Consider the following 115,343-nt stretch of genomic DNA (forward strand, 5'->3'; position numbering starts at 1 on the left):
CTTTTTGAAGTATATAATTATTAACTGCATTATTACTACCTGTTATTTGAGCAGTTGAATCTTTCTTTTTTGAATCGTATGTAATATTTAATTCAGATCCATTTGGAAGATACAATTCACTCATATTATTGTTTTCTCTTAGGACATATAAATCTGTTCCTAAAGCTAATGTATCTGCAAAAGAACCATCTTCAGATAAGGTAATTTCTTTTTTATTTCCCCAATTTAATTGACTGTGGACAGTCAATTTTTTTGCTGTAGTATTTTCGATTTTTCCAGAAATAAGAGCATAATCTACTTTCTTCTCAGGTTCACAAGAAACCATTGTTATAATCGCTAATAAAAGGACAAATTTTTTCATAAGATTTTGGTATTTTAAATTGAAGAGATAAAGATACAAAAACCTTTCTTGCTAAGAGTTTAGAATGCTAATATTGATGATTTTTGGCATATTCTTAACATAGAATCTACGATCTTGTCTTTTACCAATCACCCAAATAATATCGTTATTATTGTTGCAAAGCAACCAAGTTTGGTTTTTTTCTAAAAGCGACATTTTCTCGTCTTTAAAATATTTACTCAACTTCTTTTTACCTTGCATTCCTTTTGGGTAAAAATAATCGCCATTTTCCCATTTTCTTATGATTAATGGGAATTCTAAAGCATTTTCATTCACAAAAATGTTATTTTTAGTTTCTTCGGAAATTTCTGTTACTTTTTTAATGCTAAGAAGAAATGGTTCTGTAATTTTTGAAATGTTTTTCTCAATAAAGTAAGAAGTTGCAGTATTTTTTTCTTCAATTCTAGAAAGGATTAAAAAATCTCTATCTTTTAATAAAACATGCGTTTTCGAAAATAATTGTTTCCCAGTTTGAGCACTCAATAACTGAAAAACATCATTCCATTCCATGAAATTATATTCTTTTAAAAGTTGATATAAATACGCCTTTGGATTTGATAATTGCTGAAGTTTAGAAACATCAAACTTTAAAAAACCTTCTTTCTTTGAAATAATTTCTCTAGAAATATCACCAATTTTATCATCAATAATTTGCTGACTTTCCTTTAAGTTTTTAATGGTATTTGAAAATGTTTCTAATAAACTTGGGTTTATTTCTTTTAGAACAGGAATTACGTTGTGTCTTATTTTATTTCGTGTGTATTTTGTAGAAGCGTTGCTTTTATCTTCTCGCCAATCGATATTATTTTTTGTTGCAAAATTGACAATTTCTTCACGAGAAAAAGCCAAAAGCGGACGCACAATATTTCCATTAATTTCTGGAATTCCAGTAAAACCCTCTAAACCTGTTCCACGTGTTAAATTGATTAGAAAAGTTTCTAAATTATCGTCTGAATGATGTGCAGTTAAAACAACATCGAAACTGTTTTCTTCTATTAATTTTTGAAACAATTCATAGCGCAAATTTCTTGCAGTTATTTGAGTAGATTCTTTGTTTTCCTTTGAAATTTCTTTGGTTTGGAATGATGTTGTAAAACAATCAATATCTAGTTTTTTTGATAAATTATTTACAAAATTTTCATCTAAATCGCTTTCTTTTTCTCGTAAATTGAAGTTGCAATGAGCCAAAGAAATATCAAAATTTAATTTTTTTAAAAGATGTGTTAAAACCACAGAATCTACACCACCAGAAATAGCGATTAAGATTTTTTGCTCCTTTAAAAAAGGAAACTTTTTGTTGATATGTTCTTTGAATTTTTGAAGCATTTATGGTCTCAAAAGTAATGATTTATTAAAGATAATGTTTCAACAACTTCGAAAGGCTGTAAATCAAACTCATACTTTTAGATTAACTAGATTTTTAAAAAATTAATGTTCATCAATTTTTATAATCTACTGTAAAGAAAAATTCGTGAATTCGTGGCAAACCTTTAATTCGTAAATTAAATTTGAGAATTCAACCAATTTACAATATCAGTAAGCATTTCTTCTTTGCATAAATCGTTATGCAATTCATGATATCCATTTTCGAACAATTTTAAAGTAGCGTTTTTAGTGTTTTTAGAAAAGTCTATGCTTCCTTTATGATCGATAATTTTATCTTCTTTTCCATGTAAAATAAACATTGGAACTTTTAGTTGATGCGCATTTTCAATCGCCCATTTTCCAGTTTCAATAAATTTTATAGAAAAATTAGGACTTATTTTAGCATGAATTAAAGGGTCTTCTATATATTTTTCGACCTCTCTTTTTTCTCTAGAAATTGCATTGACATCCAGTTCATTGCCCATTGTTAAAGAAGGAATAATGTTTTGAAGTATTTTACCAACAAATAATTTTATTGCTGGTGGTTTAAATGCCAGTTTTAAAAACGGACTTGTAGCAACAACTCCTTTTAAAGAATGTTGTTTTTTTAAGGTATAGTTAATCACTGCATTTCCACCCATGGAATGTCCATACAAGAAAATAGGTTTGTTTGGAAACAGTTCTTTTGCCTTTTCTATGGTTTTAGAAATACTTTCTAAAACAGCTTCAAAATTGGGGTTATGCCCACGTTTTCCTTCGGTTTTTCCATGACCAAAATGATCGAAAGCAACCACAGAATAGTTGTTTGATGTAAGTTTTTTTGCAACATGAACATATCGAGTGGAATGTTCTCCCATTCCATGTACTAAAACTACTACAGCTTTTGTTTCTTTTGCTTTCCAATATTGTCCAAAAAATTTGGTCTTGTAAATACTAAAATTGAATGTATCGTGTGTCATGAGTTTTGTTTTTTTAACCAAACTCGAATTTCTTTTCGCAAAGAAACTTCTGGTTTTGGTAAGGGAATTGTTTTGCCAAATTGTTTACTTCTGTTGAATTTAGAATACAAAATTTTTCGCTCTTTCCATTCTTCTGGAAATAACGCTAAATAACCATTAAACATATTTTGTTCTGTTGGTTTGTCTTCTAATTTATCGAATATTTTTTTGAATTTTTCGTCTTGGTTCGTAATCATAAAGTAAAGATAAGTAAAGAAAATGTTTTTATAAGTTTGTGGTTCTTAAAAGCTAAAAGTTGGCAAAAATGCTTAGCCCAGATTGAGTGGCCTGTTTGAGCTCTTTTATCTCTTGGAAAGAGATAAAAAGCGAGTAACGAAAGCTGGAAATAGCTCCAAAAAAAACATTGAAAATTCACTAAGAATTCAACAAAGCGAAACGCATTGCTTTTGCCTTTAATAAACACTCTTCATATTCCTTTTCAGGGCTAGATTTTGCAGTAATTGCGCCACCAACTGAATAGGAAATATACTTTTTTTCTTCGTTATATAATATGCTTCGAATGATTACATTAAAGTCGAAATCGCCTTCTGGCGTGAAATAACCAACAGTCCCAGAATAGAGTCCACGTTTGGTTTCTTCCAAGTTTTCGATAATTTTCATCGAAGAAACTTTTGGAGCGCCAGTCATACTTCCCATTGGAAAAGTACTTCTTAAAACTTCTACAGGATGCATGTTTTTTTCGATTTCGGAAACCACAGTAGAAATCATTTGATGCACTTGTTTAAAAGAATATACTTTGCACAATTCTTCGACTTTTACGCTTCCTTTTTTGGCGGTTTTAGATAGGTCATTTCTTACTAAATCGACAATCATTACATTTTCTGCACGTTCTTTAATATCTCTCGATAAATCGGATGCAATTTTGGCATCGTCAATTGCACTTATTAATCTTTTTGCAGTTCCTTTTATTGGTTGCGAAATAATTTTTTCGCCTTCTTTTCGAATGTATCTCTCAGGAGAAGCGCACAATGCATATTGATGCTCAATTTTTAAAAAAGTAGCAAAAGGTGGTTCTGAAATTTGGTTTAAATGTTTGTAAACTTCTATGGGATTTATGGTTGAATTTTCTGCATAAAATTCCTGACAAAAATTGGCTTCGTAAATATCTCCTCTGTGAATATGCTCTAAAACTTTGGTGACTTTTTGGTGGTATTCGTCTTTGTGAATTCTTAGTTTTATTTTAATGTCGGTTTTAGAAGAAGCTTCGACAAGCTCAGTTTGATAAATAGTTTCAAAATCGCTTTCAATCTCATCATCTACCATTTTTAAATAATGAAATTCAATGGTATTTCCTTTGATAAATAGGAGTTTTTGAGGCTGAAAAAAAAACAAATCAGCAAAGTCTAAACCGTCGAAATTTTTCGAAGAAAGTTGTTCTACGTCGTTTTTTACATCGTAAGAGATATATCCGAAAATATAATCTTTGGTAATGGTTTGGTATTCTTTTAATTTATCGAAAGCTTGATGATAATCCGTTTTTATGGAAGTAAATTCTTCTACAGCCAATGCACCATCGAAACTAGAATATTGTTGTTCGTAATTGTTGGAGTCTAACCAAATTGCGGTTTCAAATTGCTGACTCCAAGACAAAAGGTTTTGTTTGAAATTAGAAATATTCTCAACAGAAAAAGTACGAATGGTTCTTTGCATATTCTCGGTAAAAATACAAATCTTATTTGTTAGAAATAGGAATTTTTAAACTGATTCCTGTTTGAATATCAGGAGAATTATTTAAAGATAAATCTTCTTTTAAATAGATGGAAAAACTGTAATTTTCTCTTCCATATGTGTAAATCCAACTCCAAGCAGATTGATAGTCGTACAATTTCTCGAATCCATTTTGCCAGCCAGAATGTATTTCTTGCCATTTACCAACCAATTGATAGTAGTTGGCTTCGTCTCTTCTGCTAAAACTAGATTGAATTTGATAATTTGCAGAAATAGAATGGTAATTCCCTTTTCGAGTGTATTTTGTATACTCTAACATTCCTTCGAAACTCAATAAATAGTTGTTGTTTCCAAGTTGAACATTTTCTTTAAAATCGACAATATTTCTTCTTAAAATTGCAGAACCGAAAGAAGTTCTAATTTCATTTGTATTTTTTAAACTCCATTTTTTTATAATATTTCCAGAAAAACCAAAATCTAAAGAAGGATTATCTTTGGAAGTATTAATACCAAAATGCGAGCCAAAATTCACTGAGATATTTCTTTTTTTCAAGGAGATAAAATCTGGATAATAAAAATGATTTACCTCAATTCCTGCAAAAATAAATTGTCCGTCTTTTAGTGCCAATTTTCTTCCATTTCTATCTTGATAACGAACATTCACTTGATTTAATCCATAATATTTTCGTCCAAAAGGATCTTCTCCACCAGCAATATTGCTATGAAACCATTCTATAGTTTCATCACTTGTAAAAAAAGAAAACGGATATTTTCCTTTGGTTATTAAATAGGAGCGAAGTGAAATACCCAATTCATGGCTTTTGCCAATTTTTGTATTAAAATCGATTCTAAAATTTTTAAAAACAGCGTCTACAATAATGTTTTCATATTCTGAAGGTGTTGTTTGTTGGTCTCTGTAAAAATTTCTGTTAAACCAAGTTTGTTCACGAAGTTGATTTCTTGTGGCTTCATCTTTTGGTAAATACATTTCCACAAAAGGATGAAACGTATTTGCACTTGCCAACGAGAAATTCAATGTCATTTTTTGTGGTGGACGTACTTTAAAATTCTGATTTATTCTTGCAGAAAACAACCCAAAATGATGAATTGGCAACATACTCGGTTTGTCTATCCCGTTTTTTAATTGAATAGAATCTTTCTTTTGCCCAAAAGAGGAAATAGAAATCACTAAAAATAAAAAAGAGAAAATTATTTTCTGCATTTTGTAAAAATAAGCAAAGTTTGTGTTCTGAAAAGAGTTCAAAATTTAAAATTCAGAGTTTAAGGTTCAATATTAAAAAGAGTTTAGTGAAAATTATTTACATCTAAATCTGTGAAATCTGTGTCTAAAAACATCACAATAAACCACAAAAAAACCAAATAAAAAGACCTTTTAAGTTACAAACTCAAAAGGTCTCATATATGAATTTAAATATTTAAAAAAAGAAATATTTAAAAATTATGCATTTAAAGGTTTTCCATCCCAAGCCGCTTTTGCAGCTTCTTTTACAGCTTCAGAATAGGTTGGGTGACCATGACAAATTCTTGCCAAATCTTCTGCAGATGCTCTGTATTCCATTGCAACTGCAGCTTCCATAATTAAATCTGCAACACGTGCACCAACCATGTGAACTCCTAAAATTTCATCTGTATTTTTATCTGCTAAAACCTTTACAAAACCATCTAAATCTCCACTAGCTCTAGATCTTCCTAAAGCTCTCATAGAAAATTTACCAGCCTTGTAAACTACTCCAGCATCTTTTAGTTCTTGTTCTGTTTTACCAACAGCGGCAACTTCTGGCCATGTGTAAATAATACCAGGAATTAAATTGTAATCTATATGCGGTTTTTCGCCAGCTAAATATTCTGCAACGACTACACCTTCTTCTTCAGCTTTGTGTGCTAACATTGCACCTTTAACAACATCTCCAATTGCGTATATATTAGAAACATTGGTTTGTAAATGATCGTTTACAGAAACTTGCCCACGTTCATTAACTTCTACACCCACTTTTTCTAAACCTAAACCAGTAGTATATGCTTTTCTACCAACAGCAACTAAACAATAATCTCCGGTAAATGTAACTTCTTCGCCTTTTTTATTATTTGCTTTTACAGTAACTTCATTTCCATTTCTTTCTACAGCTGTAACACCATGACTAACTGCAAATTTAACTCCTTGCTTCTTTAAAACTTTTTGAAGTTCTTTGGAAACATCAGCATCCATAGTAGGTGTAATTTTTGCGGCATATTCTACAACTGTAACATCTGCACCTAAACGTTTGTAAACAGAACCTAACTCTAAACCAATTACACCACCACCAATTACAACTAAATGTTTTGGTACTTCTGGTAATTTTAATGCTTCTGTAGAAGTTATTATTCTTTCTTTATCTAAAGTAATAAAAGGTAAAGTAGAAGGTTTAGAACCTGTAGCTATAATAATATTAGTTCCTTCAATTACTTCAGAAGAACCATCGTTTTTTGTTACTTTTACGTGTGTAGCATCTTCAAAAGAACCTAAACCTTCAAAAACATCAATATTGTTTTTGTCCATTAAGTATTTAATACCACCAGTAGTTGTTTCTACAATTTTAGCTTTTCTGTCAACCATTTTACCAAAGTCGAAAGTTGGTTTTTCAACAGAAATACCATGATCTTCGAAATGATTTACGGCATCATAATAATGGTGAGAAGAGTCTAATAAAGCTTTAGAAGGAATACAACCTACGTTGGTACAGGTTCCTCCTAAAGTTGAATATTTTTCTATAATTGCTACTTTTTTACCTAATTGAGAAGCTCTAATTCCAGCAATATATCCTCCAGGACCAGAACCAATTACAATAATATCGTATTTCATAAGTAAGTTTATTTGCGTTTTTTGTAACCTTTTGGTTTAATTTCTAATAATAATTCACAAAAATACGCATATTTTCATAAAATAAAGTAAGAATTTATTAGTTTTACAACATAAATTATTCTTAATTTCTAGATATGAAGATTCTAAAAAAAGTACTTGTTTTCTTGTTAATTGTTCTTGTAATTTCTCAGTTTTTTGGGCCGGAAAAAAATGATGGCGATTTAGCTTCTGTATCTACTTTTCTACAAGAAACAAATCCGCCAGAAGATGTAAAGAAAATATTAGAAACTACTTGTTTCGATTGTCATAGCAACAAAACAACTTATCCATGGTACAATAATATTACACCTGTAAATTATTGGTTAGAAGACCATATTAAAAATGGTAAAAAACATTTAAACTTTTCTAAATGGAGCGAATATTCTCTAAAAAGAAAAGAGCATAAAATGGATGAGTTACATGAAGAAGTAGAAAAAGGAGAAATGCCTTTAGAGTCTTATACATACACACATTCAGATGCGGATTTAACACCAGAACAAATTGCAACAGTTGTTGCTTGGGGTAAAAAAGTACAGGCAGATTATAAACTTCAAATGCAAGCTAAATAATTGCAAAAAAAATCGCTTTTAATAATTGGTTACGTTTGGGTAGAACCCAATTCTTCTGCAGCAGGAAAGAGAATGTTGCAGTTAATCAATCAATTTTTAGAACGAGATTATAAAATTACCTTTGCTTCACCCTCTATAAAAAGTGAAAAAGCAATCGATTTAAAATCTTTGGGAATTGATGAAATTTCTATTGAATTAAATAATGTTTCTTTCGACATTTTTATAAGAGAATTGCAACCAGAAATTGTGTTGTTCGATCGATTTATGATGGAAGAACAATTTGGTTGGCGAGTTGCAGAAAACTGTGCAAAAGCAATCCGAATTTTAGATACAGAAGATTTACATTGTCTGCGAAAAACAAGAGAAATCTACTTAAAAAAGGGTGTAGATTTTTCTATTGACGAACTACTAAAACAAGACATCACAAAAAGAGAAATTGCGGCTATTTTAAGATGCGATTTGTCTTTAATTATTTCCACTTTCGAAATGGAATTGTTGAAAAACACTTTCAAAATAGATGCTTCAATTTTAATGTATTTGCCTTTTTTGTTTGATGAAATTGATGAAAATCATCAAAATAAATGGAAAAATTTTGAAGAAAGAGAACACTTTATTTTTATAGGAAATTTCTTCCACAAGCCAAATGTAGATGCTGTTTTAACTTTAAAAAATGAAGTTTGGGCAGAAATTAGAAAACAATTACCAAAATCGGAATTGCATATTTATGGTGCTTATATAAATCAGCAAATAGAGCAACTTCACAATAAAAAAGAAGGTTTTATAATTAAAGGTTTTGCAGAAAATGCAAATGAAGTTGTTGGAAATGCAAAAGTAGTTTTAGCACCTATTAATTTTGGAGCAGGAATTAAAGGGAAATTAACAGAAGCAATGCTTTGTGGAACGCCAAGTGTAACGACTTCAATTGGAGTAGAAGGGATGGCTGAAGATTTGTATTGGAATGGTTTTGTTGAAGATAATTTTACTGAGTTTTCTAAAAAAGCCATTATATTATATTTAGAGAAAGAAACTTGGAAAATTGCTCAAAATAATGGAGTAAACATCATCAACAATATTTACACCAAAGAAAAAAACGGACAATTATTTTTCAATAAAGTTGAAGAAATTCAACATTATTTAGAAAACCATAGAACAAATAATTTTATAGGAAGTTTGTTGCAACATCAAACTTTGCAGGCTACAAAATATATGAGTAAATGGATTGAGGCGAAAAATGCGTAGCATTTTAGTATTCAGTAAAACAGTCTTTAGTTAGAAGTGAATAACTGACTGATTACTGCAAATTGAAGACTGCATACTTATTTTCCACGTTCATAATCCAAAGGCAAAGAATTTGCAAATTTTTCATAAGACCAATAACCTTCGTAATAAACATTTAGTGGGTTTACCATAAGTCCATTTCTGTCTATTTCAATAGGTCTTTCTAAAGGAATTACAGAAGAGGTTTGTGGCAATGCTTTTCTAGGTTTGCTAAAAGCTTTTCTTAAAATATAGGCTTTTTCTTCTAATTCTTTTGTGTAAACAACACTAATATTATTCTCGAAACTCAAAAAATAAGCTCCATTTTCTTTGGTAATTATTTCGTTTACTGGAACTTTAGATTTGTATAAATAATCTTTAGATTTTGGTAATCTGGCTTTTCTTAAAACCACTAAAGCAGTATCTAAACTAGTTTTTGGTTCTTCGATTTTCTTAGAAAAATTGATTCGAGAACGATTTAATTTTACCAATTCTCTTGCGTTTTTAATTTGTTTTTCAGTTGGTCTTTCTGGGTTTAAGACTCTTTTAAATTGATGCACAATAAAACCATCTTTGTACGTCGTATTTTTTATTAAAGATTGATAAAAATGTGTAAAAGAACCATTGTACGCTTTTAATCTGTTTTCTTTCCATTTGCGCTGTTTCCTTTTACTGCCTTTTAAATTTTCGTATCGAGAATAGCCTAAATAGGTTACATAATTTTTATTAATGATAAAACTTTCTAAATCGAACGTTATTTTATAGCCTAATTTTTTATGTTTAATTTCTAAAGGTTCTCTAGCAATAGCCGTAAGAATATTGTTTTTTGCATCATACTCAAAATGCAACACTTTCGGATTTAAGATTTTGCAATCTTCAGCCAATTCTGTTTGTCCAATAAATTCTTGTTTAAAACGAATAAGGCTGTGTTTCCATTCATCATCATAAACCGTTTTACGAATTACAATTTCACTCAGCATATTTTCATCTTCCAACAAAGTAAACTTTAAAGGGTTTTTATATGTTGATGTTTTTAAAGGATAATTTATGGTTTTATAGCCCAAATAAGAAACAATTAATTCATATTGTCCTTCCTTAGCTTTTATAGAAAATTCACCATTTTCATTTGTAGTTGTGCCAACCATTGTATTGTTAAAATACACTGCAGTTCCTTCTAAAGGCCCGTTTTTATCATACACAGTTCCTGTAATTGTAATTTGTGCGAACATACAATTGGAGATGAATATGAATAAAAGTAGGATTTTATGTTTCATGATTTTTTTTAAAGTCTTCAGTCTTCAGTTTTTAGTCAGTTTTTGACTGCCTGCTGAAGACTGTTTTACTGCTTACTGAAAAATTACTATAATAAACCCGCTCTTTTCAAAAGCGCATCTGGTTTTGGCTCTTTTCCTCTGAAGCGTTTGTATAAAATCATTGGTTTTTCTGTACCACCTTTAGAAAGTACATTTTCTTTGAATTTAGTTGCTACTTCTTTGTTGAATATTCCTTCTTCTAAGAAATATTCGAATGCATCTGCATCTAAAACTTCTGCCCATTTATAGGAATAATATCCTGCAGAATATCCTCCTTGAAAAATATGAGAAAAAGCAGTGCTCATAACATTTTCTGGAACATCAGGATATAATTTTGTGTTTGCAAAAGCTTCATTTTCAAAGTCCTTTACCGTTTTTATTTCTGATGGGTTTTGAGAATGCCAGCTCATGTCTAATAATCCAAAACTTAATTGTCTTAACGTTTGCATTCCTTCATGAAAACTGGCAGATTCTTTTATTTTTTCGACATATTTCATTGGAATAACTTCTCCAGTTTCATAATGTTTTGCGAACAATTCTAATGCTTCTTTTTCGTAACACCAGTTTTCCAAAACCTGACTAGGTAATTCCACAAAATCCCAAGAAACCGAAGTTCCAGACAAACTATTGTAAGTTGTATTTGCTAACATTCCATGTAAAGCATGGCCAAATTCATGAAACAAAGTAGTAACTTCATTAAAAGTTAATAATGATGGTTTTGTAGGAGTTGGTTTTGTGAAATTACAAACAATAGAAACGTGAGGTCTTTCGTTTACTCCGTTTTTAACTTGTTGGCTTTTATAAGAAGTCATCCAAGCACCATTTCGTTTTCCTTTTCTTGGATGAAAATCGGCATAAAAAACGGATATAAAATTACCATCAGTATCTGTTACATTGTAGGTTTTTACGTCTTCGTGATATTTATCGATTGTAGAAACTTCGTCAAACTTTAAATCATATAAACGACTTGCAATTTCAAAAACACCATCAATTACATTTTCTAACTTAAAATAAGGTTTTAAGAGTTCTTGGTCTAAATCAAAAATTTCCTTTTTTAGTTTTTCTGAATAATATGCGCCATCCCATTTTTGAAGTTGGTCTATTCCATCTAGTTTTTTAGCGTATTTCTCTAAATTTTCAAATTCTTTTGTAGCAGCAGGTTTTGCTTTTTCTAACAATTCATTCGAAAAATCGATTACTTTTTCAGGAGTTTCTGCCATTCTTTCTTCCAATACAAAATGAGCATGTGTTTTATAACCTAATAAATTGGCTCTTTTATGACGAAGGTTCACGATATCTAAAACAACTTGTTCGTTATTGTTTTTATTATCTTGAAATCCCTTTTTACCAGCTACAATTGCCAACTTTTTTCTTAATTCTCTATTATCTGCATAGGTCATAAAGGGAATGTAACTTGGGTAATCTAAAGTGAAAATCCAACCTTCTTTTTCCTTTTCGTTTGCCAGTTGTTTTGCAGCTTCTTTTGTAGAATCAGGCAAACCAGCAAGATCGTTTTCATCAGTTAAATGCATTTCAAAAGCATTGGTTTCAGCCAATACATTTTCACCAAACTTTAAAGATAATTTAGATAATTGAGTATCTATTTTTCTTAACTCGGTTTTATCACTTTCGTTTAAGTTCGCACCATTTCTTGCAAAACTTTTATATTGTTTATCCAACAACATTTCTTGCTCTGGAGTCAAATTTAAACTCTCTTTAGTATCAAAAACTTCTTTTACCTTTTTAAATAAAGCTTCATTTAGAGTTATGTCGTTTCTAAATTCGCTTAACCAAGGAGAAACTTCTTGTGCTATTTTCTGAATTTCGTCATTTGTTTCTGCAGAATTCAAATTAAAAAAAATACTGGTAATTCTGTTTAATTTTTCACCAGTAAAATCTAAAGCAACTGTTGTATTTTCAAACGTTGGTTTTTCTGTATTTTCTACAATTTTATGTATTTCTTCTTTAGCAATTTCTATTGCTTTTTTTATAGCTGGTTTGTAGTGTTTGTTTGCGATTTTAGAAAAAGGAGCTGTATTAAAATCTTGTAAAAGTGGATTCATTAACTTATTTTTTTTGAATATCAAAGATAGAGAATCTAATAATTTTATCATTTATTTATTTAAAAATTCATTTCAACGATAAAAAATTGACTTTCAACGAAGTTTTTTATATGTTTAGAACATTTGGCCTTATTTTTGTTTAACTATGATTGGATTAATCTCCACAGTAAAATTTTTTAAAAAAAAGAAAATGATAAAATCTATAACTAAACTTTTTCTAGTATTTACACTATTTGCATTTGTAGAACCTGTAACTGAGGGTATGTATTTCGATGGTGTAAATGACTATATAATAATTCCAAATACTACCAACATTAATAGTACTACAACTAATAATAGAACTTACGAAACATATTTTAAAACTGTAGATCCTTCTGGAGGTAAGCAAATTATAATGAAAGAAGGTGGTGGTACAAGAGCTGTAATTGTATATATTGAAAACGGATTTTTGGTTATGGGAGCTTATAATAGAACAGACTATACCCCTACTTGGCAAGGAACCTTTTATAGAACACCAATCACTGCTGATACTTGGTATCATTTTGCACTTATTTTCGATAATGCACAGCCAGGAGATGCAACTACCAATCCAATGACTGTTGGAGCAAATAATGCATTAAAATTTTATTTAGATGGTACTTTAGTAGCTAATTTATCTGGGTATCAATTGGGAGGACATAATTCATTTAGATTGGGTTATAAAAATGAGACTTTACGTTTTCCTAATTGCGCAACTTGGACTGCTACAGGACCTGCAAGTGTAGAATACTGTTTCGGTTCTGTGGCTAATGATACTGGAGGAAATGAGTATTATTTTAACGGAAATCTTTGGGGTTTTAGAATTTGGAATGATGTTAGAACTGAAACTGAAATTAATGATAATATGGAAATTATTATTACAACTTTGGGCACAGATAGTTTAGTTGCAGCGTTAGATGGCGATACTTTTAATTATTTAAACAGTAGTAATAATCCACAAGAAAAGGTAAACCCAAATAATGATATTATTACTTGGAGTGCTACTGCAACAACTACAAATTGGAACACTGGTTCTAATTGGGTGGGAGGTAGTGTTCCTACAGAACACCAAGATGCTATTATTCCAAGTTCTACAAATTACCCTTTAATTACTTCGCATGTAATTGTTGGCGATGTTACTATTGAAACATCTGCAGAAATAAATGTTAGTAGTAGTGGTACTTTTGATGTGAAATATGATTTAGAAAATAATGGAACTTTAACAGTAAATGACAATGGTTCTTTACTAATTAGAAAAAGTGACGAAGTAGTAGGAACTGGAGATTATAATATTCAAAAAAATTCCCCTACTTATACAGGTGCTTATTTTTATTCATATTGGTCATCGCCTACAATAAATACAAATCCTGGAACTACTTTTCCAAGTAATCCTGTTGTTTATTATTTTAATTCAGCAGTAAATAATTCAGATTGGGCATATAATACAGGTAATTTTACACCAGGAATTGGTTACGCAATAAGGCACGAAAGTGCTGGAGGTTATTCCACTACTTTTACAGGAAAACCAAACACAGGAAATGTTGTTGTAAATGTTTATGATACTACTAATTTAGAAGGAGAAGGAAGCGATGAAATAGCATGGTCTACTTCTGGAGATAATTTAGTTGGTAATCCTTATGCATCTGCAATAGATTGGGGTTTAGTGGCAACAGATTTAGACAATGCTAATATAGAAGGAACAATTTATTTGTGGAACCAAGCTTCTGCTGAAGTTGGAGAAAATAATGTTGGAGATTATGTGGCATATAATGGGACTGGAGGTTCTACACCTGGTATTGATGGAAAAATAGCATCAGGACAAGGTTTTTTTGTAAAAACAAATGGTAATGGAACTTTAACTTTTAGACCTACGCATCAAATTGTTTCTAATAACTCTCAATTTTTTAAATCAAGTAAAAAAGTAGTAGATCCAAAAAAACAAGGTAGATCTTGGTTTAAACTTAAAAGAGGAAATTTAACAAATACAATTTTAGTTGGTTTTTTAAAAGAAGCTACTAATAGATATGATAGATTATACGACGCTACTTTCGATTCGAGCCAACAATCTTTAGGGTTTTATTCGGTTGTAAGAGGCGATATTAAAGCATCCATTCAAGGTTTTCCAGAGCTAAAAAGAGCTAAAAAAGTAGTTAAAATTGGTTTTATTGTTGATGAATTAGGTGACTATACAATAGAATTGCAACAAGAATTTATTAATGAAGATTACTATATTTATTTAAGAGATACAGAGTTAAAGAAAACGATCGATTTAAGAAAAAACGCCTATAATTTTACGGTAGATACTGTTGGAGAAAATAATACTAGATTCAAAATTATTTACACTAAAAAGAAAAGAAAAGAATCTAAAGGTTTAAGTAAATCAAATGGAGTAGAAGAAATAGATTCTAAAGATTTTTCGGTGTATGTAGATGAAGCAAAAGAATTAATTGTTGAATATGATTTTGATGTCGATAAAGTAAACGAAGTAATTGTTTTTGATATTCAAGGTAGAAAAGTAGCTAATTTTACAAAAAACCAACAAAAGATAATTTCTAATTTATCTGAAGGTGTTTATATTGTAAAAGCGTTTTTAGAAAACAAAAAAATAAAATCCAAAAAAATAGTGATTGCAAATTAGCAACCACTATTTGGTAATATTTCGAAAACTCAGAATTTTTTTAATTCTGAGTTTTTTTATTTTCTAACTCTTTCAGAAGCTTGTTCAACTTTTAGTTTTAAACCTTCTTTGTAAGCGATAATTTTATCTAAAACACATTTGTCTGCTGCTCCAATAATTTGTGCGGCTAAAATACCTGCATTTTTTGCGCCATCTAAAGCAACAGTAGCAACAGGAACGCCTCCAGGCATTTGTAAAATAGATAAAACAGAATCCCAACCATCTATAGAATTTCTACTTTTTACAGGAACACCAATAATAGGCAAAGGACTCATAGAAGCAACCATTCCTGGTAAATGTGCTGCGCCTCCAGCACCAGCTATTATTACTTTTATTCCTCTTAAATGTGCATTTTTAGAATATTCTACCAATTTCTCTGGAGTTCTGTGAGCAGATACAATATCTACTTCAATTTGAATATCGAAACTCTCTAAAATATCTATTGCTTCTTGCATTATTGGAAGATCTGAATCGCTTCCCATTATTATTCCTACCATAATTTATTTTTATTCTGAACTTGTTTCAGAATCTGTTTATTTAATTTAAGTAATTATTTCGAAATCACGCGAATCGTTTCTTTAACTTTTTGGGCAATTTCCCTCGCTTTTTCTATATTTTTATCTACGATAGTTACATGACCCATTTTACGGAAAGGGCGTGTTTCTTTCTTTCCATAAATGTGTGGTGTAACTCCATCAATTTTTAAAATAGCTTCTATGTTTTCGTAAACAACATCTCCAGAAAAGCCTTCTTCGCCAACTAAATTTACCATAATTCCAGCAACTTTACTTTCTGTATTTCCTAAAGGAAGATTTAAAATGCTTCTTAAATGTTGCTCAAATTGATTTGTATAACTCGCCTCAATAGAATAATGACCAGAATTATGTGGTCTTGGAGCCACTTCGTTTACTAAAATTTTATTATCTATAGTTTGAAACATTTCCACAGCCAATAAACCAACAAAGTCTAATTTACTAACTACTTTTAAAGCAGTTTCTCTTGCTTTTTCAGCAACATTAGTATCTATTCTTGCAGGGCAAATAACATATTCTACTTGGTTTGCTTCTGGATGAAATTCCATTTCTACAACAGGATATGTTGTGGTTTCTCCATTGGCATTTCTTGCAACAATTACTGCCAATTCATTTTTAAAAGGAATTAGTTTTTCTGTAATACATTCTACATTTGGTAAACTTTCTAAATCAGCAATGTTTCTTACGATTTTAACTCCATTTCCATCATAGCCAAAACGTGCGGCTTTCCAAACAAAAGGAAAATCGATAATATTGTTCTCAAAAGAATGTTTTAATTCTTCTAAATAAGCATAATGAGAAAATTCTGCAGTCGGTATTTCATGATCTACATAAAAGTTTTTCTGTCTTGCTTTACTTTGGATAATTCTTAAATCTTTCGGTTTCGGATAAATCGTTAAACCTTCATCTTCTAACTTATCTAACGCATCTAAATTTACATTTTCAATTTCTATGGTTAGTAAATCTACTGTTTTTCCGAAGTTGTAAACAGCATCAAAATCTAATAAATCTCCAAAGACAAACCTGTTGCAAATTTCTGCACAAGGTGCATTTTTATTACTTTCTAAAATGGAAGTATAAATGTCGAATTTTTGTGTTTCTGCGAGTAGCATTCTTCCTAGTTGACCACCACCAAGAACGCCTAATTTAAAATCTGAAGAAAAATAATTTTTCACTGTAAGAATTGTTGTGTTTCAGCAAAAATACACAACTCAAATCATTTTCACTAAAAATTACTGATACGAATTACAGAACCATTTTTTGTAACACGATATTCTCTTGCAGGACATGGAGAACCATCTGTTTGTGGAGCACCGCCAAAATGCACACTATATTCGCTATTATCGCAACTACATTTTAAAACCAAACCTCTTTCGAAACTCATTGGAGTACTACAATCTGTATTTGGGCAAATTCTATCGTAAGCAACAAATGTGTTACCATTTATATTAAATAATAAAATTCCTTTTGCACCACCAGAAAGTTCTGCAAAACCTCCAGGAGTTTGAGCATTAATTAATTGCGGATTGTTTAAATCTGTGGTAACATTTACAGGAAAATTTAGTAAACAGTTTTCTAATGGAGTGTTATTAGAGCAACTCCAAAGAGATAAAAACGAGATAAAAAATACTATTTTCTTAAACATATAAATTTGTTGGTACTATAAAAACGTTCGCAAGTTACAAATATTTTGTACATTTGTAATCTAATCTCATTCCTGTGAAGGTAATGGGATTTTTAAATTTAAACTCCCAAAAGGTACCATTAAACGAATATCTTTTTATTTTTTCTATAAATTTAGTTTATTAGAAGAATAATAGAATATAAATAAATTATTATGAGCGAAATATCTTATTACTCAGCAGAAGGATTAAAGAAGTTGAAAGACGAATTGGTTCAATTAGAACAAATAGAAAGACCAAGAGTAACTACAGAAATTGCAGATGCAAGAGATAAAGGAGATTTAAGTGAAAATGCAGAATATCATGCCGCAAAGGAAGAACAATCTCATTTAGAATTTAAGATTGCAAAGTTAAAAAATGTAATCTCTAATGCACGAATTTTAGATGAATCTCAATTAGATACTTCAAAAATATTAATTCACTCGAACGTAGTTATTAAAAATACTACAAACGGAATGGAAATGAAATATAGATTGGTAGCAGATTCCGAAACCGATGTTAGAAATGGAAAATTATCTGTAAATTCTCCTATTGGAAAAGGTTTGTTAGGTAAAAAAGTCGGAGAAATCGCGGAAATTCAGGTTCCAAACGGAATTATGAAGTTTGAAATTGTTGAGATTTCGAGATAATTTTTTTAAAAAAAAGAGACAAGATTCATGATTAAATGGATCCAGGACTGCTACTGAAAACTGATTACTGAATACTGAAAAATTATGAGCATATTCACAAAAATAATTACAGGAGAAATTCCAAGTTATAAAGTTGCAGAAAACAACGATTTTATTGCTTTTTTAGATATCAATCCAAATGCAAAAGGGCACACTTTAGTAGTTCCAAAAAAGGAAGAAAATAAACTTTTCGATTTATCGAAAGAAGATTATAAAAGTCTTATGGATTTCTCTTACGATGTTGCAAAAGCAATCGAAAAAACAATTCCCTGCAAAAGAGTTGGAATGAGTGTTATTGGTTTGGAAGTACCTCATGTACATGTGCATTTAATTCCTTTAAATGAAATGGCAGATATTCAATTTGCTAAAAAAGTAAAGTTAACAAATGATGAGTTTGTTGCTTTGGCTGGTGAGATTGCTGGTAATTTCGAGTAGATTTTTTTGAAGCTATTTCCTGCTTTCACTACTCGCTTTATTTATTAAGAAAAAAGAATAAAAAAGAGCTCAAAACAATTAGCCTATCTTGAGCACAGTCGAAAGATTCAATCTGGGCTAAACTAGTTTAGTTTTTTCTGTTATTTTTAAAACAACAATATTTTTATAAAAACCTATCTTGGATTCTTGTCTACGCAGGAATTACCAATAAACTAAGCCTTATTCAATAAAATCTGAAAAGTAGTCCCTTTTCCAATTTCCGATTTCTGTACGAAAATTTTTCCTTTGTGATAATCTTCTACAATACGTTTAGAAAGCGATAAACCCAAGCCCCAACCACGTTTTTTTGTTGTAAAACCAGGTTTAAAGATTTGTTTAAATAATTTTTTTGGCATTCCTTTTCCAGTATCTGTAATTATAATTTTTACTTTCTGTTGTTTGGTTTCTATGGCTAATTTTAGTTCACCTTTTCCCAACATTGCATCAATGGCGTTTTTAATTAAGTTTTCTATAACCCAACCAAATAATTCGGTATTTATGTTTGCGAATAATTCTTTTTCTGAAGATGAAAAAGAAAAAGTTATTTGTTTCGAACTTCGAGATTCTAAATAATCGTACGCAGTTTTTGTAATTTCTACAATATCCTGTTTTTTTAATTCTGGTACAGAACCAATTTTAGAAAAACGATTGGCAATGGTATTTAATCTATGGACATCTTTTTCTATTTCTTCCACATATTTGTCATCTACTTTTTCCATTTTTAAAATGGCAATCCAACCCAATAAAGAAGACAAAGGTGTACCTATTTGATGTGCAGTTTCCTTCGCCATTCCTGTCCATAATTTATTAGTTTCAGCAATTTTATTAGAATTATAAAATAAATAAATAACACTTAAAAAAAGAAACAAAATTAAAATAAGAGCAAGAGGATAATAAGTTAATCTGTTTAATAAATCGGAATCTCTGTAGTAAACTTTATTTGTTTTATCATTGGAAAGGTTAATAACTATGGGGTTATTTTCATTCTTCATTTTCTCTAATTGCGCTTTTAAATATTCAGGTTCTTTGGCTTTAATAGAGTCTAAATTTTGCCAAGAAGAAATTTTTCCATTTTCGTCCACTAAAATAGATGGAATATTTATGTTGTTTTCAATAATCATTCCTTCAATATAAAAGCTATCATCTAAATTTTGGTTTGTTGCGAATTCCTTTATTGCTGCTCCAAAAATTTCCATTTTAGAACGTTCTTCTTGTTTAAAATTTTGAAAGAACATATAGGTATTCCAAAGAATTAAAGAAACAATTGCAAGAGAAATAATAATAGCAATTCTTTTAAAGAAAATGGTGTTAGTTGTAAATTTCATTAAAACAAATATAAAGGTTTCCACTATATAACTCATTTGCAATTTTGATAGTATCTTTACAAGTGAAATTATTGTCTTTTTTTAGTTTTCAGGATTTTATATAGGTTTTTAGTTCCATTGATTACGTCCAAAAAAGATATTCAAAAATTTAATATAATATGTTAAGTATAGATCCAAAAGAAATTTCGACAGGCCAATTACATGGCTATTTATTAGGTGCAGTTGCACCAAGACCAATTGCTTTTGCAAGTACAATAGACGAAGATGGAAATGCAAATTTATCGCCATTTAGTTTTTTTAATGTATTTGGTTCGAATCCGCCAATTATGATTTTTTCTCCAGCCAGAAGAGTTCGAGATAATACCATTAAACATACTTTAGAAAATGCTATGGCAACCAAAGAAGTGGTTATAAATATAGTAAATTATAACATTGTACAACAAATGTCTTTGAGTTCTACAGAATATCCAAAAGGAGTTAACGAGTTCGAAAAAGCAGGTTTTACCATGTTAAAATCCGACAAAATTAAACCTTTTAGAGTTGCAGAATCTCCAGTACAATTCGAATGTAAGGTAAATGATGTTATTTTTACGGGAGATGAGGGTGGAGCAGGAAACTTAATTGTTTGCGAGGTTGTTAAAATTCATATTTCTGAAGATGTTTTAGATGAAAATGGAGCTATAGATCAATATAAAATAGATTTAGTTGCAAGAGCAGGAGGAAGTTATTATTCCAGAGCCAGAGATGGTTTTTTCGAAATTCCGAAACCAATTTCTACGTTGGGAATTGGTGTAGATGCAATCTCATTAGAAATTAGAAACAGCACTGTTTTAACAGGAAATAATTTAGGAATGTTAGGGAATGTAGAAGAACTGCCAAATGAAAAAAATGTTGATAACTTTGCAAAAGAACATCCGCAGTTTATTGGGTTAGAAACCACAAAAAAACATACATTTGCGCAAGAGTTTTTAATAAAGAATGATGTAGAAAGTGCTTGGAAAGTGCTTTTAATTAAATAGTTAAGGTTTATATTATGGAAGTTATTGGTAAAGTAAAGTTAATTGGAGAAGTTCAGACATTTGGTTCTAACGGTTTTAGAAAAAGAGAATTAGTAGTTACTACAGATGAGCAATATCCACAAATGATAATGGTCGAATTTGTACAAGATAAATGCGATTTATTAAATAGTTATGCTGTTGGACAAGACGTAAAAGTTTCTATTAATTTAAGAGGTAGAGAATGGATTAACCCACAAGGAGAGGCTAAATATTTTAATTCTATCCAAGGATGGAGAATCGAGAACTTATCTCAAGCGGCTCCAAATCAAGGAAATTTACCTCCAGTAGATCAATTTAAAGAAGCATCTAATGTTTCTGATGCAGAACCAGACGATTTACCATTTTAAAAAAAAAGAAACAAGAAGCAAGATTTTCTTGAAACAAGATAAAAAAAGAGTGTAAATTAAATTTTACACTCTTTTTTTACGTTTTATTTTTAATCTTTATTCTTGCGTCTCTTTTCTTTTTTCTAAAAAAAAAATCTACTTTTTCTCTCCCTTTTTCGGCATTGGTCCACGTAAGTGAATAATTAATCCGTTTAAGAAATTACGTAAAATTTGGTCGCCACATTCTACATATTTATCATGATCTTCGCTTCTGAAAAGCGCACCTAATTCTGCCTTAGAAACTTTAAAATCTACCAAAGCACAAATTTCTACAATATCTGTATCACGCAATTTATGCGCAACACGTAATTTTTTTAAAATATCATTATTTGTTAATCCCATATTGCAAATATACTTTTTTAAGTAACTACTTTAAAAATTGCCCATCCATAAATTGCAAATCTTAAAAAACGAAATAATCCAAAAAACACTACATTTTTAAACGGATATTTAATCATACCAGCGGCTAAACACGCAATAGAAAAAGGTAGTGGTAATAATGCACCTACTAAAATTAAAAAACCTCCCCATTTACGGGTGTTTTTTAAATTTGCTGCCATTTTAACTTCCAAATAGATTCTTACAGAATCTATTTTTAATGTTAATCTTCCTAAAAAGTAAGAAATTAAACCTCCTGAATAAGAAAGTAATGCTAAAAGAGATAAATTTAAAATAGGTTCACTTGTCTTTTTTGTCCAAGCAATAAATATTTCTGGTGGAATTAATCCTAAAAGTGTTTCAGAAATAAAAAAGGTTATTAAAATACCAAGTCTAGAAAATGTTTCTGTTATAGTTTCTAAACCTTCATTAATGTCATACACATATTTATTGAAAAGGAATAAGCCCAAAACAACGAAAACAATAGGAATAAATGCTTTTTTAACACTTTCCCAAACGAATATATAGAAACCAGTTCTTCCATAATAATTATGAAGCCTTTTTCCTATAAATGCCGTTTTTTTCTTTCTTCTTTTTCGCTTTTTTTCCAAGAAACATTTGTTTTTGTGAAGCTACAAAAATAGAAACAAATTCTAAATAAAAGTTTGTAGAATTTTACATTAACTATTTTTTAAGATTTCTTTAAATTCGCTTAACTTTTAAAGCATATTAAATTGATTTGGCTCACAGATAAAATAATTTTTCCTCCTTACGAACTCACTTCCAAAGAAGGTATTATAGCTTTGGGTGGCGATTTAAGTGCAGAAAGATTAATTTATGCCTACAAAAACGGAATTTTCCCTTGGTTCTCGGAAGACGATCCAATTGTTTGGTATTGTCCGTTTGAAAGAATGGTTTTGTTTCCAGAAGAAATAAAAATTTCTAAATCGATGCGAAAAATAATTAACAATGGTGCTTTTACAATTACAGAAAATAAAGCTTTTGAAGAAGTAATTTATAATTGTAAAAATATCGAAAGAAAAGATGGTTTTGGCACTTGGATTACAGATGATATGGAGCAAGCATACATTAATTTACATAAAAAAGGAGTTGCAAAATCAATTGAAGTTTGGCTTGATGATAAATTGGTTGGTGGTTTATATGGTTTAGAAGTAAACAATATTTTCTGCGGAGAAAGTATGTTTAGTAAATTTTCCAATGCTTCTAAATTAGCATTTATATATTTGGCTACAAGTAAAAAATATAAATTAATAGATTGCCAAATTTATAACGAACATTTGGCAAGTTTAGGCGCGAAAGAAATAGATAGAAATTTATTTTTAGAGATTTTGAAGAATAATCCTTAATAAAATACAATTCTAAATTAAACAATAAAAGGTTCAAAATGTGAACTTGAACCTTTTATTGTTTTTATAAATATTAACTTTATCCTTTGTAGAACTAATAGTTAAAATATATTACTTCATAGAATGCAAACCAATTGCATTTCCATCAATATCCATTAAAATAGATACGAAACCAAATTCACCAATAAACATTTTTGGTCTTATTATTTTTCCGCCAGCTTTTTCTACTTTTGCTTCTTCGATTGTACAATCTTCCGATTCGAAATAAACAACTGTATTGTTATTACCTGCAATAAAATTTTCTTTTTCTACTAAAGCTCCAGTAATATTTCCACTTTTTGGGTCGAAAGGAAACCCAGCTTGTTTACCAGCTTCAATCGGGAAATCTACCAATTTAATATTAAAAATAGCTTCGTAGAATTCTTTAGCATTATTTAAGTTAGATACATTAATGTCGAACCAATTTACAGGATTTACATTTTTCATTTTATTATGTTTTATAGTTATTGCGTTATTGCACTACAAAGATGCAATGACTTTGAAATATAAAATTGTAAAAATGGGACAAGGCTATTTTTCGCTGTCGAAAATCAATGACATTTTTAAATCATCGCCATAAAATTCTTTTGGTGTAACGCCTGTAAATTCTTTAAAATCTTTTATAAAATGAGCTTGGTCGAAATATTCGTTTTCATACGCTAAATCTGTAAGGCTTTTTACTTTGTTATTTAATAATGTTTTTAAAGTAGTTTGAATTCTAATTGTTTTAGAAAGTTGTTTAGGACTTAAACCAATGGTGGAAGAAAATTTACGGGTTAATTGCCTGCGATTAATATTATTTTGTTGTGAAAGTTCATTTACAGAAAATTGTCCATTGGCATTCAAAATTGTTTCAACTGTAGATTTTACGATGGTATCAATTGTTTTTTTATGAACTAATTTGTTAAGTAAAAAGTTTTCGATTAATGTTATTCTTTCAATCGTAGAGTTTGCGTTTAAGATTTTTTCTCCAATTTCTTTTCCGTCTTTCCCAAAAACATTTTCGATTGGTACAGCTGTATTCTGAATTTCCTTAATAGTTAAAGTAGAAAAAGGTAAAAAACCATTTGGTTGAAATCGAACAACAAAAGAGCCAGTAATACCAAGAGGTTCTACAATATATGGTTTTGTTAATTGACCAATTAAAAAACATTTTGGTAGAATTATACTTTCTTTTTCGTTTTTGTGATGTTTGTAAGTTTCTCCATAATGAAAGATTAATTTCATTGTTCCATCAGGAATTATGGTGTTTTTTATTGGTGTATTCTCTAAATCTCCTTCTAGAGTCCAATAACATTTAACCCATTCTTCTAAATCTTTTTGTGGCTGAAATATTTTATGATCCATTAAGAATTATTTGCTTTACAAATTACATTTTTTAATGTTTAGAAACAAGTGAAACAAAAAACAACCATTCTCGAAAGAAAATGGCTGTTACTAATTAATTAAAAATATAGTTTTTAAATCTTTCGAAGAAAAATATCTCCACTAATGGTGTTTAGTTTTAAAGAAGAAGTTCCTTTGTTAATAGTTGCTATAATTTTAGAGCCATAACCTCTTTTTTTGTTTTTATCAAAATCGATATCTAAATCAGAATATACAGAACCTGATAAGGTTTTTGCTTCGAATTTTGCGTCAGAAACATAAATATCTATGTCTCCACTTATTGTTTTTAGATGCATGTTTTTAGAGTGTTTTTTAATGGTAATATTTCCACTTATTAAATCTAAATTCAACTCGCCAATATACTTTTCTGCTTCTACACTTCCAGAAATACTTTTTATTTTTAATTCCATGTTTATTGGAACGTAAATCACATAATTTACAATGTTAGAATGTTGGTTTTTACAACAATCTTCATCATCTTTAGTATCTTCTCCTTCTTTGTGGGAATGAGAAAAATAACTTCTGTATTTTTTGAAATACTCACCATAATCTGAACTTATTTTATAAGTCCCGCCAATTTTATCTGTTTTAAAATTGAAATAATCGTTGTGTTTATTATCATCGATATTTACAGTCGCTTCAACAGAAATTTCGTTTTTATTCCAATTTTTAATAATGATATTGCTCGCAAATTTTAGGTTTACGTAAACGTCTTCAATACCATTTGCTTTGGTGTTTTCTATTACTTTTTTTTGTGCTGTTAGGTTGTTAAAAGTCAATAACAATCCTATGAATAAGAGTAAACTTTTCATTTTTAATGTTTTAAATTGTGTGAATTATTTTTTTATGATGTCATTTTGAGTGAAACGCAGTGAAATCGAAAAATCTTATATTATTACGTTTATATTCAGATTTCTCCACAAGGTCGAAATGACATTCTTTTGTCATTTTGAGTGAAACGTAGTGGAATCGAAAAATCTTAAGATATTAAACTTCTATTGATATTTCTCTACAAGATCGGAATGACATTTTGGTATTACTTTTTTCTCAAGTAAATATTACCCATAGAAGATTTAATGTAGATTTTTACACCACCATTATTCAGTTTGCTGTTAATACTTTTGTTACCACTAACATTTGGCAAACCTTTCTTTTTTGGAGTATCGAAATCGAAATTCGTGTACACAGTTCCTTGGGTTCTTAATTCTAAATCTGCTTTTGTGTTTGCTGGAATTGCCACATCAATTTCCGAAACAGAAGAACTAATTGTTATTGGAGATGTTTGGCTTACTTTATCGAAATCGATATCAATTTTACCAACACTTGTATTTGCAGTAATTGGGCCAGTTACGTTTTTCATTTCTATCTTGCCAACATTGGTTGCAACTTCTACTTCGCCAGTAAAACCTTCTAAGGAAACAGAGCCTAAATTACCCGCATTTACAGAAATATTCATGGTTTTTGGTAATGTTAAGTTGATGCCATTTCTTTGATACATTGATTTTAAATCGGTAACATATAAAACTGAACCTTCTTTTGTAATAGAAAATCCAAAACCATCTGAATTGTCTTTTCCATTTGGATATACAGCTGTTAAGCCTTTTCTTTTTTCTGCTTTTTCTTTTTGATGATCTTCATGCCCAGAATGATTGTTGCGTACTTTTTTATTATCTGTAAGTACCAATTCTGATGTATTTTCAGCCGTTAAAACAATTTTTGTTCCACTTGCTAAAACGACTTTTTTAATGCCAGACAAAGAGTATTTAAATTCCTTTTCCTGTGCAGATAAAATACTTGTAACAAATAATAATAGGATTAATATTTTTTTCATGATTTCTTAATTTTTTATAATAAACTTGGTAAATTTAGTTCGACTTGTTGTTTTACATATAGAGGAGTTTCCTCGTTTTTTAATAATTTTTGCATAGATTCAATCGCTCTTTTTTCTTGAATTTTTGCTAAAATTTGAATCAACTCTATTTGTACAGAAGAGTTTTCATCGGTTTCTAGAGATTTTATTAAAGCATCTCTTACAATAATTTCTGACGAAAATTTAGACAACGTTTCTGCTGCAGCTAAACGTACATTTGCATTTTTATCAAAAAATAATCTATTAATTAAAGCTTCAATAATTTTGGTGTCTTTTTTAGTAAATTCTTCTGCATCTGAGACTCCTAGAATTCTCTTGCTTGCAGAACTGTTTTCTAATAAAGCCAAAACTTGTTTTTGGTTTTCATTTTTTACACTTGCAATTTGGGTGATGTTAGATTGATGTTTTCCAAAAAGAAATGCGCCAATAATAATTACAATACTCGCAGCAACTTTTAGGTATGATATCCAATCTTGTTGTGGTTTTAATTGAATTACTTTTGGTGTTGCAGTTTCTATTTCTTGAGCTAACATCTTATTAAAATTGTCACGCAAATTAGCAGAAGGGGTTTCCATTTCTTGGCTGTCTAGAACTGCTAAAAAAGATTTCATTTCTTCTAATTCTTTGTTACAATTTGTACAAGATTTTAAATGCTCTTTTACTTCAGAATTTGCAACTTCTGATAAAGATTTGTTTAAAAACCCTGTAAATTTATGTTGAATGTCGGTACATTTCATAATCTTATATTTGAAAATATATTTCTTTTAATTTTTTTAATGCTCTGTGTGTTTTCACTTTTACAGCATTTTCGCTACTGCCAATAATCTGGGCAATTTGATCGTATTTTATTTCCTGAAAACGATGCATTACAATTAATTCTCTTTCGGAACTTTTTAACTTTAACAAAGCTCTTTGTAAATGGTCTAATTCTTCTTGTTTACTTTCGGAAACTGCTGTTTCGTTAGAACCTAATAAATCGTCATCAATTTCATTTGTTCTTTCTTTTTTTGTTTTTTGGTAATATGTGGAAAAAATGTTTCTTGCAATTGTAAAAATCCAAGCTGCAAAATTTCCGTTTTTATAAGATGCTTTGTATTTAATTACTTTTAAAAAAACATCTTGTGTTAAATCTTCACTTACCATTTTATTATGTACCATTTTATTAAAAAAATTATATATACGTACATGATATCTATCAAATAGAATGGTTAACAAATCTAATTTGCCATCTGCAATCTCTAACATTATTTCCTCGTCAGTTAAATGTTTCAATGGTTGGTGTGGTTGGTTTCTATTCTTAAAACCTTCAATTTACAAAAAGGTTACATTTTTATTTAAAAAATATGAAAGCAAAAAAAAAATCCTGAGTGTTAACTCAGGATTTTAAATATTTTAAGAAAATAAGTTCTTATTTTTTAGCTAATAAATCTCTAATTTCAGCTAATAAATCTTCTTGACTTGGTCCTTTTGGAGCTTCAGGAGCTGCTTCTTCTTTCTTTTTCATTTTATTGTATGCTTTTATCATCATAAACATAACAAAACCAACAATAATTAAATTGATAATTGTATCAATCCAAGCACCATATAAAATTGCATTTTCTGGAGTTGCTACTTTTCCAGCGGCATCTACAACTGCTTCAGATAAAACATATTTTTTATCTGCTAAACTAACACCACCTGTAAACATACCAACAATAGGCATAACAATATTACTAACAAAACCTTTAACAACTGCGCCAATTGCGCCAGCCATAATTACTGCAACTGCGAATTCAATTACATTCCCACCAGTAATAAATTCTTTAAATTCTTTTAACATTATATTCTATTTAAATGGTTAATTAAGTTGCTAAAGTAATAAAAATTATTATTTTTTTAACACTTTTTTAACTCTTTGCGAAATTGCAGTTAAAGTTTCGTAGACAATTGTTTCAGAAACATTTGCAATATGCTGTATCATATTCTGGTGATTAAAAAGAACAACTTCATCTCCTTCTTTACAATCTATTTTAGAAACGTTTACCATAATCATGTCCATACAAACATTTCCAATTATAGGTGCTTTTTGGTTATTGATTAAAACATACCCTTTTTTATTCCCCAATTTTCTAGACAAACCATCTGCATGACCAATAGGAATTGTTGCCGTTTTTGTAGGTCTTTTTGCAACGAAAGCTCTATTATAACCTACACTTTCGCCTAATTTAATTATATGAATTTGAGAAATAATAGATTTTAAATTGTGTGTATTCTTAAGTTGAGAAGTTTCTTTTTCGTCATTTCCAAAACCATACAAACCAATTCCAATTCTAACCATATCAAATTGAGCTTTTGCATAATTAACTACTCCAGAAGTATTTAAAATATGCAACATAGGTTCATAACCTAAATGTTTATAAAACTCTTGTGCTATGTAAGCAAAATTATTAATCTGGTTGATGGTAAAATCTTGTTCTTCTAAATCTTCACTTGCGGCTAAATGAGAAAATAAAGATTGTACTTTTACGTGATTTGTTTCTTTTAAATCAGAGATGATTTTTGGAATATCTGTATGCCAAAAACCTAATCTATTTAAACCTGTATTAAATTTTATATGAATAGGATAATTCATTAAAGGAGCATCGTCTGCTAATTTTAAAAAAGCATCAAATATTTGAAAATTATATAAATTAGGTTCCAATCTATAATCTACAATGTCTTGTAAATTTTGAATATGAGGATGTAAAACTAAAATAGGAGTTTTAACACCTGCTTCACGAAGTGCAATTCCTTCATGAGCATAAGCAACCGCAAAATAATTTACTTTATCTTCTAAATATTGGGCAACTTGCACGCCATCACTTCCATAACCAAAAGCTTTTACAACTGCTAAAACTTTGGTTTCTGGTTGTAATTTATTTTTGAAATAATTTAGGTTATGGTCTAAAGCATTTCCATCAATTTCTAAAACTGTAACGTGATTATTCATCTGTAGAATTTTCTTTTTTAGAGACAATTTCTTCCTTTTGTTTTTTTAACGCTTTATAGTATGCAGCTCTACTTAAAGGCTCATATTCTTGCATTTCACCCAACATTACAATCTTATCATTTTGGGCTTTTCTAAAACTATAATGCGCTAAATTTCCTGTGTGTGTACAAACTGCATGTACTTTGGTGACGTATTCTGCAGTTGCCATTAAAGCTGGCATTGGTCCAAAAGGATTTCCTTTAAAATCCATATCTAAACCAGCAACAATTACACGAACGCCTCTATTTGCCAAGTCGTTACAAACTGCTACAATTTCATCATCAAAAAACTGGGCTTCATCTATACCAACAACATCTACATCTGTAGCTAAAAGTCTAATATTAGAAGAAACAGGAACAGGTGTTGATCGAATTCTATTGTCATTATGAGATACAACTTCCTCCTCATCATAACGTGTATCTACAGCAGGTTTAAAGATTTCTACGCGCTGTTTTGCAAATTGTGCACGTTTTAAACGCCTAATTAATTCTTCTGTTTTACCAGAAAACATAGAACCACAAATTACTTCTATCCAACCAAATTGTTCTGTGTGATTTACTGTATTTTCAAGAAACATTTTGTAATTTTAAGCGTTATATTTTTGTAACTTTACGTTACTTTGAGTTTCAACAAATTTATGAATATTTACGAGTAAAAATTAAATTCAACTTACAACTTATGCACAAAAAATTAGAAGCCGATTTAATAAGTTTAGCACACAGCATCTTACAGATGAAAAATAAAGACAATGTGTTTTTATTGAAACAAAAATCGAAAGAGATTTACGAAAAACTATCTGTTTTAGCATTTGTTGAAGAATATGTAAACTCTACAGTGAATATAAAAGAATCCAAAGAAGAGTTGTTGGATAAAGTTGAAAAAGCATTCGAAAAGAAAGATATTGCTTTAGAAGAAATTGTTGAAGAAAATTCAGAAGAAACTGTTATACATAATTTAGAAGACGAATATTTAGAAGTAGATAAAACAGAAATTTTAGAGCAACCTTTTGATGAATTAGAAGAAATTTTAGCATCGGAACCTATCGAAAATGAAGAAACAAGCGAGTATTTAGAAGTAGAAAGTGAAAATAAAATAGATGAAAAGGTTGATTTCACAAAAGAAGAAGCTCCTTTTACTTTAGAGGAAGTTAAAAAGATTCATGAAGAAAATAGCGCTTCTCCAACCAGTTTTAAAGACGATCCAAAAGATGTTGGCGAACGTAATTCTTTAACATTAGAAGAAGAATTACAGGATACAATTCCTGTAGATGTTATGGCAAATTTATTTGAGCCAGCAAAACCAAAATCTTTAAATGATAGATTATCTGGCAATATTCAAATTGGTTTAAATGACAGAATTACTTTTGTAAAGAATTTGTTTGAAGGAAGTCAAGAAGATTTTAATAGAGTTGTTTCTCAATTAAACACAACCAAGACAGAAAAAGAAGCCAAAAAGTTTATCAATAAAATGGTGAAACCAGATTATAATTGGACAAAACACGAAGAATTAGAAGCGCGTTTTATGGAAATAATAGAACGTAAATTCGCTTAAAAAGATTGAAAATTTTGAGTTTAAAATTCAAAGTTGAACAAGCTTATCATTTCGACTTTATAGAGAAATCTTTTATACAATTATACATCTAAACAATTACACAGAAACTTGAAACCTGTTTTAATTCATACACATTTTCACAAACGCAGAACTGGAGTTACCAGAAGTATCGAAAATGTTTTTCCTTTTTTTTCTGATGAATATGAGGCTTATATTTATGGAAATACTGCAAAAGGCAAAAATATTTCTTTTACGGAATTAAAGAAAATATTGTTTTCAAAGAGAGAAGTTGTGGTGCATTGTCATAGAAATAACGAAATTATTCGAATGCTTATTTTCAGGGCTTTGGGTGCAAAATTTAAGTTGATTGCTACACGTCATGCAGAATCTAAACCATCTAATCTTACTCTAAAATTATTAAAAAGTGCAGACAAAGTTGTTACGCTTATAAAATCGATGAGCGATAATTTAGGTATTAAAAACACTATTGTTGGTCATGGAGTAAATGTTTCTGAATTTATTCCGAAGGAAAACGTTTCGTTAGATAATATTCAACAAGAAAATATCATTTTGTGCGCAGGAAGAGTTAGAAAAGCAAAAGGACAAGTTGTTTTATTAGAAGCTTCCAAAATTTTAAAAGAACACAAAAATTGGGCATTGGTAATTGTTGGTAAAGTTGATAAACCAGATTTTTTATCAGAATTAAAAGCAATTGCAAAAAAACATTCCGTAGAAAATCAAGTTTATTTTATTGATGAAACTTCGGATATTGTTTCTTATTATCAGGCATCAAAAATTGTGGTTGTACCCAGTTTTTCTGAAGGATTTTCTTTAGTTACAGCAGAAGCCATGTCTTGTGGATGTTCTGTAATTGCTACTAAAAATGTAGGTGTGCATTCCCAATTAATTCAAGATAAAAAAGATGGTTATTTATTTGAAGCTGGAAATATAGCTGAATTAGAAACTATTTTGCAACAAAAAATAAGAGCAGAATTACCACTTTTAGGAAACGAAGCAAGAGAAACGATTCTTAAAAATTGGAGTGCTAAAAAAGAGGCAGAAAATTTAATGGAGGTTTATAAAAGTTAAATAGAATGCCATTCCTGCGAAGGCAGGAATTTAAACTACCTCAAATAAATGAGCTTTAAAAAAAATAAAAATTAATGAAATATTAAACCCTAATTACTTTTTTGGACAATTTGTATGGATTCCTGCCTTCGCAGGAATGACAAAAAGAGTTTTTATTTGTGAATTAGTGGAAAATTCTACCCAATTTTATTCTTCAATTCTGCCACAACTTTCTTACTATTTCCAATAAAAATTTCATTATCAACAATAAAAACAGGTCTTTTTAAGAATGTGTATTCATCTAAAATAAACTGTCTGTAATCTGCTTCCGATAAAGTTTGGTTTTTCAAATCCATAGATTTGTACAATTTTGCACGTTTGTTAAACAAGTCTTCATAACTTCCAGAAAGTTTGTACATTTCTTCCAATTGAGCAACGTTTACTGGGTTTGCTTTTATTTCTTGACGTTCAAAACCATCTGTATTTACTTCTTTTAGAATTCTTCTACAGGTATCACAAGTTTGCAAAAAATAGACTTTCTTCATTATTTATATCATTATATTTACAGTCCAAAATTAACAATAAAAATGAAGAAACAATTCCATATTTTAAGAAAATCGAGAGCTTTAACTTTAAAAACAATTGAAGGCTTAACGTTAGAGCAATTAAATAAAATACCTGAAGGTTTTAAAAATAACATTGCTTGGAATATTGCACATTTAGTAGTTACACAACAATTATTACATTACAAATTATCTGGCTTAAACTGTTTATGTCCAGATGAATTAATTGAAACACATAGAAAAGGAACTTTTCCAACAAAAGATTTTACACAAGAAGAATTTGATGAGGTTTTAGACCTTTTTGCAGGTTTACCAGATACGTTAGAAGAAGATTATGAAGCTGGAATTTTTAAGGAATATCGAGAATATCCTACAAGTACAGGTGTAGATTTAGATTCTATGGACATGGCTATTCCTTTTAATAATTTTCATGAAGGTTTACATGTTGGAATTATTTTTTCAATTAAAAAGTTTATATAATTTTCTATGGATTATTTTCTAATTGCCACTGTTTTAATAGTGCTTTCTGCAGTTTTCGGTTATATAAATACCAAATTTTTAAAGCTACCAACCACAATTGGTTTAATGCTGATAACCATTGTTTTTACACTGGCTGTTTTTGTGTTAAGCTATTTTGATGATACTTTATTAATCAAAGAAAGAGAATTGATTACAAGTATCGATTTTAAAACAGTTTTATTAGATGTAATGTTGAGTTTTCTATTGTTTGCAGGTGCTTTACATACTAATTTTCAGCAATTAAAAATTCAAAGAAAACCAGTTTTAATTTTCGCGACTCTTGGAACTTTAATTTCTACTTTTTTAGCAGGATTTTTCGTTTTTTATGTATTAAAAATGATTCATTTAGATGTCGACTTTATCTATTGCCTATTATTTGGGGCATTAATTTCGCCAACAGATCCAATAGCCGTTTTAGGAATTATGAAAAAAGTAGGCGCTCCCAAAAATTTGGAAACCAAAATTGTTGGAGAATCGCTTTTTAATGATGGAGTTGGAGTTGTTATTTTTTTAACAATCTATCAAATTGCAAAAGGAGGAACAGAAATTTCTGCAGGTCATATAGCAGAATTATTTTTTGTTGAAGTTGCAGGAGGAATTATTTTAGGGTTGTTAATTGGTTGGATAACTTATAGATTATTAAAAAGTATAGACGAATATGATACTGAAGTAATTATAACATTAGCTGCAGTTATGGGTGGAACTTTAATTGCACAAAAATTACATGTTTCTGCACCTTTAGCAATGGTAACAGCTGGTTTAATTGTAGGTACAGATACTGTAAGGAAATCTTCTATGAGCGTTATTACAGAACAATATGTAGATAAGTTTTGGGAGTTGTTAGACGTACTTTTAAACACCATTCTTTTTGTAATGATTGGAATGGAAATTTTAGTTTTAACTTTTGATGCAACCTACATTTTAGCAGGTTTTATTATAATTCCTGTGTTGCTTTTAGCAAGATATATTTCTTTGTTATTGCCGATAAAAATCTACGCAAAGAAATTAGATTTTGTTCCAAAAACGAATTTAATTATGACTTGGGGAGGTTTACGTGGTGGAATTTCAATTGCATTAGCGTTAAGTCTTACAAGTGATATGGAACGAGATTTGTTTTTAGTAATTACTTATATTGTTGTTGTGTTTTCAATTTTAATACAAGGATTAACAGTAGGTAAATTAATAAAGAAGTACGCAAAAGAAACAGAGATAATAGAAGTAACTTCACATTAAATAATTTCTATAGAATGAAGTTTAATACCAAAACAATTCACGGAGGTCAAAAACCAGAAGAAAAAACTGGGGCTGTTGTGCCACCTATATTTCAAACTTCTACGTTTTCACAATTTAGTGCTGGAGAAAATCAAGAATATAGTTATTCCAGAGGTTCAAACCCTACAAGAACTGCGTTGGAAAAAAGTTTGGCTTCTTTAGAAAACGGAACACATGGTTTTGCTTTTTCCTCTGGTTTAGCTGCAATAGATTGTGTTTTAAGAACATTAAAACCCGGTGACGAAATTATAGCAGGAAACGATTTGTATGGAGGAACTTACAGGTTATTTACAAAATTATTCGAAAAATACGGATTGGAATTTACATACGTAAATATGGATTCTGATAAGGATATTTTAAATGCAATTTCTGAAAATACAAAATTAGTTTGGTTAGAAACACCAACAAACCCCACATTAAAAATAGTAGATATTGAAGCAATTTGTGTTGCAGTAAAAAATGTGAATACAGATATTTTAATTGGAGTAGATAATACATTTGCAACGCCATATTTACAACAACCTTTAAATTTAGGAGCAGATATTGTAATGCATTCTGCAACAAAATATTTAGGAGGGCATTCCGATTTAATAATGGGAGCTTTAGTTGTAAAAGATGCAAAATTAGCAGAAGAAATTCATTTTATACAATTTGCAGCAGGTGCAATTGCAGGGCCAATGGATTCTTTTTTAGCATTAAGAGGCATAAAAACTTTGCATATTAGAATGCAGCGTCATTGTGAAAATGCTATTGAAGTTGCTCAGTTTTTAAAAAATCATCCGAAAGTTGGTGCTGTTTATTTTCCGGGTTTAAATGACCATCCAAATCATGAGATTGCTAAAAAACAAATGAAGAATTTTGGTGGTGTTGTTTCATTTACTCTAAAGGATGAAAGCAAAGATGCCACTTTTAAATTTTTAGAAAATATAAAACTTTTTACCTTGGCAGAATCTTTAGGAGGTGTGGAAAGTATGGTAAATCATTCAGCAACAATGTCTCATGCATCAGTTACAAAAGAAGCGCGTTTAAAAATGGGAATAACAGATTCTTTAATGCGTTTAAGTGTTGGAATTGAAGATATAGAGGATTTGTTAGCAGATTTAGAGAAGGCTTTAAAGTTAAAATAATAATTGATTTAGTTTTTTTAAGGGATTGAGTAAGTGCGTTAGGGATTGAAATGACATCCTTTTTGCTTTTTTGCAAAAAGATACAATGGAAAGCCCGCTCGAACGCCCAAAAAAAATAAAAATTTATGGATTTTATTTTACTAAAACAATCCGTTAATTTGAGAATCGATTCTGTCTATAATATAGCCTAAATCTTCTTGATTGTCTACAAAATCTAAATTATCGACATCTATTACTAATAATTTTCCTTTTTTGTAAGTAGAAATCCAAGCTTCGTAACGTTCGTTTAATCGGCTTAAATAATCGATAGAAATAGAGTTTTCGTATTCTCTACCTCGTTTGTGAATTTGCCCTACCAAAGTAGAAATATCCGCACGTAAATAAATGAGTAAATCTGGTGGAGAAACTAAGTTTTCCATCAATTCGAATAGAGAGCTGTAATTGCTGTAATCTCTATTGGTCATTAGCCCCATTGCATGTAAATTGGGTGCGAAAATATGGGCATCTTCGTAAATTGTTCTATCTTGGATAATGTTATTCCCAGATTCTCTTAACTCTAAAATTTGACGAAAACGACTGTTTAAAAAATATACTTGCAAGTTAAAAGACCAACGTTCCATTTCTCCATAAAAATCGTCTAAATATGGGTTTTCATCTACAGATTCGTAATGAGGTTTCCATTTGTAATGTTTGGCTAAAAGTTTGGTTAGCGTAGTTTTACCAGCGCCAATATTTCCTGCAATTGCAACGTGCATATTTAAAGTATATAAGATTAAAAAGGGATGCTAAAGTACGCATTTTTTGCAATTTTAACAGAATTAACAGAGCAATTTATATCCGAAACCACGTACATTAATAATTTGCACGTTTTCATCTTTTTTTAATTTCTTACGAAGTTTAGAGATAAAAACGTCCATACTTCTTGCGTTAAAGAAATCGTCATTTCCCCATAATTTATTCAAGATAAAAGTTCGGTCTAAAATTTCGTTTTTCTTTTCTATTAAATAAAACAATAGTTGCGCTTCTCTGTGTGTAAGATTTACTTCTTCCTGGTTGAAGGTTAAAATCTGTTTTGTGTGATTAAAAGTGTAGTTTCCAATTTTTAAACTTTCTACATTTTGTTTTAATTCCACACGATTTAGTAATGCTTTTATGCGAACAATTAATTCTTCCATGGAAAATGGCTTTTTTAAATAATCGTTTCCTCCATGATTAAAACCCTCTAAAACATCGCTTGTTTGCGATTTTGCCGTTAAAAATATTATAGGAATTTGTTTATTTTCTTCTCGAATTTCTTTTGCTAAAGTGAAGCCATCTTTTTTTGGCATCATAACATCTAAAACCAAAATATCTGGTTTTTCTTGCTGATAAATTTGCAATGCTTCTTCGCCATCAACTGCATGAAAAACCGTAAAATCTCTCGATTCTAAGCTTTCTGTAACAATCATTCCTAAACTGGCTTCGTCTTCTGCTAAGAGTACTTTTATCTTATTCATTAGGCAAGTTTATTTTAAAAATGGTGTTGTTTTTTGTGGTATTTAAATGCAAATTTCCTTCGTGTTTTTCGATGATTTTTTTGCAATAATACAACCCGATTCCAAAACCTTTTACATTATGCGTATTTCCTTTTGGTACTCTATAAAATTTATCGAAAATTTTCTCTTGCTGGTTTTTCTCAATTCCATTTCCATTGTCTGCAATTGAAATTTCTGTGGTATTTAGTATTGAATTGATGGTTACTTCAATTTCATCTCCACCATATTTTACAGCATTGTCTATTAAGTTAGAAACTGCATTTTCGAAATGAAAAACATCTACGTTTGCATAAACTGGTTGCAAATTAGTTGAAAAAGAAATGGTTTTTGATGTTGATAGAAGTTGATGTTTAATCACCAATTTTTCTATAATCTCAGTAATATCTATAGTTTCTTTTTTCAATAATAATTGTTCGCTATCTAAAGTGGCTGTTTCTAACAATTTCTCCACCATTTGATGCAGTTTTTTTAACTGAACAGTAGACATGGCTAGATATTTTTTTGTTTTTTCTTTATCTTCTAAAACATTAAAATTTTCAATGGCTTCAATAGCTGTAGAAACTGTAGCAATTGGCGTTTTAAATTCGTGTGTAATATTGCTAATTAAATCGTTTTTTATACTCGCTAGTTCCTTTTGTTGATTGATAATTTTCAGCAAATAAAACAAAGAAGCAATAACTGCTAAAGACAAAAGTAATGATAGAAAAATACCAAAGAAACTTCTTTTTAAAGCCTCATAATTTGGGTTGTTGTAAAATAATTGAAAGCTTTCTCCTTTTCTAACATAGGTAGATTTAGAACTTACATAAAACTTTTCTGAAGTTAAAAGAGAATCTTTTGTTTGATGAAATAAAGTGTCTTTTTTAAGATGATGAAAACTCGTTTTTATATCAATTTGTTTTTGTTTTAATTGATTTTCTATAAGAGAATCAATTTTACTATATTCTACAGATTGGTCTAAAAAGGAAATAAAAATAGGTTCTAAACTAGTTAAGATTTTTAAACTATCTGCAGCTTTTTTTCCTCTAAAATACTTCACGTCAGTTGTAGATCCATCTTTATGCAAAGTAATTCCATTTTTATCATCCGTAAATTGGGTTATAAATTTAACAGAGTCTGTTTTTATTTGATGAAGTGAATCTGATTTCGAATTGAATTCAGTCATAAATTTTTTCATAGAATTCATCATCGAATCTCTTTTTTCTTTGGATAGATTCTCGTCTGATGTTATCTTTAAATTATTAATGGTTACTCTTGGTTTTTCATTTTTAGATGCTGTTTTTTTTATTTTTTTTAAAACCTCTCCTAAAGTTTTACTTTTATCTGAATTATCTTCAAACTTGTTAGATTTTATAATCGTTAGAAAATCGTTTTTTGCCAAAGAAGAATAATATTCTTCTATAGCATTGTCTAAACTCAACTGAATTTCATTGGTTACTAACCGCTTATTTTCTTCATAGTTCTTATAATTCCAATAACCTTGCACAGCAATTGTGGTAATTATTGTAATTACAATTAAATAGAGAATCCATCTGTATTTTTGTGTATTCATATTTCAAAGGTAGTTTCTTTTTTTAATAAAATTAAGGCGTTAACACTCGTTAACGTTCGTTAACTCTATAATCTCTTTTTCAGATGCATCTTTGTAGTGTTCAAATAAAAACTATATATCATGAAAAACTTTTCAGTATTACTATTTCTATTTTGTTCTTTAATTTCTTTTGCTCAAAAAGATAAAAGCATTACTTCTGAAATTAAAGTAACTTCAGTTTCTTATACTGTGGATACTATTGAGGAGTTGAAAACTATCGATTGGAAAAATATAAAAGAAGCGTTTGAAAACAACAAACCAGAAGAAATTATAGAATTGAATTTTGGAATCAATCTAAAAGAATCGAAATACAAAGTAAAAAGTTCCATTAAAATTTCTGGAGAAAGTAGAAATTTAGATTCTCTTTTTTTTAAGGCTAAAAAAGGAGTAAAATCACTAATAAAAATATCAAATAAATACAAAAACAAATAAATTATGAAATCAATTTTAACAATACTAACAATGGTGGTTGCATTTGGTTTAAATGCACAAAATTTTCAAGGAAAGGCTATTTATAAAACAAGTGTAAAAAGTAATTTTAAAATAAAAGATGACAAAGGTGTAGATGAAAAGTTGCAAGAAGATCTAAGAAAACGCATGGAAAAAATGAACCAAAAAACATACATTTTAAATTTCGATAAAAATGTTTCTACTTATAAAGAAGATGTAAAATTAGATGCCCCAAAACCACAGGTAGGAGGTGCAAGTCTTAGGGTTTTTTCTTTTGGAGGTTCTGGTGCATCAGATGTTTATTATAAAAATTTAAAAAAGAGTAGTTATTTAAACCAGACAGAAATTCAAGGAAAACGTTTTTTAATAAAAGACAAATTACCAAAACATGAATGGGAATTGTCTTCGGAAACGAAAAACATTGGAACTTATACTTGCTATAAAGCAACTTTTTCTAAAGAAGTAGAAAGCAAGAATATTACTATTAAAGATGGCGAATCTGTAGAAGATATTAAAAAAGAAATAATAACAACTACAGCTTGGTATACACCACAAATACCATTAAGTAATGGACCTGCTAACTACCAAGGTTTACCTGGTTTAATTTTGGAGATAAACGATGGAAAAAAAATAATTGTTTGTACAGAAATTATATTAAATCCAGAAGAAAAAATTACAATTCAAGAACCAGAAAAAGGAAAAGTAATTTCTCAAAAGAAATTTAATATAATTAGAAAAGAAAAAACAGATGAAATGATGGAGAAGATGAGGGGGAGAAATGGCTTGGATTTAGGGAATGGTGTTAACGTTAAATTTGGTGGATAAATTTTTATTTTAAAACAAATTAAACTTTTAAGTTTTTTTTAAGTCTTAAGGTTGTCCATTAACTTTAATTTTGGGCAAAAAATTAGATAAAAAAATTATGAAATCACTATTTACAGTATTAATTGCATTAGTTACAGTAACAACTTTTGCTCAGAAAAATTTCCAAGGAAAAGCAACTTACATGTCTAAAACAACAATGGATATGAGTAGTTTTGGAGATCGTTTTAACAAAATGTCGGAAGCTCAAAAGAAGCAAATAGCAACAAGAATGAAATCTTTTCTTGAAAAAACATACATTCTTACATTCGATAAATCTTCTTCAACTTATAAAGAAGATGAGAAATTAGCTGCACCAACTGCTGGTGGAGGTAGAGGCTGGGGAGGAATGTCTGGTGGAGGAGAAAAATACAAGAACACGAAAGACTTAGTGGCTTTAGAATCTATTGAGTTTTTTGGTAAAAAATTCTTAATTTCTGACGAAATGAAAAGACCAGAATGGGAATTAGGAAGCGAGACAAAAAAAATTGGAGAATATGTTTGTTATAAAGCTACACTTACAAAAGATGTAGATCCAACAGATTGGACGAACATGAGAAGAAGAGGAAGAAATGACGATGATAAAAAGAAAGATGCAGCAACAAAAGACACAGCGAATACTGTAAAAGTTTCTGATGAATTAGAAGTGCCAAAGCAAATTACAGTTACAGCATGGTATACTCCACAAATTCCAGTAAGTAATGGACCTGCAGAATATTGGGGGTTACCAGGTTTAATTTTAGAATTAAACTCAGGAAGAACAACAATTTTATGTACAGAAATAGTAATAAATCCAGAAGATAAAATAGATTTAGAAGCTCCAACAAAAGGTGATGAAGTAACGAGAGAAGAGTACAACAAAATTATCACTAAAAAAATGGAAGAGATGAGAGAGCAGTTTAGAGGTAGAGGTGGAAGAGGAAGAGGTAGAAACTAAAGATTTTTCAAATCATCAAACACAAATAGATACACACAATTTTACACAATGAAAAAAATACTACTATTAACCATATTTATGGTTTCATTTATAACAAGTGCTCAAGTAAAACTTACTGGAGTTGTTAAAGACAGTATTGGAGTTCCTTTAGAAATGGCAAACGTTTTAGCCATTAATAAAACAACTAAAAAAATGACTTCTTATGGTTTTACAGATATCAAAGGAAACTACAAATTAGATTTAGATAAGAACAGTACTTTCGATATTAAAATTAGTTATATTGGAATGAAAACATCGGAATTTGTTGTAACAACTACAACAGAAAATATTGTAAAAAATATTACAATGTTAGAAGATAATTCTTTGGATGAGATTACCATAGTTTCTAAAATGCCAGTAACCATCAAAGGAGATACGATTGTTTACAATGCAGATTCTTTTAAAAATGGTTCTGAAAGAAAGTTAGAAGATGTTTTAGAAAAATTACCTGGTGTAGAAATTAACGATGCTGGACAAATCGAAGTAGAAGGTAAAGTTGTTGAGAAAATTACAGTAGATGGGAAGGAGTTTTTTAGTGGAGATACAAAATTGGCATCAAAAAACATTCCATCGAATGCCGTTGATAAAATAGAAGTTTTAAGAAACTATGGAGATGTAGGTCAGTTAAGTGGTGTACAAAATAACCAAGATAGGGTTGCCATTAATATAAAATTAAAAGAAGGTAAAAAGAACTTCTGGTTTGGAGATGTTACTGCTGGAGCTGGTAGTGCACCAGACGAAACCTTGTATTTATTTCAGCCAAAATTATTTTATTATTCCCCAAAATATACGATAAATGTAATTGGAGACGTAAATAATTTAGGAGATGTTGTTTTAGATAGAGGAGATTTAAGAAGTTTTGGTTCTAACTTTAGAAGCCAAAGTCCATCTAATGGAACAAACATTAGTATTGCAAATGCAGGAATTGGTTTTTTAACAGCTGGAGCAAGAAATGCGAATAAAATAGAAACAAAATTATCTGCTTTAAATTTTAGTTATTCACCAAATAAAAAATTAGATTTAACTGGTTTTTTAATTTGGTCTAGCAACAGTAATGGGCAAAGAAATATTAGAGATATCGATTATATAGACCCTGCAACTCCAGACGATTTCGTAGATAATACTACCAATCAAACAAGTAACACAGGGTTGTTTCGTTTTAGTTCAATTTATAAGAAAAACATAAATAACCAATTAAATTATAATGTGTCTGGTCGTTTTTCTAATGAATTTAAAACAGAAAGTGTAGATTCTCGTGTTTTAAGTGATATTACAGAAAGAGAAAGAGCAACACCTTACACTATAAACCAAGATTTTAGTTATTTCTATACTGCAAACGAAAATAATATTTTTGCAATAGAGGTAAAACATTTATTACAAGACGAAGATCCTTTTTACATTGCTTCTTTAGAAAATGATCCAAATAATAACGACGATGTAAATAACGATGGTTTTGATGACGCAGCAGAAACATTAGGTCTAGATAGGTCTAATTCTTTCTATAACTTAGAACAAGATAGAAAAGTAAAATCGAACCAATTAGATGCGAAATTAGACTACTACCATATTTTAAATTCAAAGAGTAATTTAAATTTTGTGGCAGGAACTATTTTAAGCAAACAAAATTTTGACTCTCGTTTTTTCCAGATTTTAGATAATGGAACTGAGTTTACACCAAACCCTACAATAGATGGAATTACGGATCCGCAAACTACAAACGACACAGAATATAATTTTACAGATTTATATGCTGGAGTTCGTTATCGTTTAAAAGCCGGTATTTTTACATTTACTCCAGGTTTTACTGTGCATTCTTATAATTCTAATAATACACAATATGGTACAGAATATTTTCAAGATACATTTGTTGAGGTTTTACCAGAATTTGAAGCTTTAGCTCAATTTAAAAAAAGTGAAAGTTTAACTTTTTCATATAAAAAACAAGTTAATTTTACAGATGTAAATCAAATTGCCAGAGGTATTGTAGCAAATAGTTACAACTCTTATTTTGCTGGTAACGCAAATTTAATTAATGCGAGTACACATAACGCATCTTTATTTTATAGAAGTTTTAATCTATTTAATAATACAAATGTTTTTGCTAGAATTAATTATAATAAAACCGCAGATCAAGTAAACAGAAACACAATTTTCGAACCAGGTTCTGTTGTATCAAGTTCTACAAATCTAAACTCACCTTTCGATAACGAAAGCTTTTCTTCTTTTGTAAACGCAGGAAAAAGATTTGGTAAAATTCAAACATCTATTGGTGCTAATTATTCATTTAGTAAAACATATCAATTTATTAACGATTCGGAAAATACGAATGAGAGTTTAAATAGAGGATTAAATACAAGAATAGGTACTAATTTTAGAGAGGCTCCAAACGTAACTTTACGTTATAGAGTTAATTTTTCAGACCAAGATAACAGTGCAAGAACAGAAGTTATAAAATCTGTAACCCATGCACCTTCGATTGATTTCGATGCTTACATTTGGAATTCAGTAACATTAACTTCAGATTTCACATTTAACGAAGTTAGACAACGTGGAAGCAAACAAAGCTCATTTAATATTTGGAATGCAAAATTAGCTTACAGAAAAGATAAAGACGCAAAGTGGGAGTACGAATTGGTAGGTAATAACTTATTAGGTACAGGTTCAGAAACCTCTGTATCACAAGGTTTGTTTTCGTTTACTGTTAACGAAAGGTTTATCTTGCCAAGGTTTGTAAGTCTTAGAGTAAGATACCAATTGTAAAATTTAAAACGAAATACATATTAAAAATGGCTCAATTTATTGAGCCATTTTTTATTTACTTTCTCTATTTTTGCTGTATGAGTTTACTCGCTTCAAAATCTCCTTATTTTGCCACTGCTAAAAGTTTAGGCGCCTTATTTTTATTTATAGGATTTGGCCTTTTTTTAGATAGCTCTTATATGGTTTTGCAAACGGAAAACGCTCAGTTATATGCGAATATTAGCATGCTTATTGGTTTTGCAATTGTCTTTTGGCAGGTAAATAGAAGAGTGAAAGAGCAAATGGTTTCAGCTGTAATTATTGCAATTATTGGCGAATATCTTTTCTCTATTTTATTAGGAATGTACACCTATAGATTGGAGAATGTTCCACATTATGTACCTTTAGGACATGCTATTGTTTATGTCGCAGTTTTGTACTTTTCGAAAGCGTCTTCAATTCTTAAAAATAAAATTAAAATAGAAAAATTTCTTACAATTTTTATCCTTATTTATGCATCTGTTTTTCTAATTTTTAAAAATGATGTTTTTGGTTTTGTAATGACCATTGCAACGCTTTTAATTTTAAGAAACAAGCCAAGAGAGCGTCTGTTTTATTTAGCAATGTATATTACAGTTGCTTATTTAGAAATTATTGGAACAACTTACCAATGTTGGTGGTGGCCATCTACGGCTTGGAATGTTATTCCTTTTTTGCCAAGTCATAATCCTCCAAGTGGAATAAGTCTTTTTTACTTTTTATTGGATTTAGGAACTTTGTGGTTTTATAAGCAAAGACATAAAATAACTTGGTCTCGAATGAAAAATATTCGAAAAATTAGAACAAATACAATTGATTAAACTAAAAATAAGATAAATTCGTTATTAGAATACATCTAATTTATTAAATTGAATGTCAGGTTGAGCCTTTAGACTTTACTCAAGATGAACTAAAGTCGAAACCTCAAAACTTATAAAACCTTAAAATGTCTATAAAAGTTTCTTCAGTTTCCAAAATTTATAAAACTCAAAAAGCGTTAAATTCTATTTCTTTTTCTGCTGAAAAAGGACAAATAATCGGTTTTTTAGGGCCAAATGGGGCAGGGAAATCAACCATGATGAAAATTTTAACCGGTTTTATAAAACCTAATGAAGGAGAGGTTTTTGTGGATGAAATAGATGTTTTACAAAACCCACTAGAAGCACAAAAAACTATTGGGTATTTACCAGAACATAATCCTTTATATGCAGATATGTATGTGCGTGAATATTTGCAATTTCAAGCAAGTATTTTTAAAGTTGATAAAAGCGAAATAGAAATTTGTATAGAAAAAGTAGGTTTAACTACAGAGGCTCACAAGAAAATTAATCAGCTTTCTAAAGGATATCAGCAAAGAGTAGGTTTAGCAGCTGCTATTTTACACAACCCAAATGTTTTAATTTTAGACGAACCCACAACTGGTTTAGATCCAAATCAATTAGTAGAGATTAGAGAACTAATTAAAGAATTAGGGAAAGATAAAACTGTATTGTTTTCTACACATATTATGCAAGAAGTAGAAGCAGTTTGCGATCGAGTAATTATTATAAAAAACGGAAAACTTTTAGTTGATAAACCACTACAAGAACTTAAAAAAGACAATCTCCAAAATATAGAAGTTACGTTTGATTATAAGATAGAGGAACAGTTTATCCAAAAATTACCTAACATTGTTTCTTACAAAAACAATTACGATAATACTTGGTATATTACTTTTAAAAGCAAAGAAGATATGCGTCCGAAAATTTTTGATTTCGCTCAAGAAAACGGATTAAAAATCCTTGGATTAAATGGTTACAATAAAAATTTAGAAACTCTTTTTAGAGAGGTAACCTCTAATTAAGAGCATTCAAATATTTGTAAGCTTCTAACAAAGTAGGAAAAACCATTTTACTTCCAGCTTCTTTCAATTCTTCTTCAGAAAACTGCGTTAAAATTCCAACAGGAATCATTCCTGCTAATTTAGCTGCAGTTGTTCCTGCTAAACTATCCTCAAAAACCCAAATGTGTTTAAAATCATTTTCATTAAACCCTAAAGCATTTGCTAAAGTAATATATGCTTCAGGAGCAGGTTTTGGTTTTTCGTAATCCTGAACTCCAAAAACAATAGAAAAATTCAAATTTAATTTCTCTACACTATTCTTTAAAAATTGTTTGGTGGCGTTACTTGCAATTCCGTAATTGATGTTTTTTTTAGTTAAGAAATCTGTGCATTCATGAACACCAGGTAACAATTTCGGAGTTTTAAAATAAATATCTAAATGTTTGTCTTTTAAAAAAAATAAATCTTCAGTTTGAGCTTCTTTACCAATAACACTACAAAAATAATTAGCAATAATCATTGGCGATTTTCCTGCATAACTTGGAGGAAAAGGTGCAATTTGTTCATTAAACAACTCTCTAAATGCAGATTCCCAAGCAGCATTATGACTTTCCTTACTATCTACAACAACTCCATCAAAATCAAACAAAACACCTTTTGGTAACATAAAAAATTATTTTTTTTCGTTAAACAATTCAGTCAAATACGGATTTAAAAATTTATTGGTTGGATCCATTTCTTGTCTTAAAACTTTAAAATCTTCCCATTTGTCGTAAATTTTAGAAAATGCTGTATCTTTTGCTGTAAATCGTTTTCCCCAATGTGGTTTTCCACCATGTTTTAAGAAAATGATTTCAATGGTTTTAAAAGCTTCATACGTATCTGCAGTTGCAGCATTTCTGGAAACGCAACCAATTGTAACAATGTCTTTCTTGTAAGCGTAACTTAACCAAGATTTATCTTTGTACACAAAACGAATATCCATAGGAATATGAATAAATGATTTATTGCTCCACTTATTAATTTCGGTTTTTAGCTCTTCAAAAACTTCCGTAAATTTATCTAATCCGATAGTCCATTCTGCCAATTCTAAAGTAGAACCTCTCGATTTTGTAACAGTTGCTTGGTATAAAGAACCTTTGTATTCTTTTTTAGAACTGAAAAAACCTTTGTACAAAAGTTTGTTTGCAATGGAAGTAATCCAAGGAAAAATATGTGTGTATTTATATAAAATTTTTGAAGCTTTTCTTCGGTGTTTTAAATAATCAGGACCTAAATCTTCTTTAATTTCTGTTTCTGAATCAATTTTATCCCCTGTAATTACATACCCTTTATCTGTATGAGGCAACCATAGAATTCTTAAAAAATCGTGTTTTTTTAATCTTTCTTTAATTTTTGGCAACCATTCAGTATCATTTTCTGGCCCTTCTTTTACGTGTAACGTATAAATAGGTTCACATTTAAAAGTGATGGTAGACATAACACCTAAAGCACCCAAAGAAACACGAACAGCGTTTATTAATTCGTCTCCATCTTCAATTTTCTTCAAAGAACCATCAGCTAAAACCAATGTGCAAGAAGTCATGTATTCGCACAATAATTTTCCACTTGTGCCATGAGTTCCTGTGGCTAAAGCTCCACCAATTGTAATTGTATTAATATCTGGCAAACAAGGAATACACCAACCTTTTGCCTCTACAGCATCTATTAAATCACCTAAAATCAATCCAGATTGCACTGTAATTGTGTGTTCAGCATCATTATAAGATAAAATTTTATTGTAGGTAGTAATATCAATTAAGTTTTCTAAACCAGCAGCAATATCTGCAGACGATTGCTTGCTTCCAAAAAACCGGACTTTATCGCTTTTTGCAATAATTTCTTGCAATTCTTGCTCTGTAGTAACTTTATAAAGAGATTTGTATTTGTAGGTTAGATTTTCGTTCCAACTTGTCCAAACACCATTTTTTTCTTGTTTCATTATTTTAAATAGGCTACAAAAATAAGGCTTAATTGATATTTAGAAAACAATCTTTTTATTTATGGACTATTAAGAATGAATATAGTTTGAGATTATTTTAAAATCAAATAAAAAATTTTGCAATCAAAGTAAATTTCAATTAGCTCTTATATTTTTCTCTAAACCACACTTTTTTCCATACTCTTTTTAATATTAAAAAAGTTACATATTCAGAATGACTATCAACATCTATCGACTTATTTATTCTTAAGGCTTCTTCAGAAACATCAACTCTATATAAAAGAGCGTTATATGTATTAGAATCATATATCAATAAATCTTTTACAGCTTTGTTAAGAGTTGTTTTTAAATCTATAGGATTACTATCTTCAGAAAGATGAAAATTAAAATTTGCTAAATTGAAATCTTTATTCAACTGTTTTATGAGTTTGATATATAACTTGTGTTTATTAGAATACTCTAATAAATCTAAACTATTTTCATAATTAGTTAGCATTTTAATTCAACTTAAATTGAATTTGCTGACTCTCCAAAGTCGCCAACAATTCATTTGTTATATGAATTTTTGTATTCCTACTTGGCAAACTCACTTCTAATTTTTCTTTTTCGTCCCAAACTGTAAAATTTAAACCTTGTTTTCCTGGCGAATTTTTTAAAATGGATTCTAAATTTAGAATTGTTTTTGCATTGATTTCTTGTAACGGAATCTGTATGGTTACTTTTTTACAAAGCTCGTCCATAATATCGTGCAACAATTTCATTTCTGTAAACTTCAATCTTGGTTCTCCTGCAACTCCAGTTTCTTTATTCGTCCAACCTGGTTGAATTGTAGTACGCACAAACAAGAACGAATTTGGCACTAAAAAGTGCTTCATTCTTAAATAATCTTCGCCGAAAATTCTAAACTCATGGCTGTCTCCATAATCTTCCATCGTAAACATTGCCCATCCTTTACCAGCTTTAGAAACTCTGTGTTGTACATCTGTAATAATCGCAGCAAAAGCCAAATTCATATTTACAAATTTTGCTAAATCTGCCTTGAAATATTTTAATGAAGCGTTGCAAAATTTTAATTCATTTTTAAAATCATCTAACGGATGTGCAGAAATATAAATTCCAATTACTTCTTTTTCTTGTGATAAAAGTTCCATAGTTCCCCAAGTTTCACATTCAGGAATATCTGGTTCTGGAAATTGCACAGTAGAAGCTTCACCAAACATAGAAACTTGTGCAGAATTTTCGTTTTCTTGAAACTTATTTCCGAATTTCATAGAACGCTCTAAAAACGTAACTCCTTTTTCGTCAGTCGCAAAATATTGTGCTCTGTGTGTATCTGTAAAAGAATCAAAAGCACCAGCTTTTATTAAACTATCAAACGATTTTTTGTTTGCAGCTCTTAAATCTACACGTTTTGCCAAATCGAAAATGGAAGTGTAGTTTCCGTTTTCTTCTCGTTCTTTAATAATTGCTCTTACTGCAGCAGCACCCACACCTTTTACAGCTGCCATTCCAAAACGTACAGCACCTTCTTTATTTACAGAGAATTTTAGAAAAGATTCATTTAAATCTGGACCTAAAACTTCCAATCCCATTCGTTTACATTCTTCCATAAAAAATGAAACGGCTTTAATATCTTTCATGTTATTCGAAAGTACAGAAGCCATATATTCTGCAGGATAATGTGCTTTTAAATACGCAGTTTGGTAAGCAATCCAAGCATAACAGGTAGAGTGCGATTTGTTAAATGCGTAACTTGCGAATGCTTCCCAATCTTTCCAAATTTTTTCTAATTTTTCTGCATCATGTCCATTTGCAGCAGCTTGTTCCACAAATTTTGGTTTCATTTTATCTAAAACCGCAATTTGCTTTTTACCCATCGCTTTACGTAAAACATCGGCTTCACCTTTGGTGAAATCTGCCAATTTTTGCGAGAGTAACATTACTTGCTCTTGGTAAACTGTAATTCCGTAAGTTTCTGCCAAATATTCTTCCATGGCAGGTAAATCGTACTCAATATCTTCTGTTCCGTGTTTTCTATTAATAAAAGACGGAATATATTCCATTGGTCCAGGTCTGTACAAGGCATTCATTGCAATTAAATCTGCAAAAACTGTTGGTTTTAATGAACGCATGTGTTTTTGCATTCCTGGAGATTCATATTGAAAAATACCTACAGTTTCTCCTCTTTGGAACAACTCATAAGTGGGTTCATCATCTAAAGGAAACGTTTCTGGATCTAATATTACACCATGTTTTGCTTTTACAATTTTAACGGTGTCTTTAATTAAAGTCAGCGTTTTTAAACCTAAAAAGTCCATTTTTAACAAACCTGCATCTTCCACAACAGAGTTGTCAAATTGGGTAACATACATGTCTGAATCCTTTGCCAAAGCCACAGGAACATAATCTGTAATATCTCCAGGCGTAATAATTACACCACAAGCATGAATTCCTGTATTTCTAACAGAACCTTCTAAAATGGTTGCTTTATTAATGGTTTCAGAAACTAAATCGTTTCCAAAAGACATATGTTTTAATTCCTCTACTAACTGCTTTTCTTCTGCACGTAAAGCAGCGACTTTTCCTTTACTTTTGGCATCTTCACCAAAAATATTTTTAAGTTTAATTCCAGGAATTAATTTTGCAATTCTATCGGCTTCAAAAAGTGGTAAATCTAAAACTCTGGCAGTATCTCTAATAGAAGATTTAGCTGCCATGGTTCCATAGGTAATAATCTGCGCCACTTGATTTGCACCATATTTATCAATTACATAATCCATAACTCTGCTTCGACCTTCATCATCGAAATCAATATCGATATCTGGCATCGAAACACGTTCAGGATTTAAGAAACGCTCAAAAAGCAAATCGTATTTAATCGGATCAATATTTGTAATCCACAAACAAAAAGCTACTACAGAACCTGCTGCAGAACCACGTCCTGGACCAACAGCAACATCCATATTTCTTGCTTCTCGAATAAAATCTTCCACAATTAAGAAGTATCCAGGATACCCGGTTTTTTCAATTACGGAAAGTTCAAAATCTAGGCGTTCTTTAATGGATTCTGTAATTTCTCCATATCGTTTTTTTGCACCTACATACGTTAAATGAGCTAAAAATTTATTCTCTCCACGTTTTCCACCATCAAGTTTGTCTTCTTCAAATAAAAATTCTTCAGGAATGTCAAAAGCAGGTAATAAAACGTCTCTTGCTAATGTGAAAATTTCAATTTTATCTACAATTTCTTGAATGTTGATAATCGCTTCTGGTAAATCTGCAAATAAGGTTTTCATTTCATCCGAAGATTTAAAATAATATTCCTCATTGGGCAAACCATATCTATAACCACGACCTTTTCCTTTTGGAGTCGCTTGCTTTTCGCCATCTTTTACACACAGTAAAATATCGTGTGCATTTGCATCTTTTTTCTCTAAATAAAAAGTGTTATTAGTTGCAACAATTTTAACATCGTGCGCTTTAGAAAATTTTAATAAAGTTTCATTTACAATGGTTTCATCTTGTTGATTGTGGCGCATCAACTCAATGTATAAATCGTCTTTAAATTCCTCTTTCCACCAAAGTAAAGCTTCTTCTGCTTGTTTTTCTCCAAGATTTAGAATTTTACTTGGCACTTCACCATATAAATTTCCCGTTAAAACAATAATATCTTCTTTATATTTTTTGATGATTTCTCTATCAATCCTAGGAACGTAGTAAAAACCATCCACAAAAGCGATGGAAGACATTTTCGCTAAATTGTGATACCCTTTTTTGTTTTTCGCCAACAAGACAACCTGATAACCATTGTCTTTTACGGACTTATTTTTATGATCTCCACATACATTAAATTCACAACCAACAATCGGTTTTATTGGGTTGTCTGTGTTTTTATTATGATTTAAAATCGCACTTACAAAATGAAAAGACGCCATCATATTTGCAGTATCTGTCATTGCAATGGCTGGCATGTTATCTTTGGCAGCAGCTTTTACAATATTACCAATTTGCATGGTAGATTGTAACACAGAAAATTGCGTGTGATTGTGTAAATGTGCAAATTTTACATCTTTTAATTCCGCCAAACCAGCAGAAGTCGATTTTGTATCTGCAGTGTCTTTTAACTTCTCAAGACGTTGGCGAATTTGTTCGCTTTCTTTTTTAAGATTAATATGTTTTAAACCAATTACCTGAATAGGTTTTGGGTTTTCTTCCGAGAAATTTTTGAAGTAATCTTCATCTATATCTAATTGTTCTTTGGTAAATTCTCGTAAACGAATTAACTCTAAAAAACAACGTGTTGTTGCTTCAACATCAGCAGTTGCATTGTGTGCTTCACCAAAACCAACACCAAATAAATGATTGTGTAATTCTGTTAAAGTTGGTAATTTAAATTTTCCTCCACGACCTCCAGGAATCTGACACATTAATGCCGTTTTTTCGGTACAAGTATCTAAAACTGGGAGGGAAGTTAAGTTGTTTTCGACTCCTAATCTATGGAACTCACAACCCATAATATTAATATCGAATTGTAAATTTTGCCCAACAATAAATTTTGTTTTCCCTAAAGCTTCATTAAATAATTGCAAACCTTCGTCTAAATCGATTCCTTTTTCTTCTGCTAATTCTGTAGAAATTCCGTGAATTCTTTCAGCATCATAAGGAATATTATAACCTTCTGGTTTTACAAGAAAATCGTTGTGTTCTAATACATTTCCCATTTCGTCATGCAATTGCCAAGCAATTTGCACACACCTTGGCCAGTTGTCTGTATCCGTTATTGGAGCATTCCAACTTTTAGGTAAACCTGTGGTTTCTGTATCGAAAATTAAGTACATATTATCTTCTAATTACGTAATTGTTGAAATCTTTAATTGTACACTAAAATAATTATTTAGTACTGTTTTTTGGGAGGTTAAAAATACAAAAACATAAGAGATTTATGCCTGTTAATTTATGTGTACTTATCAACAAAAAAAAGTCAATCCAATTAAGGATTGACTTTCTTAAAGTAAAATAGTTCTAACTAATTTTTACTGAAATAATTTTTTAAATTATGATGCTAAATGCTCTTCTAACTTTAATGAGTTAATAGCAGCTTGAATTTTTAATTTTTGCTCATCTAACATTTTTCTTGTTGAAGGTGCAAAAGATTCTTCTTTTAAGATTTCTTCATACTCTTCGAAACTTGCTTTTTCTCCTCTTAAAGTTTCCTCTAAAATCGCTTCTTCGTCGTTAGAACTAAATAAAGATTTTAAAGTCATCCAATTTCTGTGCATTGTTCCTTTAAAAGAACCATCGTCTTCTGGAATTTGCCCATAAGACAAGATTTCTGTTCTTAAATCTTTCGCAAACATACTTCTTTCAGAAGCTCTGTTTTTAAAGAAAATTTTAAGTTTTGCACTTTCTACATTTTCAGCAGAATTTAAGTATCCTTTTTCTGCATCGTAGTTCTTTTCTAATAATTCGTTTAATTTGTTCGAAATTTTTTCTGTGTACTTCATAATATCATTTTCATTTTAAATTCCAATAAATTGTTTTGAGATGCGTATTGTCTCACATCTTATGATACTACAAATTTAGAGAAGATACAGAGTTTACATTAGTGCAAAAGATTTGATTCTTGACTCATTTGAATTTTAGTATTTTATTAAGTTGAGTGAGCGCGTTAGGGATTGAAATGACATCCTTTTTGTTTTTACAAAAAGATATAATGGAAAGCCCGTTAAAACGCCCAAAAAAATGTTGAAAATTAGGGTTTTAGTTTCAAAAGGTTTTTGTATTTTTGCGCCCACTTACTACGAGATGGTAAGATTTTTAATAATCGAGGTCGAGAACCTCAAAAAATTAACAAATTATGTCTGTAAAAATCAGATTACAAAGACACGGAAAAAAGGGGAAACCATTCTATTGGATAGTTGCTGCTGATGCTCGTGCAAAAAGAGATGGTAAATACCTTGAAAAAATTGGTACTTACAATCCAAACGTTAACCCTGCAATTATCGATTTAGATATTGATAAAGCTGTAGAATGGTTACAAAACGGTGCTCAACCAACTGATACTGCAAAAAACATTTTATCTTACAAAGGTGCAATGTTAAAGAATCATTTAGTTGGTGGTATTAGAAAAGGTGCTTTAACTCAAGAACAAGCAGATGCAAAGTTTGCAGCTTGGGTAGAGGAAAAAGCAGCTAAAATTGCTGATAAAGAAGCAGGTTTATCTAAAGCTGAATCTGAAGCTAAAGCGAAAGCATTAGCAGCAGAAAAAGCTGTAAACGAAGCTAGAATTGAAGCTGCAAAACCAGTTGTTGAAGAGGTTGCTGAACCAGCAGCAGAAACTGAAGTTGCTGAAGAAGCGGCTCCAGAAACAATTGATGAAGCACAAGAAAAAGCAGCAGAATAATTATAAATTAGTACGATTATGCGTAAAGAAGATTGTTTTTATTTAGGCAGAATTGTTACAAAATATAGTTTTAAAGGGGAAGTCGTTATCAAATTAGATACAGACGAACCTGAGTTGTACACAGAAATGGAATCAGTTTACGTCGAATTTGGCGCAAATTTGGTTCCATTTTTTATTGAAAAAAGTTCGCTTCATAAAGGGAATCAGTTACGTGTTCAGTTTGAAGATGTGTACTCTGAAGAAGAAGCAGATGCTATTTTAAAAAGTAGTGTTTATTTACCTTCTACAATGTTGCCAGAACTTACTGGAGATAAATTTTATTTCCATGAAGTTATCGGTTTTACTGTTGTAGATGCTAATTTTGGCGAAGTCGGGCAAATTGTTCATATTAACGACAAAGCTGCACAACCACTTTTTGAAATCGATAGAGAAGGAAGTGAAATTTTTATTCCTATGGTAGACGATTTTATTAAAAAAGTAGATAGAGAAAACAAAACAATAGAGGTCGAAACTCCAGATGGGTTGATTGAGCTTTATTTGTAAAAAGAGAGGTGTCTGAGTGGTCGAAAGAGCTACCCTGGAAAGGTAGTATATGGGTAACTGTATCGAGGGTTCGAATCCCTTCCTCTCTGCAAAATTTAAAATATTTTAAATAAAAAAAACATCCAATTCTTTTAGAATTGGATGTTTTTTTTGAGGTAATAATTCGAATTTTTTAAAAATTATTATCTTATTATTCCATTATAAAGCAGGTTTTTTTAACGGATAGAAATTGTTTTTTATCAATAATTATTTAAGAAAGGGTGAAATAATAAAAATACTTTTCTACATTTGGTTGTCTTCAATTAAAAATTAAGTTTTGAAAAAGCTCCTTTTTATTTTTTTAATTTCCCATAGCTTACTTTGGTCACAGCAGGAAACTCAGGAGACTTCTTCCATAACACAGAAAACTTTTTCTTCAAGAGAAGGTTATTTAATTTCAGATCCTTATAGTGCTATGTACGATAGCAATGGTTGGCTTTGGGTATTAGGCGAAGATTTGCAATCGAGCAAACATGTTATTGGAGAAAAAAAGGTAATTATACAACGTTTTGACGGTATTAATTTCTTTAAAGTAAAAATGCCAGACACTGGTGATAAAAAAATATATGCAGGAGATTTTTTTAAAAATAAAACGGAAGGACTTTATTTAAGGTTGCGTTATATTAATTTTCCTACTGCACAATTGTTTTATATAGATACAGAAACCCTAAAAATTACTAATGTAGAAGAATTTAATTCTCTGCCCAAAGAACTTACATTGGCAGAACCGTATTATGTAAATGGAGAAACACGTATGATTGTTACTTCCCAAGAAAAGTTTTACACTGCAGAGTTAAATGGATTAAAATTTAAGATTTTAGACTCTATTCCTTACAACAAAAGAACAAATGATCATTTTTTAGCATCTACAAGAGTTTTTGAAAATTTTTCTATTGTAAAGTTGAAATTTTATAAAGACTATTGTTTGGTAGATCATCAAGGAAAATTTATAAAAAAACTTACGAAAGAAGATTTTGTAGATTTAAAAGGAAACCATTTTTTGCCAGAAGATATTCTTAATGTTTTTAAAGATAATAATAAGTATTATCTGTGTCTTCAAAATTATAGCAATACTTTTAAGTATGATAAGAAAGAGCAGAAATTTAAAGAAGTACCTAATTCAAGTAAAGGACATCAATTAAATAAAGTTTTGACTTTAACTGCAGATTGTAAAAATGGTATTACAACTGAGGTTGTTTCTAGCCACTCAAAGCTTTCTCTTTATAATTTTAAGAACAAGCGAGCCCATTTAATTGCAGATATAAATATTAAAAACTTTTCTAAATATAGTTACAATGAAGTTGATAAGAATTTAGTTGTTTTAAATGGAAATTTTTTAGATGCGTATTACATTACAGAAAGTAAGATAAAAACGTTTTTAAAAGGAAAAAGTATAAGAGCAATAAATCAATTAAAAAACAATAAATACATTGTAGCAACAGATGCAGAAGGTTTGTTTGAAATTGATGTTGCTAATAATTTAGAAGAAGAGATACATGTTTTATTAGATGGTAAAGAAATTTCTGTAAATTATTCTAGAGATATTATAGTACAAGATAATGGTACAATAATTACAAACGACTCAGGATACTTATACACTTTAGATGCTACCTACAATGTTATAAAAGAGAAAAGCTTTGCTATTTTAAGTGAAGAAATTATAAAAATTGGAGACACCATTTTTAATAGGGAAAGAGATGGGCTTATACATAAGTATTCGTACACGAATAAAACAAACGAAACCATTAAAACTAATAGCGGTTTATTAGTTAAAGAATTTGCTACAGATGGTAAAAGTTTATATGCAACAACGAACAAAGGGTTTTTAGAATATAAAAAAGGAAAACATCAACTTTACGAATTTAATAATGAGGAAACTAGTAATTTACTTTCTGTAACTTATAATAAATTTTATGGTGTTTTAGTTGCAACAAAGTTGGGTAAAATCTATACCTTTAATACCAAAACAAAAAAACTGGAGCTCTTTTATACAGACGATCTAACAGTTTCTATTGTTGGTATGATTGCAGATAACAACAATAACTTATGGCTAAACACATATGCAGGTATTGTATCTATAGATGCGAAAACAAAAGAAGTTATTAGATATACCCAAAAAGATGGTATTTATGAATTAGAAGGTAATAGATATAGCACATATAAAGACAGAGAGGGAAATGTTTTTATTGGGAGTTTTAAAGGTTTAAGTTACTTTAATCCTAAAAATCTAATAAAAAAGAACGTAGATATTCAGCCAAGGTTTACATCTATTTCTTTTTTTAATGTTAAAGAAGATCAGTGGAAAATAAATAATGAGCCCACTTTCCTAAAAAACACAAAAGAAATTACGTTACCCTCTATGTATCAACGATTTTCTGCTACTGTTTCTTTAAAAGGAAAAATGAACCCAAGTGACGTTAGATATAGATATCGTTTAATTGATGAAGAAAACCAGTCGGAATGGTTTGTAAATCAATTTGGAAACGAAATTCTGTTTGCAAATTTAGCTGCTGGAAAATATATTTTAGAAATTGAAGCTTTAAATATTACCAATGAAAAAATAGGGGAAACAATATCCTTAAATATTATTTCAGAAGAATTTTTTTATAAAACTTGGTGGTTTTTAGGAACGATTCTTTTATTGGTTTTAATAACTGTTGCTTACATAGTATATCAATATATAACAAAACAAAAACTATTTGCAAAAAACGAAATCGCTTTAAACGACGCCAAAGTAAAAAGTGAAATGATGTTAGAAACACATCATCGAATTAAAAATAACTTGCAAATTATTTCTGGCTTGTTAGGTTTACAAATGCTTAAAAGTAAAGATGAAAAATTAAAATCGAATTTACAAGAAAGCCAAAGTAGAATAGAGTCTATTGCTGGGATTCATAATGTTTTATACAACCCAGATATGTTGGATGTTATTTCTATAAAAGAACATATTAAAAATATTATAAATTATTACAAAAGATTATTTCCTACAAAAATTATTTATAAATTAACGATAGACGATTCTATTTTACGGATGGATAAAGCAACACCTTTTGCACTTTTATTAAACGAATTAATTAACAATTCTAATAAACACGCTTTTGCAAAAGTAGAAAACCCAGAAATACAAATTTTGTTTAAGAAAATGGGCGAAGAATACCTGTTTGAATATACAGATAATGGGAATTTTAAAAATGAAACCAGTAGTAACGAATCTTTAGGAATGAAAATTATTGACATGATGGGTAATCAATTAAAAGGAAACATGATTATAAAAAAAACGAATGGCTTTAACCTAATTTTACGATTTTAATACATGAGTAACCATATAAAAATTTACATCTTAGAAGACGAAATAATTACCCAAGAATTATTAAAAGAAACTTTAGAAAGCTTTCAATATAAAGTTTGTGGTACAGCAACAGATGCAGTAACAGCATTAAAAGAAATTGAATTGCTAAAACCAGATATTGCTATTTTAGATATTCGAGTAGAAGGAGATAAAACAGGTATTTGGTTAGGCAACCAAATAGAAATTCCTTTTATTTATTTAACAGCTTTTAACGATATAAACACAATTAAAAAAGCAATTGTTACACAGCCAGTTAGTTATTTAGTAAAACCTTTTAACGATAAAGATTTATTTATTGCAGTAGAATTGGCAATTAGTAAAATAGAAAATACAAAACATATTGTTGTAAAAGATCGTGGGCAAAGTGTTAAAGTTTTTGTAGAAGATATTTTATACGCTAAGAAAGAAGATAAATACATAAGTATTCACTTAAAAGATTCTAAACGTTTAATTCGTTCTAGTATTAATGAATTTTTAGAAACAGTAGATTGCGACTCATTTCTACAAGTGCATCGTTCTTACGTTGTAAACAAAAAACATATTGCTGGTTTCGATTCGAAAGAAATTCATATAAATAATCAGTTAATTCCTATTTCTAGAAGTTTGCTGAAAGAAGTTTTAGAAGAAATTTCTTAAAAACTGCTAACTATTTTTCTTCAATTTATATTTAAAAACCCATTATTTAATTAAAATGACGGGGTTTTTTACTTCAAAATTACCGTTCACGACTTTTTTACTACCATTCGCGACATTTTTTTTTCTGTAAGCTAAAACCAAAGTATGTTTGTTAACAAATATTTAACCAAACTAAACATACTTTAAATTCACTTACTATGAAATCACTAAAAATTACATTCATCTTATTATTTATCAGTTTAGCAAGTTTTGCGCAATCGGGCATGGTTTTCCAAGGAATTGCCAGAGACAATAACAGTGCAGCCATTGTAGACAAAACAATGATTTTCACTTTTAGAATTACACTAACAGATGGTACAGATTTGTACAAAGAAACACAACAAATAAGAACCGATAATTTTGGTGTCTTTTCTCACGTAATTGGTACAGGTAATGCAGTTACTGGTACTTTTGGTGGTGTAGATTTTAGCCAAGGAAATTTAAAATCTATTATTACAGTAAGTAATGAAGGTACAGATACACAAATTTACGACCAAAAATTTGAGTACGTCCCTTATGCAAAACGTGCAGAAAGTGCAACAAGTGCAGACAATGGTGTGCCAGTAGGTACAATTATAACAATGTTGGCTGGAGCCATACCAGAAGGTTATATAGAATGTAATGGGCAAAGTCTTGCAGATCCTAAATTTGCAAAATTAAAACTTGCGCTTGGTGGTATGACTAACATACCTAATCTTGGTGGTATGTATTTAAAGGGTAGTGGTGCACCTAATAATGGAAATTACACACATGAAATAGGTTTAGGTGCGTATCAAGAGCCATCTACACAAAGTCATACACATGTTTATGGTGCTAATCACGAAACAAATGAAACTGGAAATCACGTGCATGGAGTAAGATTTGCAAATACCGAGAATAATGATTCGGGTGGACAAGGTTATGCAGCGAATAATAATCATCAATCTTTTAGGAGTTCTGACAGAACTGGTGGTGCTTCACAATGGTATTATGATAATAATCATGCTCAAAGAATGGTGGAAACAAAAGGTAATCACAAACACACTGTAAATGTTTCAGGAAGAACAGGTCATGGAGGTATTTTAGGTACTGGTCAAAGAGATGGTAATATAGAGAAAGAAAATCGTCCATATAGTTTTGGTGTACGCTATTTAATAAAATACTAATACAAACCCTAATTAATACATAAACAACATATTATGAGAAAATTACTAATTTTCTTGTTGTTTTGGGTGGGTATAACTCAAGCACAAGAGCAAAGCGATCATAAAGGATCTTTCCTTTCTGGTGCTGGCAATATAAAAAATACAGGAAATAATTTACAAATTCAGTTTCAAATTGGTGGTGCTTTTCAGTACCCAATGTCTGCTACAACAAAAACCAAGGCAGGTTTCCCTTTTGGGGTTTTATACGTGCCAAATACGTTTAGCGATAAAACCTACGAAGTTTCTAAGGGCTATTACCCAGATAAAATTAGGCTTAGTTGGTCTATTGGTGCCAATGAAGAAAATATTACAAAAGTTAAAATTTTTAGAAAACCATTAGCAGCACAAACACCTTATAGGTTATTAGCAACAGTGGGTAAAGATGTTTTTGAGTTCGAAGATACTCAAGTAGAAGGTGGTATTTTGTACCAATATAGGTTAAAAGCAGAAGGTTTAAATAGTACAGAAATAAAATTTGTAAACTTTATAGAAGGCATTGGGTATAGAAACCCAACAGCATTTGTGTCTGGTACCATTAGTTTCGAAGGAGGTAGCCCAGTTAAAGATGTAAAAGTTTTAGCAGAACCAATTGGAGCAGAAGGTGCTCTTGGTAAAGGAACTTCTTTGCAATTTAAAGATGTAGCAGAACATATGTATTTAAGCGAAAATTTCGAAGAGATATCTGCAAATAATGCAACAGTAGAAGGTTGGTTTGCACCAAAAATTGGAGGTGGTATCTTAACTCCTTATAGTTTTTCTACGGAAGATGGTACAGAATTCGAGTTAGCCTTTAATTATAATGGAGCTAATAACGATATGTCTCTAAGTTTTAAAAAAATAGGAGATACCAATTTAAGAAGCTTTACACTTGCAGGTTCATACCCAACAGGAGAGGTAAATGCAGCTGGTAAAGATGTGTTTGCAAATTTAGCAACTGTTACAAACGAAACTTTTGTACACATTGCAGTGGCTTTAAAAAATGGAAACATTCCAAGCGTTTTTATAAATGGTAGAGAAATTACCCAAGCTTATTTTAATGATGCAAATATTCCAGAAAATGTTACTGAACCAACGTTTACTGCTGGTGTAGAAACAGCATATATTAGTAATAGTTCTAATTTAAGATCTGTTAGAGTTGGTGCTGGTTATGTGGGGTATGTAGATGAGTTTAGAATTTGGAGCAAAGCCTTAAGTGCAGATCAAATTAGAAGAGATTACAAACGTTATTTAGATGGTAGCGAAACTGGTTTAGAAATGTACACAAGAATGGATGAGGCATATGGAAATTATGCGTACGATTTGTCTAAAACAGGTTTTAATTTTCATAAAAACGATTTAATTACCTCTGTAATTAATTCTACAAACACAGTTTTCTCATCTATAAAACCAACCAAAGAACAATTAGGTGTTTTTGGTATTACAGACAAAGATGGTAATTATGCTATTTCTGCAATTTCTTATGCAGGTTCTGGAGAGCAGTTTAAAGTAACACCAAGTTTTGGGGTTCATAAATTTAAACCAGCAAGCCAAACCTTATTTTTAGGGAAAGAAGAATCTGTAGTAAATAAAATAGATTATGAAGATGTTTCTTCCTTCAAATTTAATGGTAGAATTGTGTATGATACTCGCGAAGTATTTGCTACAATTCCTATTTCTGACCCAGCTTTAGATAACATTATCGAAATTAGAGAAACAGGCTATAATTCGTATTTAGTAAATGGTACAGTTACACTTAATAAAGGACAGTATTTTTATGAAGGTGGAGAAGTAAATCCTGCAACTGGTAATTTAATTAATGGAGAGTTAAAGCAATACCCAGTATTAGGTATCGAAGGAGCAAATATACTTATAGATGGTAAAATTGTTTTTGATGCAGACAACCAACCTGTGGTTACAGATGTAGATGGTAAATTTGCAATTAATGTTCCTATTGGTAAGCATAAAGTAGAAATCACTAAAAACGGTCATAAATTTACGCATGAAGGAAGGTTTCCGCAGAAACAAGCTAGTACAGGTGCAAGTTTATTCGATTTTTATGAAGACCAAATACAGGAGCGTTGGTTTTTAGATGAAACGCGTGTAACTATTGTTGGTAAAGTTGTTGGTGGTAGAATACAATCGGAAAAAGAAATCGGTTTTGGTTTTAATGGTTTAAAAGAACATGAAAATGAAGTTGGGGAAGATGAGCCAGAAAACAAAGAAGTGTATTCTGCAGTAAATAACATTGGGCAAGCAACAATTACTTTTAAAGGAGATTTAAATACGAATGAACTAGATTATATTGCAACTACAAATGCAGCAACTGGTGAATATAAAATTAAATTAATTCCTTATAAATATACTGTTAAAGCAAATGGAGGAATTAAAGTAGCTAGCAATTCAGATATAAACAGTAAATTTTTAGATGTAGATGAAGAGTTTGATGTTACAGAAATAAAAGAAAACATAACTTCTAGTTTTACTGCAATAGATGGAACTGAATTTATATCAGAACCATACCAATATGAAAAAAGTTTTAGATACAATTCTAAAATTAATGTACGATTGATAGAACAAGAATATGAGCAAAAGTTTCCTTTAACCAACGACAAAAATATAACAATAGATGTATCTGAGCTTGCAGTGCCTTTGTACAAGCAAAAAGAAGAATACAGACTTGCTTTTGAGGTTACACAAGATTATGTAAATAAAGATGAAGCAGAAACTGTTGTAGTAAAAGAATATTTTAACGAAGGTGCTTTTAATATTACTAATAATTTTGCAAGTACAAATGCAAAAGATACTTCTGTAGAATTGGTAAAAAAATCGGGAAAAGAAGTTTATGTTTATTCTTTTAGAGCTGGTTTGCCAAACATTACACATACAGATGGTTTTAAAAGTGCGATGACAATTGAGTACAACGTTTCTGGTTTAAACCCAATTTCAATTATAAATCCTGAAGTTTTTAAAGCGGAAGGAATTGTTATTGGAGGTAAATCTGCAGATGGTACAACATTTTCTACAGTGGCACCAGAAGTGCCAGATATTATTTTAAGAGACCCACCTGGTTCTAACAGTTTTGCAAGTATAGAAAAAGGAACCTCTATTTCTTTTGAAAAATCTAATGGGAGTTCTACAAATAATACTTTTGGTGGTGGTTTATATGCGAGTGTTGGGCCAACATTTAGTAGTGTTGCAGGTAGTCCATTTTTTGGACTTGAAACAGAAATTCAAGTTATTGCAGATTTAGAGGCTAATTTTTCGAAATCTCAAGAAATAAATACTAATGGTAGCACAACAGAAACCTATGAATTTAATGAGACGATTTCTACGAGTGACGATCCAGAATATGTAGGTGCAGATGGAGATTTATACATAGGGAATGCGAAAAATGTATTTTACGGTTTGTTTAACAATATGTTTGTAACGAACATTGTTCCTAAATTTCCAAATGGTACAGATGTACCTCACATTATTGTTGCTGGTAAAGACAAAGACGATAATCCTGTAAATATTTACATAAGTGCTAGAAAAGATTACTTTATAGCAGAACAACCAACAAATACGTTTTTCTCTTATTCTCAAAAACATATTTTAGAGAAATTGATTCCGGATTTAGAATCTTTAGTAAATAATTTGAATGCTGGCGTAAAACCAGATCCAGATAAAGATTATCAATCGCCTAATTTCTATCAAAAACAAATTGAATTATGGCAGAAAATTATACAAGATAACGAAAGAGATAAATATAGAGCGTTAAAATCTAGAGCAACTTTAAAAACAGAAATACTTGCTAAAATCATAAAAGACAGAGAAGATTTAAAATTAAAAGAAGATGGGTTAACGCCTTCAGATTTTGCAAACTCTATACTTTCATTTATTTACGGTTCAGGAACAAGTAATGAATTTACCAAATATATGAATAGCTTAAGTGGTTTAGTTTCCTCAAACTTTGAAACTAATAAATCTTTTGATGCAGGTGTTGGTGAATTAACTTCTTCAATAAGTACTTCGTCTGTAATATCTAAAACCTATGAAAAAACAATTGACTTATCAGCTGATTTTAAAGTTCAATTAGGTGGGTTAATAAATAATGTGGGGGTAATAGGTAATATTGCAGGTTCCCATTCTAGTGTAAGCACAAATTCTGCGCAATTCGATGAAGAATATACATCGACCATTACTTATACTTTAAAAGACAACGACCAAGCCAATGTGTTAAGTGTAGATGTTGTAAATTTATTTGATGGTTCTGGACCCGTTTTTATTACAAAAGGAGGGGCAACTTCTTGTCCTTTTGAAGGCCCAACTGTTTCTAATTTTTATAAAAATGATGGTTATAATGCAAATACAGTTGGTGCTGGTGGAGAACAACTATCAGAAGGTACTATAAGTGTGTACAAACCAGAATTAAAAGTAAATAAAACCTTAATTAAAAACTTAGCAGAAAGTGTAGGCGCTGTTTTTACGTTACAACTTAAAAATTTAAGTGATACAGGTACAGATTTAGAACACATCATTTATGTAGATCAAACTACATTAAATGGAGCTGAAACAAACATAGATCAAAATGGTTTTCCTATACGTTTACCTTATAACGAAACTGTAGAAATTCCTTTTATCGTTACAAAAAACTCATCTTCAGATGTGTATAATTATGAGAACATTCGAGTGTATTTAGCAAACCCTTGTATCGATTTAAATGATTCAGATGCGTTTGTAGATGTTTCTGTAGAGTTTAAAAAATCGTGTAGTAATGTTAGTATTTCTGCACCACAATCTAATTGGGTGTACAATAGAACAGAAGCTTTTAATTACGACAATCAAGGAAATTTATTAGGTACAAATGCTTTACCAATAACGTTTACAGACTTTAATACAGATTTTGCTGGTTTTAGAAAAATAACGTTACAATATAGAAATGCAAATGCATCTAGTTGGACAAAGTTTAAGACCTATTATGGAAGCCAAGCTTTAAAAGACGATGCATCAGACCCTAATGGAGTAGTAATCGATTCTGAAACTAAATTTACATTCGATTGGGATATTGTAGGATCTAACATTGCAGATGGAACTTACGAAATAAGAGCGATTGCATTTTGTACAGACGAAGTTTCTTTTGAGTCGGATATTGTAAAAGGTACCATTAATCTTACACCACCAGTTGTTTTTGGTACACCTTCACCAAGTGATGGGATTTTAGATATTGGAGAAGATATTAACGTTCGTTTTAACGAAGAAATTAATACGCATATTTCTACAAATATTACATTAAGAGGTTTAAAAAATCAACAAAAAATAGACCATAGTGTAAGTGTAGCTTTAGATGGTTCTACAAACCAAATAGAACTTCCAAAACAAAACTTATTATCGAAAGCATTTAGCATTCAGTTTTGGTTAAATTTCGATGAAACTAGTAATGGGGTTCTTGTAAACCAAGAAGATGGGCCAAAAGTAACTTTAAACGGAACAGATCTAGTTTTTGAATTAGATGGACAAACGATAGAAGCTACCATAGACGAATCGCAATATAATTTCTATTCATTAATTTATGGAGATGGCGCAAATCCTTATTTAGAGATTTTAGAAAATGGTAAAGTTTTAAAAACAGAACCATTAGCAAAAGAATTATCTTTTAATAACAACAATCCAATTCTTTTTGGTGGAACAGGAATTAAAGGAAATATACATGATCTACGTATTTGGAACAAAGCAACCACGTCTGCACAAGCTGCAGCCGAAAAAGACTTTACATTAACTGGTAAAGAATTAAAGTTGTTAGGATATTGGCCTTTAGATGAAGGACATGGAACCTTAGGTGCAGAAAAAGTACGTGCAAGAAGTGCAAATGTTAATTTAAGTTGGACGATTAAGCCCAAAGGACAAGGTTACGAGTTTAGTAACAATAGTTATTTAACTTTCGACAATGTAGGTTTTGTACAACCAACAAATTACGAAGACATTACCATTTCTTTCTGGGTAAAAGCAGATGCAGGTGATGTAGGAACAATTTTTGGAAACGGAACTGGAAAAGAGAATATTGGTGAACCAAAATTAACAAACGGTTTCAGAAACAAATGGGACATTAGTTTATTAGAAAACGGAACTTTAAATCTAAAAACAGAAGGTGTAGATTATAAATTAACTACAAATGCTATTACAGATTCTAATTGGCATCACATTGCATTAATTGTAAAAAGAGGAGGTAGCTTAAATACTTTTGTAGATGGGAAACAAAATACTACTGTTTCTTCTCAGAATATTGGAGGTATTGCAGGTGCTAAATTATATTTAGGAGCTCGTTTTAATAGAAATATTCCAGTAGACGAAAACGGAATTGTAACAGGTTCTCCAACAGAAACTATCGAAAATCATTTTACAGGTAATTTAGATGAGTTTAGAGTTTGGAACTCTGCAAGAAGCTTCGAGCAAATTAAAAGAGATCGTTATTTCGAGTTAGATAGAGAAACTGCTGGTTTGTTAATGTATGTGAATTTTAATGAAGAAGAAGCAACAGTTGCAGACAAAGGTCCACGTTATAATATTAGAAAAGGAGATGGAACTACATTAGGTTTTGTAACTCTTTTAAATGGTAATGCTCGTAAATTTATAGAAGATTCACCAGCAATTAAGCCAGTTCTTAAATACACAAACATACCTTACACTACGATTATTAATGGAGATGAAATGATTATTTCGCCAACATTAACAGCAGAAGAATGGAGCTTGTTTGAAGGACAAATATTAGACGTTTCTGTGGCAAATATGTACGATAATCACTTTAACAAACAATTATCGCCTTTAAGTTTCTCAGCATTCGTAAACAGGCAAGAAGTTAATTGGTTTACACAAGATGGTACCAAAACAATTGTAACAGAAAAAATTGTAGACGAAAGCTATAATTTCGTAATGGATGTGGTTAATAAAGGAGGAAACAACAAAGATTTTACAATCTCTGGTGTGCCAAATTATATGACAGTTTCTGCAAGTTCTGGAACTGTTGGACCAAATTCTATGAAGCAATTAAAGTTTAATGTAGATAAAGAATTAGCAATGGGAACATACAATGCTACTATCTACTTGAATTTAGATAATGGTTATACAGATAGATTAGACTTCGAATTAAGAGTTATACAAGATGCTCCAGATTGGTCTGTAAATCCTGCTGATTTTGCCTATAGTATGAATATTATTAGCCAGATTAAAATCTATGATAATTTTTCTAGAGATACATACACAAAAGTGGGTGCTTTTGTAGATGGAGAAAAAAGAGGAGAAGCTTATTTAGTGTACGATACTGGTTACGATTCTTATTACGCGTTCTTAACAATGTATAGTAATGTAAGTGCAAACGAAGTAGTTACTTTTAAAATTTGGGATGCTTTAAATGGTAAAACCAGAGTAGCAACTATTAATGGAAACCCTTCTGTAATTTTCTTAGAAAACAATGTTTTGGGTACAAAATCGAACCCAGCAATATTTAACGCAGGAAAATACTCGGAACAAGTACTTTCATTAAATAAAGGTTGGACTTGGAGTTCTTTCTTTGTAGAAGACGATCGATTTAATGATGTTACAGAAACATTTAAAGATTTAGATCTTACAGATGGAGACATTGTAAAATACGGAACACAGTTTACAAGATATGAAAACGGTTATTGGTCTGGAAGTTTAACAACGATAGAAAATGACAAAGCATATAAAATTCAATTAGCGAAACAGAATAAGCTTAGCATAAAAGGAGACGAAGTAAACCCTGCTAATTTGCCTATTGCTATTTCACAAGGTTGGAACTGGTTATCATTCCCAATCCATAGAAATATTAGTTTAAGAGATGCATTAGCTTTCTATGAACCTACAGATGGAGATGTTATTAAAGACCAATATAGTTTTGCGGTTTATGATGAAAATTCAGCAGAATGGTCTGGAACTTTACGTTACTTACAATCAAATAGAGGGTATATGTTAAAGTCAGATAAAGATCAATCATTTAGTTACCCTAGCATCAATTTTGCTGCAAAAGGAGTTGTAAATGGTCAAGATCATACATCCGAAATGATTAATAGTTTTGCCAAATATCAATTTAATATGGGTGTAATTGCAGAAGTTACAACAGACGAAATTTTTAGTGAGGTAAAAGTTTACGATAACAATAATGTGTTAAGAGGAAGCTCTAAAATTGAAGAAGTAAATGGAAAACAAATGAGTTTTATTTCAATTTTTAGTGACGAATCAGAACAGTTAAAGTATGTTTTATCAAACTCTAAAAAAGAAATTGAATTAACAAAAGAGTTGTTTTTCGTATCAAATGCGGTTCAGGGAACATTAAAAACACCAATAGAATTAAACTTAAAATCGTTGTCTGTTGATGAGAGTTTTAAAGACTCTGTAAATATGTACCCAAATCCATTTAAAGACGAATTAATTTTAAGTGTTTGGGGGAACACGAATGTTACCAATTTAATATTTTATAATACTTTAGGCGTTAAAGTAAAAGAAGTTGAGGTTGCAAAACCAAATACAAAAATTACTACGAACGATTTACAAATAGGGGTGTATTTCGTAAAGATTATAGATATAGATGGTAAGCAAATAGTAAGAAAAGTAATTAAAAAATAAATTATTTATGAGAAATAGTATTTTATTTATATTCTTATTATTAGCAGCTAACGTTTACAGCCAATCTCCAGATTGGTCTGTAAACGCTAGTTTATATCAATATAACATGACGTTTACAGTTGTTTTAAATGTAAACGGAACTGTATTAACAAACTCTAATGATAAAGTTGGAGCTTTTGTAAATGGAGAAAATAGAGGAGAAGCAACAGTAGTTTATAATGCAAATGCAAAAAAGTATGTTGCTTATTTAACTGTTTTAGCAAATACAGCTGCAGAAACCATTAGCTTTAAAATTTATGATAGTACAAACGATGTAATTATTAGTGTACCAAAAACAGAAATTTTCGAAATAAATAAAAATATTGGTGGCGCTTTTCAATCTTACAGTATTGCAAACCCAATACTTGGTTCTCAAGCAAAAATTAATAGTTTTTCGTTTCAAGGAATTACGTCAGAAAGTACTTCAATAACGAATAATACAGTTAGTGTAGAAGTATTATCTACAGTAGACATTACGAGTTTAACACCTGTTTTTACGACAGAAAGTAATGGAAAACTCTATTTAAATAAAGTTTTGCAAGTTTCGTCTAACAATACATTAGATTTTACAAACGATGTAGTTTATGAAGTTTTATCTGAAGATGAATCTCTAAAAGAAGTTTACACAGTTAAGGTAAAGAAAATAGTGAACACTTCTGCCAATAATATTACTTTTTCTAGTGCAAGTTTTACGTATGATGGAACTCAAAAATCGTTAGCAATTGGTGGTACTTTACCAGCAGGAACAAGTGTAACATACTCAAATAATGGTTTAACAAATGTAGGTTCTAAACAAGTTACAGCAACGATTTCTGGAGCAAGTTTTCAAGCTGTAGTTTTTACTGCTAATTTAACAGTAACTCAAGCTCCAATAACTGGAGTAACTTTTTCTGATACAAATTTCACGTATGATGGAACAGAAAAAACAATGTCAATTGTTGGAAATCTTCCAAATGGAACTTCGCTTAATTACGTTTTAAATACTAGAACAAATGCAGGGACACAAGAAGCATTTGCATTAATTACAGGAGATAATTATGTGAATTTAGTTTTAAAAGCTAATTTAACAGTAGAGGAAGCAGTTTTTGGTGGATTTACTCTTAACGATAAAAGTTATGAGTATGATGGAAACCCAAAATCAATTTTAGTTACAGAAAATATTCCAAATGGAACTTCTGTTTCTTATGAAAATAATAATAAAATTGATGCTGGTATTTATGAAATTGTAGCCACTATTTCTAAAGAGAATTATAAAGATATCGTTTTAAAAGCAAATCTTACAATAGATAAATTAACGCTTAGAAATTTTTCTCTAGGAGACGAGATTTATGTGTATGATGGAAATCCAAAATCTTTAAAAATTTCAGGTAGTTTTCCAGAAGGAGCTTCCGTTTCTTATTCGAACAATAGTTTTACAAATGTTGGTTCTTATGAAGTTACAGCTACTGTTACTGGAAATAATTATACCAATTTTACCTTAAAAGGAAGTCTTATAATCGCAAAAGCAAACTTAAATGGTTTTTCTTTTGAAGATAAAAACTTTGTTTTTGATGGAACTCCAAAATCATTAGAAATTTCAGGAAATTTACCAGAAGGTGTATCCGTTTCTTATTCCGCTAATAATATTAAAGATGCTGGTGCTTATGAGATTACAGCAATTATTTCTGGAGCTAATCATATAAGCAAAGTTTTAAAGGCAACATTAACAATTTCAAAAGCTACATTACAGAGTTATACTTTAAATAACGAAAGTTATGTTTTTGATGGGAACACAAAATCTATTAAAATAAAAGAATGTTTGCCAGAAGGAGCTTCAGTTAGTTACACAAATAACGAAGTTTCTAATGTAGGTGTTTATGAAGTTACAGCAACAATTTCTGGTGCTAATTATACAGCGCAAGTTTTAAAAGCAACTTTATCAATTGTAAAAGCAACCTTAAATGGACTTGGTTTAACTAGTAAAAATTTTGTGTATGATGGAACCCCAAAATCCCTTGCAATTTTAGGGAATTTACCAAATGGAGTTTCAGTCTCTTACTCAAGTAATAGTTTTACAAATGCAGGTTCTCACGAAGTTACTGCCACTATTTCTGGTGCTAATTACGAAGACTTAATTCTAAGAGCAAATGTAATAATAGCAAAAGCAACATTAATTGGTTTTACTTTAGATGATGAGAATTTTGAATATGATGGAACACAAAAATCTCTTTCAGTTTCTGGAATTTTACCCAATGGAGTTTCAATTTCTTATTTGAATAATAGTTTTACAGATGCTGGTTCTTATAAAGTTACTGCAACTATTTCTGGTGCTAATTATCAAGATTTAACTCTAAAAGCAAATGCAATAATCGCAAAAGCAAACCAGACAATTACTTTTAATAAAATAACAATTCCATCAGATAAAAATGAATTTAATTTAGAAGCTACCTCTAGTTCAGGGTTAGAAATTCTATATACAAGTTCTAATACAGATGTTGCAATTGTTTCTGGAAACTTAGTGTTTATTGTTGGAAATGGTATGGCTACTATAACTGCTAGCCAGCCAGGGAATAATAATTTTAATCCTGCAGAAAACAAATCTCAAGAATTAAATATTACCACTTTAGGAGCAAAATCTGAAATCTTTAACACAAAGTCAGTTTTATTGTATCCAAATCCAGTAAACTCGAATTTAAAGTTGAAATTAAATACGAAACAACCTCAAGTAATCTCTATATTTGATACTACAGGAAAAATAATAAAAACGATAAATGGCTATCAATCAGAAAAAAATATTGATGTTAGTAATTTTACAGCTGGAAGTTATTTTATAAAAATTAAAGATACTGAAGGTCGAATATCTGTAAAAAGTTTTATAAAAAACTAAAATTATTACAACTAGCTACTATCTAAAACACTCAATAAATTTATTTTTTGGGTGTTTTTTTATAATTAAAATTCAAAGATTACTAAAATTATATTTTCTAATTTTGAAGAAATTTAATAATCGAAATGAACAAGCCTTTTCAATTTAAAGAATTTACCATCAATCAAGATATAACTGCTATGAAAATTGGTACAGATGGCGTTTTATTAGGTGCTTGGTGTGCTGTAGATAAGTATCCTGATACAATTTTAGATATTGGTTCTGGAACAGGAGTAATTTCTTTAATGATTGCACAACGTTCGGATGCTATGACAATTGATGCTGTTGAGGTTGATGAAAATGCGTATGAACAATCTGTAGAGAATTTTGAGCAATCGGATTGGGGCGATCGTTTGTATTGTTACAATGCAACTTTTCAAGAATTTGCTGAAGAAATTTCGGAAGAAGAAGAAACCTACGATTTAATTATAACGAATCCGCCTTTTTATAATGACGATTTTGAAACAGAAAATGAATCAAGAAATAAAGCACGTTTTACTTCGTCTTTATCTTTTGAAGAATTAATTATTGGAGTTGCTAAAATTTTATCAGAAAACGGAACTTTTGCAACCATTATTCCTTTTAAAGAAGAAGTTAGTTTTATCAATTTAGCCAAAGAAAATAACTTGTTTTTAAATAGAGTTTGTCGAGTTCAAGGAAATGAAACATCAGAAATTAAAAGAAGTTTGTTAGAGTTTTCATTTGAGCAAAAAGAAATAAAAGAAGAAAATTTAATTATAGAAACTGGTCGTCATCAATACACAGAACAATATATTAATTTGGTAAAAGATTTTTATTTGAAAATGTAATTACCCAATCACGTTATTAGGATTGTATCCTAAATAAGTGGTTTCTTTTTCAATAAATTTAATTCCATATTGCTCTAATTCCTTCAAAATTGGTTCATACACTTCTTTAGAAATAGGAATTTGAACTCCAGGTGTTTTTATTTCTCCTTTTAATATTTTTAAAGTAGCAATTGCAACAGGTAAACCAACAGTTTTAGCCATTGCTGTATACGTTTGGTTTTCTCCAAGAACAACTAAACTACTCTCAATTTGATGCTTTTCGCCATCAATTTCATAGCCAAACAAATGTTGCATTACAATCATATCTTTATCATGTTCATGTAAAGTCCAAGAATCTTCTAAAATACGTTGTAACATTTTTGCGGGCGTTGCATTTTTAATGCCTATTTTTTTCTTCGGATTAAAAATATCAAGTTCAATTAATTTTTCCCACATAATATCATCTTGATCTATTTTTAGATAAGAACGTAGTTTTAATTCCACAGAATCGGAAGGAGAATAGGCTAAAAATAAATTGACAAAATCTCTGTAACTCATGTTTTCAGAATCTTCAATTGTGTAAGAATCATCTGTCATGCCTAACTGAACAAAAATATTCCAAGCTCTCGAAAAACCAACTTTTCTAATAGTTCCTCTGTACATTGTAGGAATTTTTTCTAAACCATAAACACTTCTATATTTTAACGAATCTCTATTTGCATAGGCTTCAAACTTGGTGTTGTTTATTTTTAAAAATTCTGTTCTTCGAAACAATTTATGATAAGGAATGTATTTATAAGTTCCTTCTTGAATAAACATTGCAGCACCTCCTTGTCCTGCTAAAACAACATTTCTTGGGTTCCAAGTAAATTTATAATTCCAAAGATTGTTATCGCTTTCTGGTGCAACCAAACCACCTGTAAAAGATTCAAACAATAACATTTTTGCATTTTTTTCTCTAATGCTGTCAATAATTTGCATGGCACTCATATGATCTAAACCTGGATCTACACCAATTTCATTCATAAAAACGAGCCCTTTTTCTTTTACTTGCGTATCTAAAGCTTTCATTTCATTGGAAACATAAGATGCAGTAACCATGTTTTTACTGTATTTTACACAGTCTTTAGCAACCTCAATATGAAATCTTGCAGGCAACATAGAAACCACAATATCAGATTTTTGAATCTCTTTTACACGCTGGTTTTTATCAAAAACATCAAAAATAATAGCAGTCGCATTTTTATGATTATTAATTAATTTAGTTGCATTTTCAATTGAAATATCTCCAATAGTTAAGAATAGATTTTCCTGTTCAGATTTTTCTAAAAGGTATTTTATAAGAGATGAACTCGATTTACCTGCACCAATAATTAATATGTTTTTCATAAACGAAAAGATGTATTTTTGTGTAAATACGAAGATACATTAATTGTTTAAAATTTAACAAAAACCATTAAAAATGTTTAAAAATATTATTTTCACTTGTTTTTTAGGAATGTTGGCAATTATTTTAGGAGCTTTTGGAGCACATGCTTTAAAAGAAACGTTAACTGCAGATCAATTATTGAGTTTCGAAACAGCAGTTCGTTATCAAATGTATCATGTAATTGTGTTATTAATTGTAAATATGTACGAAGGGTTTTCATCAAAACAAAAAAACACAATTAGCTATTTATTTTTTATTGGAATCTTACTTTTCTCTGGTTCTATATATCTAATTCAATTAATAAGTGTTTCAGCAAAATCGATTTGGTTTGTAACGCCTTTTGGTGGTCTTTTTCTAATCATAGGTTGGGTTTCCATGATTGCGATATTCATAAAAAAAAGTAGAAAACGATAAAATTTTGATATTTTTTAATTAAAAAGAAGTCTGTTTTAAAATAATGCTTAATTTTGCAAGACACTAAAAACCAAAAAATATTGATATGGTAGATACAAATACGAAATCGATTTCGTTAAATAGTCTAGGAATCAAAAATGCAACAATTCGTTATCAACTTTCTTCAGACGAATTACACAGCGAAACTTTACAAAAAAAACAAGGAGTAGCATCTTCTTTAGGAGCAATTGCTGTAAACACAGGTGAGTTTACGGGGCGATCTCCAAAAGATCGTTTTATTGTAAAAGACGACGTTACAAAAGACGAAGTTTGGTGGAGTAACATCAACCTTCCTTTCGATTCAGATAAATTTGATGCGCTTTATAATAAAGTGACAGATTATTTATCAGGAAAAGAAATCTTTGTAAGAGATTCGTATGCTTGTGCAGATAAAAATTATAAATTAAATATTAGAGTTGTAAACGAATATCCTTGGAGCAATATGTTTACTTACAATATGTTTTTACGACCAACTGCAGAAGAATTAAAAGATTTTTCTCCAGAATGGACAGTTGTAAATGCACCAGGTTTTATGGCAGATCCAGCAATAGATGGAACTCGCCAACATAACTTTGCAATTTTAAATTTTACAAAAAAAATAGCTTTAATTGGTGGAACTGGTTATACTGGTGAAATCAAAAAAGGAATTTTTTCTGCGTTGAATTTTATACTTCCAGTATTCAAAAATACCTTACCAATGCATTGTTCTGCAAATGTTGGTAAAGATGGAGATACAGCTATCTTTTTCGGATTATCTGGAACAGGAAAAACTACATTATCTACAGATCCAAACAGAAGTTTAATTGGTGATGATGAACATGGTTGGACTGCAGAAAATACTGTTTTTAATTTTGAAGGTGGTTGTTATGCAAAAGTGATTAATTTATCGGAAGAACAAGAACCAGAAATTTTCGGAGCCATTAAAAAAGGAGCAATTCTAGAAAATGTTGTGATGGATGATAAAGGAGTTATCGATTTTGCAGATACCTCAATCACACAAAATACAAGAGTTAGTTATCCAATTTATCATATAGATAATATTAAAGAACCATCAATTGGTAAAAATCCAAAGAATATTTTCTTTTTAACTGCAGATGCTTTTGGAGTTTTGCCTCCAATTTCGAAGTTAACGCCAAACCAAGCAGCATACCATTTTATTTCTGGTTATACAGCAAAAGTTGCAGGAACAGAAGCAGGAGTTACAGAACCAACACCAAGTTTTTCTGCGTGTTTTGGTGCACCTTTTATGCCTTTGCATCCTACAAGATATGCAGAAATGTTAAGCAAAAAGATGAAAGATGCTGGAGTAAATGTTTGGTTGATAAATACAGGTTGGTCTGGAGGCCAATATGGAGTTGGTAGAAGAATGCCTTTAAAATATACAAGAGCAATGATTACTGCTGTTTTAAATGGAGATTTAGGAAGCTATAGATACGAAGATTATCATATTCATTCTGTTTTCGGAGTTGCACAACCAAGAACATGTCCTGGAGTTCCAACAGAATTATTAAGTCCAAGAGCAACTTGGAATGATGATGAAGCATATTATAAAACAGCATTTAAGTTATCGAATGCTTTTAGACATAATTTTACACAATTTGAAGAAATAGCAAGCGAAGATATTCGTAGAGGAGGCCCTCAACGTTATGCTTTTTAATAGAAAATCTTTATTTTCCCTCATTAAAACACCTCATTTTGAGGTGTTTTTTTATTTTTAGAGTATATTTAATCAACTTTATAATTTATGATAAAAAATTGGTTTAAAAACATTGGTCCAGGAACATTAGTTGCAGCCGCTTTTATTGGCCCAGGAACTGTAACAATTTGTACGTTAGCAGGCGTAAATTTCGGATTCAATTTATTGTGGGCGATGTTACTTTCTATTATTGCAACGATTGTTTTACAAGAAATGGCTGCAAGATTGGGTATTATTTCTCAAAAAGGATTGTCTGAAGTTATTAGAGAAGAAATGAAAATTCCTTTTTTAAAACACTTTGTAACGCTGTTAATTTTAGCCGCAATTGTGGTTGGAAATGCATCTTATGAAGCAGGAAATATCAGTGGAGGAATTTTAGGATTGGAAACTATTTTTGGAAAATCGATTTTAAATTTTGGCGATATTTCTATCAATTTAATGAGTTCTGTAATTGGTGTAATTGCATTTGTGCTTTTATATATTGGAAATTATAAATTTCTTGAAAAAGCATTGGTAACACTTGTTTTAGTGATGAGTGTTTCCTTTTTAATAACTGCAATAGTTACAAAACCAGACATTGTAGAAATCTTAAAAGGACTTTTTATTCCGAGATTTCCAGAGAAAAGTTTACTAACAGTTATTGGTTTAATTGGTACAACTGTTGTGCCTTATAATTTGTTTTTACACGCTTCTTTAGTAAAAGAAAGGTGGAATAAAACCGAAGATTTAAAATTGGCAAGAAAAGATACCATCATTTCTATTATTTTAGGAGGCTTGGTTTCTATGGCAATTATTGTTTCTGCAGCTGCAATTCCATTTGGCGAGATAACAAACGCAGCAGATTTGGCAAAAGGTTTGGCGCCTTTGTATGGCGAATTTGCAAAGTATTTTTTGGCTTTGGGTTTATTTGCAGCAGGAATAACATCTGCAATTACAGCACCTTTAGCTGCTGCTTATGTTGCAAAAGGTTGTTTGGGTTGGAGTGGAGGTTTAAAATCCAGAAAATTTAGAAGCGTTTGGATTATCATTTTAGTTTTAGGAGTTGTTTTTTCTTCCATAGGAATAAAACCAATAGATATTATAAAGTTTGCGCAAGTTGCAAACGGAATGTTATTGCCAATAATTGCAGGAATTTTATTGTGGATTATGAATAAAAAATCTGTTTTAGGCAATTATATAAATTCTAAAACGCAGAATATTATTGGTTTTGTAATTTTAGCAATTACCATATTTTTAGGAGCAAAAGGTATCTTAAAAGTCTTTAATCTTATTTAAAATGAAAATCGATATTAATTGTGATGTTGGAGAAGGAATTGAAAATGAGCACTTATTAATGCCACATATTTCGTCTTGCAATATTGCTTGTGGAGGTCATTTTGGAAATGCAGTAACAATCGATAAAACCATACAATTAGCAATCGAAAATAAGGTATTAATTGGAGCACATCCATCTTTTCCTGACACAAAAAACTTCGGAAGAATGGTAATGAACATTTCCCATGAAGCGCTTCAAAAAAGTATCGAAAATCAGTTAGAATTGTTTGAAAGTAGGTTGGCTTTGGTTGATGAAAAACTACATCACATAAAACCTCATGGAGCTTTGTATAATTTAATTGCTGTCGATAAAAATTTTGCAGAAATCTTTTTAAAATCTATCGAAAAATATAGTAAAGATGTTTTTTTATATGTTCCTTATAATTCTGTTATTGAAAAGTTAGCGATTGAAAAAAGCATAAAAATAAAGTATGAAGTTTTTTCGGATAGAAATTACAATAACGATTTAACTTTGGTTTCAAGAAACAAAGAAAATGCTTTAATTACTGATAAAGAAGACGTTTTTAAGCATGTTTTGTCAATGTATAAAGGAAAGGTAAAAACCATTTCAGGAGAACTTAAAACTATAAAGGCAGATACTTTTTGTATTCATGGAGATAATAAAAATGCAGTTTCAATATTAGAATACTTATCCGAAAAACTAAAAAAAGAAGGAATTAAAATTGCATAAAAAACCAACATACAAACCTTTTGGAAATGCATCGATTTTAATTGAATGGCAAGCAATTATTAGTGAAGAAATTCTGAATGATATTATCCTATTTAAAGAGAAAATTCAAAAAGAAAAATCAATAGTAATTGCAGATTTTATAATAGGTTACAACTCTTTAACTTTAAAATATACAAACGAATTATCTAATTATTCTGATGAAATTGAAAGTTTAAAATCAATTTATAAACAAGATTTTAAACTTCAAAAAACAGAAAAATTTCTCTGGGAAATTCCTGTTTGTTACGATTTAGAATTCGGGATTGATTTAAAAGAAATATCCGAAAAATCAAACCTTACCATTAAAGAAATAATTAAATTACATTCAGAAAAAATATATACAGTTTTTTTTATCGGTTTTTTACCAGGTTTTCTTTATTTAGGAGGGTTAGATTCAAAAATACATTTCGATAGAAAACCCAATCCAAGATTAAAAGTAGCAAAAGGAGCCCTTGCAATTGGTGGAAAACAAACAGGTGTTTATCCAGAAGCATCTGCTGGAGGTTGGAATATTATTGGAAGAACTCCTATTCATTTTTTCAACATAAAAAACGAAAACCCGTGTTTTGCAAAAGCTGGCGATAAAATAAAATTCAAACCAATTTCTTTAGAAGAGTTTTATCAAACTGAAAAAGAAATTGCAGAAAACAACTATATAATCTCTAAAACTTTGCGAAATGATTAGAGTTTTAAAAGCAGGTTTTTATACCTCAATACAAGATAGAGGTAGAGTTGGTTTTGCGCAAAATGGCGTTCCTGTTTCTGGGGTTATGGATAGTTATCCTGCAGACGTAGCAAATAGTATTTTAAATAATTCTTTAGAAGATGCACTTTTAGAAATTACTTTTGGTGGTTGTAGATTAGAATTTTTAATAGAAACTATTATTTGTGTTTCTGGTGGCGATTTTTCAGCAACAATAAATAACAAGCCAATTCAACTAAATTCAAGAATAAAAATCAATAAAAAAGACGTTTTAAGTTTTGGAAAAATAAATTTCGGAGCAAGATGTTACTTGGCAGTAAAAGATGGTTTTTTAACGAAAAAAGTTTTAGGTAGCAGAAGTTTTTATCAAAATATAACAAACCAAATCATTATAAAGAAAGGAGATGTTTTACCAATTACGACTTTTAAAGGTTGTTTAGAAACATCAAATTCAGCAATAAAAATAAAAGAAACACATTTTAAATCAGAAGAAATATATTGTTATAAAGGTCCAGAATTCGAGTTGTTAAAAGATCATCAAAAAGAACAATTATTAGAAAATACTTTTACAATTTCTAACGATAATAATAGAATGGGAATTCGTTTAAATGAGTTAATTAAGAACGACATTCCTTCAATTTTAACATCTGCAGTTTTGCCAGGTACAGTTCAATTAACACCTTCTGGGAAATTAATTGTTTTAATGCGAGATTGCCAAGTTACTGGTGGTTACCCAAGAGTTCTACAACTTACAGGAAATGGCTATTAATAAATTAGCTCAAAAAACAACACATCAGAAACTAAATTTTAGGCTAAAAAGTATTTGAGTCAAGATTTAACCTTATACAGTCAAGTTAAACCCTGTTATAGGCTTATATTTGTAGTGTATTAATCGATACATCACTAAAAAAGTATAATTTAAAAAAATAAAAATGAAAAATTTATCAGGAGTATTATTAGGAACTGTTGTTGGAGCATTAGCAGGTATTTTATTTGCGCCAGACAAAGGAGAGAACACAAGAAATAAATTAAAAAACGAAGCTTTATCTGCAAAAGATAAAATCTCTGAAACAGCTTCAGAATACTCAGAAAAAATAAGTGCAACTGCATCCGATTTAAAAGATAAAGTAAGTTCTACTTACAGTGCTAAAAAAGAAACTTTCGATGCTCAGTTAGAAGATGTAATGTCTAATGTTAGTTATAAAGCAGATGATGTAATAACAACTTTAGAAAAAAAATTAAGCGAATTAAAAGAGAAAAACAGAAAATTACAAAAAGATGTAGTTTCAGAAACTAAAAATGCCAAAGGAAAAATACAAAACGCATAATATATGAGTGTATTTGAATCTTTAAACAATTCGTCTGATAGTGGAGTTGATAAAGGAAAAAAATATGTAGATGCTACTTACGAATATTACAAACTAAAAGCATTTCATATCTTATCTTTATCTTTCAGTACAATTATAAAGCTCTTTGTTATTGGAGGTTTGGTAGGAACAGGATTACTATTCGCTTCCATTGCTTTGGCAATTTATTTGGGCGATATTTTTGAAAGCTTATCATTAGGATATTTAACAGTAGCTGGAATTTATTTTCTTTTCGGAATATTAATTTTCCTACTAAGAAAAAATATCGACAGTAAGATTATTTCTAACCTGGCAGATAAATTCTCAAAATAAAAGACGACTAAGATGAGAAAATACACAAATTTTGTTGATATAGAAAAAGACTTAAAAATGTTAAGTCTAGAAAGACAAATAGCATTAGAAGAACTAAAAATCGTAAAAAGCGATTTCGAAAACCAACTGAAACCATTAAGCTTAATAGGGAATTTCTTAAAATTCGCAAGTAAGTATGGATTATTAGTTCTCGTAAAGAAAATATTTAAATAAAATAGAAGAAATTTATTAGGTTGTTTAGCAATAAATAATCGATAAGTGGTTGGTTGATTAATAACCTCAATGTGAAGACATTGGGGTTTTTTATTTGAAAGATTTCTTAGTACTTTTAAAAATATTATTAAGATTTTTTTTTGGGCGTTTTCACGGGCTTTCCATTATATCTTTTTGCCGAAAAAGGCAAAAAGGATGCCATTTCAATCCCTAACGCACTTACTCAAACTTATAAAAAAAAGATAAACTTTATCTAGCATTATCGTCAGTTACCACTAAAATTTTCTTCTTGAATTCATTAGGTGAGATTCCATATTTTTCTCTAAAAATTTTAGAAAAATAACTTCTACTACTAAAACCAATACTATATACAATTTGCGAAATGTTTAAATCGGATGTGTTAAGCATTTCTCTGGCAGATTCTAAACGAACATGTCTAATATATTCTGTAACTGTTCTATTGTATAAAAATTTAAAACCATCTTGTAATTTAGCTTGCGTTAAACCAGTATCCATAGAAAGTTGGTCTAAAGAATAATCTTTTGCAGGGTTTTTTAATATTTTAGTTCCAATTTTACGAACCAATTTAAGTTCAGTTTTTGCCAAAGAAGTTGGCAAAGGAACACCAGCTAACAATCTATTATGTTGCTGAATGTGCATAGATAAGATTTCATAAACAATCGCTTCAATTTTTAATATTCGAAGCATTCCTTTGTTTTTTACCTTGGCTAATTTTTCAACTAAATCTGCCATTTTAAGATTTAGTGTACCAAAATTTGCAAATCTGTTTTCGTGATCTGTATCTACAAAAACTTCATATAATTTTTTATTTAAACTAGATACGTTTGTCGTTCTTTTTTGAAGAAAATGTTTACGAACAATTTCAATCATATTTATACAAACCGTTTCATTCTTTGGGAAATGCAAATAATCGTAACCACCAGTTTTATTGGTAAAAATTAAAGATTGAAACTGGTCTATTTTTCTTTCATCATTATTTATTCCAAAACGATGTGTTAAATAACCTTGTGCAGGATATAAAAAACGAATAGGGCTAAACTCTGGAATCGACTTAATCTTAATTACAAACTCTTTACGAAGTGTTAAGTTAAAATCTAACAAGTGTACACCCCAATCAAACTGAATAAAGCGTAAATTTCCTTCTCCATTTTCGTTATCGATAGAAAGAATACTTTCATTCCATCTACTTGTAATTGTACCTCCTATAGCATCTTTAATTTGCTCGATTAAATTTTTAGGACTATCAGGAAAAATTTCAATAGTTATCATAAGGGATTTCTAAAATTAAAGCTAATTATCAAACGAAAAAGAAGCTTGTAAATGTACCACAAATAATAATAACATTTTTTAGGATATCGATTAACATCTAAATTAATTGAGACAAAATTAAATGAAAGTAGACCGTAAATTTGATGGAACTATAAACTAAACGAGTATGAATATTTACGAAGAAATAAGAAAAGACCACGATAAGCAAAGAGAACTACTAGATAAATTAGTAAAAACATCTGGAGATACTAAAGAAAGAGATCAGTTATTTAAAGAATTAAAAGACGAATTAGCTGTGCATTCAGATGCAGAAGAACGTCACTTCTACAAGCCTTTAATTTCTAATGATATGATGCAAGACAAAGCAAGACATGGTATCGCAGAACATCACGAAATAGACGAATTAATTGAGCAATTAGAAGAAACAGATTACGATTCTTCAGCATGGTTAAAAATTGCAAAAGAATTACAACATAAAGTAGAACATCATTTAGAGGACGAAGAAAAATCGTATTTCCAATTATCAGGAAAAGTTTTTACAGAAAAAGAAAAACAAGATTTAGCGAAAAGCTACAGAAAACACATGAGTAAAAATCTATAAATTCTTAAGAATTAATTGCGTTAAAAACTATTAAAGATGTAAAATGTTTGACATCTATAAATCAAACAAACATATCATTAAAATTAATATGTTATGAGTACATACACAGAAGAAGTAGGAAAGAAATTAAATGCATTGTTAGAGAAAACTTATGATGCAGAAAAAGGATTTAAGAAAGCAGCAGAAAATGTTGAAAATAATTCCCTTAAGAAGTATTTTAATATGAAAGCTGAAGAAAGATATACATTTGGTCACGATTTAAAAACAGAGATTAGATCTTATAATCAAGAGGTAGACAAAGGTGGAAGTTTAACTGGAGCAGCACATAGAACTTGGATGGATATTAAAGCAATGTTTTCTATGGACGATGAAGAATCTATGTTAGAAGAAGCAATTACTGGAGAAAAAGCAGCAGTTGAAGAATACAATGATGTTTTAAAAGAATTAAGCTTACCTTCAAGTACTAAAAACTTGTTAGAATCTCAAAGAAATAAAATCGAAAACGGATTATACAATATAAAATCTTTAGAACAAATCAATTAATATTTTTTCTAGATAATAAATAATTAAAAGATGCGAGAGCATCTTTTTTTTTGCTTTTAAAATTTATTTACTTCTTTTGCTAAAAAGATTTCACCTTCTCTTCGTTCTCTAAACCTAAAAACCGTTCATTTGAGTTAATAATGAATTTGTTAGCGTTAAATTAAAATGCATAAACCCATTAAATTTGTAGTGTAAGAAATAGGTAACACTATTTATTTATTAACCATTAAAAACTTAAAAATTATGTTACGTTGGACAATTACATTTGTAGTAATAGCATTAATCGCTGCAGTATTAGGATTTGGAGGAATCGCAGGTGCCGCTGCAGGAATCGCTAAAATTATATTCTTTATATTTATTGTATTATTTGTACTTTCTTTAATCAGAGGAGGCATAAAAAAATAATAACCATATAACTGTGGAAAAGAAAATGAACTGCTTGATTTAATTTAAGCAGTTTTTTTATTTTATAAAATTATGCTTTTTTGCATGTTCAATAGCTTCTTCACTTGAATGAACCATTAAAATTGGAGTATCGTAATAATCTTTTATAAGCTCTGTTATTCTTGCCATTCTTTTAACATGCCTTACACTTCTTAAATAAATTGCTTTAATTCTATTTGGATATAATTTTACGATTTCCATATAAATATCTGCATCATGTTCTCCTGCATCTCCAATTAAAATAAAAGATAAATTGGTATATGTTTTTAAGATATTTACTATTTCTTTCTGTTTTTGAGGTTTTGTTTTTGCTGTTTTTTTCTGAAACATATTTCCGAAAGTTCTCAATAAAATAGCTCCTTTCGGAAAATTATTCTTTTTTAGAAAAACTTCTAAATATCGGTATAAATTCCAAGGACTATGACTCACATAAAAAAGAGGATTTGCATTTTTACCAGATTTTCCTAAATGCAATAAACTATAAAATTTAGAAGCCCCTTCCAACGCTTTTCTTTTGTTAGGAGATTTAAAAAAAGTATTAATTAAAAGTCTCCATTTAAAAGTAGAAACTACCCCTGTTTGTAAAATTGTATCGTCAATATCGCTAATTACTCCAAACTCAATAGAATCAGCAGGAATTAATAACTCACCTAAAAAACTGTTTTTATTATTAATGGCTCTATTAATGTTTTCGTTAGTGAAAGAAGCTTTAAAATGAAGCCAACCTTCGTCATTTGCTAAATTAGAAAGGTTTTCTATTTTTTCTTCAACAATAAAATAACCTTCATTGTCTGTAACCGTATTTATTTTGTATTTATTAGGCAACGTAATTGTAATAGCTGTATTTTTAACTTCATCAGTTTCAAAACGTTTCCAAGTATTTATCAATAACCTTATAAAATTCTCTCGTTCTAAATTTATTTTTTCGTCTTGTAAAGCTCTTCCTCTAGCATAAAAATTTGAATTTGTTCCATAACTTTGAAAAACAATAATTTGTAGTGAATCTTTACTAAAAATGCCCATTTATTTTTTGATTACAAGATACAAAAAGGCATAAAAAAAAGCCACAGAATCTGTGGCTTTTCTAAAATATTTAAAAGATAAATTAGTTCTTATCTTTAATTTTTATTTTAATTCCTTCAACATCTTTTAGTTGTTCTCTTACTTCGTCTTCAGTTCCTGTAAATGTCTCTGTAGTAATTGTAGATTTTCCGTTTACGGTTTTTCTAATTTCTACATTTGCAGTTACAATTCCGTTTGCATCGTTTGTAAGCATCTCAACAGTAGTTTCTGTTTTGTTATTTAAGTTTTCACCACCAGAAATACCTTTGTAATTACTAATAGACTTAACCTCTATAACTTCTACATTATTGTTTTCTTCTAAAGTATGTCCTCCTAAAATTGGTGCAATTACCAATCCAATTAAACAAGTAAGTTTAATTAAAATATTCATAGAAGGTCCAGAAGTATCTTTAAAAGGATCTCCAACAGTATCTCCAGTTACTGCAGCTTTATGAGCTTCAGAACCTTTATATGTCATTTCTCCATCAATTTCTACACCAGCCTCAAAAGATTTTTTTGCATTATCCCAAGCTCCACCTGCGTTATTTTGGAAAATTGCCCAAAGAACACCAGAAACTGTAACACCAGCCATATAACCACCTAACATTTCTGCGATTGCTAATTTTTCCATTCCAAATGCTAAAGGAGCAAAAGCGATAATTAATGGGAAACCAATAGTTAATAAACCAGGTAACATCATTTCTCTTAAAGAAGCTTCTGTAGATATAGCTACACATTTATCGTATTCTGGTTTTCCAGTTCCTTCCATAATTCCAGGAATGTCTCTAAATTGACGTCTCACTTCATTTACCATTTCCATGGCAGCTTTTCCAACAGCATTCATTGCCAAAGCAGAAAATACCACTGGTACCATTCCACCCACAAATAACATGGCTAAAACTGGTGCTTTAAAAATGTTAATTCCGTCAATTCCAGTAAAAGTTACATAGGCAGCAAATAAAGCTAGCGATGTTAAAGCTGCAGAAGCGATTGCAAAACCTTTTCCAGTTGCAGCAGTTGTGTTACCAACTGAATCTAAAATATCTGTACGCTCTCTAACGATTGGTTCTTGTTCACTCATTTCTGCAATACCACCAGCATTATCAGAAATTGGTCCAAAAGCATCAATTGCTAATTGCATTGCTGTTGTTGCCATCATTGCAGAAGCCGCTAAAGCAACTCCGTAAAAACCAGCAAAAGCATAAGAAGCCCAAATTGCACCTGCAAATAATAAAACAGATGGAAATGTAGAAATCATTCCAGTTGCCAAACCTGCAATAATATTTGTACCAGCTCCAGTAGAAGACTGTTGAACAATTTTTAAAATTGGAGATTTCCCCAATCCTGTATAATATTCAGTAACTGAAGAAATTACAGCACCTACAATTAAACCAACGATTGTTGCACCGAAAACTCTTAGTGAAGAAATTTCTTGTAAACCTTCACCAAAAAATTCCATTTTCATGGTTTCTGGCAACATCCAAGTTACTAAGCCATAACAAGACAGTGCAACTAAAATAATAGAAGTCCAGTTTCCTTTATTTAGAGCGCCCATTACTTGAGACTCTTTTGCACTATTGTCTTTTATTTTAACCAACATTGTACCAATGATAGAAATTATAATTCCTGCACCTGCAATTGCCATTGGTAGTAAGATAGGTCCAATTCCACCAAAAGCATCAGAAATACTTCCACCCATATCTTTAATTACGTAGTTTCCTAAAACCATTGCAGCTAAAACAGTTGCAACGTAAGAACCAAATAAATCTGCTCCCATACCAGCAACATCACCAACATTGTCTCCAACATTATCTGCAATTGTAGCAGGGTTTCTTGGGTCATCTTCAGGAATTCCTGCTTCTACTTTACCTACTAAATCTGCACCAACATCTGCTGCTTTTGTGTAGATTCCTCCACCAACTCTTGCAAATAAAGCAATAGATTCTGCACCTAAAGAAAAACCAGCTAAAGTTTCCAAAACAATCGTCATATCCATTGTGTTTGTCCACTCACTTCCCATAAAATACCAGAAGAAAAAGATAAAAAATGATGTTAAACCTAAAACAGCTAACCCTGCAACTCCAAGTCCCATAACAGTTCCACCTCCAAAAGATACTTTTAAGGCATTTGGTAAACTTGTTCTTGCAGCTTGTGTAGTTCTAACGTTTGTTTTTGTTGCTATCTTCATTCCAATATTTCCTGCGAAAGCAGAAAAAACGGCTCCAAAAATAAAAGCAACCACAATTAAAATGTGTGTTGTTGGAACTATAAAAGAAACAGCTGCTAAAGCAACACTTACAATTACAACAAATATTGCTAGTAATTTGTATTCTGCGCTTAAAAAAGCCAAAGCTCCTTCGTAAATGTAATCTGAAATTTCTTTCATTTTACCATCACCTGCATCTTGTTTCATTACCCAAGATTGTTTAATCCACATGTAGATTAAACCTAAAATAGCCATTGCAATTGGCATCCAAATCATTAATGATTCCATATATTTATTTAATTTGATTAGTTTAAAACGGCGGTAAAAGTAAGAAAATCAAAGTGAAATAAAAAACCTCTTAAAATGTTTAATTTTAAGAGGTTGATAATATTTTAAGACTTTTACTGTCTAAATAGTAAAATTACCGTTCTTTTTATGCTCACTATTCTCATATCTTTGAACACAATCTTTAAAAATTTTACATGCTTCATCTGCATTACCCCATCCACCAACATCTACTTTTTTCTTTTCTAAATCTTTATATACTTTAAAAAAGTGCTCAATTTCTTTTAACCTATGAGGGTTTAAATCAGATAAATCATTTTTCTTATTCCAAATAGGATCAGAAACAGGAACGCAAATAACTTTTTCATCTGGTCCTTTTTCATCGGTCATATGAAAAACACCAATTGGTTTTACTTCAATAACACACATTGGAAAAGTTGGTTCATGCCCTAAAACTAAAACATCTAAAGGATCTCCATCTAAAGCTAAAGTTTCTGGTACAAAACCATAATCTGCTGGATACATCATCGAAGAAAATAGCATTCTGTCGAAACGAATTTTATTTAATTCAAAATCATATTCATATTTGTTTCTACTTCCTTTAGGGATTTCTATTAATACATCAAAAGTCTTTGTTTTGTGCTCGCTCATGGTTATCTTTTTTCATGTTTAAATTCGGGGTCAAAAATAGTGAAACTATACTATTCTATGATAGTCTTATATTGATTAATTTACGCAATTGATTTCGAAACGTCTATTATTTATCTTCAAAAAAAAAATCCTAACCAAAAATGGATAGGATTCTTTAAAAAAAATATTTTGAATGCTTATTTCTTATACATTACTTCTTTTACAGCCTTTATAACATCGTTTGCATTCGGAATCCATTTTTCAAATAAAACAGGAGAATAAGGTGCAGGTGTATCTGCAGTAGTAATTCTCTTAATTGGTGCATCTAAATAATCGAATGCTTGATCTTGAATTCTATATGTAATTTCTGAAGATACACTAGCAAATGGCCATGCTTCTTCTAAAATAACCAATCTATTTGTTTTCTTTACTGAAGTTAAGATAGCATCATGATCCATAGGACGAACAGTTCTTAAATCTATAATCTCTACAGAAATGTTTTCTTTAGCTAATTCATCTGCAGCTTTGTATGCTTCTTTAATAATTTTACCAAAAGAAACAATAGTTACATCAGTACCTTCTCTTTTAATATCTGCAACTCCAATAGGAATAATGTATTCTCCTTCAGGAATTTCCATCTTGTCTCCATACATTTGTTCAGATTCCATAAAAATAACTGGATCATCATCTCTAATTGCTGCTTTTAATAAACCTTTTGCATCATAAGGGTTAGATGGTACAATAACTTTTAAACCAGGAGTATTTGCAAACCAGTTTTCGAAAGCTTGTGAGTGTGTAGCACCTAACTGACCTGCAGAAGCAGTTGGACCTCTAAAAACGATTGGGCAATTAAACTGCCCACCAGACATTTGTCTAATTTTAGCTGCATTATTTATAATTTGATCAATTCCTACTAACGAGAAGTTAAACGTCATATATTCTACAATAGGTCTGTTTCCATTCATGGCAGAACCAATTGCAATACCAGCAAAACCTAATTCAGCAATAGGAGTATCAATTACTCTTTTTGCACCAAATTCGTCTAACATTCCTTTACTAGCCTTGTAAGCACCATTATATTCGGCTACTTCTTCACCCATTAAATAAATGCTTTCATCTCTGCGCATTTCTTCGCTCATTGCTTCGCAAATCGCTTCTCTGAATTGAACTGTTTTCATCTATGATTAATTATAATTTGTAATTTTCAAATGCAAAAGTAAGGAATTAATTGTCATTTTTTTAAACACAATTGTACAAAGTAAGATAAATATTAGGTATTTATTTCTCAATCGTTTTCGAAAACTGTTAAATAATTAAAAAAATACTATGCGTGCATAGTATTTTTTAAAAAAAAAGCGTAATTTCGTGGTCGATAATAAGATAAAAAACGAAAATTTATGAAAATATTGGTATGTATTAGTCATGTGCCTGATACCACTTCAAAAATTAATTTTACAAATAATAATGAAACTTTCGATACGAATGGTGTTCAATTTGTAATTAATCCTTACGACGAGTTTTGTTTAACAAGAGCAATGTGGTTTAAGGAAAAGCAGGGAGCAACTGTAACAGTTGTAAATGTAGGAGAAGCAAACACAGAGCCTACTTTAAGAAAAGCGTTGGCAATTGGAGCAGATGATGCAATTCGAGTAAATGTAAACCCAACTGATGGTTTTTTAGTTGCGAAGGAATTAGCTGCAATTGTAAAAGATGGAGGTTATGATGTTGTTTTAGCAGGAAAAGAATCTGCAGATTATAATGGGCAAATGGTACCAGGAATGTTAGCTTCGTTAACCGATTTTAATTTTGTAAACGGTTGTGTTGGTTTAGAAGTAGAAGGAGATAATGTTACAGCTATTAGAGAAATTGATGGTGGAAATGAGACAGTTGCTACAACTTTACCAATTGTTATTGGTGGACAAAAAGGAATTGTAGAAGAAAAAGATTTACGTATACCAAATATGCGTGGAATTATGATGGCTCGTAAAAAACCTTTACAAGTTAAAGAAGCAACAGATTCTAATGCAAAAACTTCGACACAATCTTTCGAAAAACCAGCACCTAAAGGAGCTGTAAAATTGGTTGATACAGATAATTTAGACGAGTTAATTAGCTTACTTCATAACGAAGCAAAAGTAATTTAAATAAAGAATAACTGTTTAAACGGTTATTTGTTTAAGCATTCGAAGTTTAAAAATATCACAGTTTAATAAAATCAATAAAATAACGTGTATTAATTAAAATATTTAACTTTTAAGAGATTACTCAAAAAAGTTACACAATTAAAAATTACACAATAAAACAATACAAAATATGTCAGTTTTAGTTTTTGCCGATTCAACAGACGGAAAATTTAAAAAAACTGCTTTCGAAGTAGTTTCTTATGGAAAAAAAGTAGCAGAACAATTAAGTAGTAACTTGGTTGTTTTAACAATAAATGCAAGCGATGCTTCTCAATTATATACTTATGGAGCAGAAAAAGTATTAACAGTTTCTAACGATAGTTTATCAATATTTAATGCAAAAGGATATGCTTCAGCAGTAAAACAAGCAGTGGATTCTACCAATGCAAATGTTGTAATTGTAGATTCAAGTATCGATGGTTTGTATGTTGGACCTTTAGTAGCAGTTGCTTTAGAAGCAGGTTATGCATCTAACGTTGTTGCGGCGCCATCAAGTACAGCACCATTTACAGTAAAAAGAAAAGCATTTTCGAACAAAGCATTTGCAAATACTATAATTTCTACTGAAAATAAAGTAATTGGAGTTGCTAAAAACTCTTTCGGAATTCACGAAAATCCAGTTTCTGGAGCTTCAGAAAATTTTGATGTAAATATTTCTGATGCAGATTTAGGTGTAAAATCAGAAAAAATAGATAAAGTAACTGGAAAAGTAACCATTGCAGATGCAGATGTTGTTGTTTCTGCTGGTAGAGGTTTAAAAGGACCAGAAAACTGGGGAATGGTTGAAGAGTTAGCAGACGTTTTAGGAGCTGCAACAGCTTGTTCTAAACCAGTTTCAGATTTAGGTTGGAGACCACATTCAGAACATGTTGGACAAACAGGAAAACCAGTAGCTTCGAACTTGTATATCGCAATTGGAATTTCAGGTGCGATTCAGCATTTGGCAGGTATTAATGCATCTAAAGTTAAGGTTGTAATCAACACAGATCCAGAAGCGCCATTTTTTAAAGCGGCAGATTATGGAGTTGTTGGAGACGCTTTCGAGGTAGTTCCAAAATTGATTGAAAAATTGAAAGCATTTAAGGCATCGTAATATTTTTTGGGCGTGCCCAAATTATTTAGATATAGAATTTTAAGAAACGAATCAGAATATATTTTTTTTTGATTCGTTTTTTATTTACATCAGTTAAAGCTTAAAAATAATTTCGTCAGGCTTTCAGCACTCGCTTTTTCTTTTGCAAAACAGCAAAAGAAAAGAGCTCAAACAAATGCTTCAATCCTTCACGCAGGCTAATAGTTTCCTCAGAAATGTATTTTTCAGGAAATAAAACTTTTCAATATATAATTTTTAGTAAATTGTGCCCTTGAAAAAGCCAGATATATAATGTATCATTCGAAAGCTTTTTTACACTTGCAGAAAGATATATGAGTTTAATAAAACTAACAATAAAAGGAATTTCTTACAGTCAAACTCAAAGTGGAGCTTATGCTTTAGTTTTAAGTGAAATGGAAGGAACAAGAACATTACCCATAATAATTGGTGCGTTTGAAGCACAATCTATCGCAATCGCTTTAGAAAAAGAAATTAGACCACCAAGACCTTTAACACACGACTTATTCAAAACATTTTCAGATCGTTTTTCTATCACAATAAAAGAAGTAATTATTCATAAATTGGTAGATGGCGTCTTCTTTTCTAGCTTAGTTTGCGAAAGAGAAGGAGTAGAAGAAACGATAGATACAAGAACATCAGATGCAATTGCAATTGCAGTTCGTTTTCAAGCACCAATTTACACTTATGAGAATATTTTAGATAAAGCAGGAATCTATCTAAAAATAGAAGAAGAGTTGGCAATTAACGAAACTACAGATCTTGATAATAATACTATTGATATCGAAGATTTCGAGTCCAATATAGTAAAAAGTAACTTTTCAGATTTATCTGTTCCTGAGTTAAATGAGCAGTTAGACAAAGCTGTAGAAGACGAAAATTACGAACTTGCTGCTAAAATTAGAGATGAAATTAGCAAACGCTCTTAATTAATTAAACTTATGAAAAAAATTTTTATAGTCGTTTTTTGTTTTATTTCAATGGTTCTATTTTCTCAAGATTTAGAACAAAATTGGAAATTTAATTCCATAGAAAAATCAGATGGAACACCTATTTTAGAAATAAAAGAAGGAGATGTTTTTTCTTTTTCAAAGGGAGAATTTAACTACTCTATAGCAAACAAAGACAATTTTAAGGCATCTGGAAATTATATTCGTCAGAATAATTTAATAATTTTCAATTTTAAAGAGCCAAAAGATTCTGTAAGGTATTTTAATATTGTTTCATTTGATGATACAAGTTTAATATTATCAGAAAACGATGTTACATACAAGTTTTCTTCACCAACTTTTGCAAAAATTGTAATTCCAGAAGAAGAAGTTAAATTAGATGTTCAAGAAAAATCTATAGTAACTACAACTTTAGATGAGATTGTACCAAGTCAAGGTTTTTCAGTAGGAAGTTTATGGCGTGGAGTTTTAGGAATGATATCCTTATTAATTATTGCATTTTTATTTAGTGGAAATAGAAAAGCTATTAACTGGAAAACTGTAGGTATAGGTTTGGCCTTTCAGTTAATTATTGCAATTGGAGTTTTAAAAGTTTCATTTGTTCAAAAAGCATTTGAAGTAGTTGGAGGAGTATTTGTAAGTATTTTAGATTTTACTCAAGCTGGTAGTAAGTTTCTATTTGAAGGATTAATTACAGATATGGATACTTTTGGGTTTATTTTTGCTTTTCAAATATTACCAACAATAATCTTCTTTTCTGCATTAACATCATTATTATTTTATCTAGGTCTAATTCAGAAACTAGTTAAAGTAATGGCTTGGTCGTTAAGTAAAATTTTAAAAATTTCTGGAGCAGAAAGTTTATCTGTAGCTGGTAATGTATTCTTGGGTCAAACAGAAGCACCATTATTAATTAAAGCTTATTTAGAGAAAATGAATAAGTCAGAAATCCTATTAGTAATGATTGGTGGAATGGCGACTTTAGCAGGAGCCGTTTTAGCAGCATATATTGGATTTTTGGGTGGAGATGATCCTATACTTCGATTGTATTTTGCAAAACATTTATTAGCAGCTTCAGTAATGGCTGCTCCAGGAGCAATCGTAATTTCTAAAATATTATACCCACAAACCGAAGAAGTAAATACAGATGTTCAAGTTTCTTCAGAAAAAATAGGATCAAATGTATTAGATGCAATTGCTAATGGAACTACAGAAGGTTTAAATTTAGCAATGAATGTTGGTGCAATGTTATTAGTTTTTATTGCTTTTATAGCAATGTTAAACGGAGTTCTAGGTTGGGTTGGAGATGTAACATCTTTAAATACTTGGATGGCAGCTAATACACCATATCAAAGTTTTTCTTTAGAAGCTGTTTTAGGGTATGTATTTGCTCCATTAATGTGGTTAGTTGGTGTTGCAAAAGAAGACATGACACTAATGGGACAATTATTAGGAATCAAATTAGTAGCTAGTGAATTTGTTGGATATACACAGTTAATTGGTTTAAAAGATGTAGCTAATGCAACTCATTTAACATTTAATAAATCTATTATTATGGCAACTTATATGTTATGTGGTTTTGCAAATTTTGCTTCTATTGGAATACAAATTGGAGGAATTGGTTCTTTGGCTCCTGGGCAACGAAAAACATTATCAGAATTTGGAATGAAAGCATTAATAGGAGGAACAATAGCTTCTTTAATGTCTGCAACAATTGCAGGAATGATTATTGGGTAAGATTTTGATGCTCTTAATTATTAAAAACGATTAATTCTTAATTGACTATTTTAGAGTTTTTAGTTGTATTCAATTTAAGAAAAATAATCTTTTGTAGTTATTAGTGATTTGACCAAAGAGATACCACATATAGAATTTAATCCTGCAACAACCAATAATTTTGGTTTTGAAATTGTTCCGATTAAAGATATCGCTAAAAGCAAAAACGAGCACAAGCACAATCCTGAATTACCACATCAACTAAAATTTTATAATCTAATTTTTTTTACAGAAGGTTTTGGAAGACATTTCATTGATTTTAAATGGTATTCTGTGCAAAAAAACAGTTTGGTATATCTTACCAAAGATCAAGTAAATGCTTTTGAGTTTTCAGAAGGTCTAAATGGTTATTGTATCATATTTACAGAAGAATATTTTGTAAATAGTTTTTTAAATTTAACAAATGACTTTGTATTTAGACTTTTTAATCCGGAGTTATTTTCGCCAATTCTTCAAATCCCAAAAAAATCTGAATTTGTAAATTATTTTAACTTATTATTAAATGAATATGGCAATTCCCAATCATTTAACCACAAGAATATTATCAATTCACTATTAACCATTTTAATATCGAAAGCAGAAAATTTAAAACAAAATCTAACCTTTCATATTTCTGATGCTTCTAAAGTAGTTGTTTATCAAAATTTTATTTCACTTATTGAAAAAAATCTAACCAAAAGCAGAAGTGCTAATTTTTACGCCAAAGAACTGGCTATAAGTTACAAGCACTTAAATACTATTTGCAAAGAATTGATAAATAAAACCGCAAAAAATGTAATTGATGATTTTATAATTCTTCAAGCAAAAAGAAATTTAATAAATTCAACAACTACAAGTTCTGAATTAGCTTATAAATTAGGTTTCGAAGACCCAACAAATTTCACCAAATATTTTAAGAAAAATACAGGTTTAACCCCAAAATCATTCTTAAAATCACTCTCAAAAGACTAATGGTTCAACTTTAACCATTTTAACACTCGTTTTCATCTTTTCTAAAAGTTGTACTTGCTTCATCTTTGTACCATATTAAAACAAACAAAAATGAAACAAATAATTACAACTGTTGCAGTTGCTCTTTTAATAACAGCTTGCAACATCCAAGACAAAAAAAATAATAATAAAAACACAGAAAAAATGGAAACAAAAACAGCATTATCAAACAAAGAAAAAGCAGTAGCATTAATTACAAGTTTAGAAACTGGAAATAAAGCTACAATAGCATACATTAACCCAACTAACTATAAGCAACACAACCTTGCTGTTGCAGATGGATTAGAAGGTTTTGGAGAAGTTTTACATCACGCACCTGAAGGAGGATTTAAAGCAAAGGTTGTTCGTTCTTTTCAAGATGGAGATTATTCGATTACACATACTAAATATGACTTTTTTGGGCCAAAAGTTGGGTTTGATATTTTTAAATTTAAAGATGGACAAATAGTTGAACATTGGGATAATTTTTCAGATTTAGCTTCTGCAAATCCAAGTGGTCATACACAAATAGATGGAGTTATAAAAGTTACAGATTTAGAAAAAACCGAAGCAAATAAAGCATTAGTAAAAGATTTTGTAAACACCGTTTTAATTAATGGAGAGTTTAATAAACTGCCAAATTATTTTGATGGAGATAATTATATCCAACACAATTCTATGATTGGAGATGGTCTTTCTGGCTTTGGTAAAGCAATCGAAGAAATGGCAAAACAAGGAATTATAATGACTTTTGAGAAAAGTCATATTATTTTAGGAGAAGGAAATTTTGTTCTTTCTGTAACTGAAGGAACTTTTGCTGGAAAACCAACATCATTTTACGATTTATTTAGAATTGAAAACGGAAAAATTGCAGAACATTGGGACACCATTGAAACTATTTTATCAGAAGCTGATAGAAAAAATAATAACGGAAAGTTTAACTTTTAAGTTCGATTTATTCTATCAAAATTAAAACATATAGAAGTAATATCGAATTAATAAACGGTATTACTTCTTGAACTCAAAAAAATAAAATAGGATGCAAAAAGAAAGAATAACAAACACTTTAAATGAATTGTTTAACGATTCTAAATACGACCGAATTAAAATTGCGAAAGGAGTTGCAAAGAGTATTTTTAGACCTATAAAACCTACTGATTTTGAAGAAGCATACCTTTCTATTTCTAAAGAACAAGGAGAACATTTAGTGCAAATCATAAAAGAAAACAATTTTAAAAATATTATTGAGTTTGGTACTTCTTTTGGAATATCTACATTGTTTTTAGCTCAAGGTATTTTAGATACAAATGGTCATATTATTACCACAGAGTTATTAGAGTCTAAAGCTAAAAAAGCAATTGAAAATTTTAAAAAAGCAGGTGTAAATAATCTTATTGAAGTTAGAATTGGAGATGCCATAGAAACTTTAAAAAATCATAAAGAACCAGTAGATTTACTACTATTAGATGGTTGGAAATATTTGTATTTACCATTATTTCAAATGCTTGAGCCTAATTTTCATAGCAAAACCATAATTTATGTTGACAATGCAGATATGACAGAAGTTAAAGCATTTTTAAATACTATAGCTAAAGACGATAAGTACCAATTGCAATCAAAATTTAATAATAAAGCGGTTTTAATAAGCCTTAAAAAATAGGAGAAATGAGTAAAGTAGCAAAATGCCCAACTTGTGACAGTAAATCAAAAATTAAAGAAACAAATGGAGAAACAATTTATGAAACTTTACAAGATGAAGAAGTAATAAAAAAAGTTGGCCAATTGAAAAAAGCGATGCAAAAATATAAGGAAAAAGCAGAAGCTTTAGAAAAAGAGCTAGCAGTATTAAAAGAGCAATAAAACTAGTAATTATGAAACATTCAATAACACTTAAAAACATAGTTTTTATAATTTCAATTACTTGTTTAGTGAGCTTAATAGGTTGCTCAAAGAAGGTTGTTTACAATGCTCCTTCTGCTCTTTCAAAGGAATATATTTCTGAACTTTCTAATGAAAAGAAAATAGCTTATCGTTTTACAACTTCAGCAAAAGAAAATTATTTAATATTTGATTCCATATTAAGTCCAAAATTTTATAGTCTAGACCAAAGTTGGAAAGGAGATAAAAAAACTTTTATTCAAAAAAGGAATTCAGATAGTAGTTTTAGTAAAATGAAACCAGTTAGAATAATACAAGACGATTCTTTGGTTGCTGTTCATAGCAGAGTGTTAGGAGATACTTTAAGATTTAGGTGGGATATTTTACGTTTTAAAGAGCAGAAAGTACAAGAACACTGGAGTAACGTAAATGATTCTATAGGTTTAAACCCAAATAAACATTCAGAAATTGATGGGCCAACAATTCCTACTCAATTGGAAAAAACTGATGTTAATCGTTCGCTCATTAATAAATTTATTAAAGAGAATATGATTAGAAAAGAAGGTGGTGCAATGAAATTTTTTAGTTTTAAGAAATATATTCAACACAATAGAGATGTTGGTGATGGACTTTCTGGGCTTTTGTGGGCAATGATTAAAATGAGTTTCCAAGGTAATACAATTACGTTTAAACACAATTATCACGTAATTGCAGAAGGTAATTTTGTGTTAAGTGCAACTGAAGGTTATGTAGGCAAAGAAAAAACAACTTTTTTTGATTTTTTTAGAATAGAAAACAACAAAATTATTGAACATTGGGACATTATAGCACCAATAAATGAATTCCTTTATTTTCAACCAGTTGAGAAAATCAAAAATGAATAAATGAGAAGCTTAAGTTAAAAATAAAAGTTTATTAAAATAGTTAATAACCTATTAATAAAATCACTTTACAAAATATCGAAATCACTATTTCATTCCTTAATTTTACAGTAAATTAATATACAAATTTTTCTTTCCGAGTTTACATTGAGCGTAGACGAAATTGGGGAGATTGAAGATTGGAAAATATGAAGCAATATCACGATTTAGTAAAACACGTTTTAGAGAACGGAAATGAAAAGGGAGATAGAACAGGAACTGGAACAAAAAGTGTTTTTGGGCATCAAATGCGTTTCGATTTAAGTGAAGGTTTTCCAATGGTAACTACAAAAAAGTTGCATTTAAAATCGATTGTTTACGAATTGCTTTGGTTTATAAAAGGAGATACAAACATTAAATATTTGCAAGAAAATGGTGTAAGAATTTGGAACGAATGGGCAGATGAAAATGGAGATTTAGGTCCAGTTTATGGGCATCAATGGCGTAACTGGAATAGCGATGATATTGATCAATTAAAAGAAGTAATTTCAACTTTAAAAAGTAATCCTAACTCTAGAAGAATGTTGGTCTCTGCTTGGAATCCTTCAGTTTTACCAGATAATTCTGTTTCCTTTTCAGAAAATGTAGCGAATGGAAAAGCAGCATTACCTCCTTGTCATGCATTTTTTCAATTTTATGTTGCAGATGGTAAATTATCTTGCCAATTATACCAAAGAAGTGCAGATATCTTTTTAGGAGTGCCTTTTAATATTGCTAGTTATGCATTATTTACAATGATGATGGCACAAGTTTGTGGTTATGAAGCAGGAGAATTTATCCATACTTTTGGAGACGCTCATATTTATAATAATCACGTAGAGCAATTAGAATTACAATTGTCTAGAGATATTAGACCTTTACCAAAAATGAAAATCAATCCAGAAATTACAAGTATTTTCGATTTCGATTTCGAAGATTTTGAGCTTACAGATTACAATCCTCATCCACACATTAAAGGAAAAGTAGCGATATAATTATCTAAATAAAAAACATAAAAAAAGAGTTACCAATAATTATTGGTAACTCTTTTTTACTTTTTCTAAGTAATTTTGTTATAGTTTTATAACACTGTTTTCTGCACCAGCAAAGTCGTTCCAAGCAAAAGCATCTGCTTGTGCTTCGTTTACGAATTCACCATCTACTAAATATCTAAATTCATAAGAATTGTTTGCTTCTAAATTAACAGTTCCTTTAAAAGAACCATTTTTTAATTTTTTCAATGGAGTAGATGCCGCGTTCCATTCATTAAAACTACCAACTACTGCTACGTTATTTGCATTGTCTGTTGGTACTGTAAAAGTTACTTTACAAACTGGTTTGCTTTTTAAAAATTGTTTTTTAATTGCCATAATATTTTGTTTTCAATAATTTTGGTAAATTTATTGAACAATTATCAATTTCCAAACAATATAAGGCTGAAAACGAAAGAATTATCGTTTTAATAATATGAAACATCATTATAATGTTAATTGAAAAAAAAAAGTGGATATAATTACTGTATGTTTAAAAATAGAGAGCATTCTTTTTGTCTGATTTTCAGGCATTTTACCTCGAAATCGGTTTCGTAAATCGCTGTTTTTAAACGAAAACTCTTAAAAAACGCTAAATCTCAAATCATTTCTATTATTTTTGTTAAAAATTGATTCGGTTTATGATAACAGTAATTGCTGCCATCGCTAAAAAAAATGCATTAGGAAAAGACAATGATTTAATTTGGCACTTACCTGCAGATTTAAAAAGATTTAAAAAAGTAACCTCTGGCCATCACATTTTAATGGGAAGAAATACATTTGAATCTATTGGGAAACCCTTACCAAATCGCACAACAATTATTATCACTAGAAATAATAATTATTTTAAAGATGGATGTTTAATAGCTAATAGTATTGAAGATGCTATTAAATTGGCAAAAGAAGATTCTGAAATTTATATTATTGGAGGTGCTCAAATTTATAAAGAAGCAATTGCCAATAACTTGGTAGATCAATTAGATATTACTTTAGTACATCACGAATTTGAAGCTGATGTCTATTTCCCAGAAATAGATCCTAAAATTTGGAAAGAAGTTTCAAGAGAAGACTTTAAAGCGGACGAGAAAAATAAATATGATTATAGTTTTGTGAGCTATCAGAAGATTTAAATTTTTTGCATAAATATTTAGCTTTTTTTCTTTAAAATTCTTGCATTCGTGGCATCATTATTATTTAATTAATTCTCCCAGAACGAAAACCACCACCTAAACTCATCTTATATTTTCTTTGAGCAAATAAAAAATAGTTAAAAAGCTTATAATTTACTTCGTAACCATAATCTATATTTGGTTGGTAATCCACAACATTTTCATAAATATTGTTATTAAATTGTGTCGGACTTTGGGCTCTAATATTCCAAGTGGTAACCCAAGCTCTATTTCTTGCCTCTAAGTATTCTTGAGAATAAAAACCTTCTGGTTGCGCAACAGAATATAAGAAAGAAGTAAACCCTGGATCTATAATTATAACTTCGTATTCTAAACTATCATTAGCAATCACAACAGGTTGCTCTTTTTCTGTGTTTCCGTTTTTTATTGGAGAAGAACCACAAGCCCAAAAGAATATTGCAAAAGTTGTTAGCAATAGAATATTTTTTAAAACTTTCATAATCAGTATGTTTTAGATTAGTAAAGTTGCAAAAATTATTCCAAAATGTATTGATTTTTAATTCATTTAACACTAATTTTCGATTTTAAAACAGAGTGTATGAAAAACAGATGTTTTTGGGTGAATGATAGTCAGATTTATATCGATTATCATGATAAAGAATGGGGAACTCCAGTTTTTGATGATGCAACTTTGTTCGAATTTTTAGTTTTAGAAACTTTTCAGGCAGGTTTAAGTTGGATTACTATTTTAAATAAAAGAGAAAATTTTAGAAAAGCTTTTGATAATTTCGATTATAAAAAAATTGCAAACTATCCAGAAAGCAAATTTGAATCTCTTTTAAAAGATGCAGGAATCATTAGAAATAAATTAAAAATAAGAAGCGCAATTACAAACGCACAATTATTTATGGAAGTTCAAAAAGAATTTGGTTCTTTTTCTAAATTTATATGGAGTTATGTAGATGTAAAACCAATAGTAAATAAATTTCATAACCGAGAAGACGTTCCAGCAACAACACCTCTGTCAGATAAAATTTCCAAAGATTTAAAAAAGCGTGGATTTAAATTTGTTGGTTCTACAGTTATGTATGCATATATGCAAGCTGTTGGAATGGTAAACGATCACACAACAGATTGTTTTAAATTTAGTGAAACTTAATTCTTAAAAGTTGAAAATCAACGAATTAAAAATTATAAGTTGAACTAATCCTGGTGCAGAGCAGGAACTTTGGGTTTTTTACCAATTCCATATAAAATTATAAAAACAAATGCTAATTTCTTCCATACCAAAACCCGATTTAAAACAAATTATTTCAATTTTTAATAGAGAAATTGGTCGTTTTGTTTTTTTCGTTTTTGTCTTATTTTTTGATGGCATTTGGTTTGCAGAAAATATAACCAATTCTCAAATCCTTATTAATATTTTAATGATTGCAGGGTTTATAAAAATGTACTTAAGATCCACGAGAAGAGTAAAAGAATTGATGTTATATGCTGTAATTGTGGGTTTTGGTGGAGAATATTTATTTTCCAGAGGTTTAGATATGTATACTTATAGATTAGAAAACGTCCCCTTTTATGTTCCTTTAGGACATGCAGCATTATATGGTCGAATTTTTATGTTCAGTAAAGCCTCTGTAGTTAGAAAACATCATAAAGCTGTGGAGCAAATATTTGGGATTTTTATTGGTTTATTTGCAACAACTTATTTAATTTTCTTTGCTGATGTTTTTGGTTTTGTAATGACTGGTTTTGTTTTTCTATTACTTTGGAAAAGACCAAAAGACCGCTTATTTTTCTTTTCGATGTATATTTTAGTAGCGATTTTAGAAATTGGGGGAACTGCTTTTGGAACTTGGAAATGGCCAAGTACAGCATTTGGAGTTTTTGATTTTTTGCCAAGTAATAATCCACCAAGTGGAATAAGTTTGTTTTACTTTTTGTTAGATATAACTTGCTTTTTTATTTATACACAAAGACATAACATTGCGTGGAAACGTTTAAAAAGAATTAAAAAAGATTAATTTCCTGCTAAAAAACGAATTGCTACAAAAACAGCAATAATTATACCGCCATAAATTAGTACTTTTTTGCCAGCATTTTTGTAGTACCGTTCGTGATTTTTAATATCTTTTCTGTAGCTATAAATCATTAAAGCAATAAATGCTAAAATGAAAAAAATCATAAAAATAATTCTACCTGTTGTAAAATAAGCGCCTAAAAACATAACTTAATTCTTTATATCTTCTTGATTAATAGATGTATTTCCGTCTTAATTTTTCATAAAGTTTCTATATATTGTCTCTCTATAATCAGTAAGATTTCGATTTTACAAAATTACAAATTAAATGAAGAACGCCATTGTATTTGGAGCAACTTCTGGGATAGGGAAAACTTTAACAGAACTTTTAATAAAAGACGGTTATAAAGTAGCGATTACAGGAAGAAGATTAGATAAATTAATGGAGCTGAAAAATCAATTTCCAGATAGTATTTTGGTAAAACAAAACGATATTCAAGAAGTAGATGCCGTCGAAAAAGTTTTCCATGAAATTGTTGCTGAATTTAACACGATAGATTTAGTGGTGCAGTCTTCTGGTGTTGCATATATTAACCCAAAATTAGAATGGTCTAAAGAAGAACAAAGTATAAATACCAATGTTTTGGGTGTTACAAAACTGTATGTTTTAGCATATAATTTATTCAGGAAACAACAATTTGGACATTTAGTGGGAATTTCTTCTATAGCATCTATAAGAGGAAATCGTTCTGCACCTGTCTATTTTGCGTCCAAAGCATACCAAAAAGCATATTTAGAAAGTTTATATATTAAAACGAAAACCATAAAATCTAAAAAAGTTATTATAACAGAAATAAGGCCAGGATTTGTAGATACAGCAATGGCTTTAGGTGAAGATCTCTTCTGGTTGGTTCCTTTAGAAAAAGCAACAAATCAAATTTATACAGCTATAAAAAAGAAAAAACGAGTTGCATATGTTTCTAAACGTTGGATATTGGTGGCTTGGGTTTTAAAAATATCTCCAGCTTGGTTGTTAAAGAAGATATTGTAGTATTAATTGTGTTTAAAGAAATAACTTATCAAAATAAATAAATTAAAACAAAATATATAATGAAAAATAAAATAGCTGCAGTTCATGCATTTCACACTGCTTTTAAATTAAATATTCAAGAAACAGCAACTGTAAATATTTCTGATGAAAGAAAAAAATTACGTTTCGAATTAATGAAAGAAGAAAATGAAGAATATTTAGAAGCAGCACAAAATAACGATTTGGTCGAAGTTGCAGATGCTTTAGGAGATATGTTATATATTTTATGCGGAACGATTATAGAACATGGAATGCAAGATAAAATTGAAGAAGTTTTTAATGAAATACAACGTTCTAATATGAGTAAATTGGGTGAAGATGGAAAACCAATCTATAGAGAAGATGGTAAAGTTTTAAAAGGTCCAAATTATTTTAAGCCTAATATTAAGGAGATTTTAGAAAGATAGATTTTGATATTATTATTTAAATTGAAATACATTAAAGGGTAAAGATTCTCCTTTGATTTTTAGAACAATAACTCCATGGCTAGGAACTTTACGTGTTATTTCTTGTTCTGATGAAATTGGATAAACTTCCTTAGACCATAAATCTTTAATTGTATATTTTTTAGACGCATCCAATCCTACAGATTTTAAACTAAATGTAATATCTTTAGAATTTTTAGACCTATTTAATAAAGCTACAGCTATTTCCCCACTTATTGTTGATATTAATGGTTTAGCCCAAATTTCTAAATCTCCATAATCCATTAATCTTCTGGCCTGATAAACAAATGGACTTTGGTTAAGTGCTATAATATCTTTGTTAGAAATTATTTCAATTGTTTCTTTACTCATGGTAGTTAAATCATTACCTAATAAAAGAGGAGAATGCATTATAGACCACATAGAAAAGTGCGTTTTGTCTTCTTCATAGCTCATTCCTCTACCTACTTGTAGCATATCCATATCATTATAATGGCCTTTAGAGGCATACATCCATAAGTCTGCATTCAAATCAATAATTTTTAATATAGATTCGAAATTATTATTAATATCCCCAGAAATTCGCCAAGAATCTGCTATTTGTGTAACCCATTTACCAGGGAATTCCCATCTGCAAACATTGTACTTGGTTTCTGGTTTAATTGCTTTTATTTGTTTACTAATTTCGGTGTATCTAGTTTCTTCATCAAGATCAAGCCATTCACCACCACACCAATCTATTTTTATAAAATCATAATCCCATTCTTTAAGAAATAAATTTAAATCTTGCTTGTCATGCCCATATAATCCCATACCAGAACCTATGGTGTCTTTATCCCAATAGGAAGCACAAGTATTAATACCTGCATCAGAATAGATGCCTGCTTTTAGTCCTTTGGAATGGATGTAATCGGCTAATGCTTTCATTCCACTTGGAAATCTTTTTTTATGAACCAGTAAATTACCATTTTCATCTCTTCCACCAAAAAAACCATCGTCAGTATTAATATATGAGTACCCTACATTTTTTAATCCAGAAGTAACCATTGCATCTGCTTGCGATTTAATTATATTTTCATTTATATTTATTCTATAATTATTCCAACTTGCCCAGCCCATTATTGGAGCCTGTGAATTATTCTCTACTGATAAATTATTTTCCTTATTCTGTGAACCAATTATTTCTTTTTTGCTTGTTTTTTTATTACAAGATATAAGCAACAAAATTAGAATTAGAAGTGGTATAGTTAATATATACTTATTTTTTCTTTTGTACATAGCTTTATATTAATGGTTTTGTGAATTTAGTGTTTAAGAAAATTTATTTTTTTTCATTTATTTTACCATTGCCAATAACACTTTTAACATTGGCCCAAAAACTTAATAAAGCTCCAGAAGACTTCTCAGAAAATTCTGAAAGAAGTAATAAATTATTTACAAATAACTTAATATTTGAAACATTGGGCTGATAATAAGCCATATTCCATTCTTCAAAATATCTTTTATCTGTTTTGTTTTCCCAAAGAACATTTACTTTGTGGTGCCTTTTATCTTTTTTTATTTTACTAAATACTTCAAGGACATCCTTTTTTTCGCCTTCAAGAATTTGTACAAAACTGTTGTTGTGGTAAATAAGACATCCAGTTATATTTATAGATGAATTAAAAGTATTTGCTTCTGCAAGAATATTTTCTAAATCAGTAAAACTTAAGTTATCTATTGATTTAGAATGGTAATTTAATTGGTACATTTAATCTATAATTTTTAAACCTTTATTTAATTAAATGTTCACAAAACAAATAACCATCTATTAATTATAATACTAATTAGCGAAGTTAAACTTTTTAAATTTAGAAGCAAAATAAACTAAAACTTCATAATTTAAAAAAGTAAAACAAAAACCTAATCACATAACACTAGAAGTTTATTTGGTTTTTCATAATTCAAAGTTTGTCTTTTCGCAAAAAAAAAAGCATCAACGTAAATTGATGCTTTTATATATTATTCGAAAATAAGTTATCAGCAGTAACAACTAAAAATTCCTACTAAAAACCGAATGCTTATTTCACAACAACTCTCCAACCATAAGGATCTTCAGCTTTATTTGTCTGAATATCTGTAATTGCTTTCTTTAAAGTTCCTGCAAAAGGTTTGTCTAATTCAGGTAAATCGTAATCTGTTCCTTGGTAACCAAAACCAGCAATAGGAGAAATTACTGCAGCAGTTCCTGCTCCAAACATTTCTTTTAAACTTCCAGATTGTGCAGCAGCAATCACTTCAGAAACTGAAATTTTACGTACTTCAACATCAATATTCATGTCTTCTGCAATCTGAATAACACTTTTACGTGTAATTCCGTCTAAAATTCTATCACTTGTAGGGCTTGTAATTAAAGTATCATTAATTCTGATGAAAATATTCATTGCACCAGCTTCTTCAATATACTCATGAGTATTATCGTCTGTCCAAATTACTTGGTTATAACCTTTTTCAATCGCTAATTGAGTAGGGTAAAATTGTGCAGCATAATTTCCACCAGCTTTTGCAAAACCAACACCACCATTTGCAGCACGTGCATATTTTTCTTCAATTAAAACTTTTACTTTACCAGCAAAATATGCTCCAGAAGGCGCAGTACAAATAATTAATTTGTAGGCATTTGCAGGCGAAGCGTGAAAACCGTTTCCAGAAGCAAACATAAAAGGTCTAATGTATAAAGAACTTCCATCGTTTTTTGGAATCCAAGCTTCATCTAATTTTAATAAAGCTTTTAAACCATCCATAAATACATCTTCAGGAATTTGCGGAATTACCAAACGTTCTGCAGATTTATTTAAACGTTTACAGTTGTCTAAAGGTCTAAACAACAAAGTATTTCCTTCAGCATCTTTGTAAGCTTTCATTCCTTCGAAAATAGATTGTCCGTAATGAAAAATCTTCGCAGAAGGATCTAAAGAAATTGGTTCATAAGGTGTAATAACTGGCGTTTGCCATTTTCCATCTTTATAATCACAAACAAGCATGTGATCAGAAAAAACACTACCAAAAGGTAAATTATTAAAGTCTACACTTTCTATTTTAGACTTTTCTATATGTTTGATTTCTATATTAGAACTCATAATTAAATTGATTAATATTCAAGACAAATGTACATAATTTATTCATCTGAAAGAACATAAAAATATGGGTTTTGCATTAAAAATATGTACATTTGCTATACTATTATTAAATATGCATTTTATGAAGACAATCGTTAAATTTTGTGCAATAGCACTATTGGTTTTTACAGCTTGTAAAGACGGAAAGAAAGAAAATAAAGAAGTAGAAACACCAATTCAAGAAATTGCATTTGCAACTTTTGGAGATAAAATTTCAGAGAAAGACGCATTAACAAAAGACCAAATGTTAGCGAAATTCGAAAACATGAATGTTGGTGATACAATCGATGTAAAATTTACTTCAGAAATTAAAGAAGTATGCTCTAAAAAAGGTTGTTGGATGAAATTACCTTTAAACGAAGGAACAGAAACAATGGTTCGTTTTAAAGATTACGGATTTTTCATGCCTTTAGATTCGAAAGGAAAAGAAGTAATTGTAGAAGGTAAAGCATTCGTGAAAATTACGCCTGTAGAAGAATTACAGCATTATGCAGAAGATGCAGGGAAAAGTAAAGAAGAAATAGCAAAAATTACGGAACCAAAAAAAGAGTTTTCTTTTGAAGCAAATGGTGTTTTATTAGGAACAAAGTAATTTTATAAAAACCAATTTCGAATTGTGAAAAGAGAAATATTAATTACTTCAGATGGTTCTACAACCATACATTTACCAGATTGGGATGAGCAATATCATTCCAAAAATGGTTCTATTAACGAAACGTATCACGTTTTTATAGAAAGCGGATTAAAGTTAGTTTCCACTGAAGAAGTTTCCATTCTCGAAATTGGTTTTGGTACAGGTTTAAACGCTTTTATTACCTATTTAGAAGCTAAAAAACCAATTAATTATGTTGGAGTAGAAGCCTATCCAGTTACTGCAGAAGAAATAGAAAAAATGAATTTTATTTCTGTTTTAGATGCCAAAGAAGAGAATGCTATTTTTGATAAAATGCACGAAGTTTCTTGGGAAGAAAAACATCAAATTACAGACAATTTTTCGCTCACAAAAAGAAAGCAGTTTTTCGAAGATATTACAGACGAAGATACTTTCAATTTAATATATTTCGATGCTTTTGGTGCGCGTGTGCAACCACAATTATGGACAGAAGAAATCTTCGCTAAAATGTTTACTTCGCTAAAAGAAAACGGTATTCTTGTAACGTATTCTGCAAAAGGGAGCGTTAGAAGAGCAATGCAAGCAGTAGGTTTTACAGTAGAACGTTTGCCTGGACCTCCAGGAAAAAGAGAAATGTTAAGAGCGGTTAAAAAAGTTGGCAGTATTCAGTAGGCAGTTTTCAGTCACAGCTTTTAGACAGATTTAGAAAAAGTAATTAAAACAACTGTGAACTATGTTTCTATGTGGTAAAAATTATAGTCTTCAGTTGGCAGTCGCAGTTTTCAGTCGAGATAAAAAGAACAATTAAAATTCAGTAAAATGGAATTCAAAAGAAAATTCGGAAGACAAAAACAATCAAAACCTACAAAAGGACTTTTTTTAGTCATTTTATTAGCCATCGTTTTAATACTTTGGTTTAAAGCAGATGCAATAATGGAAGCGTTGTTTTAAGAACGAATTGCTAACTTTTTCAGCAACCTTAAAACTTCTATATATAACCAAATTAATGTAATTAAAAACCCCCAAGTTGCTAGCCATTCCTTCTCTTTTGGTGCTTTACCAACTTGCCTGTTTATATAATCGAAATCCAATAATAAGCTTAAAGAAGCCACAATTGCAGCGATTATATTAAATGCGATTGCATACCAAGAAGTTCCCCAAATAAAGCTGAGGTTTATCCCAAAAAAAGACAAAATCCAAGCAATCATATACACTGTAAAAATACTGATGGACGCACTTATTACAACTGCTCTAAACTGTTTTGTAACCACTATTATTTTGGTTTTAAATAATAACAACATCACAAAAAATGTAACCATGGTTACAAACACAGCTTGTAATGGTAAACCTGGAAATCTTTTGTGTGCGTAAGCGCTAATCCCACCCAAAAAGAAACCTTTTGCCAACGCATAAATTGGTAATAAATACTTTGCTAAATTGTGTTTAAAAGAGATGAATAAACTCGCCACAATTGCTACGAACATTCCAATGGAAGTGTGCCATTTTACGCTTTCGCCTTCAAAGAAAATCGACCAAGTATAAGTTGCAGTTATCGCAACCAAACACAACATTAATAACGATTTTAAGATAATTCCGCTTAAAGACATTTTCGCAGAATATCGTCTGTTTTTACCCCAAAAATATCGAGAAAAAGCCGGATTAGATGTTCTTAAACCAAATCTATTCATAATTCAAATATATACTTTTTTTTAGGAGCTATTTCCTGCTTTTCGCACTCGCTTTTTTTATTCAGAAAAGAATAAAAAAGAGCTCAAACAAATGCTACAATCAGGGCTAGACTTGTTTGCCAGATTTTCTACTTTTTAAAACTTCTTCCTTTCCAATTATATTTAGAAAAAATAGATTTAAAAACAATAAACACACTAAAAAAAGGATAGAAAAAACTACAAAATAAATACCACTTGTAGAACGCTTTTTTATGTTTATAAAAATTGATTGTTGGAATAAATAAAAACAAATCAATAATTAATTTCGCTGTTATTGGAAGAAAAATAAAAAGCAAATTATCAAAATAAAATAAGCTAAAAAGAATAACCAGGTTTATTAAAAATACCAATAAACCAATCAATTTTACTTTAGAATCTTTAAATCTACTTGTTTTAGAAGCCCAACGAACTCGTTGATTTATCAGAGAATTCCAAGTTTTTACAGGAAAAGTTACAACAACTGCTTCTTTCGATTTTAAAAACTTTACAGATTCTTTATTACTTTCTAAAAATTTTTCAAACAGAAAAACATCATCGCCACTTGCAATTGTATTGTTGCCTTCAAAACCATTTAGTTTTAAAAATGCTGATTTTTTGTAAGCAAGATTTGCGCCATTACACATAAAAGGATATCCCATTCCAAAACCACCAATTGTAGTTCCTTGCAAACTCATAAAATCTAACAATTGAAATTGTTCTAAAAAATTGTTTATAGCAATATAATTAACAGGAGCAACCACCATTTTTGGGTTAGTTGTTTGTATAAAACTATCAAAAATATTTAACCAATTTTCTGGTAAAACACAGTCTGCATCTGTGGTTATAATCCAATTATTTTTTGCGATTGAAATCGCAGTTGTAATCGCATCTTTTTTTGGAGAATTGGAGGTTCTATTATTTTCTATAACATTAATGGACATTTTGTTATTAGGAAGAATATCTTCAATAACTTTTACAGAATCATCAGAAGAGGCATCATCCACAAAAATAAAATCTACCAATTCTTTTGGATAATTTAATAAAGAAATAGATTTTAATAATTGAGGTAAATTTTTAGCTTCATTTCTAAAAGGAATAATCACAGAAAATGAAGTTTTTGATTCCAAATTTTCAGCTTCAAATTCATAAACTTTGGTAAAACCAAAAGCCAATGCAATAATTAAAATTGCATACAAAATGAACATAAATACAAAAAACCAAATCATTTTACGAAGTTAGGTTTAAAAGTCAGAACAAAATAGCTCCCAATAATTGCAGGAAATACAAAATTGAAAATCCACATAAGAGTTGTAACAGATAGAATTAAAAGTGGTTCAACATTAAAAAAAGAAAACACCCAAATTGCAACTGTTCCTTTTAAAACAACATCAAAAAGTGACAACATTGGCACAATAGAACTGATAAAATATACAGTTGTAATTGCAGAAATTGCATCTAAATAAGAAATATCAATCTTAAAAAGTAGCAATAAAAAATAAAACTGATGTGAAAAAACGACGAATCGTAATAAAGAAATCATTGCAACTTTTATATTCAATTTCAATGGAATTCTATTGATAAAAGTTCTGGCTTTTTCAGCAGAATAGCCTTTATAATTAAAATGTTTTGCGCCAAAAAAGAAAGCAGAAATTATAAAAATGCCCAATAATAAAAATCGTAAAACTCTGTGATAATCTATAGAAACATTATGGTTATAAACAAAATATCCAAAACCAATAATTCCAAAAAAAAGCGTCATTATCATTTGATAAAAATTCCCCACTAAATTCAAACCAACAATTTGCTTTCTAAAAGATTTATCAAAATACACTGCTTTTGCGCCATATTCTCCAATTCTGTTTGGCGTAATTAAAGAAGTCGTTAACGAAGCTAAACTCTGAATTGTTGCATTTTTCTTACTTGTTTTTACACATAAAGAAGCAAGTGTTTCCCATTTTGTAATTTCTAAAAACCAATTCAAAAATGTAGAAATCAATAGAAAAAGCATGTTTTTAGTAGAAAAAACGTTGTTTTTAATCAAATTTTGATAAAAATCAAAAAAATGAAACTCACTATTTGAAGTTAATCTTTGCCAAATAAAAAATCCACAACCAATTACAATAGATAGTTTTATTATCAACCAAAAGAATTGTTTAGATTTGTATGAAAGCGAGTTGTACATTTCGTGCAAAGTAATAAATAATCGTCAGTATAAAAGACGATAATCACAAAAAACAATCTACGATTGTGGCCACAGAAAAAATAATTTTAGGAATTGACCCAGGAACCACAATTATGGGTTTTGGATTGATAAAAGTTGTCGGTAAAAAGATGGAATTTATTCAAATGAATGAATTAATGCTTCAAAAATATGACGATCATTATTTAAAATTAAAACTAATTTTCGAGCGAACAATTGAGTTAATCGACACATATCATCCTGATGAAATTGCTTTAGAAGCTCCTTTTTTTGGTAAGAATGTACAATCGATGTTAAAGTTGGGTAGAGCACAAGGAGTTGCAATGGCAGCAGGTTTGTCTCGTGAAATTCCAGTTACAGAATATGCGCCTAGAAAAATAAAAATGTCAATAACAGGAAAAGGAACTGCAAGTAAAGAGCAAGTTGCTTTAATGCTAAAATCTCTTTTAAATTTAAAAACTTTACCTAAAAATTTAGATGCAACTGATGGTTTGGCAGCTGCAGTTTGTCATTTTTATAATTCAGGGAAAATTGTTGGCGGAAAAAACTATACAGGTTGGGCGAGTTTTGTAAAACAGAATCCTAAAAAAATTAAATAATTTTTTAGTTTTAAGTAGCAGTAGCAGTAGCAGTAGCAGTAGCAGTAGCAATAGCTGTGTTGAGTTAACAGTTTTAATAAAATATAAGTTATGAGTTTTACAGATTTATTAGCATTTAAAAAATCGTTTAATTTATCGATGAAAATTTTTGAAATTTCTAAATCTTTTCCAAAAGAAGAAAAATATTCTTTAACAGATCAAATAAGAAGATCTTCCAGAAGTGTATCTACAAATATTTCAGAACCCTATAGAAAGAGACAATATCCAAAACATTTTTCAAGTAAATTAAGTGATTCTGATGCAGAAAATTCAGAAACTCTAACTTGGTTAATGTTTGCTTTAGAGTGTAAATATATAGATAAAGGTACTTTTGAAAATTTATCTTCTGAAAATTCGGAAGTTGGAAAGTTAATTAATTATATGATTAATAACCCTGGTAAATTTGGCGTTAAATAGGTCTGCCAACTGATACTGCTACTGAAAACTATTTTATGTCTGGCATTTATATACATATCCCTTTCTGCAAACAAGCTTGTTTTTACTGCGACTTTCATTTTTCTACTTCATTAAAAAAGAAGGAAGAAATGATTTCATCATTAGTAAAAGAAATTGAAATTAGAAAAAACGAATTAGATAACAAAGTTGTAGAAACTATTTATTTTGGAGGAGGAACTCCTTCAGTTTTAAATACTGAAGAAATTCAGTTTTTAATTGATAGTGTTTATACTAATTTTGATGTTGTACAAAACCCGGAAATTACATTAGAAGCAAATCCAGATGATTTATCTGAAGAAAAAATTATAGAACTTTCGAAATCGCCAATTAATAGATTAAGTATTGGAGTTCAATCTTTTTTTGAGAAAGATTTAAAATTGATGAATCGTGCACACAATTCAGCAGAAGCTAAAAATTGTTTGCAAATTGCTTCGCAATATTTTACAAATATTTCAGTCGATTTAATATACGGAATTCCAGATTGCACAAATGAAGAATGGCGAGAAAACATACAAAAAGCTTTGAGTTTTGGAATTCCACATATTTCCAGTTACGCATTAACAGTTGAGCCAAAAACGGCTTTAGAAACTTTAATTGCTAAAGGAAAAATTAACAATGTTGATGAAGAAAAAGCACAAGAACAATTCTATATTTTAATTGAAGAGTTGGAAAAGGCAAACTTTATTCATTATGAATTATCGAATTTCGGAAAAGAAAATTTCTTCAGTAAAAATAATTCTTCATATTGGTTGGGGAAATCTTATTTAGGAATTGGACCCTCTGCACATTCTTTCGATGGAAAACAACGAAGTTGGAATGTTCGAAATAATGCTAAATATATTAAATCCATTCAAGAAAATAACTTACCAATAGAAAGGGAAATTTTATCTAAAACCGACAATTATAACGAATATATAATGACTGGTTTAAGAACTATTTGGGGAGTTTCTTTGGATAAAATAAAAAATGATTTTGGAGAAAAACATCTACAATATTTAGAGAATCAATCTAAAAAATACATAGAGCAAGAGTTGTTAGAAATAAAGATTACTTCAACAGGAATAGAAAAATTAACAACTACAAAAAAAGGAAAATTTTTAGTTGATGGAATTGCATCAGATTTATTTATGCTGAATTAGTATCAAATTACTTTAAGAGTTTTCAAACATCTTTTAAAAAAGCTATATTTGAGATATTAGTAAAATCTTAAGAAATTAGATAAGTATAAATGAAAGCAACTATAGAATACAATTCCAGAAAAATAGTAGTAAATATCTCTAATCCTTTAGATATTTCAATTCCAATAGATGTTTCTAAAGAGAATGTAAATGCCTGGTATGTAGAAGATCCAAAAATTTTTCCAGAAGAAATTGATGGGGAAAAGGTAAAGGTTTCTGAAGGTGCAGTTGTAAACTTTAACAATATTCATTTCAATCCTCATTCGCACATTACACATACAGAATGTGTTGGTCATATTACAGAAAAAGTACATTCTGTAAATAAAAATCTAAAATATTATATTTTTCTAGCAGAAGTTGTTACAGTTGCGCCAGAAAGTAAAGGAAAAGATTTAGTAATTTCTGCAAAACAACTTAAAACTGCTTTAGGTAATAAGAAAAGAGATGCAATAGTAATTCGTACAATTCCAAATTTATCTGACAAGAAATCGATGAAATACTCGAATACAAATCCGCCTTATTTATTAGAAGAAGCAGCTATTTATTTACGAGAAAAAGGAATTAAACATTTACTAATTGACTTACCTTCAGTTGATAAAGAAAAAGATGATGGCAAGTTGTTATCTCATAATGCATTTTGGAATACTGCAGGAAAGTTAAGAATGGATGCTACAATTACAGAGTTTATTTATGTACCAAATTCAGTTGAAGATGGAGAGTATTTATTGAATTTAATGATTGCTCCTTTCGAGAATGATGCAACTCCAAGCAAGCCAGTTTTGTATAAAATAATCAAATAATTTATGAAGAAAAGAATTAAAAAAAAGTATGTTTTTTACGGATTTTTAATTCTATTAATCCTACTGATAAAAGGTGGAATATATGCTGATATTTCTGTTGAAGATTTAAAAAGTGAGTTTGCAAATGAACATTCTAAATATTTAGAAATCGATGGAATGCAAGTTCATTATAAAGATGAAGGAACAGGCTTTCCAATAGTTTTAGTTCATGGAACAGGTTCTTCATTGCATACTTGGAATTCTTGGACAAAAGAGCTCACAAAAAATTACAGAGTTATAAGGATGGATTTGCCAGCTTTTGGTATTACAGGTCCAAATAAAAATGCAGATTATTCTATAAAGAGTTACACAAAGTTTTTAAGTGATTTTTTAAACAAAATGAATTTCTCTAAATTTTATTTAGCAGGAAATTCTTTAGGAGGAAATATTGCTTGGAATTACACAGCAGAAAATCCAGATAAAGTTGAAAAACTAATTTTAGTAGATGCAAGTGGTTTGCCAACAAATAAACCACAACCTTGGATTTTTAAAATGGCAAAAACACCAATTATAAATTCGATGTTTTTATATTTTACCCCAAAATTTGTAATCAAACAAAATATGGAACAAGTATATGCAGATGATTCTAAAATTACAGATTCTTTAATTACACGTTATCATAAAATGGCTTTGAGAGTTGGAAACAGAGAAGCTTTTATAGACAGAGCAAAAATTGATTTTAAACCAACTGAAAAGGCAAATACAGATAAATTAAAAAGTATACAAACACAAACATTATTAATTTGGGGAGCACAAGATACTTGGATTCCTTTAGATAATGGAAAAAGAATGAATCGTATTTTACCCAACTCTAAATTGGTTGTTCTAGAAAATTCTGGTCACGTTCCAATGGAAGAAAATCCAAAGGAAAGTTTAAATATTTTAAAAGAATTTTTGGATGAGTGAAAAGGTTTCAGAAATCATAAGAGTTTTTGTAATTACAATATTTGTTTTTGCAGCGTATTTTTTTCTAGATAATTCTTCAATAATAAAATCTTTTTTAAATAATTTATCACAAAATTGGCCAATATTTACTTCAATGTTAAGTTCTTTAATTGGAACCATTATACATTTCTTAAAACTTATTGGGATTATGTTCTCTGTTTACATTGTTATTTTAATATTTAAGATTAGAAAAAATTAAAACCACTTCTTTCGTTTAAAATACCAAACAGAAATAATGGTAACTAAAACCATAACACCTAATAAAATAAAATACCCATATTGAGATTTTAACTCTGGTATGTTCTCGAAATTCATACCGTAAATTCCAGCTAAAAAAGTAAGCGGAATAAAGATTACAGAAAGAATTGTCAATGTTTTCATTACTTCATTTAAACGATGACCTTGAATACTAAAGATTAAGTTTATTTTACTTTCTAGTTCTTGTAATTCAAAATCGATATTAGAAATTAAGTTATTTGTTTGCTCTTTTAATTCGCTAAAATATTTTACGTTAAAACCTTTAATTTCAATTTTTTCTAATTTAACAATTGTGTCTTTTAAACTAATAGTCGCTTTTTTAAAATTGAATAATTCTTGCTTTCTTTTTTCAACCAAAGAAGTAAATTCTGGTGTAGGTTTTATATTCGCAGAACTCAATTGATCTGAACTTAATTCAGCGTTTTCTTGGTAGGTATCTTGGTAGTTATCTATAATGGATTCCAATAATAAAAATAATAAATAATCAGCTTTTTTCTTTCTAACAATTCCTTTATTACCTTCTAAACGTTCACGAATCCAATTAAAATAATCTCCTTGTTTTTCTTGAATAGAC

General features: G+C 29.8%; 111 protein-coding genes and 1 tRNA gene (2 of these 112 only partly in view). 63 read left to right on the forward strand and 49 right to left on the reverse strand.

All coding sequences use genetic code 11. The features are described 5' to 3' along the window. The 7 genes from H9I45_RS12880 to lpdA form a co-directional block, all read right to left on the reverse strand. Window positions 1–361, reverse strand: partial view of a TlpA family protein disulfide reductase gene (locus tag H9I45_RS12880; RefSeq protein ID WP_088353863.1) — the beginning only. Its footprint begins 1,019 nt before the window's first position; the window shows 361 of its 1,380 coding nt (coding positions 1–361); the start codon lies at window positions 359–361; its stop codon lies off the left edge, out of view. 51 nt (window positions 362–412) lie between these two features. Next, entirely contained in the window at window positions 413–1,726 is a 1,314-nt protein-coding gene (gene tilS, locus H9I45_RS12885) for a tRNA lysidine(34) synthetase TilS (protein WP_088353864.1), read from the reverse strand. A 176-nt stretch (window positions 1,727–1,902) separates the two neighbouring features. Beyond that, window positions 1,903–2,724: an alpha/beta hydrolase gene (locus H9I45_RS12890; protein WP_088353865.1), complete on the reverse strand. Its 822-nt coding sequence runs from the start codon at window positions 2,722–2,724 to the stop codon at window positions 1,903–1,905. Continuing rightward, the gene (locus H9I45_RS12895; protein ID WP_088353866.1) at window positions 2,721–2,960 is read right to left on the reverse strand and encodes a hypothetical protein; all 240 of its coding nucleotides are present in this window, start codon (window positions 2,958–2,960) and stop codon (window positions 2,721–2,723) included. The genes H9I45_RS12890 and H9I45_RS12895 overlap by 4 nt, the downstream gene beginning before the upstream one ends. Before the next feature lie 178 nt (window positions 2,961–3,138). Continuing rightward, the gene (locus H9I45_RS12900; RefSeq protein WP_088353867.1) at window positions 3,139–4,434 is read right to left on the reverse strand and encodes an anthranilate synthase component I family protein; all 1,296 of its coding nucleotides are present in this window, start codon (window positions 4,432–4,434) and stop codon (window positions 3,139–3,141) included. Window positions 4,435–4,456: 22 nt separating this feature from the next. Continuing rightward, window positions 4,457–5,674, reverse strand: coding sequence for a hypothetical protein (locus H9I45_RS12905; protein ID WP_088353868.1), 1,218 nt, complete (start codon window positions 5,672–5,674; stop codon window positions 4,457–4,459). A 237-nt stretch (window positions 5,675–5,911) separates the two neighbouring features. Further along, on the reverse strand, window positions 5,912–7,312 hold the full coding sequence (gene lpdA / locus H9I45_RS12910; RefSeq protein WP_088353869.1) for a dihydrolipoyl dehydrogenase: 1,401 nt from the start codon (window positions 7,310–7,312) through the stop codon (window positions 5,912–5,914). A 134-nt stretch (window positions 7,313–7,446) separates the two neighbouring features. On the opposite strand from lpdA, the gene H9I45_RS12915 reads away from it, so the two are divergent. Together H9I45_RS12915 and H9I45_RS12920 are read left to right on the forward strand one after the other, a co-directional pair. Further along, a complete protein-coding gene (locus H9I45_RS12915) occupies window positions 7,447–7,920 on the forward strand; it encodes a heme-binding domain-containing protein (protein ID WP_088353870.1) in 474 nt (157 codons plus the stop codon). Next, on the forward strand, window positions 7,921–9,159 hold the full coding sequence (locus tag H9I45_RS12920; RefSeq protein ID WP_088353871.1) for a glycosyltransferase: 1,239 nt from the start codon (window positions 7,921–7,923) through the stop codon (window positions 9,157–9,159). It begins immediately after the preceding gene. 77 nt (window positions 9,160–9,236) lie between these two features. Here H9I45_RS12920 and H9I45_RS12925 read toward each other — a convergent pair whose 3' ends face one another. Both H9I45_RS12925 and H9I45_RS12930 read right to left on the reverse strand, forming a co-directional pair. Beyond that, window positions 9,237–10,451 carry a carboxypeptidase-like regulatory domain-containing protein gene (locus tag H9I45_RS12925; RefSeq protein WP_088353872.1) on the reverse strand — a complete coding sequence of 405 codons (1,215 nt, stop codon included), beginning with the start codon at window positions 10,449–10,451 and terminating at the stop codon, window positions 9,237–9,239. Window positions 10,452–10,537: 86 nt separating this feature from the next. Further along, the gene (locus H9I45_RS12930) at window positions 10,538–12,553 is read right to left on the reverse strand and encodes a M3 family metallopeptidase (protein ID WP_088354043.1); all 2,016 of its coding nucleotides are present in this window, start codon (window positions 12,551–12,553) and stop codon (window positions 10,538–10,540) included. A gap of 190 nt (window positions 12,554–12,743) precedes the next feature. Here H9I45_RS12930 and H9I45_RS12935 point away from each other — a divergent pair, with 190 nt between their 5' ends. Beyond that, window positions 12,744–15,209: a DUF8693 domain-containing protein gene (locus tag H9I45_RS12935; protein WP_176397553.1), complete on the forward strand. Its 2,466-nt coding sequence runs from the start codon at window positions 12,744–12,746 to the stop codon at window positions 15,207–15,209. 56 nt (window positions 15,210–15,265) lie between these two features. Here H9I45_RS12935 and purE read toward each other — a convergent pair whose 3' ends face one another. From purE to H9I45_RS12950, 3 genes are read right to left on the reverse strand one after another with little or no spacing between them, the layout of a single operon-like run. Next, window positions 15,266–15,745 carry a 5-(carboxyamino)imidazole ribonucleotide mutase gene (gene purE, locus H9I45_RS12940; RefSeq protein ID WP_088353874.1) on the reverse strand — a complete coding sequence of 160 codons (480 nt, stop codon included), beginning with the start codon at window positions 15,743–15,745 and terminating at the stop codon, window positions 15,266–15,268. Between the two features lie 53 nt (window positions 15,746–15,798). Then, window positions 15,799–16,956, reverse strand: coding sequence for a 5-(carboxyamino)imidazole ribonucleotide synthase (locus H9I45_RS12945; RefSeq protein WP_088353875.1), 1,158 nt, complete (start codon window positions 16,954–16,956; stop codon window positions 15,799–15,801). Between the two features lie 50 nt (window positions 16,957–17,006). Then, on the reverse strand, window positions 17,007–17,426 hold the full coding sequence (locus H9I45_RS12950; protein WP_088353876.1) for a Rieske (2Fe-2S) protein: 420 nt from the start codon (window positions 17,424–17,426) through the stop codon (window positions 17,007–17,009). A 192-nt stretch (window positions 17,427–17,618) separates the two neighbouring features. Here H9I45_RS12950 and greA point away from each other — a divergent pair, with 192 nt between their 5' ends. Continuing rightward, on the forward strand, window positions 17,619–18,092 hold the full coding sequence (gene greA / locus H9I45_RS12955) for a transcription elongation factor GreA (protein WP_088353877.1): 474 nt from the start codon (window positions 17,619–17,621) through the stop codon (window positions 18,090–18,092). Between the two features lie 84 nt (window positions 18,093–18,176). Continuing rightward, the gene (locus H9I45_RS12960) at window positions 18,177–18,566 is read left to right on the forward strand and encodes an HIT family protein (RefSeq protein ID WP_088353878.1); all 390 of its coding nucleotides are present in this window, start codon (window positions 18,177–18,179) and stop codon (window positions 18,564–18,566) included. A 212-nt stretch (window positions 18,567–18,778) separates the two neighbouring features. Here the strand turns inward: H9I45_RS12960 and H9I45_RS12965 are convergent, their stop codons facing one another. Further along, the gene (locus H9I45_RS12965) at window positions 18,779–19,930 is read right to left on the reverse strand and encodes a sensor histidine kinase (RefSeq protein ID WP_088353879.1); all 1,152 of its coding nucleotides are present in this window, start codon (window positions 19,928–19,930) and stop codon (window positions 18,779–18,781) included. A gap of 158 nt (window positions 19,931–20,088) precedes the next feature. On the opposite strand from H9I45_RS12965, the gene H9I45_RS12970 reads away from it, so the two are divergent. Both H9I45_RS12970 and H9I45_RS12975 read left to right on the forward strand, forming a co-directional pair. Continuing rightward, entirely contained in the window at window positions 20,089–20,949 is an 861-nt protein-coding gene (locus H9I45_RS12970) for a flavin reductase family protein (protein WP_088353880.1), read from the forward strand. Between the two features lie 14 nt (window positions 20,950–20,963). Next, window positions 20,964–21,335, forward strand: a complete 372-nt coding sequence (locus H9I45_RS12975; protein WP_088353881.1) for a DUF3127 domain-containing protein — start codon at window positions 20,964–20,966, stop codon at window positions 21,333–21,335. Window positions 21,336–21,470: 135 nt separating this feature from the next. Here H9I45_RS12975 and H9I45_RS12980 read toward each other — a convergent pair whose 3' ends face one another. Next, complete coding sequence (locus H9I45_RS12980) at window positions 21,471–21,716, reverse strand: DUF1456 family protein (protein ID WP_088353882.1); 246 nt, start codon at window positions 21,714–21,716, stop codon at window positions 21,471–21,473. Window positions 21,717–21,733: 17 nt separating this feature from the next. Then, window positions 21,734–22,363 (reverse strand): SNARE-associated domain-containing protein, encoded by a 630-nt coding sequence (locus tag H9I45_RS12985; RefSeq protein WP_088353883.1) that lies wholly within the window; start codon window positions 22,361–22,363, stop codon window positions 21,734–21,736. A 123-nt stretch (window positions 22,364–22,486) separates the two neighbouring features. On the opposite strand from H9I45_RS12985, the gene aat reads away from it, so the two are divergent. Further along, window positions 22,487–23,119: a leucyl/phenylalanyl-tRNA--protein transferase gene (gene aat, locus H9I45_RS12990; RefSeq protein ID WP_088353884.1), complete on the forward strand. Its 633-nt coding sequence runs from the start codon at window positions 22,487–22,489 to the stop codon at window positions 23,117–23,119. A 111-nt stretch (window positions 23,120–23,230) separates the two neighbouring features. On the opposite strand, the gene H9I45_RS12995 is transcribed toward aat, so the two are convergent. From H9I45_RS12995 to H9I45_RS13035, 9 genes are all read right to left on the reverse strand, one after another. Then, on the reverse strand, window positions 23,231–23,605 hold the full coding sequence (locus tag H9I45_RS12995; protein ID WP_088353885.1) for a VOC family protein: 375 nt from the start codon (window positions 23,603–23,605) through the stop codon (window positions 23,231–23,233). Window positions 23,606–23,689: 84 nt separating this feature from the next. Further along, window positions 23,690–24,505: a helix-turn-helix domain-containing protein gene (locus H9I45_RS13000; protein ID WP_088353886.1), complete on the reverse strand. Its 816-nt coding sequence runs from the start codon at window positions 24,503–24,505 to the stop codon at window positions 23,690–23,692. A gap of 113 nt (window positions 24,506–24,618) precedes the next feature. Then, window positions 24,619–25,356, reverse strand: coding sequence for a DUF4097 family beta strand repeat-containing protein (locus H9I45_RS13005; RefSeq protein ID WP_088353887.1), 738 nt, complete (start codon window positions 25,354–25,356; stop codon window positions 24,619–24,621). A gap of 224 nt (window positions 25,357–25,580) precedes the next feature. Then, a complete protein-coding gene (locus tag H9I45_RS13010) occupies window positions 25,581–26,375 on the reverse strand; it encodes a DUF4097 family beta strand repeat-containing protein (RefSeq protein WP_088353888.1) in 795 nt (264 codons plus the stop codon). 14 nt (window positions 26,376–26,389) lie between these two features. After that, window positions 26,390–27,151 (reverse strand): HEAT repeat domain-containing protein, encoded by a 762-nt coding sequence (locus H9I45_RS13015; RefSeq protein ID WP_088353889.1) that lies wholly within the window; start codon window positions 27,149–27,151, stop codon window positions 26,390–26,392. A 4-nt stretch (window positions 27,152–27,155) separates the two neighbouring features. Then, window positions 27,156–27,686 carry an RNA polymerase sigma factor gene (locus H9I45_RS13020; protein ID WP_088353890.1) on the reverse strand — a complete coding sequence of 177 codons (531 nt, stop codon included), beginning with the start codon at window positions 27,684–27,686 and terminating at the stop codon, window positions 27,156–27,158. Window positions 27,687–27,822: 136 nt separating this feature from the next. Beyond that, window positions 27,823–28,233 (reverse strand): large conductance mechanosensitive channel protein MscL, encoded by a 411-nt coding sequence (mscL, locus tag H9I45_RS13025; RefSeq protein ID WP_088353891.1) that lies wholly within the window; start codon window positions 28,231–28,233, stop codon window positions 27,823–27,825. Window positions 28,234–28,281: 48 nt separating this feature from the next. After that, the gene (gene alr / locus H9I45_RS13030) at window positions 28,282–29,382 is read right to left on the reverse strand and encodes an alanine racemase (RefSeq protein ID WP_088353892.1); all 1,101 of its coding nucleotides are present in this window, start codon (window positions 29,380–29,382) and stop codon (window positions 28,282–28,284) included. Next, complete coding sequence (locus H9I45_RS13035; protein ID WP_088353893.1) at window positions 29,375–29,998, reverse strand: thymidine kinase; 624 nt, start codon at window positions 29,996–29,998, stop codon at window positions 29,375–29,377. The genes alr and H9I45_RS13035 overlap by 8 nt, the downstream gene beginning before the upstream one ends. Window positions 29,999–30,099: 101 nt before the next feature. Here H9I45_RS13035 and H9I45_RS13040 point away from each other — a divergent pair, with 101 nt between their 5' ends. Both H9I45_RS13040 and H9I45_RS13045 read left to right on the forward strand, forming a co-directional pair. Beyond that, window positions 30,100–30,972 (forward strand): DUF8457 domain-containing protein, encoded by an 873-nt coding sequence (locus H9I45_RS13040; RefSeq protein ID WP_088353894.1) that lies wholly within the window; start codon window positions 30,100–30,102, stop codon window positions 30,970–30,972. 108 nt (window positions 30,973–31,080) lie between these two features. After that, the gene (locus tag H9I45_RS13045) at window positions 31,081–32,061 is read left to right on the forward strand and encodes a glycosyltransferase family 4 protein (RefSeq protein WP_088353895.1); all 981 of its coding nucleotides are present in this window, start codon (window positions 31,081–31,083) and stop codon (window positions 32,059–32,061) included. A gap of 176 nt (window positions 32,062–32,237) precedes the next feature. Here H9I45_RS13045 and H9I45_RS13050 read toward each other — a convergent pair whose 3' ends face one another. Continuing rightward, window positions 32,238–32,585, reverse strand: coding sequence for an arsenate reductase family protein (locus H9I45_RS13050; RefSeq protein WP_088353896.1), 348 nt, complete (start codon window positions 32,583–32,585; stop codon window positions 32,238–32,240). 42 nt (window positions 32,586–32,627) lie between these two features. Here H9I45_RS13050 and H9I45_RS13055 point away from each other — a divergent pair, with 42 nt between their 5' ends. Genes H9I45_RS13055 through H9I45_RS13065 form a run of 3 tightly spaced genes read left to right on the forward strand, consistent with a single transcriptional unit; the run spans window position 32,628 to window position 35,521 of the window. Beyond that, window positions 32,628–33,083, forward strand: a complete 456-nt coding sequence (locus tag H9I45_RS13055; RefSeq protein WP_088353897.1) for a DinB family protein — start codon at window positions 32,628–32,630, stop codon at window positions 33,081–33,083. 6 nt (window positions 33,084–33,089) lie between these two features. Beyond that, the gene (locus H9I45_RS13060; protein WP_088353898.1) at window positions 33,090–34,355 is read left to right on the forward strand and encodes a cation:proton antiporter; all 1,266 of its coding nucleotides are present in this window, start codon (window positions 33,090–33,092) and stop codon (window positions 34,353–34,355) included. A gap of 14 nt (window positions 34,356–34,369) precedes the next feature. Then, window positions 34,370–35,521, forward strand: a complete 1,152-nt coding sequence (locus H9I45_RS13065; protein WP_088353899.1) for a cystathionine gamma-synthase — start codon at window positions 34,370–34,372, stop codon at window positions 35,519–35,521. A gap of 140 nt (window positions 35,522–35,661) precedes the next feature. Here the strand turns inward: H9I45_RS13065 and H9I45_RS13070 are convergent, their stop codons facing one another. From H9I45_RS13070 to H9I45_RS13080, 3 genes are all read right to left on the reverse strand, one after another. Next, window positions 35,662–36,276, reverse strand: coding sequence for a deoxynucleoside kinase (locus H9I45_RS13070; RefSeq protein ID WP_088353900.1), 615 nt, complete (start codon window positions 36,274–36,276; stop codon window positions 35,662–35,664). 63 nt (window positions 36,277–36,339) lie between these two features. Then, complete coding sequence (locus tag H9I45_RS13075) at window positions 36,340–37,017, reverse strand: response regulator transcription factor (protein WP_088353901.1); 678 nt, start codon at window positions 37,015–37,017, stop codon at window positions 36,340–36,342. Further along, window positions 37,010–38,608, reverse strand: a complete 1,599-nt coding sequence (locus tag H9I45_RS13080) for a sensor histidine kinase (RefSeq protein ID WP_088353902.1) — start codon at window positions 38,606–38,608, stop codon at window positions 37,010–37,012. The genes H9I45_RS13075 and H9I45_RS13080 overlap by 8 nt, the downstream gene beginning before the upstream one ends. A gap of 120 nt (window positions 38,609–38,728) precedes the next feature. On the opposite strand from H9I45_RS13080, the gene H9I45_RS13085 reads away from it, so the two are divergent. The 6 genes from H9I45_RS13085 to gldA all read left to right on the forward strand — a co-directional run bounded on the left by H9I45_RS13085 (window position 38,729) and on the right by gldA (window position 45,555). Then, window positions 38,729–39,079: a hypothetical protein gene (locus tag H9I45_RS13085; RefSeq protein WP_088353903.1), complete on the forward strand. Its 351-nt coding sequence runs from the start codon at window positions 38,729–38,731 to the stop codon at window positions 39,077–39,079. A 3-nt stretch (window positions 39,080–39,082) separates the two neighbouring features. Further along, window positions 39,083–39,922, forward strand: coding sequence for a GLPGLI family protein (locus H9I45_RS13090; protein WP_088353904.1), 840 nt, complete (start codon window positions 39,083–39,085; stop codon window positions 39,920–39,922). A gap of 97 nt (window positions 39,923–40,019) precedes the next feature. Next, window positions 40,020–40,895, forward strand: coding sequence for a GLPGLI family protein (locus H9I45_RS13095; RefSeq protein ID WP_088354044.1), 876 nt, complete (start codon window positions 40,020–40,022; stop codon window positions 40,893–40,895). A gap of 48 nt (window positions 40,896–40,943) precedes the next feature. Continuing rightward, window positions 40,944–43,694 carry a carboxypeptidase-like regulatory domain-containing protein gene (locus tag H9I45_RS13100; protein ID WP_088353905.1) on the forward strand — a complete coding sequence of 917 codons (2,751 nt, stop codon included), beginning with the start codon at window positions 40,944–40,946 and terminating at the stop codon, window positions 43,692–43,694. Window positions 43,695–43,720: 26 nt separating this feature from the next. Continuing rightward, the gene (locus H9I45_RS13105) at window positions 43,721–44,533 is read left to right on the forward strand and encodes a hypothetical protein (protein ID WP_228454914.1); all 813 of its coding nucleotides are present in this window, start codon (window positions 43,721–43,723) and stop codon (window positions 44,531–44,533) included. 125 nt (window positions 44,534–44,658) lie between these two features. Continuing rightward, the gene (gldA, locus tag H9I45_RS13110) at window positions 44,659–45,555 is read left to right on the forward strand and encodes a gliding motility-associated ABC transporter ATP-binding subunit GldA (RefSeq protein ID WP_088353907.1); all 897 of its coding nucleotides are present in this window, start codon (window positions 44,659–44,661) and stop codon (window positions 45,553–45,555) included. On the opposite strand, the gene H9I45_RS13115 is transcribed toward gldA, so the two are convergent. The 5 genes from H9I45_RS13115 to H9I45_RS13135 all read right to left on the reverse strand — a co-directional run bounded on the left by H9I45_RS13115 (window position 45,548) and on the right by H9I45_RS13135 (window position 53,019). After that, window positions 45,548–46,201 carry an HAD family hydrolase gene (locus H9I45_RS13115; RefSeq protein WP_088353908.1) on the reverse strand — a complete coding sequence of 218 codons (654 nt, stop codon included), beginning with the start codon at window positions 46,199–46,201 and terminating at the stop codon, window positions 45,548–45,550. The genes gldA and H9I45_RS13115 overlap by 8 nt on opposite strands. Before the next feature lie 6 nt (window positions 46,202–46,207). After that, complete coding sequence (locus H9I45_RS13120) at window positions 46,208–47,515, reverse strand: D-arabinono-1,4-lactone oxidase (protein ID WP_088353909.1); 1,308 nt, start codon at window positions 47,513–47,515, stop codon at window positions 46,208–46,210. Between the two features lie 139 nt (window positions 47,516–47,654). Further along, window positions 47,655–48,011, reverse strand: a complete 357-nt coding sequence (locus H9I45_RS13125) for a hypothetical protein (protein ID WP_088353910.1) — start codon at window positions 48,009–48,011, stop codon at window positions 47,655–47,657. Window position 48,012: 1 nt separating this feature from the next. Beyond that, a complete protein-coding gene (gene dnaE, locus H9I45_RS13130; protein ID WP_088353911.1) occupies window positions 48,013–52,353 on the reverse strand; it encodes a DNA polymerase III subunit alpha in 4,341 nt (1,446 codons plus the stop codon). 216 nt (window positions 52,354–52,569) lie between these two features. Next, the gene (locus H9I45_RS13135; RefSeq protein ID WP_088353912.1) at window positions 52,570–53,019 is read right to left on the reverse strand and encodes a ferritin-like domain-containing protein; all 450 of its coding nucleotides are present in this window, start codon (window positions 53,017–53,019) and stop codon (window positions 52,570–52,572) included. A 353-nt stretch (window positions 53,020–53,372) separates the two neighbouring features. Here H9I45_RS13135 and H9I45_RS13140 point away from each other — a divergent pair, with 353 nt between their 5' ends. From H9I45_RS13140 to H9I45_RS13180, 9 genes are all read left to right on the forward strand, one after another. Then, window positions 53,373–53,918 carry a 30S ribosomal protein S16 gene (locus tag H9I45_RS13140; RefSeq protein ID WP_088353913.1) on the forward strand — a complete coding sequence of 182 codons (546 nt, stop codon included), beginning with the start codon at window positions 53,373–53,375 and terminating at the stop codon, window positions 53,916–53,918. Between the two features lie 18 nt (window positions 53,919–53,936). Further along, a complete protein-coding gene (gene rimM / locus H9I45_RS13145; protein ID WP_088353914.1) occupies window positions 53,937–54,461 on the forward strand; it encodes a ribosome maturation factor RimM in 525 nt (174 codons plus the stop codon). Window positions 54,462–54,463: 2 nt separating this feature from the next. Beyond that, a tRNA-Ser gene (locus H9I45_RS13150) sits at window positions 54,464–54,550 on the forward strand. A 227-nt stretch (window positions 54,551–54,777) separates the two neighbouring features. Then, window positions 54,778–57,810 (forward strand): histidine kinase dimerization/phosphoacceptor domain -containing protein, encoded by a 3,033-nt coding sequence (locus H9I45_RS13155; RefSeq protein ID WP_088353915.1) that lies wholly within the window; start codon window positions 54,778–54,780, stop codon window positions 57,808–57,810. Between the two features lie 3 nt (window positions 57,811–57,813). Next, a complete protein-coding gene (locus H9I45_RS13160; protein WP_088353916.1) occupies window positions 57,814–58,485 on the forward strand; it encodes a LytR/AlgR family response regulator transcription factor in 672 nt (223 codons plus the stop codon). A 197-nt stretch (window positions 58,486–58,682) separates the two neighbouring features. After that, the gene (locus tag H9I45_RS13165; protein WP_140422752.1) at window positions 58,683–59,669 is read left to right on the forward strand and encodes a phage tail protein; all 987 of its coding nucleotides are present in this window, start codon (window positions 58,683–58,685) and stop codon (window positions 59,667–59,669) included. A gap of 33 nt (window positions 59,670–59,702) precedes the next feature. Further along, the gene (locus tag H9I45_RS13170; protein WP_088353918.1) at window positions 59,703–68,306 is read left to right on the forward strand and encodes a LamG-like jellyroll fold domain-containing protein; all 8,604 of its coding nucleotides are present in this window, start codon (window positions 59,703–59,705) and stop codon (window positions 68,304–68,306) included. A 7-nt stretch (window positions 68,307–68,313) separates the two neighbouring features. Beyond that, window positions 68,314–71,211: an MBG domain-containing protein gene (locus H9I45_RS13175; protein ID WP_088353919.1), complete on the forward strand. Its 2,898-nt coding sequence runs from the start codon at window positions 68,314–68,316 to the stop codon at window positions 71,209–71,211. 125 nt (window positions 71,212–71,336) lie between these two features. Next, window positions 71,337–72,059 (forward strand): tRNA1(Val) (adenine(37)-N6)-methyltransferase, encoded by a 723-nt coding sequence (locus tag H9I45_RS13180; protein WP_176397554.1) that lies wholly within the window; start codon window positions 71,337–71,339, stop codon window positions 72,057–72,059. Here the strand turns inward: H9I45_RS13180 and H9I45_RS13185 are convergent, their stop codons facing one another. Next, on the reverse strand, window positions 72,060–73,427 hold the full coding sequence (locus tag H9I45_RS13185; RefSeq protein ID WP_088353921.1) for a saccharopine dehydrogenase family protein: 1,368 nt from the start codon (window positions 73,425–73,427) through the stop codon (window positions 72,060–72,062). It abuts the gene before it with no gap. A 73-nt stretch (window positions 73,428–73,500) separates the two neighbouring features. On the opposite strand from H9I45_RS13185, the gene H9I45_RS13190 reads away from it, so the two are divergent. The 9 genes from H9I45_RS13190 (at window position 73,501) to H9I45_RS13230 (ending at window position 80,255) form a co-directional block, all read left to right on the forward strand. Further along, a complete protein-coding gene (locus H9I45_RS13190; RefSeq protein WP_088353922.1) occupies window positions 73,501–73,881 on the forward strand; it encodes a DUF423 domain-containing protein in 381 nt (126 codons plus the stop codon). A gap of 85 nt (window positions 73,882–73,966) precedes the next feature. Next, window positions 73,967–75,577 carry a phosphoenolpyruvate carboxykinase (ATP) gene (gene pckA / locus H9I45_RS13195; RefSeq protein WP_088353923.1) on the forward strand — a complete coding sequence of 537 codons (1,611 nt, stop codon included), beginning with the start codon at window positions 73,967–73,969 and terminating at the stop codon, window positions 75,575–75,577. A gap of 87 nt (window positions 75,578–75,664) precedes the next feature. After that, on the forward strand, window positions 75,665–76,891 hold the full coding sequence (locus H9I45_RS13200; RefSeq protein WP_088353924.1) for an Nramp family divalent metal transporter: 1,227 nt from the start codon (window positions 75,665–75,667) through the stop codon (window positions 76,889–76,891). Between the two features lies 1 nt (window position 76,892). Next, window positions 76,893–77,621, forward strand: coding sequence for a 5-oxoprolinase subunit PxpA (gene pxpA, locus H9I45_RS13205; RefSeq protein WP_088353925.1), 729 nt, complete (start codon window positions 76,893–76,895; stop codon window positions 77,619–77,621). After that, complete coding sequence (gene pxpB, locus H9I45_RS13210; RefSeq protein WP_088353926.1) at window positions 77,614–78,345, forward strand: 5-oxoprolinase subunit PxpB; 732 nt, start codon at window positions 77,614–77,616, stop codon at window positions 78,343–78,345. Before pxpA ends, pxpB begins: the two co-directional genes overlap by 8 nt. Next, window positions 78,338–79,132: a 5-oxoprolinase subunit C family protein gene (locus tag H9I45_RS13215; protein ID WP_228454916.1), complete on the forward strand. Its 795-nt coding sequence runs from the start codon at window positions 78,338–78,340 to the stop codon at window positions 79,130–79,132. Before pxpB ends, H9I45_RS13215 begins: the two co-directional genes overlap by 8 nt. Before the next feature lie 163 nt (window positions 79,133–79,295). Then, window positions 79,296–79,691 carry a YtxH domain-containing protein gene (locus tag H9I45_RS13220; RefSeq protein WP_088353927.1) on the forward strand — a complete coding sequence of 132 codons (396 nt, stop codon included), beginning with the start codon at window positions 79,296–79,298 and terminating at the stop codon, window positions 79,689–79,691. A 3-nt stretch (window positions 79,692–79,694) separates the two neighbouring features. Further along, entirely contained in the window at window positions 79,695–80,042 is a 348-nt protein-coding gene (locus H9I45_RS13225) for an FXYD domain-containing ion transport regulator (RefSeq protein WP_088353928.1), read from the forward strand. A 12-nt stretch (window positions 80,043–80,054) separates the two neighbouring features. After that, complete coding sequence (locus tag H9I45_RS13230; protein ID WP_088353929.1) at window positions 80,055–80,255, forward strand: hypothetical protein; 201 nt, start codon at window positions 80,055–80,057, stop codon at window positions 80,253–80,255. Window positions 80,256–80,504: 249 nt separating this feature from the next. Here H9I45_RS13230 and H9I45_RS13235 read toward each other — a convergent pair whose 3' ends face one another. Further along, window positions 80,505–81,545, reverse strand: a complete 1,041-nt coding sequence (locus tag H9I45_RS13235) for a helix-turn-helix domain-containing protein (RefSeq protein ID WP_088353930.1) — start codon at window positions 81,543–81,545, stop codon at window positions 80,505–80,507. Between the two features lie 166 nt (window positions 81,546–81,711). On the opposite strand from H9I45_RS13235, the gene H9I45_RS13240 reads away from it, so the two are divergent. The 3 genes from H9I45_RS13240 (at window position 81,712) to H9I45_RS13250 (ending at window position 83,094) form a co-directional block, all read left to right on the forward strand. After that, a complete protein-coding gene (locus H9I45_RS13240; protein WP_088353931.1) occupies window positions 81,712–82,146 on the forward strand; it encodes a hemerythrin domain-containing protein in 435 nt (144 codons plus the stop codon). Window positions 82,147–82,239: 93 nt separating this feature from the next. Next, window positions 82,240–82,689 carry a ferritin-like domain-containing protein gene (locus H9I45_RS13245; protein WP_088353932.1) on the forward strand — a complete coding sequence of 150 codons (450 nt, stop codon included), beginning with the start codon at window positions 82,240–82,242 and terminating at the stop codon, window positions 82,687–82,689. A 243-nt stretch (window positions 82,690–82,932) separates the two neighbouring features. After that, entirely contained in the window at window positions 82,933–83,094 is a 162-nt protein-coding gene (locus H9I45_RS13250) for a DUF1328 family protein (RefSeq protein ID WP_088353933.1), read from the forward strand. Between the two features lie 57 nt (window positions 83,095–83,151). Here H9I45_RS13250 and H9I45_RS13255 read toward each other — a convergent pair whose 3' ends face one another. From H9I45_RS13255 to H9I45_RS13270, 4 genes are all read right to left on the reverse strand, one after another. Next, complete coding sequence (locus tag H9I45_RS13255) at window positions 83,152–84,156, reverse strand: App1 family protein phosphatidate phosphatase (RefSeq protein WP_088353934.1); 1,005 nt, start codon at window positions 84,154–84,156, stop codon at window positions 83,152–83,154. An 82-nt stretch (window positions 84,157–84,238) separates the two neighbouring features. Continuing rightward, the gene (locus tag H9I45_RS13260; protein WP_088353935.1) at window positions 84,239–86,689 is read right to left on the reverse strand and encodes a sodium-translocating pyrophosphatase; all 2,451 of its coding nucleotides are present in this window, start codon (window positions 86,687–86,689) and stop codon (window positions 84,239–84,241) included. Window positions 86,690–86,809: 120 nt separating this feature from the next. Next, complete coding sequence (locus H9I45_RS13265; RefSeq protein WP_088353936.1) at window positions 86,810–87,337, reverse strand: inorganic diphosphatase; 528 nt, start codon at window positions 87,335–87,337, stop codon at window positions 86,810–86,812. Window positions 87,338–87,513: 176 nt separating this feature from the next. Continuing rightward, window positions 87,514–88,494, reverse strand: a complete 981-nt coding sequence (locus H9I45_RS13270) for a pyruvate dehydrogenase complex E1 component subunit beta (RefSeq protein ID WP_088353937.1) — start codon at window positions 88,492–88,494, stop codon at window positions 87,514–87,516. 219 nt (window positions 88,495–88,713) lie between these two features. On the opposite strand from H9I45_RS13270, the gene H9I45_RS13275 reads away from it, so the two are divergent. From H9I45_RS13275 to H9I45_RS13320, 10 genes are all read left to right on the forward strand, one after another. Then, complete coding sequence (locus tag H9I45_RS13275; RefSeq protein ID WP_088353938.1) at window positions 88,714–89,460, forward strand: electron transfer flavoprotein subunit beta/FixA family protein; 747 nt, start codon at window positions 88,714–88,716, stop codon at window positions 89,458–89,460. A 169-nt stretch (window positions 89,461–89,629) separates the two neighbouring features. After that, window positions 89,630–90,592: an electron transfer flavoprotein subunit alpha/FixB family protein gene (locus H9I45_RS13280; protein WP_088353939.1), complete on the forward strand. Its 963-nt coding sequence runs from the start codon at window positions 89,630–89,632 to the stop codon at window positions 90,590–90,592. A gap of 332 nt (window positions 90,593–90,924) precedes the next feature. Then, complete coding sequence (locus H9I45_RS13285) at window positions 90,925–91,539, forward strand: bifunctional nuclease family protein (protein ID WP_088353940.1); 615 nt, start codon at window positions 90,925–90,927, stop codon at window positions 91,537–91,539. Window positions 91,540–91,551: 12 nt separating this feature from the next. Next, window positions 91,552–93,297, forward strand: a complete 1,746-nt coding sequence (locus H9I45_RS13290; RefSeq protein WP_088353941.1) for a NupC/NupG family nucleoside CNT transporter — start codon at window positions 91,552–91,554, stop codon at window positions 93,295–93,297. 108 nt (window positions 93,298–93,405) lie between these two features. Further along, window positions 93,406–94,287, forward strand: coding sequence for a helix-turn-helix domain-containing protein (locus H9I45_RS13295; RefSeq protein ID WP_176397555.1), 882 nt, complete (start codon window positions 93,406–93,408; stop codon window positions 94,285–94,287). Between the two features lie 90 nt (window positions 94,288–94,377). Next, the gene (locus H9I45_RS13300) at window positions 94,378–95,253 is read left to right on the forward strand and encodes a nuclear transport factor 2 family protein (protein WP_088353943.1); all 876 of its coding nucleotides are present in this window, start codon (window positions 94,378–94,380) and stop codon (window positions 95,251–95,253) included. A gap of 91 nt (window positions 95,254–95,344) precedes the next feature. Continuing rightward, window positions 95,345–95,965: an O-methyltransferase gene (locus H9I45_RS13305; protein ID WP_088353944.1), complete on the forward strand. Its 621-nt coding sequence runs from the start codon at window positions 95,345–95,347 to the stop codon at window positions 95,963–95,965. Window positions 95,966–95,970: 5 nt separating this feature from the next. Then, window positions 95,971–96,165, forward strand: a complete 195-nt coding sequence (locus H9I45_RS13310) for a hypothetical protein (protein WP_088353945.1) — start codon at window positions 95,971–95,973, stop codon at window positions 96,163–96,165. An 11-nt stretch (window positions 96,166–96,176) separates the two neighbouring features. Next, the gene (locus H9I45_RS13315) at window positions 96,177–97,067 is read left to right on the forward strand and encodes a hypothetical protein (protein ID WP_140422753.1); all 891 of its coding nucleotides are present in this window, start codon (window positions 96,177–96,179) and stop codon (window positions 97,065–97,067) included. Window positions 97,068–97,252: 185 nt separating this feature from the next. Continuing rightward, entirely contained in the window at window positions 97,253–98,077 is an 825-nt protein-coding gene (locus H9I45_RS13320; protein ID WP_088354045.1) for a thymidylate synthase, read from the forward strand. A 78-nt stretch (window positions 98,078–98,155) separates the two neighbouring features. Here H9I45_RS13320 and H9I45_RS13325 read toward each other — a convergent pair whose 3' ends face one another. Next, on the reverse strand, window positions 98,156–98,452 hold the full coding sequence (locus tag H9I45_RS13325) for an isoamylase early set domain-containing protein (protein WP_088353947.1): 297 nt from the start codon (window positions 98,450–98,452) through the stop codon (window positions 98,156–98,158). Between the two features lie 302 nt (window positions 98,453–98,754). On the opposite strand from H9I45_RS13325, the gene H9I45_RS13330 reads away from it, so the two are divergent. Beyond that, window positions 98,755–99,243, forward strand: a complete 489-nt coding sequence (locus tag H9I45_RS13330) for a dihydrofolate reductase (RefSeq protein ID WP_088353948.1) — start codon at window positions 98,755–98,757, stop codon at window positions 99,241–99,243. Between the two features lie 64 nt (window positions 99,244–99,307). Here H9I45_RS13330 and H9I45_RS13335 read toward each other — a convergent pair whose 3' ends face one another. After that, the gene (locus H9I45_RS13335) at window positions 99,308–99,742 is read right to left on the reverse strand and encodes a DUF6146 family protein (RefSeq protein ID WP_088353949.1); all 435 of its coding nucleotides are present in this window, start codon (window positions 99,740–99,742) and stop codon (window positions 99,308–99,310) included. 99 nt (window positions 99,743–99,841) lie between these two features. Between H9I45_RS13335 and H9I45_RS13340 the strand changes: the two genes are divergently transcribed. Both H9I45_RS13340 and H9I45_RS13345 read left to right on the forward strand, forming a co-directional pair. Beyond that, window positions 99,842–100,402: a DNA-3-methyladenine glycosylase I gene (locus H9I45_RS13340; protein ID WP_088353950.1), complete on the forward strand. Its 561-nt coding sequence runs from the start codon at window positions 99,842–99,844 to the stop codon at window positions 100,400–100,402. Window positions 100,403–100,511: 109 nt separating this feature from the next. Continuing rightward, window positions 100,512–101,267 carry a hypothetical protein gene (locus H9I45_RS13345; protein ID WP_088353951.1) on the forward strand — a complete coding sequence of 252 codons (756 nt, stop codon included), beginning with the start codon at window positions 100,512–100,514 and terminating at the stop codon, window positions 101,265–101,267. Here H9I45_RS13345 and H9I45_RS13350 read toward each other — a convergent pair. Continuing rightward, window positions 101,264–101,470, reverse strand: a complete 207-nt coding sequence (locus H9I45_RS13350) for a hypothetical protein (RefSeq protein ID WP_088353952.1) — start codon at window positions 101,468–101,470, stop codon at window positions 101,264–101,266. The genes H9I45_RS13345 and H9I45_RS13350 overlap by 4 nt on opposite strands. 121 nt (window positions 101,471–101,591) lie before the next feature. Here H9I45_RS13350 and H9I45_RS13355 point away from each other — a divergent pair, with 121 nt between their 5' ends. After that, window positions 101,592–102,314 carry an SDR family NAD(P)-dependent oxidoreductase gene (locus tag H9I45_RS13355; protein WP_088353953.1) on the forward strand — a complete coding sequence of 241 codons (723 nt, stop codon included), beginning with the start codon at window positions 101,592–101,594 and terminating at the stop codon, window positions 102,312–102,314. A gap of 59 nt (window positions 102,315–102,373) precedes the next feature. Further along, a complete protein-coding gene (locus H9I45_RS13360) occupies window positions 102,374–102,760 on the forward strand; it encodes a pyrophosphohydrolase domain-containing protein (RefSeq protein WP_088353954.1) in 387 nt (128 codons plus the stop codon). A gap of 12 nt (window positions 102,761–102,772) precedes the next feature. On the opposite strand, the gene H9I45_RS13365 is transcribed toward H9I45_RS13360, so the two are convergent. The 3 genes from H9I45_RS13365 to H9I45_RS13375 form a co-directional block, all read right to left on the reverse strand. Next, window positions 102,773–104,056, reverse strand: coding sequence for a glycoside hydrolase family 27 protein (locus H9I45_RS13365; RefSeq protein WP_088353955.1), 1,284 nt, complete (start codon window positions 104,054–104,056; stop codon window positions 102,773–102,775). Window positions 104,057–104,099: 43 nt separating this feature from the next. Beyond that, a complete protein-coding gene (locus H9I45_RS13370) occupies window positions 104,100–104,528 on the reverse strand; it encodes a BLUF domain-containing protein (protein WP_088353956.1) in 429 nt (142 codons plus the stop codon). A 310-nt stretch (window positions 104,529–104,838) separates the two neighbouring features. Next, the gene (locus H9I45_RS13375; protein WP_088353957.1) at window positions 104,839–105,897 is read right to left on the reverse strand and encodes a branched-chain amino acid aminotransferase; all 1,059 of its coding nucleotides are present in this window, start codon (window positions 105,895–105,897) and stop codon (window positions 104,839–104,841) included. A gap of 121 nt (window positions 105,898–106,018) precedes the next feature. Here H9I45_RS13375 and H9I45_RS13380 point away from each other — a divergent pair, with 121 nt between their 5' ends. The 3 genes from H9I45_RS13380 to H9I45_RS16440 all read left to right on the forward strand — a co-directional run bounded on the left by H9I45_RS13380 (window position 106,019) and on the right by H9I45_RS16440 (window position 107,500). Further along, window positions 106,019–106,528 carry a DUF4920 domain-containing protein gene (locus H9I45_RS13380; RefSeq protein WP_088353958.1) on the forward strand — a complete coding sequence of 170 codons (510 nt, stop codon included), beginning with the start codon at window positions 106,019–106,021 and terminating at the stop codon, window positions 106,526–106,528. A 24-nt stretch (window positions 106,529–106,552) separates the two neighbouring features. Continuing rightward, entirely contained in the window at window positions 106,553–107,221 is a 669-nt protein-coding gene (mnmC2, locus tag H9I45_RS13385) for a tRNA (5-methylaminomethyl-2-thiouridine)(34)-methyltransferase MnmC2 (RefSeq protein WP_088353959.1), read from the forward strand. A gap of 147 nt (window positions 107,222–107,368) precedes the next feature. Next, window positions 107,369–107,500, forward strand: coding sequence for a hypothetical protein (locus tag H9I45_RS16440; protein WP_254917202.1), 132 nt, complete (start codon window positions 107,369–107,371; stop codon window positions 107,498–107,500). Here the strand turns inward: H9I45_RS16440 and H9I45_RS13390 are convergent. The 3 genes from H9I45_RS13390 to H9I45_RS13400 form a co-directional block, all read right to left on the reverse strand. Beyond that, window positions 107,497–108,237 (reverse strand): Bax inhibitor-1/YccA family protein, encoded by a 741-nt coding sequence (locus H9I45_RS13390; protein WP_088353960.1) that lies wholly within the window; start codon window positions 108,235–108,237, stop codon window positions 107,497–107,499. The genes H9I45_RS16440 and H9I45_RS13390 overlap by 4 nt on opposite strands. Before the next feature lie 128 nt (window positions 108,238–108,365). Beyond that, a complete protein-coding gene (locus H9I45_RS13395; protein ID WP_088353961.1) occupies window positions 108,366–109,481 on the reverse strand; it encodes a glycosyltransferase family 2 protein in 1,116 nt (371 codons plus the stop codon). Then, window positions 109,478–110,296 carry a hypothetical protein gene (locus H9I45_RS13400; RefSeq protein WP_228454919.1) on the reverse strand — a complete coding sequence of 273 codons (819 nt, stop codon included), beginning with the start codon at window positions 110,294–110,296 and terminating at the stop codon, window positions 109,478–109,480. The genes H9I45_RS13395 and H9I45_RS13400 overlap by 4 nt, the downstream gene beginning before the upstream one ends. A gap of 206 nt (window positions 110,297–110,502) precedes the next feature. On the opposite strand from H9I45_RS13400, the gene ruvC reads away from it, so the two are divergent. The 5 genes from ruvC to H9I45_RS13425 all read left to right on the forward strand — a co-directional run bounded on the left by ruvC (window position 110,503) and on the right by H9I45_RS13425 (window position 114,472). Continuing rightward, window positions 110,503–111,054 carry a crossover junction endodeoxyribonuclease RuvC gene (gene ruvC / locus H9I45_RS13405; RefSeq protein ID WP_088353963.1) on the forward strand — a complete coding sequence of 184 codons (552 nt, stop codon included), beginning with the start codon at window positions 110,503–110,505 and terminating at the stop codon, window positions 111,052–111,054. Window positions 111,055–111,144: 90 nt separating this feature from the next. Next, window positions 111,145–111,510 carry a four helix bundle protein gene (locus tag H9I45_RS13410; RefSeq protein ID WP_088353964.1) on the forward strand — a complete coding sequence of 122 codons (366 nt, stop codon included), beginning with the start codon at window positions 111,145–111,147 and terminating at the stop codon, window positions 111,508–111,510. Between the two features lie 35 nt (window positions 111,511–111,545). Beyond that, complete coding sequence (gene hemW, locus H9I45_RS13415; RefSeq protein ID WP_088353965.1) at window positions 111,546–112,688, forward strand: radical SAM family heme chaperone HemW; 1,143 nt, start codon at window positions 111,546–111,548, stop codon at window positions 112,686–112,688. 89 nt (window positions 112,689–112,777) lie between these two features. Then, window positions 112,778–113,527 (forward strand): cyclase family protein, encoded by a 750-nt coding sequence (locus H9I45_RS13420; protein ID WP_088353966.1) that lies wholly within the window; start codon window positions 112,778–112,780, stop codon window positions 113,525–113,527. A 3-nt stretch (window positions 113,528–113,530) separates the two neighbouring features. Further along, window positions 113,531–114,472 carry an alpha/beta fold hydrolase gene (locus H9I45_RS13425; protein WP_088353967.1) on the forward strand — a complete coding sequence of 314 codons (942 nt, stop codon included), beginning with the start codon at window positions 113,531–113,533 and terminating at the stop codon, window positions 114,470–114,472. A gap of 234 nt (window positions 114,473–114,706) precedes the next feature. On the opposite strand, the gene H9I45_RS13430 is transcribed toward H9I45_RS13425, so the two are convergent. Then, window positions 114,707–115,343, reverse strand: partial view of a CorA family divalent cation transporter gene (locus H9I45_RS13430; RefSeq protein ID WP_088353969.1) — the 3' portion only. It continues 344 nt past the right edge of the window; 637 of the gene's 981 nt are visible here — the last part of the coding sequence; its start codon lies off the right edge, out of view; its stop codon occupies window positions 114,707–114,709.

It is taken from the genome of Polaribacter haliotis (genome assembly GCF_014784055.1).
Lineage (GTDB): Bacteria > Bacteroidota > Bacteroidia > Flavobacteriales > Flavobacteriaceae > Polaribacter > Polaribacter haliotis.

Bases quoted from the DNA above. Each gene is read 5' to 3' on its own strand.
- H9I45_RS13425 (WP_088353967.1), top strand. From the start codon at position 113,531: ATGAAGAAAAGAATTAAAAAAAAGTATGTTTTTTACGGATTTTTAATT.
- pxpA (WP_088353925.1), top strand. From the start codon at position 76,893: ATGAAAATCGATATTAATTGTGATGTTGGAGAAGGAATTGAAAATGAG.
- H9I45_RS12900 (WP_088353867.1), bottom strand. From the start codon at position 4,434: ATGCAAAGAACCATTCGTACTTTTTCTGTTGAGAATATTTCTAATTTC.
- H9I45_RS12975 (WP_088353881.1), top strand. From the start codon at position 20,964: ATGGAAGTTATTGGTAAAGTAAAGTTAATTGGAGAAGTTCAGACATTT.
- H9I45_RS13125 (WP_088353910.1), bottom strand. From the start codon at position 48,011: ATGCTAACTAATTATGAAAATAGTTTAGATTTATTAGAGTATTCTAAT.
- H9I45_RS13360 (WP_088353954.1), top strand. From the start codon at position 102,374: ATGAAAAATAAAATAGCTGCAGTTCATGCATTTCACACTGCTTTTAAA.
- alr (WP_088353892.1), bottom strand. From the start codon at position 29,382: ATGAATAATCACGTTACAGTTTTAGAAATTGATGGAAATGCTTTAGAC.
- H9I45_RS12890 (WP_088353865.1), bottom strand. From the start codon at position 2,724: ATGACACACGATACATTCAATTTTAGTATTTACAAGACCAAATTTTTT.
- H9I45_RS13240 (WP_088353931.1), top strand. From the start codon at position 81,712: ATGAATATTTACGAAGAAATAAGAAAAGACCACGATAAGCAAAGAGAA.
- H9I45_RS13370 (WP_088353956.1), bottom strand. From the start codon at position 104,528: ATGTACCAATTAAATTACCATTCTAAATCAATAGATAACTTAAGTTTT.
- H9I45_RS13050 (WP_088353896.1), bottom strand. From the start codon at position 32,585: ATGAAGAAAGTCTATTTTTTGCAAACTTGTGATACCTGTAGAAGAATT.
- H9I45_RS13040 (WP_088353894.1), top strand. From the start codon at position 30,100: ATGCACAAAAAATTAGAAGCCGATTTAATAAGTTTAGCACACAGCATC.
- H9I45_RS13420 (WP_088353966.1), top strand. From the start codon at position 112,778: ATGAAAGCAACTATAGAATACAATTCCAGAAAAATAGTAGTAAATATC.
- H9I45_RS13220 (WP_088353927.1), top strand. From the start codon at position 79,296: ATGAAAAATTTATCAGGAGTATTATTAGGAACTGTTGTTGGAGCATTA.
- H9I45_RS12925 (WP_088353872.1), bottom strand. From the start codon at position 10,451: ATGAAACATAAAATCCTACTTTTATTCATATTCATCTCCAATTGTATG.
- H9I45_RS13410 (WP_088353964.1), top strand. From the start codon at position 111,145: ATGAGTTTTACAGATTTATTAGCATTTAAAAAATCGTTTAATTTATCG.
- H9I45_RS13355 (WP_088353953.1), top strand. From the start codon at position 101,592: ATGAAGAACGCCATTGTATTTGGAGCAACTTCTGGGATAGGGAAAACT.
- H9I45_RS13135 (WP_088353912.1), bottom strand. From the start codon at position 53,019: ATGAAGTACACAGAAAAAATTTCGAACAAATTAAACGAATTATTAGAA.
- H9I45_RS13335 (WP_088353949.1), bottom strand. From the start codon at position 99,742: ATGAAAGTTTTAAAAAATATTCTATTGCTAACAACTTTTGCAATATTC.
- H9I45_RS13080 (WP_088353902.1), bottom strand. From the start codon at position 38,608: ATGAATACACAAAAATACAGATGGATTCTCTATTTAATTGTAATTACA.
- H9I45_RS13090 (WP_088353904.1), top strand. From the start codon at position 39,083: ATGAAATCAATTTTAACAATACTAACAATGGTGGTTGCATTTGGTTTA.
- hemW (WP_088353965.1), top strand. From the start codon at position 111,546: ATGTCTGGCATTTATATACATATCCCTTTCTGCAAACAAGCTTGTTTT.
- H9I45_RS13005 (WP_088353887.1), bottom strand. From the start codon at position 25,356: ATGAAAAGTTTACTCTTATTCATAGGATTGTTATTGACTTTTAACAAC.
- H9I45_RS13345 (WP_088353951.1), top strand. From the start codon at position 100,512: ATGCTAATTTCTTCCATACCAAAACCCGATTTAAAACAAATTATTTCA.
- H9I45_RS13375 (WP_088353957.1), bottom strand. From the start codon at position 105,897: ATGAGTTCTAATATAGAAATCAAACATATAGAAAAGTCTAAAATAGAA.
- H9I45_RS13260 (WP_088353935.1), bottom strand. From the start codon at position 86,689: ATGGAATCATTAATGATTTGGATGCCAATTGCAATGGCTATTTTAGGT.
- H9I45_RS13315 (WP_140422753.1), top strand. From the start codon at position 96,177: ATGAAACATTCAATAACACTTAAAAACATAGTTTTTATAATTTCAATT.
- H9I45_RS12970 (WP_088353880.1), top strand. From the start codon at position 20,089: ATGTTAAGTATAGATCCAAAAGAAATTTCGACAGGCCAATTACATGGC.
- rimM (WP_088353914.1), top strand. From the start codon at position 53,937: ATGCGTAAAGAAGATTGTTTTTATTTAGGCAGAATTGTTACAAAATAT.
- H9I45_RS12950 (WP_088353876.1), bottom strand. From the start codon at position 17,426: ATGTTTAAGAAAATAGTATTTTTTATCTCGTTTTTATCTCTTTGGAGT.
- H9I45_RS13180 (WP_176397554.1), top strand. From the start codon at position 71,337: ATGAACAAGCCTTTTCAATTTAAAGAATTTACCATCAATCAAGATATA.
- H9I45_RS13230 (WP_088353929.1), top strand. From the start codon at position 80,055: ATGAGAAAATACACAAATTTTGTTGATATAGAAAAAGACTTAAAAATG.
- H9I45_RS13285 (WP_088353940.1), top strand. From the start codon at position 90,925: ATGAGTTTAATAAAACTAACAATAAAAGGAATTTCTTACAGTCAAACT.
- H9I45_RS12895 (WP_088353866.1), bottom strand. From the start codon at position 2,960: ATGATTACGAACCAAGACGAAAAATTCAAAAAAATATTCGATAAATTA.
- lpdA (WP_088353869.1), bottom strand. From the start codon at position 7,312: ATGAAATACGATATTATTGTAATTGGTTCTGGTCCTGGAGGATATATT.
- pckA (WP_088353923.1), top strand. From the start codon at position 73,967: ATGGTAGATACAAATACGAAATCGATTTCGTTAAATAGTCTAGGAATC.
- H9I45_RS12915 (WP_088353870.1), top strand. From the start codon at position 7,447: ATGAAGATTCTAAAAAAAGTACTTGTTTTCTTGTTAATTGTTCTTGTA.
- H9I45_RS13000 (WP_088353886.1), bottom strand. From the start codon at position 24,505: ATGGATCATAAAATATTTCAGCCACAAAAAGATTTAGAAGAATGGGTT.
- H9I45_RS13235 (WP_088353930.1), bottom strand. From the start codon at position 81,545: ATGATAACTATTGAAATTTTTCCTGATAGTCCTAAAAATTTAATCGAG.
- H9I45_RS12965 (WP_088353879.1), bottom strand. From the start codon at position 19,930: ATGAAATTTACAACTAACACCATTTTCTTTAAAAGAATTGCTATTATT.
- H9I45_RS13065 (WP_088353899.1), top strand. From the start codon at position 34,370: ATGAAGTTTAATACCAAAACAATTCACGGAGGTCAAAAACCAGAAGAA.
- mscL (WP_088353891.1), bottom strand. From the start codon at position 28,233: ATGTTAAAAGAATTTAAAGAATTTATTACTGGTGGGAATGTAATTGAA.
- H9I45_RS13185 (WP_088353921.1), bottom strand. From the start codon at position 73,427: ATGAAAAACATATTAATTATTGGTGCAGGTAAATCGAGTTCATCTCTT.
- H9I45_RS12960 (WP_088353878.1), top strand. From the start codon at position 18,177: ATGAGCATATTCACAAAAATAATTACAGGAGAAATTCCAAGTTATAAA.
- H9I45_RS13170 (WP_088353918.1), top strand. From the start codon at position 59,703: ATGAGAAAATTACTAATTTTCTTGTTGTTTTGGGTGGGTATAACTCAA.
- H9I45_RS13165 (WP_140422752.1), top strand. From the start codon at position 58,683: ATGAAATCACTAAAAATTACATTCATCTTATTATTTATCAGTTTAGCA.
- H9I45_RS13245 (WP_088353932.1), top strand. From the start codon at position 82,240: ATGAGTACATACACAGAAGAAGTAGGAAAGAAATTAAATGCATTGTTA.
- H9I45_RS13095 (WP_088354044.1), top strand. From the start codon at position 40,020: ATGAAATCACTATTTACAGTATTAATTGCATTAGTTACAGTAACAACT.
- H9I45_RS13270 (WP_088353937.1), bottom strand. From the start codon at position 88,494: ATGAAAACAGTTCAATTCAGAGAAGCGATTTGCGAAGCAATGAGCGAA.
- H9I45_RS13265 (WP_088353936.1), bottom strand. From the start codon at position 87,337: ATGAGCGAGCACAAAACAAAGACTTTTGATGTATTAATAGAAATCCCT.
- greA (WP_088353877.1), top strand. From the start codon at position 17,619: ATGAGCGAAATATCTTATTACTCAGCAGAAGGATTAAAGAAGTTGAAA.
- H9I45_RS13015 (WP_088353889.1), bottom strand. From the start codon at position 27,151: ATGAAATGTACCGACATTCAACATAAATTTACAGGGTTTTTAAACAAA.
- H9I45_RS12905 (WP_088353868.1), bottom strand. From the start codon at position 5,674: ATGCAGAAAATAATTTTCTCTTTTTTATTTTTAGTGATTTCTATTTCC.
- H9I45_RS13075 (WP_088353901.1), bottom strand. From the start codon at position 37,017: ATGAATAAGATAAAAGTACTCTTAGCAGAAGACGAAGCCAGTTTAGGA.
- H9I45_RS12935 (WP_176397553.1), top strand. From the start codon at position 12,744: ATGATAAAATCTATAACTAAACTTTTTCTAGTATTTACACTATTTGCA.
- H9I45_RS13175 (WP_088353919.1), top strand. From the start codon at position 68,314: ATGAGAAATAGTATTTTATTTATATTCTTATTATTAGCAGCTAACGTT.
- H9I45_RS13140 (WP_088353913.1), top strand. From the start codon at position 53,373: ATGTCTGTAAAAATCAGATTACAAAGACACGGAAAAAAGGGGAAACCA.
- H9I45_RS13060 (WP_088353898.1), top strand. From the start codon at position 33,090: ATGGATTATTTTCTAATTGCCACTGTTTTAATAGTGCTTTCTGCAGTT.
- H9I45_RS13190 (WP_088353922.1), top strand. From the start codon at position 73,501: ATGTTTAAAAATATTATTTTCACTTGTTTTTTAGGAATGTTGGCAATT.
- H9I45_RS13275 (WP_088353938.1), top strand. From the start codon at position 88,714: ATGAAAATATTGGTATGTATTAGTCATGTGCCTGATACCACTTCAAAA.
- dnaE (WP_088353911.1), bottom strand. From the start codon at position 52,353: ATGTACTTAATTTTCGATACAGAAACCACAGGTTTACCTAAAAGTTGG.
- H9I45_RS13365 (WP_088353955.1), bottom strand. From the start codon at position 104,056: ATGTACAAAAGAAAAAATAAGTATATATTAACTATACCACTTCTAATT.
- H9I45_RS13255 (WP_088353934.1), bottom strand. From the start codon at position 84,156: ATGGGCATTTTTAGTAAAGATTCACTACAAATTATTGTTTTTCAAAGT.
- H9I45_RS12930 (WP_088354043.1), bottom strand. From the start codon at position 12,553: ATGAATCCACTTTTACAAGATTTTAATACAGCTCCTTTTTCTAAAATC.
- H9I45_RS13070 (WP_088353900.1), bottom strand. From the start codon at position 36,276: ATGCACGTTGCAATTGCAGGAAATATTGGCGCTGGTAAAACTACGCTA.
- H9I45_RS13390 (WP_088353960.1), bottom strand. From the start codon at position 108,237: ATGAATAGATTTGGTTTAAGAACATCTAATCCGGCTTTTTCTCGATAT.
- H9I45_RS13320 (WP_088354045.1), top strand. From the start codon at position 97,253: ATGAAGCAATATCACGATTTAGTAAAACACGTTTTAGAGAACGGAAAT.
- H9I45_RS13035 (WP_088353893.1), bottom strand. From the start codon at position 29,998: ATGTTTCTTGAAAATACAGTAAATCACACAGAACAATTTGGTTGGATA.
- H9I45_RS13325 (WP_088353947.1), bottom strand. From the start codon at position 98,452: ATGGCAATTAAAAAACAATTTTTAAAAAGCAAACCAGTTTGTAAAGTA.
- H9I45_RS13115 (WP_088353908.1), bottom strand. From the start codon at position 46,201: ATGTTACCAAAAGGTGTTTTGTTTGATTTTGATGGAGTTGTTGTAGAT.
- H9I45_RS13250 (WP_088353933.1), top strand. From the start codon at position 82,933: ATGTTACGTTGGACAATTACATTTGTAGTAATAGCATTAATCGCTGCA.
- H9I45_RS13350 (WP_088353952.1), bottom strand. From the start codon at position 101,470: ATGTTTTTAGGCGCTTATTTTACAACAGGTAGAATTATTTTTATGATT.
- H9I45_RS13215 (WP_228454916.1), top strand. From the start codon at position 78,338: ATGATTAGAGTTTTAAAAGCAGGTTTTTATACCTCAATACAAGATAGA.
- H9I45_RS13105 (WP_228454914.1), top strand. From the start codon at position 43,721: ATGGCTCAATTTATTGAGCCATTTTTTATTTACTTTCTCTATTTTTGC.
- H9I45_RS13305 (WP_088353944.1), top strand. From the start codon at position 95,345: ATGCAAAAAGAAAGAATAACAAACACTTTAAATGAATTGTTTAACGAT.
- H9I45_RS13160 (WP_088353916.1), top strand. From the start codon at position 57,814: ATGAGTAACCATATAAAAATTTACATCTTAGAAGACGAAATAATTACC.
- H9I45_RS13330 (WP_088353948.1), top strand. From the start codon at position 98,755: ATGATAACAGTAATTGCTGCCATCGCTAAAAAAAATGCATTAGGAAAA.
- H9I45_RS13300 (WP_088353943.1), top strand. From the start codon at position 94,378: ATGAAACAAATAATTACAACTGTTGCAGTTGCTCTTTTAATAACAGCT.
- H9I45_RS13120 (WP_088353909.1), bottom strand. From the start codon at position 47,515: ATGAAACAAGAAAAAAATGGTGTTTGGACAAGTTGGAACGAAAATCTA.
- H9I45_RS13380 (WP_088353958.1), top strand. From the start codon at position 106,019: ATGAAGACAATCGTTAAATTTTGTGCAATAGCACTATTGGTTTTTACA.
- H9I45_RS16440 (WP_254917202.1), top strand. From the start codon at position 107,369: ATGGAATTCAAAAGAAAATTCGGAAGACAAAAACAATCAAAACCTACA.
- tilS (WP_088353864.1), bottom strand. From the start codon at position 1,726: ATGCTTCAAAAATTCAAAGAACATATCAACAAAAAGTTTCCTTTTTTA.
- purE (WP_088353874.1), bottom strand. From the start codon at position 15,745: ATGGTAGGAATAATAATGGGAAGCGATTCAGATCTTCCAATAATGCAA.
- H9I45_RS12995 (WP_088353885.1), bottom strand. From the start codon at position 23,605: ATGAAAAATGTAAATCCTGTAAATTGGTTCGACATTAATGTATCTAAC.
- H9I45_RS13395 (WP_088353961.1), bottom strand. From the start codon at position 109,481: ATGATTTGGTTTTTTGTATTTATGTTCATTTTGTATGCAATTTTAATT.
- H9I45_RS13225 (WP_088353928.1), top strand. From the start codon at position 79,695: ATGAGTGTATTTGAATCTTTAAACAATTCGTCTGATAGTGGAGTTGAT.
- H9I45_RS13280 (WP_088353939.1), top strand. From the start codon at position 89,630: ATGTCAGTTTTAGTTTTTGCCGATTCAACAGACGGAAAATTTAAAAAA.
- H9I45_RS13340 (WP_088353950.1), top strand. From the start codon at position 99,842: ATGAAAAACAGATGTTTTTGGGTGAATGATAGTCAGATTTATATCGAT.
- H9I45_RS13010 (WP_088353888.1), bottom strand. From the start codon at position 26,375: ATGAAAAAAATATTAATCCTATTATTATTTGTTACAAGTATTTTATCT.
- H9I45_RS13310 (WP_088353945.1), top strand. From the start codon at position 95,971: ATGAGTAAAGTAGCAAAATGCCCAACTTGTGACAGTAAATCAAAAATT.
- H9I45_RS12980 (WP_088353882.1), bottom strand. From the start codon at position 21,716: ATGGGATTAACAAATAATGATATTTTAAAAAAATTACGTGTTGCGCAT.
- H9I45_RS13290 (WP_088353941.1), top strand. From the start codon at position 91,552: ATGAAAAAAATTTTTATAGTCGTTTTTTGTTTTATTTCAATGGTTCTA.
- H9I45_RS13100 (WP_088353905.1), top strand. From the start codon at position 40,944: ATGAAAAAAATACTACTATTAACCATATTTATGGTTTCATTTATAACA.
- H9I45_RS13055 (WP_088353897.1), top strand. From the start codon at position 32,628: ATGAAGAAACAATTCCATATTTTAAGAAAATCGAGAGCTTTAACTTTA.
- H9I45_RS13200 (WP_088353924.1), top strand. From the start codon at position 75,665: ATGATAAAAAATTGGTTTAAAAACATTGGTCCAGGAACATTAGTTGCA.
- H9I45_RS13085 (WP_088353903.1), top strand. From the start codon at position 38,729: ATGAAAAACTTTTCAGTATTACTATTTCTATTTTGTTCTTTAATTTCT.
- gldA (WP_088353907.1), top strand. From the start codon at position 44,659: ATGTCTATAAAAGTTTCTTCAGTTTCCAAAATTTATAAAACTCAAAAA.